The sequence below is a fragment of the Jeotgalibacillus proteolyticus genome (assembly GCF_002926065.1).
GTDB lineage: Bacteria > Bacillota > Bacilli > Bacillales > Jeotgalibacillaceae > Jeotgalibacillus > Jeotgalibacillus proteolyticus.
On sequence record NZ_PREZ01000003.1, the window covers coordinates 117,843 to 233,185 of the forward strand.

At 42.3% G+C, this 115,343-nt stretch carries 119 protein-coding genes, 2 pseudogenes and 2 riboswitches (2 of these 123 cut by a window edge); of the genes and pseudogenes, 38 read left to right on the forward strand and 83 right to left on the reverse strand.

Going from position 1 to position 115,343, the window contains the following annotated elements:
* Together C4B60_RS07525 and C4B60_RS07530 are read left to right on the forward strand one after the other, a co-directional pair.
* A protein-coding gene (locus tag C4B60_RS07525) for a ribonucleoside-diphosphate reductase subunit alpha (RefSeq protein ID WP_104057393.1) crosses the window boundary here: on the forward strand, window positions 1-2,180 show its 3' portion. The gene continues 88 nt to the left of window position 1, outside the view; 2,180 of the gene's 2,268 nt are visible here — the last part of the coding sequence; its start codon lies off the left edge, out of view; it ends in the stop codon at window positions 2,178-2,180.
* A gap of 13 nt (window positions 2,181-2,193) precedes the next feature.
* Window positions 2,194-3,240 (forward strand): ribonucleotide-diphosphate reductase subunit beta, encoded by a 1,047-nt coding sequence (locus C4B60_RS07530; protein WP_104057394.1) that lies wholly within the window; start codon window positions 2,194-2,196, stop codon window positions 3,238-3,240.
* 311 nt (window positions 3,241-3,551) lie between these two features.
* On the opposite strand, the gene C4B60_RS07535 is transcribed toward C4B60_RS07530, so the two are convergent.
* Window positions 3,552-4,487, reverse strand: coding sequence for a DUF1002 domain-containing protein (locus tag C4B60_RS07535; protein ID WP_104057395.1), 936 nt, complete (start codon window positions 4,485-4,487; stop codon window positions 3,552-3,554).
* A gap of 803 nt (window positions 4,488-5,290) precedes the next feature.
* On the opposite strand from C4B60_RS07535, the gene C4B60_RS21940 reads away from it, so the two are divergent.
* From C4B60_RS21940 to C4B60_RS07550, 4 genes are all read left to right on the forward strand, one after another.
* On the forward strand, window positions 5,291-5,581 hold the full coding sequence (locus C4B60_RS21940; protein WP_342365032.1) for a hypothetical protein: 291 nt from the start codon (window positions 5,291-5,293) through the stop codon (window positions 5,579-5,581).
* Entirely contained in the window at window positions 5,571-5,819 is a 249-nt protein-coding gene (locus tag C4B60_RS21945; RefSeq protein WP_342365033.1) for a hypothetical protein, read from the forward strand. Before C4B60_RS21940 ends, C4B60_RS21945 begins: the two co-directional genes overlap by 11 nt.
* A gap of 82 nt (window positions 5,820-5,901) precedes the next feature.
* Window positions 5,902-6,822, forward strand: coding sequence for a ketopantoate reductase family protein (locus tag C4B60_RS07545; protein ID WP_104057396.1), 921 nt, complete (start codon window positions 5,902-5,904; stop codon window positions 6,820-6,822).
* Window positions 6,823-6,952: 130 nt separating this feature from the next.
* Entirely contained in the window at window positions 6,953-7,267 is a 315-nt protein-coding gene (locus tag C4B60_RS07550) for a winged helix-turn-helix transcriptional regulator (protein ID WP_104057397.1), read from the forward strand.
* Window positions 7,268-7,301: 34 nt separating this feature from the next.
* Here the strand turns inward: C4B60_RS07550 and C4B60_RS07555 are convergent, their stop codons facing one another.
* Together C4B60_RS07555 and C4B60_RS07560 are read right to left on the reverse strand one after the other, a co-directional pair.
* Entirely contained in the window at window positions 7,302-8,438 is a 1,137-nt protein-coding gene (locus C4B60_RS07555; protein WP_104057398.1) for a S1C family serine protease, read from the reverse strand.
* A gap of 9 nt (window positions 8,439-8,447) precedes the next feature.
* Window positions 8,448-9,551 carry an FxLYD domain-containing protein gene (locus tag C4B60_RS07560; protein WP_104057399.1) on the reverse strand — a complete coding sequence of 368 codons (1,104 nt, stop codon included), beginning with the start codon at window positions 9,549-9,551 and terminating at the stop codon, window positions 8,448-8,450.
* Between the two features lie 297 nt (window positions 9,552-9,848).
* On the opposite strand from C4B60_RS07560, the gene C4B60_RS07565 reads away from it, so the two are divergent.
* On the forward strand, window positions 9,849-10,376 hold the full coding sequence (locus C4B60_RS07565) for a YceI family protein (RefSeq protein ID WP_104057400.1): 528 nt from the start codon (window positions 9,849-9,851) through the stop codon (window positions 10,374-10,376).
* Window positions 10,377-10,424: 48 nt separating this feature from the next.
* Here C4B60_RS07565 and C4B60_RS07570 read toward each other — a convergent pair whose 3' ends face one another.
* Complete coding sequence (locus C4B60_RS07570; RefSeq protein ID WP_104057886.1) at window positions 10,425-12,011, reverse strand: long-chain-fatty-acid--CoA ligase; 1,587 nt, start codon at window positions 12,009-12,011, stop codon at window positions 10,425-10,427.
* A 184-nt stretch (window positions 12,012-12,195) separates the two neighbouring features.
* Between C4B60_RS07570 and C4B60_RS07575 the strand changes: the two genes are divergently transcribed.
* Window positions 12,196-12,384, forward strand: a complete 189-nt coding sequence (locus tag C4B60_RS07575; RefSeq protein WP_104057401.1) for a hypothetical protein — start codon at window positions 12,196-12,198, stop codon at window positions 12,382-12,384.
* A gap of 78 nt (window positions 12,385-12,462) precedes the next feature.
* Here C4B60_RS07575 and C4B60_RS07580 read toward each other — a convergent pair whose 3' ends face one another.
* From C4B60_RS07580 to C4B60_RS07680, 22 genes are all read right to left on the reverse strand, one after another.
* The gene (locus C4B60_RS07580) at window positions 12,463-13,314 is read right to left on the reverse strand and encodes a dimethylarginine dimethylaminohydrolase family protein (RefSeq protein WP_342365034.1); all 852 of its coding nucleotides are present in this window, start codon (window positions 13,312-13,314) and stop codon (window positions 12,463-12,465) included.
* Window positions 13,315-13,769: 455 nt separating this feature from the next.
* Window positions 13,770-14,864 carry a homoserine O-acetyltransferase MetX gene (gene metX / locus C4B60_RS07585; protein ID WP_104057403.1) on the reverse strand — a complete coding sequence of 365 codons (1,095 nt, stop codon included), beginning with the start codon at window positions 14,862-14,864 and terminating at the stop codon, window positions 13,770-13,772.
* A gap of 92 nt (window positions 14,865-14,956) precedes the next feature.
* Complete coding sequence (locus C4B60_RS07590; RefSeq protein WP_104057404.1) at window positions 14,957-16,261, reverse strand: O-acetylhomoserine aminocarboxypropyltransferase/cysteine synthase family protein; 1,305 nt, start codon at window positions 16,259-16,261, stop codon at window positions 14,957-14,959.
* Window positions 16,262-16,383: 122 nt separating this feature from the next.
* A riboswitch (SAM riboswitch) is annotated at window positions 16,384-16,499 on the reverse strand.
* A gap of 97 nt (window positions 16,500-16,596) precedes the next feature.
* Complete coding sequence (locus C4B60_RS07595) at window positions 16,597-17,331, reverse strand: hypothetical protein (RefSeq protein ID WP_104057405.1); 735 nt, start codon at window positions 17,329-17,331, stop codon at window positions 16,597-16,599.
* The gene (locus tag C4B60_RS07600; protein WP_104057406.1) at window positions 17,328-18,068 is read right to left on the reverse strand and encodes a hypothetical protein; all 741 of its coding nucleotides are present in this window, start codon (window positions 18,066-18,068) and stop codon (window positions 17,328-17,330) included. The genes C4B60_RS07595 and C4B60_RS07600 overlap by 4 nt, the downstream gene beginning before the upstream one ends.
* On the reverse strand, window positions 18,055-18,951 hold the full coding sequence (locus C4B60_RS07605) for an ABC transporter ATP-binding protein (RefSeq protein ID WP_104057407.1): 897 nt from the start codon (window positions 18,949-18,951) through the stop codon (window positions 18,055-18,057). The genes C4B60_RS07600 and C4B60_RS07605 overlap by 14 nt, the downstream gene beginning before the upstream one ends.
* Entirely contained in the window at window positions 18,948-19,328 is a 381-nt protein-coding gene (locus tag C4B60_RS07610; protein ID WP_104057408.1) for a GntR family transcriptional regulator, read from the reverse strand. Before C4B60_RS07610 ends, C4B60_RS07605 begins: the two co-directional genes overlap by 4 nt.
* A 145-nt stretch (window positions 19,329-19,473) precedes the next feature.
* Complete coding sequence (locus tag C4B60_RS07615; RefSeq protein WP_104057409.1) at window positions 19,474-20,106, reverse strand: YIP1 family protein; 633 nt, start codon at window positions 20,104-20,106, stop codon at window positions 19,474-19,476.
* A 336-nt stretch (window positions 20,107-20,442) separates the two neighbouring features.
* On the reverse strand, window positions 20,443-20,673 hold the full coding sequence (locus C4B60_RS07620) for a KTSC domain-containing protein (RefSeq protein WP_104057410.1): 231 nt from the start codon (window positions 20,671-20,673) through the stop codon (window positions 20,443-20,445).
* A 957-nt stretch (window positions 20,674-21,630) separates the two neighbouring features.
* Complete coding sequence (locus tag C4B60_RS07625) at window positions 21,631-22,815, reverse strand: cation:proton antiporter (RefSeq protein ID WP_104057411.1); 1,185 nt, start codon at window positions 22,813-22,815, stop codon at window positions 21,631-21,633.
* A gap of 115 nt (window positions 22,816-22,930) precedes the next feature.
* Window positions 22,931-23,065, reverse strand: a complete 135-nt coding sequence (locus tag C4B60_RS21820) for a hypothetical protein (RefSeq protein WP_280632259.1) — start codon at window positions 23,063-23,065, stop codon at window positions 22,931-22,933.
* A gap of 223 nt (window positions 23,066-23,288) precedes the next feature.
* Window positions 23,289-23,819 carry a GNAT family N-acetyltransferase gene (locus C4B60_RS07630; RefSeq protein ID WP_104057412.1) on the reverse strand — a complete coding sequence of 177 codons (531 nt, stop codon included), beginning with the start codon at window positions 23,817-23,819 and terminating at the stop codon, window positions 23,289-23,291.
* Window positions 23,820-23,882: 63 nt separating this feature from the next.
* Window positions 23,883-24,956, reverse strand: coding sequence for an ABC transporter substrate-binding protein (locus tag C4B60_RS07635; protein ID WP_104057413.1), 1,074 nt, complete (start codon window positions 24,954-24,956; stop codon window positions 23,883-23,885).
* Complete coding sequence (locus tag C4B60_RS07640) at window positions 24,953-25,756, reverse strand: ABC transporter permease (RefSeq protein WP_104057414.1); 804 nt, start codon at window positions 25,754-25,756, stop codon at window positions 24,953-24,955. Before C4B60_RS07640 ends, C4B60_RS07635 begins: the two co-directional genes overlap by 4 nt.
* Window positions 25,740-26,558 (reverse strand): ABC transporter permease, encoded by an 819-nt coding sequence (locus C4B60_RS07645; RefSeq protein ID WP_104057415.1) that lies wholly within the window; start codon window positions 26,556-26,558, stop codon window positions 25,740-25,742. Before C4B60_RS07645 ends, C4B60_RS07640 begins: the two co-directional genes overlap by 17 nt.
* The gene (locus C4B60_RS07650; protein ID WP_104057416.1) at window positions 26,548-27,651 is read right to left on the reverse strand and encodes an ABC transporter ATP-binding protein; all 1,104 of its coding nucleotides are present in this window, start codon (window positions 27,649-27,651) and stop codon (window positions 26,548-26,550) included. The genes C4B60_RS07645 and C4B60_RS07650 overlap by 11 nt, the downstream gene beginning before the upstream one ends.
* 279 nt (window positions 27,652-27,930) lie before the next feature.
* On the reverse strand, window positions 27,931-28,728 hold the full coding sequence (locus C4B60_RS07655) for an SDR family NAD(P)-dependent oxidoreductase (RefSeq protein ID WP_104057417.1): 798 nt from the start codon (window positions 28,726-28,728) through the stop codon (window positions 27,931-27,933).
* Window positions 28,729-28,883: 155 nt separating this feature from the next.
* Complete coding sequence (gene metC, locus C4B60_RS07660) at window positions 28,884-30,059, reverse strand: cystathionine beta-lyase (protein ID WP_104057418.1); 1,176 nt, start codon at window positions 30,057-30,059, stop codon at window positions 28,884-28,886.
* Window positions 30,040-31,173 (reverse strand): methionine biosynthesis PLP-dependent protein, encoded by a 1,134-nt coding sequence (locus tag C4B60_RS07665; RefSeq protein ID WP_104057419.1) that lies wholly within the window; start codon window positions 31,171-31,173, stop codon window positions 30,040-30,042. The genes metC and C4B60_RS07665 overlap by 20 nt, the downstream gene beginning before the upstream one ends.
* Window positions 31,174-31,300: 127 nt before the next feature.
* Window positions 31,301-31,405: riboswitch (SAM riboswitch) on the reverse strand.
* A 780-nt stretch (window positions 31,406-32,185) separates the two neighbouring features.
* Window positions 32,186-33,187 (reverse strand): DUF4003 family protein, encoded by a 1,002-nt coding sequence (locus C4B60_RS07670; protein WP_104057420.1) that lies wholly within the window; start codon window positions 33,185-33,187, stop codon window positions 32,186-32,188.
* Between the two features lie 21 nt (window positions 33,188-33,208).
* A complete protein-coding gene (locus C4B60_RS07675) occupies window positions 33,209-33,847 on the reverse strand; it encodes a FusB/FusC family EF-G-binding protein (protein WP_104057421.1) in 639 nt (212 codons plus the stop codon).
* A gap of 31 nt (window positions 33,848-33,878) precedes the next feature.
* The gene (locus C4B60_RS07680) at window positions 33,879-34,301 is read right to left on the reverse strand and encodes a GNAT family N-acetyltransferase (RefSeq protein WP_104057422.1); all 423 of its coding nucleotides are present in this window, start codon (window positions 34,299-34,301) and stop codon (window positions 33,879-33,881) included.
* A 166-nt stretch (window positions 34,302-34,467) separates the two neighbouring features.
* Between C4B60_RS07680 and C4B60_RS07685 the strand changes: the two genes are divergently transcribed.
* From C4B60_RS07685 to C4B60_RS07695, 3 genes are all read left to right on the forward strand, one after another.
* Entirely contained in the window at window positions 34,468-35,454 is a 987-nt protein-coding gene (locus tag C4B60_RS07685; protein WP_245153907.1) for a Gfo/Idh/MocA family protein, read from the forward strand.
* Between the two features lie 252 nt (window positions 35,455-35,706).
* Window positions 35,707-36,558, forward strand: a complete 852-nt coding sequence (locus tag C4B60_RS07690; RefSeq protein ID WP_104057424.1) for a transporter substrate-binding domain-containing protein — start codon at window positions 35,707-35,709, stop codon at window positions 36,556-36,558.
* Window positions 36,559-36,591: 33 nt separating this feature from the next.
* Entirely contained in the window at window positions 36,592-37,269 is a 678-nt protein-coding gene (locus tag C4B60_RS07695) for an amino acid ABC transporter permease (protein ID WP_104057425.1), read from the forward strand.
* Between the two features lie 49 nt (window positions 37,270-37,318).
* Here the strand turns inward: C4B60_RS07695 and C4B60_RS07700 are convergent, their stop codons facing one another.
* The 3 genes from C4B60_RS07700 to C4B60_RS07710 form a co-directional block, all read right to left on the reverse strand.
* Window positions 37,319-38,314: a sodium:calcium antiporter gene (locus C4B60_RS07700; protein WP_104057426.1), complete on the reverse strand. Its 996-nt coding sequence runs from the start codon at window positions 38,312-38,314 to the stop codon at window positions 37,319-37,321.
* A gap of 198 nt (window positions 38,315-38,512) precedes the next feature.
* Window positions 38,513-39,169 (reverse strand): sporulation membrane protein YtaF, encoded by a 657-nt coding sequence (gene ytaF, locus C4B60_RS07705; RefSeq protein WP_104057427.1) that lies wholly within the window; start codon window positions 39,167-39,169, stop codon window positions 38,513-38,515.
* Between the two features lie 137 nt (window positions 39,170-39,306).
* A complete protein-coding gene (locus C4B60_RS07710; protein WP_104057428.1) occupies window positions 39,307-40,299 on the reverse strand; it encodes a sodium:calcium antiporter in 993 nt (330 codons plus the stop codon).
* Window positions 40,300-41,367: 1,068 nt separating this feature from the next.
* Here C4B60_RS07710 and C4B60_RS07715 point away from each other — a divergent pair.
* From C4B60_RS07715 to C4B60_RS07735, 5 genes are all read left to right on the forward strand, one after another.
* Window positions 41,368-41,913 (forward strand): sigma-70 family RNA polymerase sigma factor, encoded by a 546-nt coding sequence (locus C4B60_RS07715; protein ID WP_167578603.1) that lies wholly within the window; start codon window positions 41,368-41,370, stop codon window positions 41,911-41,913.
* Entirely contained in the window at window positions 41,910-42,356 is a 447-nt protein-coding gene (locus C4B60_RS07720; RefSeq protein WP_104057430.1) for an anti-sigma factor family protein, read from the forward strand. The genes C4B60_RS07715 and C4B60_RS07720 overlap by 4 nt, the downstream gene beginning before the upstream one ends.
* Entirely contained in the window at window positions 42,353-43,432 is a 1,080-nt protein-coding gene (locus C4B60_RS07725) for a hypothetical protein (protein ID WP_104057431.1), read from the forward strand. The genes C4B60_RS07720 and C4B60_RS07725 overlap by 4 nt, the downstream gene beginning before the upstream one ends.
* Window positions 43,433-43,621: 189 nt before the next feature.
* Window positions 43,622-44,818 carry a CapA family protein gene (locus tag C4B60_RS07730; protein ID WP_167578604.1) on the forward strand — a complete coding sequence of 399 codons (1,197 nt, stop codon included), beginning with the start codon at window positions 43,622-43,624 and terminating at the stop codon, window positions 44,816-44,818.
* Between the two features lie 120 nt (window positions 44,819-44,938).
* Window positions 44,939-45,718, forward strand: coding sequence for a class I SAM-dependent methyltransferase (locus C4B60_RS07735; RefSeq protein WP_104057433.1), 780 nt, complete (start codon window positions 44,939-44,941; stop codon window positions 45,716-45,718).
* A gap of 35 nt (window positions 45,719-45,753) precedes the next feature.
* On the opposite strand, the gene C4B60_RS07740 is transcribed toward C4B60_RS07735, so the two are convergent.
* From C4B60_RS07740 to C4B60_RS07755, 4 genes are all read right to left on the reverse strand, one after another.
* Window positions 45,754-46,203: a hypothetical protein gene (locus C4B60_RS07740; RefSeq protein ID WP_104057434.1), complete on the reverse strand. Its 450-nt coding sequence runs from the start codon at window positions 46,201-46,203 to the stop codon at window positions 45,754-45,756.
* A gap of 26 nt (window positions 46,204-46,229) precedes the next feature.
* On the reverse strand, window positions 46,230-46,886 hold the full coding sequence (locus C4B60_RS07745; RefSeq protein WP_104057435.1) for a uracil-DNA glycosylase: 657 nt from the start codon (window positions 46,884-46,886) through the stop codon (window positions 46,230-46,232).
* Window positions 46,887-46,980: 94 nt separating this feature from the next.
* On the reverse strand, window positions 46,981-47,910 hold the full coding sequence (locus C4B60_RS07750; protein WP_104057436.1) for a manganese-dependent inorganic pyrophosphatase: 930 nt from the start codon (window positions 47,908-47,910) through the stop codon (window positions 46,981-46,983).
* A 325-nt stretch (window positions 47,911-48,235) separates the two neighbouring features.
* Window positions 48,236-48,616: a hypothetical protein gene (locus C4B60_RS07755; RefSeq protein WP_104057437.1), complete on the reverse strand. Its 381-nt coding sequence runs from the start codon at window positions 48,614-48,616 to the stop codon at window positions 48,236-48,238.
* 390 nt (window positions 48,617-49,006) lie between these two features.
* On the opposite strand from C4B60_RS07755, the gene C4B60_RS07760 reads away from it, so the two are divergent.
* Window positions 49,007-50,209 carry an MFS transporter gene (locus C4B60_RS07760; protein WP_104057438.1) on the forward strand — a complete coding sequence of 401 codons (1,203 nt, stop codon included), beginning with the start codon at window positions 49,007-49,009 and terminating at the stop codon, window positions 50,207-50,209.
* 158 nt (window positions 50,210-50,367) lie between these two features.
* On the opposite strand, the gene C4B60_RS07765 is transcribed toward C4B60_RS07760, so the two are convergent.
* Complete coding sequence (locus C4B60_RS07765) at window positions 50,368-51,417, reverse strand: lactonase family protein (protein ID WP_425331155.1); 1,050 nt, start codon at window positions 51,415-51,417, stop codon at window positions 50,368-50,370.
* 61 nt (window positions 51,418-51,478) lie between these two features.
* Window positions 51,479-52,441, reverse strand: coding sequence for an AEC family transporter (locus C4B60_RS07770; protein WP_245153908.1), 963 nt, complete (start codon window positions 52,439-52,441; stop codon window positions 51,479-51,481).
* Between the two features lie 181 nt (window positions 52,442-52,622).
* On the opposite strand from C4B60_RS07770, the gene C4B60_RS07775 reads away from it, so the two are divergent.
* Together C4B60_RS07775 and C4B60_RS07780 are read left to right on the forward strand one after the other, a co-directional pair.
* Complete coding sequence (locus C4B60_RS07775) at window positions 52,623-53,102, forward strand: hypothetical protein (RefSeq protein ID WP_104057440.1); 480 nt, start codon at window positions 52,623-52,625, stop codon at window positions 53,100-53,102.
* A gap of 98 nt (window positions 53,103-53,200) precedes the next feature.
* The gene (locus C4B60_RS07780) at window positions 53,201-53,752 is read left to right on the forward strand and encodes a M15 family metallopeptidase (RefSeq protein ID WP_104057888.1); all 552 of its coding nucleotides are present in this window, start codon (window positions 53,201-53,203) and stop codon (window positions 53,750-53,752) included.
* 208 nt (window positions 53,753-53,960) lie between these two features.
* Here C4B60_RS07780 and C4B60_RS07785 read toward each other — a convergent pair whose 3' ends face one another.
* Both C4B60_RS07785 and C4B60_RS07790 read right to left on the reverse strand, forming a co-directional pair.
* A complete protein-coding gene (locus C4B60_RS07785; RefSeq protein ID WP_104057441.1) occupies window positions 53,961-54,620 on the reverse strand; it encodes a Dph6-related ATP pyrophosphatase in 660 nt (219 codons plus the stop codon).
* Window positions 54,617-55,267, reverse strand: a complete 651-nt coding sequence (locus C4B60_RS07790; protein WP_104057442.1) for an HAD family hydrolase — start codon at window positions 55,265-55,267, stop codon at window positions 54,617-54,619. Before C4B60_RS07790 ends, C4B60_RS07785 begins: the two co-directional genes overlap by 4 nt.
* 226 nt (window positions 55,268-55,493) lie before the next feature.
* Between C4B60_RS07790 and C4B60_RS07795 the strand changes: the two genes are divergently transcribed.
* Together C4B60_RS07795 and C4B60_RS07800 are read left to right on the forward strand one after the other, a co-directional pair.
* Complete coding sequence (locus tag C4B60_RS07795; RefSeq protein ID WP_104057443.1) at window positions 55,494-56,675, forward strand: ROK family transcriptional regulator; 1,182 nt, start codon at window positions 55,494-55,496, stop codon at window positions 56,673-56,675.
* 121 nt (window positions 56,676-56,796) lie between these two features.
* Complete coding sequence (locus C4B60_RS07800; RefSeq protein ID WP_104057444.1) at window positions 56,797-57,798, forward strand: LLM class flavin-dependent oxidoreductase; 1,002 nt, start codon at window positions 56,797-56,799, stop codon at window positions 57,796-57,798.
* Between the two features lie 43 nt (window positions 57,799-57,841).
* Here the strand turns inward: C4B60_RS07800 and C4B60_RS07805 are convergent, their stop codons facing one another.
* Complete coding sequence (locus C4B60_RS07805; RefSeq protein ID WP_104057445.1) at window positions 57,842-59,362, reverse strand: UDP-N-acetylmuramoyl-L-alanyl-D-glutamate--2,6-diaminopimelate ligase; 1,521 nt, start codon at window positions 59,360-59,362, stop codon at window positions 57,842-57,844.
* A 353-nt stretch (window positions 59,363-59,715) separates the two neighbouring features.
* Between C4B60_RS07805 and C4B60_RS07810 the strand changes: the two genes are divergently transcribed.
* Window positions 59,716-60,213 carry a GNAT family N-acetyltransferase gene (locus C4B60_RS07810; protein ID WP_104057446.1) on the forward strand — a complete coding sequence of 166 codons (498 nt, stop codon included), beginning with the start codon at window positions 59,716-59,718 and terminating at the stop codon, window positions 60,211-60,213.
* A gap of 92 nt (window positions 60,214-60,305) precedes the next feature.
* On the opposite strand, the gene asnB is transcribed toward C4B60_RS07810, so the two are convergent.
* From asnB to C4B60_RS07850, 8 genes and pseudogenes are all read right to left on the reverse strand, one after another.
* Entirely contained in the window at window positions 60,306-62,150 is a 1,845-nt protein-coding gene (asnB, locus tag C4B60_RS07815) for an asparagine synthase (glutamine-hydrolyzing) (protein ID WP_104057447.1), read from the reverse strand.
* 139 nt (window positions 62,151-62,289) lie between these two features.
* Window positions 62,290-62,683, reverse strand: a pseudogene (locus C4B60_RS21970) (DUF302 domain-containing protein).
* 110 nt (window positions 62,684-62,793) lie between these two features.
* A complete protein-coding gene (locus C4B60_RS07825) occupies window positions 62,794-63,210 on the reverse strand; it encodes a nuclear transport factor 2 family protein (protein WP_245153909.1) in 417 nt (138 codons plus the stop codon).
* 69 nt (window positions 63,211-63,279) lie between these two features.
* Entirely contained in the window at window positions 63,280-64,836 is a 1,557-nt protein-coding gene (locus C4B60_RS07830) for a Vga family ABC-F type ribosomal protection protein (protein ID WP_104057448.1), read from the reverse strand.
* A 325-nt stretch (window positions 64,837-65,161) separates the two neighbouring features.
* Complete coding sequence (locus C4B60_RS07835) at window positions 65,162-66,178, reverse strand: GTP-binding protein (RefSeq protein WP_104057449.1); 1,017 nt, start codon at window positions 66,176-66,178, stop codon at window positions 65,162-65,164.
* 30 nt (window positions 66,179-66,208) lie between these two features.
* Window positions 66,209-66,682 (reverse strand): GyrI-like domain-containing protein, encoded by a 474-nt coding sequence (locus C4B60_RS07840; RefSeq protein ID WP_104057450.1) that lies wholly within the window; start codon window positions 66,680-66,682, stop codon window positions 66,209-66,211.
* Between the two features lie 153 nt (window positions 66,683-66,835).
* Window positions 66,836-67,672 (reverse strand): STAS domain-containing protein, encoded by an 837-nt coding sequence (locus C4B60_RS07845; RefSeq protein ID WP_104057451.1) that lies wholly within the window; start codon window positions 67,670-67,672, stop codon window positions 66,836-66,838.
* A gap of 82 nt (window positions 67,673-67,754) precedes the next feature.
* Window positions 67,755-68,597, reverse strand: coding sequence for an STAS domain-containing protein (locus C4B60_RS07850; protein ID WP_104057452.1), 843 nt, complete (start codon window positions 68,595-68,597; stop codon window positions 67,755-67,757).
* A gap of 263 nt (window positions 68,598-68,860) precedes the next feature.
* Here C4B60_RS07850 and C4B60_RS07855 point away from each other — a divergent pair, with 263 nt between their 5' ends.
* Together C4B60_RS07855 and C4B60_RS07860 are read left to right on the forward strand one after the other, a co-directional pair.
* Window positions 68,861-70,081, forward strand: a complete 1,221-nt coding sequence (locus C4B60_RS07855; protein ID WP_104057453.1) for an MFS transporter — start codon at window positions 68,861-68,863, stop codon at window positions 70,079-70,081.
* Between the two features lie 124 nt (window positions 70,082-70,205).
* Window positions 70,206-70,637, forward strand: coding sequence for a sporulation protein (locus C4B60_RS07860; protein ID WP_104057454.1), 432 nt, complete (start codon window positions 70,206-70,208; stop codon window positions 70,635-70,637).
* Between the two features lie 35 nt (window positions 70,638-70,672).
* On the opposite strand, the gene fdhD is transcribed toward C4B60_RS07860, so the two are convergent.
* The 11 genes and pseudogenes from fdhD to C4B60_RS07915 form a co-directional block, all read right to left on the reverse strand.
* Complete coding sequence (fdhD, locus tag C4B60_RS07865) at window positions 70,673-71,470, reverse strand: formate dehydrogenase accessory sulfurtransferase FdhD (protein ID WP_425331156.1); 798 nt, start codon at window positions 71,468-71,470, stop codon at window positions 70,673-70,675.
* A 63-nt stretch (window positions 71,471-71,533) separates the two neighbouring features.
* On the reverse strand, window positions 71,534-72,802 hold the full coding sequence (locus C4B60_RS07870; RefSeq protein ID WP_104057456.1) for an L-lactate MFS transporter: 1,269 nt from the start codon (window positions 72,800-72,802) through the stop codon (window positions 71,534-71,536).
* A gap of 283 nt (window positions 72,803-73,085) precedes the next feature.
* Window positions 73,086-73,601, reverse strand: a pseudogene (locus C4B60_RS07875) (helical membrane plugin domain-containing protein); the annotation flags it as partial.
* On the reverse strand, window positions 73,594-76,545 hold the full coding sequence (gene fdhF / locus C4B60_RS07880; protein ID WP_104057890.1) for a formate dehydrogenase subunit alpha: 2,952 nt from the start codon (window positions 76,543-76,545) through the stop codon (window positions 73,594-73,596). The gene fdhF and the pseudogene C4B60_RS07875, both read right to left, overlap by 8 nt.
* Before the next feature lie 149 nt (window positions 76,546-76,694).
* Entirely contained in the window at window positions 76,695-77,198 is a 504-nt protein-coding gene (locus C4B60_RS07885; protein ID WP_104057458.1) for a MogA/MoaB family molybdenum cofactor biosynthesis protein, read from the reverse strand.
* A gap of 725 nt (window positions 77,199-77,923) precedes the next feature.
* Window positions 77,924-78,934, reverse strand: a complete 1,011-nt coding sequence (moaA, locus tag C4B60_RS07890) for a GTP 3',8-cyclase MoaA (RefSeq protein WP_104057459.1) — start codon at window positions 78,932-78,934, stop codon at window positions 77,924-77,926.
* Window positions 78,935-78,951: 17 nt separating this feature from the next.
* Complete coding sequence (gene mobA / locus C4B60_RS07895; RefSeq protein ID WP_104057460.1) at window positions 78,952-79,563, reverse strand: molybdenum cofactor guanylyltransferase; 612 nt, start codon at window positions 79,561-79,563, stop codon at window positions 78,952-78,954.
* A 19-nt stretch (window positions 79,564-79,582) separates the two neighbouring features.
* On the reverse strand, window positions 79,583-79,813 hold the full coding sequence (moaD, locus tag C4B60_RS07900) for a molybdopterin converting factor subunit 1 (protein ID WP_104057461.1): 231 nt from the start codon (window positions 79,811-79,813) through the stop codon (window positions 79,583-79,585).
* Window positions 79,810-80,268, reverse strand: coding sequence for a molybdenum cofactor biosynthesis protein MoaE (locus C4B60_RS07905; protein ID WP_135122101.1), 459 nt, complete (start codon window positions 80,266-80,268; stop codon window positions 79,810-79,812). Before C4B60_RS07905 ends, moaD begins: the two co-directional genes overlap by 4 nt.
* On the reverse strand, window positions 80,268-80,789 hold the full coding sequence (gene mobB / locus C4B60_RS07910) for a molybdopterin-guanine dinucleotide biosynthesis protein B (protein WP_104057463.1): 522 nt from the start codon (window positions 80,787-80,789) through the stop codon (window positions 80,268-80,270). Before mobB ends, C4B60_RS07905 begins: the two co-directional genes overlap by 1 nt.
* On the reverse strand, window positions 80,777-82,042 hold the full coding sequence (locus tag C4B60_RS07915; RefSeq protein ID WP_104057464.1) for a molybdopterin molybdotransferase MoeA: 1,266 nt from the start codon (window positions 82,040-82,042) through the stop codon (window positions 80,777-80,779). The genes mobB and C4B60_RS07915 overlap by 13 nt, the downstream gene beginning before the upstream one ends.
* A gap of 101 nt (window positions 82,043-82,143) precedes the next feature.
* On the opposite strand from C4B60_RS07915, the gene moaC reads away from it, so the two are divergent.
* Window positions 82,144-82,647, forward strand: a complete 504-nt coding sequence (moaC, locus tag C4B60_RS07920) for a cyclic pyranopterin monophosphate synthase MoaC (protein WP_104057465.1) — start codon at window positions 82,144-82,146, stop codon at window positions 82,645-82,647.
* A 162-nt stretch (window positions 82,648-82,809) separates the two neighbouring features.
* Here moaC and C4B60_RS07925 read toward each other — a convergent pair whose 3' ends face one another.
* Together C4B60_RS07925 and C4B60_RS07930 are read right to left on the reverse strand one after the other, a co-directional pair.
* Window positions 82,810-83,832, reverse strand: a complete 1,023-nt coding sequence (locus C4B60_RS07925; RefSeq protein WP_104057891.1) for a ThiF family adenylyltransferase — start codon at window positions 83,830-83,832, stop codon at window positions 82,810-82,812.
* A gap of 95 nt (window positions 83,833-83,927) precedes the next feature.
* Entirely contained in the window at window positions 83,928-84,455 is a 528-nt protein-coding gene (locus C4B60_RS07930) for a GNAT family N-acetyltransferase (RefSeq protein ID WP_104057466.1), read from the reverse strand.
* Between the two features lie 248 nt (window positions 84,456-84,703).
* Here C4B60_RS07930 and C4B60_RS07935 point away from each other — a divergent pair, with 248 nt between their 5' ends.
* The 3 genes from C4B60_RS07935 (at window position 84,704) to C4B60_RS07945 (ending at window position 87,009) form a co-directional block, all read left to right on the forward strand.
* Window positions 84,704-85,012: a DUF3243 domain-containing protein gene (locus tag C4B60_RS07935; RefSeq protein WP_104057467.1), complete on the forward strand. Its 309-nt coding sequence runs from the start codon at window positions 84,704-84,706 to the stop codon at window positions 85,010-85,012.
* 485 nt (window positions 85,013-85,497) lie between these two features.
* Window positions 85,498-85,806 (forward strand): PadR family transcriptional regulator, encoded by a 309-nt coding sequence (locus C4B60_RS07940; RefSeq protein ID WP_104057468.1) that lies wholly within the window; start codon window positions 85,498-85,500, stop codon window positions 85,804-85,806.
* Between the two features lie 15 nt (window positions 85,807-85,821).
* Window positions 85,822-87,009, forward strand: coding sequence for a chromate transporter (locus tag C4B60_RS07945; protein WP_104057469.1), 1,188 nt, complete (start codon window positions 85,822-85,824; stop codon window positions 87,007-87,009).
* A 124-nt stretch (window positions 87,010-87,133) separates the two neighbouring features.
* Here the strand turns inward: C4B60_RS07945 and C4B60_RS07950 are convergent, their stop codons facing one another.
* Window positions 87,134-87,724: a YtxH domain-containing protein gene (locus C4B60_RS07950; protein ID WP_104057470.1), complete on the reverse strand. Its 591-nt coding sequence runs from the start codon at window positions 87,722-87,724 to the stop codon at window positions 87,134-87,136.
* Between the two features lie 77 nt (window positions 87,725-87,801).
* Window positions 87,802-88,521 (reverse strand): N-acetyltransferase, encoded by a 720-nt coding sequence (locus C4B60_RS07955; RefSeq protein ID WP_104057471.1) that lies wholly within the window; start codon window positions 88,519-88,521, stop codon window positions 87,802-87,804.
* A gap of 84 nt (window positions 88,522-88,605) precedes the next feature.
* Here C4B60_RS07955 and C4B60_RS07960 point away from each other — a divergent pair, with 84 nt between their 5' ends.
* From C4B60_RS07960 to C4B60_RS07970, 3 genes are all read left to right on the forward strand, one after another.
* Window positions 88,606-89,106 (forward strand): metallophosphoesterase family protein, encoded by a 501-nt coding sequence (locus C4B60_RS07960; RefSeq protein ID WP_104057472.1) that lies wholly within the window; start codon window positions 88,606-88,608, stop codon window positions 89,104-89,106.
* 138 nt (window positions 89,107-89,244) lie between these two features.
* Complete coding sequence (locus tag C4B60_RS07965; protein WP_104057473.1) at window positions 89,245-90,204, forward strand: D-2-hydroxyacid dehydrogenase; 960 nt, start codon at window positions 89,245-89,247, stop codon at window positions 90,202-90,204.
* A gap of 132 nt (window positions 90,205-90,336) precedes the next feature.
* Window positions 90,337-90,609 (forward strand): hypothetical protein, encoded by a 273-nt coding sequence (locus C4B60_RS07970; RefSeq protein WP_104057474.1) that lies wholly within the window; start codon window positions 90,337-90,339, stop codon window positions 90,607-90,609.
* A 31-nt stretch (window positions 90,610-90,640) separates the two neighbouring features.
* On the opposite strand, the gene C4B60_RS07975 is transcribed toward C4B60_RS07970, so the two are convergent.
* Window positions 90,641-91,615, reverse strand: coding sequence for a nucleotidyltransferase domain-containing protein (locus tag C4B60_RS07975; protein WP_104057475.1), 975 nt, complete (start codon window positions 91,613-91,615; stop codon window positions 90,641-90,643).
* Window positions 91,616-91,684: 69 nt separating this feature from the next.
* Here C4B60_RS07975 and C4B60_RS07980 point away from each other — a divergent pair, with 69 nt between their 5' ends.
* Both C4B60_RS07980 and C4B60_RS07985 read left to right on the forward strand, forming a co-directional pair.
* A complete protein-coding gene (locus tag C4B60_RS07980) occupies window positions 91,685-92,266 on the forward strand; it encodes a hypothetical protein (protein ID WP_104057476.1) in 582 nt (193 codons plus the stop codon).
* Window positions 92,267-92,319: 53 nt separating this feature from the next.
* A complete protein-coding gene (locus tag C4B60_RS07985) occupies window positions 92,320-93,216 on the forward strand; it encodes an EamA family transporter (RefSeq protein ID WP_104057477.1) in 897 nt (298 codons plus the stop codon).
* A gap of 203 nt (window positions 93,217-93,419) precedes the next feature.
* On the opposite strand, the gene C4B60_RS07990 is transcribed toward C4B60_RS07985, so the two are convergent.
* The 18 genes from C4B60_RS07990 to C4B60_RS08080 all read right to left on the reverse strand — a co-directional run bounded on the left by C4B60_RS07990 (window position 93,420) and on the right by C4B60_RS08080 (window position 107,646).
* Complete coding sequence (locus tag C4B60_RS07990; RefSeq protein ID WP_104057478.1) at window positions 93,420-94,571, reverse strand: PstS family phosphate ABC transporter substrate-binding protein; 1,152 nt, start codon at window positions 94,569-94,571, stop codon at window positions 93,420-93,422.
* Window positions 94,572-94,664: 93 nt separating this feature from the next.
* A complete protein-coding gene (locus C4B60_RS07995) occupies window positions 94,665-95,654 on the reverse strand; it encodes a Gfo/Idh/MocA family protein (RefSeq protein ID WP_104057479.1) in 990 nt (329 codons plus the stop codon).
* 25 nt (window positions 95,655-95,679) lie between these two features.
* Entirely contained in the window at window positions 95,680-96,162 is a 483-nt protein-coding gene (locus C4B60_RS08000; RefSeq protein ID WP_104057892.1) for a GNAT family N-acetyltransferase, read from the reverse strand.
* A gap of 45 nt (window positions 96,163-96,207) precedes the next feature.
* Window positions 96,208-96,843, reverse strand: a complete 636-nt coding sequence (locus C4B60_RS08005; RefSeq protein ID WP_104057480.1) for a pyridoxamine 5'-phosphate oxidase family protein — start codon at window positions 96,841-96,843, stop codon at window positions 96,208-96,210.
* Between the two features lie 6 nt (window positions 96,844-96,849).
* On the reverse strand, window positions 96,850-97,575 hold the full coding sequence (locus tag C4B60_RS08010; protein WP_104057481.1) for an MOSC domain-containing protein: 726 nt from the start codon (window positions 97,573-97,575) through the stop codon (window positions 96,850-96,852).
* Window positions 97,576-97,594: 19 nt separating this feature from the next.
* Complete coding sequence (locus C4B60_RS08015) at window positions 97,595-98,278, reverse strand: VOC family protein (protein WP_245153910.1); 684 nt, start codon at window positions 98,276-98,278, stop codon at window positions 97,595-97,597.
* Between the two features lie 190 nt (window positions 98,279-98,468).
* Window positions 98,469-99,056 carry a YdhK family protein gene (locus C4B60_RS08020; protein WP_104057482.1) on the reverse strand — a complete coding sequence of 196 codons (588 nt, stop codon included), beginning with the start codon at window positions 99,054-99,056 and terminating at the stop codon, window positions 98,469-98,471.
* Window positions 99,057-99,187: 131 nt separating this feature from the next.
* Window positions 99,188-99,352, reverse strand: a complete 165-nt coding sequence (locus C4B60_RS08025) for a four-helix bundle copper-binding protein (protein WP_425331157.1) — start codon at window positions 99,350-99,352, stop codon at window positions 99,188-99,190.
* Window positions 99,353-99,539: 187 nt separating this feature from the next.
* The gene (locus tag C4B60_RS08030) at window positions 99,540-99,971 is read right to left on the reverse strand and encodes a hypothetical protein (RefSeq protein ID WP_135122102.1); all 432 of its coding nucleotides are present in this window, start codon (window positions 99,969-99,971) and stop codon (window positions 99,540-99,542) included.
* A gap of 149 nt (window positions 99,972-100,120) precedes the next feature.
* Entirely contained in the window at window positions 100,121-101,068 is a 948-nt protein-coding gene (locus tag C4B60_RS08035; protein WP_104057484.1) for an acetamidase/formamidase family protein, read from the reverse strand.
* Between the two features lie 419 nt (window positions 101,069-101,487).
* Window positions 101,488-101,640 carry a YpzG family protein gene (locus C4B60_RS08045; RefSeq protein ID WP_104057486.1) on the reverse strand — a complete coding sequence of 51 codons (153 nt, stop codon included), beginning with the start codon at window positions 101,638-101,640 and terminating at the stop codon, window positions 101,488-101,490.
* A gap of 78 nt (window positions 101,641-101,718) precedes the next feature.
* A complete protein-coding gene (locus tag C4B60_RS08050) occupies window positions 101,719-102,342 on the reverse strand; it encodes a histidine phosphatase family protein (RefSeq protein WP_104057487.1) in 624 nt (207 codons plus the stop codon).
* A 65-nt stretch (window positions 102,343-102,407) separates the two neighbouring features.
* Window positions 102,408-102,854, reverse strand: coding sequence for a DUF4385 domain-containing protein (locus tag C4B60_RS08055; RefSeq protein WP_104057488.1), 447 nt, complete (start codon window positions 102,852-102,854; stop codon window positions 102,408-102,410).
* Between the two features lie 155 nt (window positions 102,855-103,009).
* Window positions 103,010-104,077: an ABC transporter substrate-binding protein gene (locus tag C4B60_RS08060; protein WP_104057489.1), complete on the reverse strand. Its 1,068-nt coding sequence runs from the start codon at window positions 104,075-104,077 to the stop codon at window positions 103,010-103,012.
* Window positions 104,078-104,091: 14 nt separating this feature from the next.
* On the reverse strand, window positions 104,092-104,871 hold the full coding sequence (locus C4B60_RS08065; protein WP_104057490.1) for an ABC transporter ATP-binding protein: 780 nt from the start codon (window positions 104,869-104,871) through the stop codon (window positions 104,092-104,094).
* Between the two features lie 4 nt (window positions 104,872-104,875).
* Window positions 104,876-105,682 (reverse strand): ABC transporter permease, encoded by an 807-nt coding sequence (locus tag C4B60_RS08070; RefSeq protein ID WP_104057491.1) that lies wholly within the window; start codon window positions 105,680-105,682, stop codon window positions 104,876-104,878.
* A 358-nt stretch (window positions 105,683-106,040) separates the two neighbouring features.
* Entirely contained in the window at window positions 106,041-106,601 is a 561-nt protein-coding gene (locus C4B60_RS08075; RefSeq protein ID WP_104057492.1) for a superoxide dismutase family protein, read from the reverse strand.
* A 124-nt stretch (window positions 106,602-106,725) separates the two neighbouring features.
* Complete coding sequence (locus tag C4B60_RS08080; RefSeq protein WP_245153911.1) at window positions 106,726-107,646, reverse strand: proline dehydrogenase family protein; 921 nt, start codon at window positions 107,644-107,646, stop codon at window positions 106,726-106,728.
* 186 nt (window positions 107,647-107,832) lie between these two features.
* Here C4B60_RS08080 and C4B60_RS08085 point away from each other — a divergent pair, with 186 nt between their 5' ends.
* Window positions 107,833-108,267: a peptidylprolyl isomerase gene (locus tag C4B60_RS08085; protein WP_104057493.1), complete on the forward strand. Its 435-nt coding sequence runs from the start codon at window positions 107,833-107,835 to the stop codon at window positions 108,265-108,267.
* 55 nt (window positions 108,268-108,322) lie between these two features.
* Here the strand turns inward: C4B60_RS08085 and C4B60_RS08090 are convergent, their stop codons facing one another.
* Window positions 108,323-108,592, reverse strand: coding sequence for a hypothetical protein (locus tag C4B60_RS08090; RefSeq protein WP_104057494.1), 270 nt, complete (start codon window positions 108,590-108,592; stop codon window positions 108,323-108,325).
* Between the two features lie 248 nt (window positions 108,593-108,840).
* Between C4B60_RS08090 and C4B60_RS08095 the strand changes: the two genes are divergently transcribed.
* Window positions 108,841-109,482 carry an NUDIX hydrolase gene (locus C4B60_RS08095; RefSeq protein WP_167578606.1) on the forward strand — a complete coding sequence of 214 codons (642 nt, stop codon included), beginning with the start codon at window positions 108,841-108,843 and terminating at the stop codon, window positions 109,480-109,482.
* Between the two features lie 75 nt (window positions 109,483-109,557).
* Window positions 109,558-110,040: an immunoglobulin-like domain-containing protein gene (locus C4B60_RS08100; RefSeq protein ID WP_104057496.1), complete on the forward strand. Its 483-nt coding sequence runs from the start codon at window positions 109,558-109,560 to the stop codon at window positions 110,038-110,040.
* A gap of 334 nt (window positions 110,041-110,374) precedes the next feature.
* On the opposite strand, the gene C4B60_RS08105 is transcribed toward C4B60_RS08100, so the two are convergent.
* A complete protein-coding gene (locus tag C4B60_RS08105; protein WP_104057497.1) occupies window positions 110,375-111,388 on the reverse strand; it encodes a S66 family peptidase in 1,014 nt (337 codons plus the stop codon).
* 403 nt (window positions 111,389-111,791) lie between these two features.
* Here C4B60_RS08105 and C4B60_RS08110 point away from each other — a divergent pair, with 403 nt between their 5' ends.
* Window positions 111,792-113,057, forward strand: a complete 1,266-nt coding sequence (locus C4B60_RS08110; protein WP_104057498.1) for a S8 family peptidase — start codon at window positions 111,792-111,794, stop codon at window positions 113,055-113,057.
* Window positions 113,058-113,241: 184 nt separating this feature from the next.
* Here the strand turns inward: C4B60_RS08110 and C4B60_RS08115 are convergent, their stop codons facing one another.
* A complete protein-coding gene (locus tag C4B60_RS08115; protein WP_104057499.1) occupies window positions 113,242-114,621 on the reverse strand; it encodes a Glu/Leu/Phe/Val family dehydrogenase in 1,380 nt (459 codons plus the stop codon).
* A gap of 656 nt (window positions 114,622-115,277) precedes the next feature.
* Here C4B60_RS08115 and C4B60_RS08120 point away from each other — a divergent pair.
* On the forward strand, window positions 115,278-115,343 hold the beginning of the coding sequence (locus C4B60_RS08120) for an ATP-binding protein (protein ID WP_104057500.1). Its footprint extends 993 nt past the window's final position; only the first 66 of its 1,059 coding nucleotides appear in the window; the start codon lies at window positions 115,278-115,280; its stop codon lies off the right edge, out of view.

Genomic DNA, 115,343 nt, shown 5'->3' on the forward strand with positions numbered 1-115,343 from the left:
GATTTCCATCACTGGATGCCGAAAGTGCTGTTAAAAAAGCAGAGCAGCAGCTTAAACACAAGACAAATTACTCCTTATACCAGGCGACGCAGCTTTTAATTCTTGCTTCACTTGATCAGATCTCAATCGAAGAGCCTGACTGGACATTTGTTGCTGCTGATCTGTATCGCGACCGCCTTTATGATCAGGCAGCTCACTCAAGAGGCTATGATGCTTCTATTGCATATGGTCCGTTTTACAGCCTGATCCTGAGACTGACGGATAAAGGACTTTATTCCGAAAAAATTCTACAACGCTATGATCAGTATGAGATCGAAGAAATCGGCTCCTTCATAGAGCCGGGGAAGGATTCTCTTTTTACTTACATCGGACTCGTTACACTGGCTGACCGGTACCTGACTAAATCAAGGGAAAAAGAGGTATTTGAGCTGCCGCAGGAGCGGTTTATGATTATCGCGATGACGTTAATGATGAATGAACCGAAGGAAAAGCGGATTAATCTGGTAAAGGAAGCCTACTGGGCATTATCAAATCTCTATATGACTGTCGCCACTCCTACTCTGTCAAACGCCGGCAAAAGCTATGGCCAGCTTTCAAGCTGCTTTATTGATACAGTTGAGGACGATTTGAGAAGTATTTATGATTCCAATACGGATGTTGCGACCTTAAGCAAAAATGGCGGAGGGCTTGGCATCTATCTTGGTAAAATCCGTTCGCGTGGAAGTGATATAAAGGGCTTTAAAGGAACTTCATCAGGTGTTATTCCATGGATGAAGCAGCTGAATAACACAGCTGTCAGCGTGGATCAGCTTGGCCAGCGAAAAGGCGCAGTCGCTGTTTACCTCGATGTATGGCATAAGGATATCTTTTCCTTCCTTGATGCCCGGCTCAATAACGGGGACGAACGGCTTCGCACCCATGATTTGTTTACCGGGGTTACGGTCCCTGATTTATTTATGGAGGCGGTTGAGGAAAGAAGCGAATGGCATTTGTTTGACCCGCATGAAGTAAAAAAGGTTATGGGCTTTTCGCTTGAGGACTCCTTTGATGAACAAAAAGGCAGCGGCAGCTTCAGAGAAAAGTACGAGCAATGCGTGAACCATGCCGAGCTTTCGCGCAAAACGGTTCCCGCAATTGATATTATGAAATCCATTATGGTGTCGCAGCTAGAAACAGGCACACCGTATATGTTTTACCGGGACACTGTAAATCGTTTGAACCCAAACCCCCACACAGGGATGATTTACTGCAGCAATCTATGTACAGAAATCATGCAAAATATGAGTGGAACTGTGGTGACAGAGGAATACGTGAAAGACGGCTCCATTATTACGGTTAAAAAGCCTGGAGATTTTGTAGTATGTAATTTATCGTCTATCTCACTTGCCCGCGCCGTGTCGGACGACGTTTTACCTCGCCTTGTAGCCATCCAGGTCCGGATGCTTGATAATGTGATCGACCAAAACACTCTGCCGGTTCCACAGGCGAAGCTGACGAATCAAAAGTACCGCAGCATTGGCCTTGGCACGTTCGGCTGGCATCATTTGCTGGCGAAAAAGGCGATCGCCTGGGAAAGTGAGAAAGCCGTCAACTACTGTGACAGTCTCTATGAAGAAATCGCCTATTTAACAATTCAGGCAAGCATGAAGCTTGCAAAGGAAAAAGGCGCGTACCCTGCATTTGAAAACTCTGACTGGCATACCGGCAGCTATTTTGATAAGAGAAACTACACAGACACCCGCTGGACTGCCCTAAAAGATGAGATTTCAGAGAACGGTGTGCGAAATGCTTACATGATGGCTGTAGCGCCAAACTCTTCTACTTCAATCATCGCCGGGTCAACTGCGAGTATTGACCCGATCTTTAGACGGCAATATTCAGAGGAGAAAAAGGATTACAGAATTCCTGTAACAGCACCTGATATCAGCCCTGAAACCATGTGGTACTATCAGTCGGTTTACTTAATTGATCAGCACACAAGCATAAACCAAAATGCAAAGCGCCAGCATCATATCGACCAGGCCATTTCGTTTAATTTATATGTTAGAAACGATATTAAAGCTAAAGAGCTCCTCGCTCTTCATCAGCATGCCTGGGACGCAGGATTAAAAACAACTTATTATGTACGCTCTACTTCAGATGTGGATGCAATAGAAGACTGTGAAAGCTGCTCGAGCTAAGGAGGAATAATGGATGACAAGCCAACTTCAAAAACGGACTATTATGGAAAAGGAGGCACCTAATCGCTCAACCGGAATTATTAATGGAAAGAGCTCCAATATATTAAATTGGGATAATGTCCGCTATTCATGGGCCTATCCTAAATATAAGACGATGTTATCGAATTTTTGGACGCCTTTTGAAATCAATATGGGAAATGATATTAAGCAATTCCCGCAGCTTTCAGACGAGGAGCAGGAAGCATTCCTGAAAATCATTGGACTCCTTGCCCTGCTCGATAGCATTCAATCAGATTACGCGGCAAAGGCGGCTGATTATTTAACTGATTCATCCCTAAATGCACTGATGATCATGCTGGCACAGCAGGAGGTCATTCATAACCATTCATATTCTTACGTGCTTTCAAGCATCGTTTCGCAGCAAAAACAAAATGAAGTGTTTGATTACTGGAGAACAGAGCCTACGCTTCAGGAGCGCAATGAATTTGTAACCAATGGCTATAAAGCCTTTGCAGAGGATCCGACAGCTGAGCATTTCGTTCAATCCATTGTTTACGATGTGATTTTAGAGGGACTGTTTTTCTATTCCGGCTTTGCCTTCTTTTACAATCTGGCCAGGAATCAAAAAATGGTGTCCACCTCCACAATGATTAATTATATAAATCGGGATGAACAAATACATGTCGGGCTATTTGAAAAGATCTACAAGGAAGTGCTTGCAGAAAATCCTGAGCTTGCTACGGAAGCGCATCAGCAATTTGTTGTCGATACCTTCCGTAAAGGGGCTGAGCTTGAAATTGCATGGGGACGAGAAATCATCGGCGACCGTTTTGACGGTATCACGATGGAGGAGCTTGAGCAGTATATTCAATATATGGCTAATAAGCGATGCAATCAGCTTGGCCATGGGCGCGATGTATTTCCTGATGCTCCCGTTAAAAACCCGCTTCGCTGGATTATTGCCTACCAGGAGGTTGACCAGGGGAAAACAGATTTCTTTGAGCAGAAATCGAGACAATACACGAAAACCTCAGATGCAAATGGGTTTGATGATTTGTAAACAATCACTGATTTTAAAAGGGGGAGAGCGACCGTCAAATTGCGGCTGCTTTCCACCCTTTTTTTGCGTTTCCAATGTATGGATTAAAGATCGATCCCTTTTCCTAGAATAATATTCGGATTTTCATTAAGGACCAGCTGAATGAATTATTCTCATCTTCCGGAGAAATCCTAATAACTTTATAGTTAGCATAAGGGATGAATAGCCTGGTGATCGCCAAGACGGAGCTGAAACGTCTACGGGTAAAGAGGCCTGGTTGTTTCATATTTTCCAAACAAAAAAAGAGAAGCAAAAAGCTCCTCTGTTTAACGTTAATTCGTTGATTCATCCTCTGTTCCGCTTCCGAAAATCCCAGCAATCGCATCAATGATTCCGTTGAAAAAGTCTTTAACTCCCTGCCAAAAGCCTTCATTATTTACGACATCGCCAAGTCTGTCCTGGATCGTATCAGAAAGCTTTCCAAGCTGTTCTGAAACATTATCAAAATTAATATTTAAATTTCTCATTTGATCAAAGAGGTCAGTTAATCGTTTGCGGTCTTCTTCGCTTAAATCGATATTCAGCTTGTTCAGCTGCTCTTCTACAATTGCTTCTACTTCTTCACGTGAAGCTGGTTTGTTTTCAGCAATCTGCTGCTTAATATCAGCAAGGAGTTCACTTACCTTCTCCTGTTCTATGCCTTCTTCTTCTGCCAGGTCTGTAGCAAGGTTTAGTTCATCATTGGCTACTTCAAGACGGGCAGTGTCAAGCTCTTCTCCACTTACTTCATAGGCTTTATAAATTCCTGTCAGCGCTGAGTGTCCGCTAACTTTTACCGGTGATGCAATTTCAACTGTTGCATCTTCAATTCCTGCCGTTATAAGTGCATTTGCGTACATTGTATCGGTTACTTCAGTAATGTTTTCAGGATTAACGCGGTTGATGACAAGACCTGTGCCCTGTTCTTCACGGGTTATTTTTGCTGATGAGAACATTCTTGCGTTTCTGCTTTCGCCTGAGATATAGCGGACAAGGTCATCTCCTGTTACGGTAACTTCTTCTACCATTTCAGGGTTAGTGACACCTAGCATTTTTCTGACTTCTTCTTTTTGCTGGTCATTGAGGGTTCCGCCAAGTACGAGAATTGGCAGGCCGAATTTTTCATTTATGCTTTCTTCTTTATCATTATCAGCTGCAGATACTCCAGCTACTCCTAAATTCAAGGCTACGATTATTGCCATGGTAAGCATGCTTAAACGTTTTAGCATCTTATAATCTCCTTTTCGTGTTTGATGGTTCCGATTCTTTTTTCTAATAAATGGGAACCTTTTCCTTTGGTACATTCTATAAGACGCATGGGTTTGGTGAAAAGTTTCATTTATTTTTTAAATTTGTAATCTATTACTCTGGGTAATTTATTTACTGGTTTGAAATTTTGTGTGATAGGAGTGAATACTTTTTGAATTAGCGTGTTGATTTACGCTGCAGGGGCATGCTTTCCGCGGGGCTGAGCTAATTGGCTGCGCCAATGGATCTCAGCTTTCCCGCTGCATCCCGCAGGAGTCAGCCCCTTCCTCTTCAATCAACTGCTGGGTAATTTATTTACTGCTCTAAAATAGTGTGTTAGGGATGAATGCCAATCAAAAAATTGAAAAACTACTATGCTTCTCCGTAAAGAGTCTTAACAAAGCATGCTGCTTTCCGTGGGGCGGGGCTTAAGCTAACTTGCTAGCGCAAGTGGATCTCAAGCTCCCGTTTCATCCCGCAGGAGTCAGCCCCTTCCTCTTCAATCAACTCCCGGATAAGTTATTTATTGTTTTAGAAATTGTGTGTAATGGGTGAATTCCTTTTTTAATTCGCGTGTTGATTTACGCTGCAGGGGCACGATTTCCACTCAAAGAAACTCCTGATTAACTAATTAGTCTCATTTAAAGTAGGGAGAAAGGAGTAAATCCTTTTTAATGACCTGTTTGATTTGCACTATTGACGTTTGAACCCTATCATTCCTAACGTTTCAGGCTTCCATATTAAGGCTATATGAACATAGACACGATTGTGGGGGTGAGTCTGAATGCTGTTTGTTTTGAGTCTTATTTTTGTTCTTATCTTTGCTGCTATTCATGCAGGGGCGAGGTATATGCGGTTTATTTCAAGTATCCCAAGACGCCGGTATTTGTCACTTGCAGGAGGGATTGCTGTTTCGTATGTGTTTTTGCATCTGCTTCCCCAGCTGGATACGCCTGATGAGCACGAGCATGCTGCCTCTAATGAATTAATGCACATTCTGTCGCAGAACCCTTACCTGATGGCTTTGGCAGGGCTGTTTGTTTTTTACGCGCTGGACCGGCTCGTTGCACCATAAACACCAGTACGACCGGTATGGCAGATGGCTGCTGACTGGGGCTATTATAATTGGCTGGACTATCGGATGGCTGACGGAAATAAGCCATGCCGTCCTCTCGATCCTTGAATCTTTTTTAGCGGGAGCGATTATTTTAAACGTGATAAAAGAAGAATTGCCTGAAGAAAAGGAAAGCAGTATCACCTACTTTGCGCTTGGAATTCTTTCCTACTCAACGCTTTTATTGCTTCTTGGGTAAATACTCTTAGAAATATCAGATGCAATCCTATATGATTAAGTCAGATACAGCTTTACAAGATTGAATTATAGGAGGACATAGAATGAAAATACTAGTAGTTGGTGCTGGTGGAATTGGTGGATATTTTGGAGGCAGACTTCTTCAAAAAGGTGCTGATGTGACATTCCTGGTTCGTGAAAATCGCAAAAAGCAGTTAGAGGAAAACGGTCTTCAAATTAAGAGTACTCATGGTGATTACACGGCGAACCCGCCTCTTCTGCTTAGCGGCCAGCCAAGCAGCGAATCTTTTGATGCAGTGATTATCACGACGAAATCTTATCACCTTGAAACAGCTATTAAAGACATTTCTCCCTATATTTCATCTCAAACAATGGTTCTTCCCCTGTTAAACGGAATCGCGCATATGGATCAGCTTGTTGAAGCATTTGGCGGGGAAGCTGTAATCGGCGGACTTTGCTTTATTGAAACAACACTGGACCAAAATGGTACCATCGTCCAGACAAGTCCGATTCATGACTTGATTTTCGGAGAGCGTGATGGAAGCAAATCCGAAAGAATTTTAGCTTTGGAGTCAGCTTTCAGCGGAACAGAAGCAAACTTTCAGCTTAGCACGAATATTGTACAGGATATGTGGCATAAATATTCCTTTATTACCGCAATGTCAGGTGTTACGACATTGATGAGAGCGCCTATGGGCCCGATCAGGGAGCAGGAATCCGGCTACCGTCTGATAAAAGATTTATTAGATGAGATTTACCATGTAATGAAGAACATTGGCGCCCCCGTTAAGGAAGGGCTGCCGGAAATTCAGCTAAGTAAAATGCTGGAGATGGGTTATACGATGAAATCCTCTATGCAGCGTGACATGGAAAAATTAATGCCGACAGAAACCGATCACCTTCAGGGCTTTTTACTTTCAAAAGCTGCTGAAAAGCAACTCAACACCCCCTTGCTGAATGCGGTTTTTGCGAATGTTAAAATCTATGAAGAAGAACGGGCTTAAGTCAGCACCTTCAACAATTTGAGTCCGCCGGTGAAGTTCGCTCTATAGCTATTTGGAGCAATTTAACGTATAATAAATATGTAGTAACTTTTGGTAACTGCAATAGATGATAAATAAGGAGGGAATTCGTATGGCCACGATGTCACTCTGCCCAAAATTTGAACAAGCCTTTCAATTGCTTGGGAAACGCTGGAATGGCGTTATTATTCGTGTGCTTGCGGGGAGTCCTAAACGCTTTTCCGAGATTTCAGAGCCAATCCCTCAGATCAGCAACAAGATTTTGACCGAACGGCTTAAAGAGCTTGAAGAACAGGGAGTCATCATTCGGGAAGTGTACCCTGAAACACCTGTCCGCATTCTTTACCGCTTGTCCGATAAAGGACATGCCTTAGCACCCATTTTGGACGAGGTTCAAAAATGGGCAGATAAATGGCTTGTTAAGTAATATTTTAAAAGCTGACTGATGCAGTCAGCTTTTTTTAATTCCGGGAAAGCTGCTTTATTTTTAAATGATTATTTTCCCTGCCGACCATAATTTCATACACTTCCGTATTGGTAACAAGCTGATCATCCTCGAAGACCTCATACTCCACCGTAGCATTTACTTTAATCTCCTCTGAAACGTCGAAAACTTCAGCAGCTTCAAGCGAAAGCGATGAAACGGAAAGAAATTCATTTCTAAAATCCTCATATCTATTTTCACTTTTATAGGCAGAACTCATGATGGAATAAGCTGTTACATAATCTCCGAATTGAAGACTGCTGTAAAAGTACTCAATAAGATAAAGAGCTTGTTCTTCCTTCGATGGAAATGGCAAATCACCAGCCTGTGCAGCGTATTGGCTAAATACAGGCAGCTCTTCTAAAGGCTCTTCAATCCAGTGTTCTAATTGATCCACTACATCTTGTATGGGAATGCTGTAGCCTACATCTTTTTGTGGCTCTTCTGCAGAGGTAATGCCGATGACTTTTAGCGTTTCAGCGTGTAATAAAGGGCCGCCGCTGTTGCCGGGAGAGATCGGTGCAGTGATTTGATCTACCTCATTATAGTGAAATGGATCAATTTTAAAGGATTGCCTCGTATCGGTAATCTCTCCGGTCATTACTGTATTTTGAAAGCCTAAGGGGCTTCCCAGGGCCAGAACAGGATCCTTTAAATCCGCTTTTTTCTCCATCTCGACTTCAAGCGGCTCAATGCCGGAAAGTTCTTCGACCCGGACCACGGCAATATCCTCCGTCTCGCTTATTCCAATTACTCTTCCAGTGTAGGGGACGGCTTGAGCTGAAATAACAGTTACTTCCTCTGTATTGGCTACTACATGGGCATTGGTAATAACATCGCCTCCAGTCGTATATAAAAATCCGGAACCGATCGAACCAACAGGGGTTTCTATTTGAACGACCTTATTTTGAGCCTCATAAACAGCTTCTGCTTTGTTTTTTTCAAGCTCATCGATTAATTGCTTCTGCTGATCATTTATTTGATCTTCCACTAAGTAAGATTGCTGATGGGGAAGCTGCTCAGCCATATGTTCACGAATGGAAAGGCCCGCCGAAACGGCAGCTGCCACCATGACAGCTGATAAAACAAATGAAATTATCCACTTTGTTTTCATATAACCCCCCTATTCCAAGCTCCACGTAATATTTGTAATTTCCACTTTTGCTTCTGCCGCTTCAAATAGAAATGAATCATTAAATTCACCTTCAGCGTTTCTCGGCAGAATCTCAGGTTTCACCCCGACAGTTCTTTCCTCTACTAATACACCCTGATCGGTATAAATTCTCCAGGTAATAAAGATTTCTTGTATTGCCCTTGACCCCTGGTTTTCCACTTTACCAGCCAGCTCTATTACTCCCGGTGACGGAGCATTTACTCCCCATTCCTTTAGTGTAACTGCTTCAGTACGATTATAAATATCTTCTTTTTCAGCTTCCTCCATCGCTTCCTGCATACGGTCATATTCAGCCGTCTGATAAGCAAGCCTCTCTGCCTCTATCTCTTTTTTAAAGGCTTCAAGATCCTCATGATTTTCCGTATAGCCCATTCCAATTTCCACGATATTAAGCGCTTGAGAAAACTCCACCGCATTCAGCTCTTTCTTTGCTTCTTCTATAGCAGCCTCAGCAATCTTATTTTTCACCTGTTCTCTCGCTTTATCCGAATACTCACCCTTAACATCTGAAATTTCAAGGAGCTTTCTGGCAAGAGACTGCATCGAAAGAGGGTTTTTAATATCGTCTTCTACCTTAAGGACAAGGAGCTTATCCCTTCCTTCGAGAATATCTTCCTCAAATAAGTAGTACAAATTATTGTCACTGGCTTTCACCTTATCAATAATTTGTTCCATAACAAATTCAGCCTGATTCATTTGACCGGAATCCAAATGAGCTGAAAGCTTTCGCAAATCCGCCTCAAGCTCTTTTGCTTCCTGAACAGCTGACAGACTTTCTTCTACTCCTATTACAGAAGGCCTTAATTGATTGGCTCTGATTAATTTATCCTCTGCCTCATTCCAGTCAGTATTAAATGCGTCAGTCTCTGCCTGTGCTTTCCAATCCAGCACCTGCTTATTTCTCCAGCTTTCAAACGCATAAATGCTGATCACAAAGAGGACACAGGAAAGAAATACAATCCCCAGCATTTTAATCGGTGTATCAACTCGTGCGGAAGAGGCTGACAAGCGTTTTTGAGATCGCTTTTCATTTTCTTGATGATGTCCGCTCATGTTAACAGTCCTCTCCCATTCTTTTCTTTTTTTATACCCTTTTTTAGTTATTTCACTCGTTTAAACCCTTTATTTAGAAGATTTTTATTTTTTCCCTACCTGCTGAATGTAACCAAAAAGGTAATAAAATACAGGAAAATGGCAAGAGTAGGAATAGAGTAAATGAACAAAATACGATAAATATCTCAAATTCGAGATTTTTTAATTAAAAGATATTGACTTCCAAAAGAATGCATCATATAATGATTACAAATAACAACAAAGTTACTAAACGTAACTACAAGGAGGAAATACAGAATGACAAAAAAATGGGCAGTAGACAGCGCACACTCGAGTGTTGATTTTTCAGTAAAGCATATGATGATTTCTAAAGTAAAAGGTTCTTTCCAGGATTTCAGCGCAGAAGTAGAAGCAGATGTAAACGATCTTACTTCAGCTAAAATCAACTTTACAATTGATGTAAGCAGCATCGATACAAGAAGCACTGACCGGGATAACCACCTTCGTTCAGCTGATTTCTTCGAGGTTGAAAAATATCCTTCTATTACATTCAACTCGACTAAAGCTACTAAAGTTGGCGATGACGAGTATGAATTAACAGGAAATGTTACGATTAAAGATGTAACGAAGGAAGAAACGTTTAAAGTAGAATATGAAGGTTCAGGGAAAGATCCTTGGGGCAACGAAAAAATCGGATTCTCTGTGGATGGAAAGCTAAACCGCAAAGACTACGGTCTTACATGGAATCAGGCTCTTGAAACTGGCGGCGTTTTAGTCGGTGAAGATATTAAAATCAATCTTCAAATCCAGGCTCAGGAAGCATAATAAATTAGGGCGGCTGCAAAAGAATCTTTTGCAGCCGCCCTTGTTTTTTCAATTTACCATCTTTCCTTCACTGTCCCAGTGCTGCTTTCGTAAAATAACCTTTTGAATTTTTCCAGACGCCGTTTTTGGAAGCTGGTCTGTGAACGTAACTCCTTTTGGCACTTTGAATCTGGCCAGTTTTTCTCTGGCAAATGTCAGAAGTGCTTCTTCAGTCAGTTCATGCCCTTCCCTGACTACTACGATCGCGTGAGGAGCTTCTCCCCATTTTTCATGAGGAACTGCTACAACTGCTGCTTCCAGTACAGCAGGATGCTCATACAGCATGCCTTCCACCTCGATCGAAGAGATGTTTTCCCCGCCGCTTATAATGACATCCTTTTTACGGTCTATGATTTCAATATAGCCATTTTTATCGACTGTAGCCATATCCCCGGTGTAGAGCCAGCCGTTTTTAATGGTTGCTGAAGTAGCCTCTTCATTTTTATAATAACCTTCCATTCCATTATTGGTCCGGGCGGCAATTTCCCCAATCGAAATTCCATCATGCGGGACTTCATTGCCTAGTTCATCCATCACTCGTACCTTTGTCCCAATTAATTCATAGCCTGTTTTTGCCTTAAGACGGGCTCTATCACTATGATCTACAGGCTCAACATTGGACCTTATTTCAGAAATGGTAACGAGAGGAGAAATCTCGGTCATTCCATATACCTGAATAAATTCCCATCCAAGCTCCTCCTCCACCTTCCTTGCAAAGGCGGGAGGCGGTGAAGACCCGGCAATAACAATCCGCAACGGATGATCAAATTTGGCATTTGTATAGGCGGTTTCTTCTAAAATCATATTTAACACAGTGGGAGCCATGTGCATAATGGTTACCTTATGCTCCTCAATAGTATGCAGAATTTGTTTTGGGTCTACCTTGCGCTGCATGACTTGAGTGACCCCGTTTGCTGTATAGTAAAAAGGAGAACCCCAGCCATTAACATGGAACATGGGTAGAACATGAAGAAGTGTATCCTGATCTCTTACTCTTAAATGATGCATGGTCGTTAGGGCATGTAAATAGTTCGAGCGGTGAGTCAGCAAGACCCCTTTTGGATCTCCGGTAGTCCCGCTGGTATAAAGAAGTGAAGCAATATCTGTCTCCTCAAGCGGCTCCCCCTCAAAACCTTCTTTAGGAAAATCAGTCAGCCACTGTTCATAATTCAGGCTGTTTTCATACTCTTTTGAAGCACCATGGATGATGACGGTTTGAACGCTTTCCAACTGGTCCCGTATGTTTTCAATAAGCGGATATAATTCTTCACTGACAAATAATGCTTTGCTTTCGCTATGATTCAAAATAAATACATAATCCTCCGGGCGCAGTCTCGTATTTAGAGGTGTCATCACTCCCCCAACCTGATAAACACCATAAAACCCTTCCAGCATCTCAAGCGAATTTGGAGTTAAATAAGCAACACGATCCCCTTTTTCAATAGTAAGCGATTTCAATCCGTGCGACAGCTGATTAACTCTTTCCTGAAGCACCTGATAAGTAATTTTCCGTTCACCATCAATGACGGCTGTTTTATCTCCGTACAGGTGAACAGCACGATCTAAAAAATCAGTCAGAACTAAAGGTACATGCATTCCCATCTCCCTTTCTTCATCACCCTCTATCTCGTATTGTAAATTTCCTTCCCTCATTAATCAAACTAATTTCCAGAACCTCCAAGTTAAATTTTTGATTTCTCAAAATCAAGTCTGTATAATCTACACTAATTCTTACCATTCTAGAAAAGAATAATAACTTTTAAAGAAGGAGAGGATTTTAATGAAAAAAGACAATTCCAATGACAATAAAATCCAAGAGGAATATGGCGAAGAGGTTTTGCAGCAGCAAATTCAGGATGTCTATATGGATGGAACGATTGAACGGGAAGAGCAAAATAGAAAAGCGAAAGAAACAGGCTCTGTTAAAGGAGACAAGAAAACAAGCGGTCCCGATTATCCCGCAACTTAATATGGTAGTTTAAATAAAAAAATCCCCCCAGCAGTTTAATCTGCTGGCGGGATTTTATCGTTACAGGACTTCCTGTAATCAGCCGCGTTTGATCGGCAGACTGCAGCAGCGGAAGGATCCGCCTGATTTGATGATTTCTGAAATATCAAGCTCTATCACCTTGTAGCCCATTAGCTTTAATTCTTTATTGATCTCCTTATTGACTGGAAGACTGAGCATGGTACGATCTCCAAGGGATAATACGTTAGGTCCCATTGTAAACTGTTCTCCGTCATTCACTTCAATGAGTGTGTAGTGTTCTGCAAATCGTTCAACTGTTTCTTTACTGAAGGCTTTTGAATAAATCAGCGCTTCGTCAGAAGAAATGATATTAAATAAGCAATCTAAATGCAGGAACTGAGAATCAAATGGAACCGGAATCACCTTGTGCTCCGGCAGGTTGCTTTGAAGCTCAGCAATGGCTTCTTCTGTTGTGCGGGAGCTTACACCCACCCATACGATAGAGCCGTCAACAATGACATCTCCGCCTTCAATGGCAAAGGTCTCAATCTTTTCATGCTTAATTCCCATTTCCTCAAGCCAATCCTGCAGAACCACTTCTTCGCCGTTTCTCATCTTGGTTCCCATTGTGGAAATGAAGACGGTATCGTCGATTGTAAAACCGATGTCCCGTGTAAAGACCTGTTCCGGAAAATGATTTATTGGCGGCAGCTGTACGACGTCAGCACCATTGGAATGCAAGGCTTGTATAAAATTGCGATGCTGTTCCATTGCTTTTTCCTGATTTATATTTTCATCTAAAAAATGTTTTTGTGTCTCATTTATTGGTTCTTCTATTTTCATGAATGCAGGGGGACAAACCAGGACTCTCTCCAGCCTGTCATATTCATTTGTGCATGAAATCACTTGATTACTCTCTTTGCTTTCCATCAACATATCTTGCCCTCCGTTATCCCAAATTGCAATACTCCACAACTATCGAATATTGCCTCTTAAGGTATTATTCCTTTTCTTGATCAAGATTAAACTAATTATGGAAGTGAATTTTACAATTAGTGGCTAAAGGAATCAGCAGCCTTTTAATTGTTTCTTTAATCGACTCACTCCGCAAATTAAACTTTTTCTATCTATCTTATGTTCTAGCGCACGTTATGTTTTTCACTACAAAAAAGCTGAGACAAATGTATGTCTCAGCCTCGTATGTCCGGCTCACTCCGCTTCAGGCGGACGCTTTCCGCGGGGCGGGGCTTGAGCTAACTTGCTTTCAGCAAGTGGATCTCAAGCTCCCGCTTCTTCCCGCAGGAGTCGCCGCCTTCAGCTCCGTTCTCCTCACGTTCCTAAATATATCGTTTTGTCTCATCCTTTTTATGTTAAATAATTTTTAATTATCCGTTTGAGTGCAATGAGGATCTTTCCGCTAAATGACCGCGAATGATCGGTCCCCATTTATCGTATTCCACTAAAAAGCCATCATGGCCAAATGCAGTTTCAATTTCATGGAAATACCCTTTGGCGGTAGAGTTTATAAAGGTCTTAATTTCACCTGGAGGATATAGAAGGTCTCCTGTAAAACCAACGCCAATGACCTCTGCCTGGATTTGGTTGGCGGCTTTTTTAACGCCACCTCTTCCTCTTCCGATGTCATGTCCATTCATAGCATAAAGCAAATAAAGGTAGCTGTTGGGGTCAAAACGCTTCGTAATTTTCTCCCCCTGATAGCGTAAATAGGATTCCACTTGAAGGTACGGCCGCCCGTCGTCCCTGTTTTTCTTTTCCTCCCTGTCAAAACGGTTGGTAAAAAGAGAGGGACTCCGGTAGGTTACTAGGCCAACCATTCGCGCCACTTCAAAGCCCTTTACGTCACTTGATTTCTCATAGTCGCCGTTGTCCCATCTTGGATCCTGTTCAATGGCATGAATGCCAATCCGGTTAAATGCAACGCCGTAATCACTTAATGTCGGGGTTGCGGCAAGCACGAATAGTTGATCCATAAATGAAGGATATAAAACCCCCCATTCAAGCGTCTGCATTCCGCCAAGTGAACCGCCAATCACTGCACGCAGATGAGTGATGTCCATTTTCAGTAAAGCTTCGTGCTGCGCGTGGACCATATCACGAACACTGACAAACGGAAAGGATAAACGGTGCTCGCGGCCATCCCTGTCTTTTGATGCAGGACCCGTTGAACCGCTGCAGCCTCCAAGAACATTAAAGGTTATGACCTGGTACTGCTGCAGATCCACCGGGGAATCATAGCCGACAAAGCCATTCCACCAGCCAGGTTCATCTTCTGTTCCTACAGTTTGATGATTTCCTGTCAGCGCATGACAGATAAGGACAACGGGTAAATCAGTTCTTCCGACTCGCTCATAACGTAAAGAAACGTTTGGCAGAACTGTGCCTGATTCCAGCTTGAGTGGACCTATTTCAATCGTCTCTTCCACCCGTTTGATTTTTTGTTTTATTCCCTCTTTGCTCACGGGTATCAACTCTTTTCACATAGGTTTTTCTCATTTTGTTTACTCTCTTATCCAGTGGTGCAGACTATTTATATCCTTATTTTTTAATACGGTTAAGGATGCACAGGCACATCTGAGGAAGATTTAATTGCCTGCTCCAGATCTGTAATCAAGTCCTCAACTGCCTCTATTCCAACAGATAAGCGAATTTGCTCCTCCGAAACTCCAGCGGTTGCAAGATCTTCAGCCGTTAGTTGCGCATGTGTAGTGGATGCCGGATGAATAATCAGAGATTTAGCATCACCGACATTTGCTACATGAGACCAGAGAGCGGTTTGGTCAATGACCTTTCTTCCTGCTTCTCTGCCACCTTTAATACCAAACACGATAATGGAGCCAGGACCCTTTGGCAAGTATTTCTGCGCCAGCTCATAAGAAGAATGATTTTGAAGGCCAGGGTAGGAAACCCATTCAACCTGAGGATGATCCTGAAGATAATCCGCTACTTTCCTTGCATTTTCCACATGCCGTTCAACACGTAAATGAAGGGTTTCAAGGCCCTGTAATAATAAAAAGGCATTTTGCGGGCTTAAGCATGCTCCGATATCCCGAAGCAGATGAACTCTGAATTTTGCAATATACGCTGCTTCCTCAAGGTCGACAAATTTCAGTCCGTTATAGCTCGGATCAGGCGTAGTGTAATCCGGGAAACGTCCGTTGCCAAAATCAAACTTACCGCCTGAAACGACGACTCCTCCAATGGTAGTTCCGTGTCCGCCAATCCATTTTGTAGCAGAATGCACGACAATATCAGCACCATGCTCAAGCGGCTTATTCAGATAAGGTGTAGCGAAGGTGCTGTCAACAATAAGTGGTACTCCTTCACTGTGGGCAGCCTCTGCAACCTTTTCAATGTCCAGTACATGGAGGCTTGGATTTCCAATAATCTCTGCAAAAACAGCTTTTGTTTTTGGGCTAATGGCTTTTCTGAAATTTTCAGGATCCTTTGGATCAACAAATGTCACTTTAATTCCGTACTTTGGAAGCGTAGAAGTAAATAAATTATACGTACCGCCATAAAGGTCAGCTGCTGCAACAATTTCATCGCCGGCACTTGCGAGGTTCAGGATCGAAAGCGTAATTGCAGCCATGCCTGAGGACACAGCAACTGCTCCCACACCGCCTTCCAGTAAGGCAATGCGGTCTTCAAAGGCGCCAACTGTAGGATTCATGATGCGCGTATAAATATTGCCCTCCTCTTCTAAAGAAAACAGCTTTTGTGCATGATCTGCACTGTCAAATACATAGGAGGTCGTCTGATAGATAGGTACAGCTCTTGAACCCGTTGTTGGATCCGGCGTCGTTGCACCGTGTAAAAGAAGCGTCTCAATACTGTATTGCGGTGAAGGGTTAGTCATGATCAATCTCTCCAATTCATTTAGGATTCTTGTTCATAAATGCGCTGCAAGGGTGATGTGTCAGCGAGGTAAAGGAAAAGGGGAAAAGAAAAACCCCCTTCATAAGAAGAGGGTTCATCCTCCTCTTATCTTTCAGACCACGAATGATCTGTAGGAATTAGCACCTTTCCGAATGTGGATACATTCGTTGGTTGCCGGGCATCGCAGGGCCTAGTCCCTCCGCCACTCTGGATAAGAGTATATAAAGTTGGTTTTTGTGTAATCTCTTGTTGAGGATTATAGAGCAGTTTAAGGTCTTAAGTCAACCCTTTTTTCAGATAATTTCGTATATAAGATCAATCTAAATAATAGATAAATTCCTCTTCAAGCCCGTCGATTTCAACATTCTCCGGGATGCTTAAATAAAGAATTTGTGTTCCATTGCGAAAGCTGAAGCTATAACCTGAGCCTCTATTTGATGAGTCGTCATTAAATTGGGAAAGAACAAATGACTCGTTGAATTGATGGAAGGAAAAATCATAGTGCATCTCTTGAGAAATGGCAATTCTTCCTTCTTCCTCATAAATATCAACTTCCTCTGCGATTTGATCTGATATGTCCACTCCATTAACACGCAATGGTGCTTTATAATATCTGACTTCCACCTGGTCAGCGCTATCTTCGATTTTTTTAATGATGACATTCACTGGGTTGTTTTCAAGCTGTGGAATATTTAATTCCATACGGTCACCTTCATAACGAAAATTCTGGGCTTTTATTAGAAATTTCTCATCAATCTGGTCTATTTCCCCTTCAAAAGCCAGTCTTTCAAATTCATCTATTTCGCTATACATCTCTTCTTCATTGGAATTAAAATCAGCATCTCTTCCTGCTGTTTCATCTTGCGGCAGAACATAATAAACGCACATAGCCAAAAATAAAACGGCTGTATAACCCCCAAAAAGACTTATAGCCCTTTTACTCGTAACACGTTTTTTCGACGCAGACTTCCTTTTGCTTAGCAGATAGAAAATGCCTAAAAACAACATTGACAGGAACATAATCATAATAAAAACATTTAGAACCATCATGCTCTCACCTCCCGATTATTAAAGAGAAGTATAATTCCTCCAAAAAGGATTGCAGCGGTGAAAATGATTTTAATGCCAAGGATCCAAAACGAGCTTTCAGCAATATAAAAGGAATACAATGGGTAAACACCTAATGAAATACTCAAGTAGATAGGTAAGACGATCAATACTACGGGCAGCACGGCGATAAGACTTTTATGAATCTGAGCAAGACCACCCGCTAAATAGCCTAAGGCTGAGACCAGAATAAAGTACAATAAGAATGCGCCGGCTGACAGCAGCAGCGCTCCCGGTGAACCAGGACTGCCTCCCCCATAAAGCAAAGGCGTATTTGCAAACAACCTTACGAGTAAATAGAGCAGAAAGCTGCTCAATGTTAGGGTAATCATTGCAGCTGCTGAGACTGTAATCAAATAAAGAATGTTTGAAAGATGACTGCTCAAGCGGCTTGTGACAAAAGTAAAATCTTCAAAACGATAGCTTTTTGTAGTTAGCAGGATGGATGTGACAAAAATCCATATGAGCGTAAAAATAAACACAAGGTCCACAGAATAGGTATCCACTGAAACTGTGATATAGCCGTCTGAGGAGCTGCCTCCCCCTGACGCTAATAACGAAAATCCTATTCCAAGAAGCTGAATAATGATAAGGGATTTAAGCGCATCTGAATAAGAAAAAAGCTTATAAATATACTGCTTCCAAACAATTTCTCCAAGCTTCATTTCACTTAAAGACATCATCAATCCCCCCTTTTTCCTGTTGAGTAAGGTAAATGCAAAGATCGCTCGCACTCACCGGGCTGAAAATCAGTTTGTTTTTTAATGCCTCTGCTTTTTCAGCTTCGGTAAAATTAGCCTGAACGACTGCATAAACGCTTCCTTTTGAAATTTCCTTTCGATGAATAAGATTTTTTCCTTGTATCCATTGAACAACCGCTTCCTCCTGCCCCCGGACACCAATTGCATATTCCCTCAATTCAGCTGTTGGCATATGCAGATGCTTCTCTCCTTGATGAATAAGGAGCACATCCTCAATTAATTCTTCAATTTCATCCAGGTGGTGACTTGATAATAAAATCGTTCTCGGGTACGCGAGATAATCCTTCAAAAGGGCCCGGTAGAAATCCTTACGAACAGAAGAATCCATGCCTGTTGTCGGTTCATCAAAAATCGTTAAAGCGCATCTTGAAGCGATGCCTGTAATCGCATTGAAAGTGTTGAGCTGCCCTTTGGAGAGACTGTTGTGAAGCTGTTTTGGTCGCAGGTTAAAGTAAGTAAAAAGACGTTCCGCCAGCGTTTGATCCCATTTTTTATAAAACCGTCCATGCTGTTGCAGAATTTCTTCAAGCGTGAGGGAGCTGGGAAAAACAATGGAGTCATCAATCAGGATGCTGTTTGCGGATACAAGAAGACTGTTAAAGGGATTCTCGTTAAAAACGTTCAGTTCTCCTGAAGTTTTTTTCAGATAACCTGCAAGTAATTTTAAAAGAGTCGATTTTCCTGCTCCGTTTCTTCCGATTACCCCGGTTATGGTGTTTTCCTGGATGGAGAAAGACAACCCATTGACTGCCTGTTTTTTACCAAAATTCTTCTTAAGCTCCCTGCATTCGATCACGTTCACTTTTGCTCCCCCTTCCTTATTGACTCCTGAATCATGGAGACTAATTCCTCCTCGCCCACTTCTAAGTGCTGGGCTTCAATGACGACTTCCTGAACAAGCTTTTTTAGCGTTTGGTTAATACGCCTATGACGAATTTGAACCTTAGCATCTTCTGTAACAAACATCCCCAGCCCCCTCTTTTTATAAAGAATTTGTTCCTCCAGCAGCATCGCCAGCCCTTTACCTGCAGTAGCAGGATTAATATTAAATAAGTCTGCCAGCTGATATTGAGAGTAAATTTTTTCATCTGCATTAAATTTTCCCTGCAGAATTTCGGTTTCGAGCCACTCTGCAATTTGCATATAAATTGGTTTTGTTCCGTCGGTATCGAGAATCATCTCCACACCCCCTATCTAATATAGTGCATTAGTGTTGTAATGTAGTATACTCTTTTTATTTAATTTTGACAATATGGTTTCATAAAAATAACACTGCCCTTATGCTGGCAGTGTTAGGTAAATCGGGTTTAATATGTGTACAATCTTAAATAAATACGGTAAAAACGATAATAATGCCAATAACCAAAACAAGCGCAAAGACAAGAGCAGCAACTGTCAGGATAACACCTAAGCCTTTCCAGCTGGAGAACCCATGAACGATCCCAATCGCTTTACAGACAATGACGACTCCCCATATTCCGAAAACTGCTGATATAAAAAGGGTTATAAGATAAGCGCCAATCGGTAAAGCCGTGATGCCTTCCATCCCAAGAGCTGTAGGGTCAGTAGCCTGAACAAATTGTTCCGCATACATGATGGCCACTAAAAGGTATGCAGCAGCAGTGACAATTTGCGGGATATAAGATGGTCCTATCGCGATCATCATACGTCTGAAATTGCCGGTGCCTCCAAACCATTTTCCTACCATTGTGTAAAGTCCCGCTGAGATATAAACACCTATAATACTGATGATCACACCGATAAGTGCTGCCACTAAAAATACCATGAATAGTGGAAGGGATTCTCCAAATCCAGAGCCTTCGAGATTTATTAATCCCCCGCCGATTCCCGCAAGCCCGGCCATGGCAATTGTGAAACCGGAGCCTTTGTTTTCTAATACGTCGCGGATGGTTTGCTTTGGCTGCGTCCACACTGACAAGAATGGATTGTTTGTCATTTACATCATCTCCTTTTTTAGCCATTTAGACTCAGTTAGTATACGGATGAGGATGGAAATGGTTTCACTTTCCAGTTAAGGGAGGCAGCTTTTAGTTAGGAGTAAATACCTCTTAATGAAGCGTGTTGATTTATGCTGCAATCAACTCGTGGATAACTCATTTTCATCTTCGAAATAGGAATGCTTTAATACAGTCCTATTAATAGAACCTAAAAAAGATGACTTCGGGACGATACCGGAGTCATCTTTTTGCTGCTTTGGCTGCTGCCTTTTTTTATTAAGTTGTTCGTTTATTAACCCGTTCTTTACCCTCTCAACGCGGGACTTTTTTTCTCTTTAGTATGTTAGTTCCCGCTCTTTTACTACTTCTAAATAGGGATAAGCGTCCTTTATATAGCTTGCGTAGTAGCGTGACTTTGAAAAGGAGCTCATTAAGTTTTCAAAGATGTACTTGGGAACTTTATAATAGTCGAAAGTTTCACCTCTGAATTGGATACGAAGGACTTCATCCTGTTGATCATAGCCGATTCCCGTTATGAGTGATGAGTTTACAGGGTGCATTTCCATCTATCTTCACCGCCTTTACTATTTTTGTAGTTGTGTTGATAAGCCTCTTACTAAAAGGGAAGTTTGTACTGTTTCTTTTTATTTTTCTATGATTTCCCTTTGTTTTTTTGTTCCCCCAAAACCAATTAACCTTATTATAAATTGGACTTGAAGATTAAGAAATAGACTCGACAGAAGCTCTTATGATCAGACAAAAACAGAACTTTTTTGTTAAAAATGCAGAAGAATTTTATCACTGAACTCTGGATAATAAATGGAGAGTTAAGAGTAAATACCTTTTAATTGGGCGTGTTGATTTCCACTGCAGGCGGAGGCTTTCCGCGGGGCGGGGCTTGAGCTAACTTGCTAGCGCAAGTGGATCTCAAGCTCCCGCTTCATCCCGCAGGAGTCCCCGCCTTCCGTTCCAATCAACTTTTGGATAACTTATTTATCTCTTCGAAAGTTGAACGTCATGAGTAAATACCTTTTAACTGAGCGTGTTGATTTCCGCTGCAGGGGCATGCTTTCAGCGGGGCGGGAGCTGAGCTAACTTGCTATCGCAAGTGGATCTCAGCCTTCCCGCTTCTTCCCGCAGGAGTCAACCCCTTACGCTTCAATCAACTACCGGATAACTTATTTGTCTCTTCGAAAGTTGAACATTAGGAGTAAATACCTTTTAATTGAGCGTGTTGATTTACGCTGCAGGCGGAGGCTTTCCGCGGCGCGGGGCTTGTGCTAACTTGCTAGCGCAAGTGGATCTCAAGCTCCCGCTTCATCCCGCAGGAGTCCCCGCCTTCCGCTCCAATCAACTTCTGGATAACTTATTTATCTCTTAAAAAATTTTAGTGTTATGGATAAAGACTTTTAATCACACAGGTTAATTTCCACCGCAATCAACCCTAAAAATCCCTATCCCCTTATTGAGCTAGATATAATTAAGTTAAAAAAACTCAACTGCCCTCCCAGGACCGTTGAGTTTTATTTCGATAGTTTTTTAGTTAATGGATAAATGCCGAAGCTTTGGATAATTAGGGATAGCAGGATGGCGATGAAGGAAACTGAGATGTAAAATTGGATGTTTTCATCGTTGACTGTCTCTAAAATTAACAGCAGGACGACTGACATGGTGCCTTTTACTCCTGCAAAGGAAATGAGAAGTGCGTCGCTTTGCCCCATTTTCTTTGTTGACGGAAGGGTAAATAGAGATAGCTGGATAACAATGTACCGAATGATTAGTGAGCCGATAAAGATTAAAAAGGCTAAAAGCAGGTGCTTGATATCCAGGTATTTTGGTGCGATGATCCCAATCGTTAAAAAAACAAGCGATAGCAGTGTTGGTTCTACGATATCCCAAAACCCATCAAGCGATTCTCTGTAATGATCTTCTTTATTCGTGTGGGTAAATTCCCAGGACAGCATGATTCCTGCCGTAACAGTGGCAAGTACACCCGAGACGCCAAGCGCTTCTGCCAAAAAGAAGTTCCCGTAGGCAAGAACGATACTAAGCATGACCTGGAATTCTTTGTGATGGGTGTAATGAACTGCTTTACAGACTAACCAGCCAAAGATAAGCCCAATTGCTATTCCACCCAGGGAGACAAGTAAAAAGTCACCCAGTACAGACAGGGCACTTAAATCCTTCCCGCTAGAGACGATCGTAACAAGGGTTGTAAAAACAACGATACTCGTCCCATCATTAATCATAGACTCCCCTTCAACAATGTCTGCGATGGTCTCATCACCTGAAGCCTGCTTCAAAATGGCTGTTACAGAAATCGGATCTGTCGGAGCAAGTATCGCTGCAATAATTAGCGCCCCAATGAATGGAAGGGCAAGAAACGGACTTGCTAAGTAATAGATTGCCCCTCCAAGTAAACCAACGGTAACGATAAGGCCCCCTGTGCTCAGCAACCCGATAACCCCTCCATGCTTCCGGAGTGCTGCTGAAGGGTATTTATAGGCAGAAATGAACAGTAGTGCCGGGAGGAAAAATTCATAGAGTGTTTTTTGTGTTAATTCCATAGATGAAAAAAACGGAATAAAGGAAAGCCCTATGCCAATAAGAACAAGAATAGGCGGCTGAGGAAAGGCTTTGGCATGATTATCTATCGTGAAAACGATATATCCAATAAGAAGCAGGACAATTAAATGTGAAGCCTCCACAACGATGACCCCCGGTTTCAAGTATCAAGATTTTTGGTTTCATTGTACTTTACCAACCCATCAAAAATATAAACAATAACCGGGAAGGCTATTTTAGAAACATAGATTCAGTCGACTACTTATTATGAAAACCGGACATGAAATAATACATTTCCATTCTTTGTTGCTGCTCCGCTGCCTGATCCTTTCTCATTTCCTGAATTTGAGTAACTTTTTTAGTTTCTATATAATTTCGCAGTTTCGTAAACATATGATTACCTCCTGTTTGATGGCTAAAATCTGAATTGGTTTTGACAGTCTCAAACGAATCTGTCATCATCATACGTTGCTTTGCGATTTCTTCCTTCCTCCACCGGTGCTACATTTCCTCCACCTTAGGAATGAATTTTTTAACCGACAAAAAGACCTTCAATTGATTTTGAAGGTCATCTTTCTACTGCAGGATCGATTATAGGAACGAAGAGTGTATGAATTTACTGTTTTTCAACATGGTACAACACATGCTCTTTTAACACGCTGCCTTCCTCAACCTTTGGATGGCTGAAGGATCCTTGAAAAGTCATGCCAATTTTCTTCATTACGTTAATGGAGGGTTCATTAACCCTCGCAGTAAAACTGTAAATATCACGAAAGCCGAGCTCGTTAAACCCATAGTTCAGGCAGGCGGAAGCTCCTTCAGTGGCATACCCTTTTCCCCAGGCATCCTTTTTTAGACGCCAGCCGATTTCAATGCAGGGGGTAAAATCAGCACTGAAAACGGCTCTGTGAAATCCAATGAAACCTATGAATTCCTTCGTTTCTTTTTCCTCAGCTGCATATAAACCGAAGCCGGTCTCGCCAAATTCAGCTGCTATCACCTGGTAGAACAAGTCTGTTTCCTTTTTTGATAAGGACTTGGGAAAATACCTCATAACTTCTTTGTCCTCATTCATCAGGCGAAATGGTTTAAGATCTTCTTCTTTCCACGAACGCAATAGCAGTCTTTCGGTTTCAATATAGACCATGTTTCCCCTCCCCTTTTTCAAAAAACGGCACACCTGAATTTTTCAGATGCGCCGTTCCAATCACTATCGTAAATCAATTTTAAATTCTAAGAACAGTTCATTATAATAGGCTAGCATTTCTCTGCCTAAATTATCATAGACCTCAAGTCTGTCTGTCAGCTCAGGAGCAGGGTAGAAGCGCTCATCGCCTGAAACCTCCTCGGGAAGCAATTCAAATGCAGAAAGATTAGGCGTTGAATAACCGACATACTCTGCATTTTGGGCCGCATTCTCAGGGTCGAGCATAAAGTTGATAAATGCGTGCGCCCCTTCTATGTTGTCAGCGGTTCTTGGAATGACCATATTATCAAACCATAAATTTGACCCTTCCTCAGGCACGGCATAATCGAGTGCTTCGTTTTCGTACATGATATCCGCTGCCTCACCGGACCAGACGACACCAACCGGGGCTTCTCCGTTGCCGATGAGCATTTTGATTTCATCTCCGACGATTGCCTTGATATTTGGTGAAAGCGTCTGAAGCTTTGCCTTCGCTTCCTGAAGCTCCGCGCGATCAAGCGTATTCAGGGAGTAGCCCAGGCTATTCAGCGACATTCCCATAATTTCTCTCGCACCGTCAACGAGCAGGATATCATTCTTTAGCTCTTCGCTCCATAAATCGTCCCAGCTTGTAAAATCAATATCGTCAATCATCTCAGTATTATAGACGATTCCAACCGTTCCCCAAAAGTAAGGGATTGAGTACTTATTTCCCGGATCAAAGGATAAATCCATAAAATCAGGATTTAAATGAGTCATGTTTGGAAGCTGGTCATGATTCAGTTCAATCAATAGATCATCCTCGGCCATTTTGGCAATCGTGTATTCGGAAGGCACCGCAATATCATAGGATGTTCCTCCCTGCTGTATTTTCGCTAACATAGCTTCATTGGAGTCAAAGGTTTCATAAACAACACGAATGCCTGTTTCTTCCTCGAACTGATCAATGAGTTCATCATCGATATAATCTCCCCAGTTGAAGACAGTGATTGTGCCGCTTCCGCCCATCCCCTGCGAAGCATTAAGGTGATTGGCAAGGAATATCAGACTGGCTGAGGCTACGACAACAACAATAAATGCAGTAGTTAGCCGCTTCATTTGCGAACCCCCATTCCAGCCATTCCAACAGCTTTTTTACTAATAAAATAGTAGCCGGCCACAAGGGAAAGAGTGACCAGAAAAATCAATGTTGATAAAGCGTTAATTTCCATTGAAATCCCTTGCCTTGCTAAAGAATAAATTTCAACGGACAGTGTGCTAAATCCGTTTCCTGTGACAAAAAAGGTTACCGCAAAATCATCAAGTGAATACGTTAAGGCCATAAAGAATCCCGCATAAATCCCCGGAGTGATATAGGGCAGGATGATTTTTGTCAGAATGTCCATTCTGCTTGCCCCAAGATCTCTTGCAGCATCAATTAGCGTCGGGCTCATTTCCTGGAGCTTTGGCAGCACCATGAGCACGACAATTGGAACACTGAAGGCAATATGGGCAATCAGCACAGAGGCAAAACCGAGCTTAATCCCAATAAAGGTGAAAAGAATTAAAAACGAAGCACCAATAATGACATCCGGGCTGACAATTAATACATTGTTTAAAGAAAGCAGTGTATTTTTTGTTTGCTGCTTTTTTACATACATAATCGCCATAGCGCCAAAAACGCCGATAATTGTTGAGATAACAGCTGAAAGAAGGGCGATAATCACCGTATTTAAAACGATAATTAACAGCCGTGTATTTTGAAATACCTCCAGATAATAGTCAAAGGTGAACCCTTCAAAGCCATACATCGTACCGCCGCTATTGAAGGAATAGAACATCAGGTAAAAAATAGGTGCATACAAAATCACAAACATGATGGATAAATAAATGGCGGGCCAATTACGCTTTTTTCCCACTTGTCAGCCCCCACTTTCTATTTCCGGATAAGAACATAATAATGATCATGGCAATAATCAAAAATACGGCAATCGTTGAGCCCATGCCCCAGTCCTGTGTAACAAGAAAATGCTGTTCAATCGCTGTACCGAGTGTGATGACCTGGTTGCCGGCGATTAAACGTGTAATCATAAACAGTGATAGTGCCGGGATAAAGACAAGCTGACAGCCCGCTTTTACGCCGTTAATTGTAAGCGGAAAAATCACCTTTCGGAAGGTTTCAAAGGACGAAGCCCCCAGATCGCGTGATGCGTCCACAAAAGCAGGATTTAATTTATCCAGCGCATTGAAAATTGGTAAAATCATAAACGGAATAAAAATATAAACAGAAACGAACACAAAGCTGAAATCAGTAAATAGAAGCTGAACAGCCCCAATGCCAATTACATCAAGAAAAGCATTAAACGGTCCGTACGTTCCAAGGATTCCAAGAAAAGCATAGACCTTTAACAGTATATTAATCCAGGAAGGAACAATAATCAGCAAAAGCCAAAGCTGTTTATGCCTCATCTTCGTCAACACAAGTGCTGTTGGATACGAGATGAGCAGGGTGAAAAGGGTTATTAAAAATGCATACCAAAAAGAACTGAGTGTCAGCTGAAAATACGTTGATGAAAAGAAATGCTGATAATTGCTTAAAGTAAAGCTTCCATCCAGTCCTCTAAAAGAATAAAACAGCACGAGTATAATAGGAGCAACGACAAATAATGCGATCCAAAACACGTAAGGAATGAGAAATAAATTGCGTGATTTATTTCCCATAACCAGACTCCGTATAGCCTTCCAGCCGCTTATCAAAATCTTCCTCTGATTCATTAAAGCGCATAACATGAATGGCTTCAGGTTCAAACGTTAAGCCTATTCGTTCACCCACAGTAGCCTGTTTGGTTGAATGCACAAGCCATTCATTTTCATATTCATCAAAGCAGCAGATTTCGTAATGCACCCCTCTGAACAGCTGGGAATCAACCCGTACACGCAGCTTGCCGTTTTCTTCTTCCGTAATCGCCAGATCCTCAGGGCGAATAACAATTTCAACCGGTTCATCAGTCTTAAGGTCACGGTCCACACAGGTAAATTCCTTCCCGGCAAAAGCGACTTTAAAATCCTCAACCATGACACCTGAAGTGATATTGGATTCCCCGATAAAATCAGCCACAAAGCGATTAATCGGTTCATCGTAAATATCCATTGGCGTTCCGCTTTGCTGAATAACCCCTTTGTCCATAACAAAGATTTCATCCGACATCGCAAGCGCTTCCTCCTGGTCATGTGTAACGAAAATAAAGGTAATTCCCAGGCGCTGCTGCAGCTCCTTCAGCTCATACTGCATCTCAGTTCTCAGCTTTAAATCAAGTGCTGACAACGGTTCATCAAGTAAAATCACCTCAGGCTCATTCACTATCGCTCTTGCAATGGCCACACGCTGACGCTGACCGCCGGACATTTCACTGATCTCTCTTGTTTCGTAATCCTCGAGATTAACAAACGCCAATGCTTCTTTTACTTTTTTATCAATTTCCGCTCTTTTTTTCTTCTTAATCTTCAGCCCAAACGCCACATTCTCATAAACATTTAAATGGGGAAATAGTGCATAGTCCTGAAAAACGGTATTTACCTGCCGTTTATGGGCAGGAACATGATTAATAATCTCTTCATTAAAATACACTTTGCCGTCAGTAGGCTCCATAAAGCCTGCGATCAGCCGAAGAATCGTCGTCTTTCCGCACCCTGATGGTCCAAGAAGTGTATAAAATTTACCTTTTTCTATTTCAAAGCTTACCTTATCCAGCACAGTTGTGTTATCAAAGCTATGCGTTACCTGGTCAAACCTTATAATTGTATTTTGATTCAATTCACCTTGCCTCCTGTTTAGTTGATTAGCCTCTCACTCTCCAAGTATTGACACGAGTCTACAGACTAACAATTTTCTAATCAAATTATACTCCATAATAATCATGATACCAGTATAATCGATCATTTCTGCGTTGTAGAGAAATGTCTTCTGAGAGAGAACGTTGTAGAAATGGTTTTTTGTGGCCCAGAAAGTAAATCTATTGTTTTCTGTTAATTTTACTAAGTCAACGGCTTACAAAAAGGAGCTGATCCATAGTGGATCAGCTCTTTTTATTATTTACCTCATGACGCTTCCGCCTGAAATTTTCATTGATTCTCCAACAATATTTTCAGCTGCGTCTGAAAGCAAAAAGATGATACTTCTGGCAACTTCCTCAGGCTGTGTGATTCTTCCCGATGGAAGCCCTTCTTCAGCGATTTTTAATTGCTCTTCAAAAGAACGGCCGGCTGCCTTTCCTTTTTTCTCGATGGCTGAGCGGCCCATTTCCGTATCGACAAATCCAGGGCATACTGCATTAACACGTACGCCATGCTCAATCGCTTCAACTGCAAACGACTGGGTAAAACCTGTCACAGCGAATTTAGAGGCACTGTAGGCAATATTTCCATGCGTTCCGCGAAGCCCTGATAAAGAGGAAACATTAACAATGGCGCCTTTCTTTTCAGGGATTAATCGTTCATAAACGAGCTGGGTTAACAGAACGGTTGAAAAATAATTTAATTCCATTACCTTTCTCATTTCTTCCTCTTCGAGCTCATCTAAAGTTCCGCCTCCGGAAATCCCTGCAGAATTAACTAAGCCTGTCAGTGTTCCGCCTTTTTGAGTCGCTTCCTCCACTAAATGCAAGCGCTCGGTGGCGTTATTTAAATCAGCAGGGATAACAATTAATTTCCCCTGGGCATTTAAGGACTCTACTTCCTTTTGCAGTTCTTCAAGCTTGTCCTCATTTCTCCCGGTAACAGAAACAGTGGCACCTGCAAGCACAGCAGCCTTAGCCGTTTCATAGCCGATGCCGCCTGTTGCTCCGGTAATTAGAATATGTTCATCCTGTAAAGCTTGTTCTGAAAAGACCATAGTATCTACTCCTCTGAAATGGATTCTATTATTACCCTTCCTTCATTTCAGAGTAAGTAAACGTGTGTCCCGACAAAAAAAGCAGCTGAGACACTGTGTCTCAACCACTCATAACCAGTTCCCTGCGCCTCAAGTTGAATTACAGTTAGATCATCTCAAGCAAGCGCTTTTGGCACATGCTGTTCGACAGCGACAAGTGCCTGCTGAATATCGGTTAGCAGGTCATCCACGTTCTCAAGGCCTACAGATAAGCGTAATAAGCCGTCTGTAATTCCTCGTTTTTCCCGCTCTTCTACCGGCATTGCGGCATGAGACATAGTGGCAGGATAGGAGAGAATGGATTCTACTGCTCCTAGACTTACAGCAAATACCGGGATTTTCAGCTTATCTACAAATATTTCCGCGCACTTCTTGTCCGGTAAACGGAAAGATAAAACTGCTCCAGGTCCTGTTGCCTGCCGCTTATGAATCGGATATCCATCATGGAATGAAAAGCCAGGGTAATACACTTCTTCAATAACCTGATGGTGATGCAGGTACTGAGCTATCTGAGTTGCAGATTGTGAAGATTGATTTAAACGCACACTCAGCGTTTTCATTCCTCTAAGCAGCAGCCAGCAATCCTGCACGCCTAAAATTGAGCCAAATGAATTTTGAACAAACTTTAATCTTGCGCCCAGCTCCTCATTTTTTGCAACAGCGAGTCCTGCTACTACATCACTATGACCTGATAAAAATTTAGTTGCACTGTGAAGCACAAGATCGGCTCCAAGATCAAGCGGTTTTTGCAGAAGCGGCGTCATAAATGTGTTATCGACAAATGTTAAACAGCCATGAGCTTTAGCCACCTTTGCTACCCCTTCAATATCGGTAATATTCAAACAGGGGTTGGACGGTGTTTCTACATAGATTACCTTTGTATTGGGCTGCACACTGCGCGCTGTCTCATTTAAATCTGTCATATCAATAAAAGTGTGATCAATATTAAACTGAGTCAGCACCTGGGTAATCACTCGGAAGGTTCCACCATAGACATCCTTTGAAACCAGCACATGATCCCCTGCTTCTAAAAGCATAAAAGCCGAAGAAATAGCGGCCATGCCAGAAGCGAACGCAAAGCCCTGGGCTCCATTTTCAAGCTCGGCAATGGTATTTTCGAGTGCCTGCCTCGTTGGATTCCCGGAGCGGCTGTAATCAAAGGGACCAAATTCATTGATTGATTCCTGATGAAATGTTGAGGAATAATGCAGCGGTACATTTACTGCTCCTGTTTGCTTATCAATAAAATCCGGCTGATGCAAAAGCTTGGTTTCAAACTGACGATCTGTCATATGATGATTCCTCCTTTTGTGCTCTTTCCAGGGCGTGTTTTAGATCATGCTTTAAGTCGTCAATATGCTCAATACCTACGGAAAATCTTAATAATCGCTCACAAATGCCTCGCTGCCGCCTCTCCTCTACAGGTATATCCGCATGAGTCTGGGTTGAAGGATACGTGATAAAGCTTTCAACCCCACCAAGACTCTCCGCAAATGTGATCAGTCCAAGAGAACGTAAGAATGGATCAACCCAGGCCTCATCACCGAGCCGGAATGAAACCATTCCGCCGACACCCGGATAGAGCACGTCTGTAATGCCTGTCTGGTGTTCTAAGAATTCGGCTATACTTTTTGCATTTTCCTGATGGCGGTCCATTCTAAGCGATAAGGTTTTTAGTCCTCTTATTAAAAGCCAACAATCAATGGGTGCCAAAACCGCACCTGCTCCATTATGAATCGCAAACAACCGCTCGCATATTTCCTGGCCCTTTGCTACAACTAATCCGGCAAGAACATCATTATGCCCGCCAATGTATTTAGTCGCACTGTGAATGACGATGTCAGCGCCTAAAGGAATCGGTTTTTGAAGATAAGGTGTTAGAAATGTGTTATCAACGATGGTTAACAGCTGATGTTCCTTTGCCAGGGCTGCAACGGCACCTATATCTGAAATATGCATTAACGGATTAGTAGGGGTTTCTACAAAAACCGCTCGAGTGTTGGGACAAATTGACCTCTTTACTTCTGCCAGGTCATTCGTGTTCACATACCTTGTTTTTATACCGTAAGCTTCTTCATAATGCTTTAGGAGCCGGTAGGTCCCTCCGTAAATATCATCTGAAGCGATGATCACTTCTCCTTGTTTGAAGAGTGATAAAACGAGCTGCACTGCGGCCATGCCTGAGCTTGTTGCGTATCCTTCATCCCCCTCTTCCAGGCGCGCGATCCCTTCCTCGAGTATGGCGCGTGTAGGGTTTTTCGTGCGCGTATAGTCATAGCCGGTGGAATCACCAATTCCGGGATGACGGTAGGCTGTTGAAAAGTAAACCGGCGGGTTGACCGTTCCTGTTTCTTCTTCGCTTCTGTTTCCTAGCTGTGCAAAAAGTGTTTCCGGGTGATAAGTCATTAATGAGTTCCTCCTAAGGTCATGGATCATGGCCGGTTTTTTATCAATTTTAAGGTTATTTTTTCAGGAATTTAAAATGAAAAAGGACCTTTCTTATAAGAAGAAGGTCCGCTATTTATCGCAGTTCTCCTTATCGTTCAGGGGTTTAAACCTGCTGGAATTAGCACCATGCCAAATGTGGCTGGTTGCTGAGGTGTCAAAGGGCCAGTCCCTCAACCTCTCTAGATAAGTTGGTCTATTAAGTTAGTAAGTTAGAATGCGTTTCGGAGCTAAACGCCCGTTTCCGCTTTTGTTTCATCCAGCTCCAACGGGCAGGGGCTCGAGTCATAAGTCATCCCACCCAATAGGTAAAAAGCGCCTATCTGTGCGGGCTGCATTATGCTTTTCGCCCCTAAACGCCCGTTTCCGCTTTTGATTCGTCCAGCTCCAGGCGCTAGCCCCTCGAGTCATATGCCACCCTGCCCAGTAGGCAAAAAGCGCCTACTTGTGCAGGTCGTCTTATGCTTCTCGGGCCTGAACGAGCGCCTTCCGCTTTTGATTCGTCCAGCTCCAACGGGCAGCTCCTCGGATCATAAGCCACTCCTCCATTCAGGCAAAAAGCGCCCGATTGGACGATCGTCTTATGTCTGTCGGAGCTAAACGCCCGTTTCCGCTTTTGATTCAGAATTGTTTGATTTGTTGTTTTATACGGTACATTAGATTATGAGATTAATCAAGGGGAAATGACTAATTTTATTATTTTTTTGAGATTTAATGGGATTTGAAAGCCCTTATCCGCTTTACGGAAGCGGATAAGGGCTCTTGAGGGGGCGCCGCTTTTATTCAATAACCTTAGGATTGAAACGGTGCGAACGAGTCAATCAACGGTTAGTTGTGTATGAATCAGCGGCTTTACAAATCATTCTGTAAGGGTGCCTTTAAATGAGAATGATTTTCATTATTATATAAATTCTCTTAAGATTTGTCTAGTATTTATCTGTTAATCAGGTTTTTTTCTCTCAGCGGTTTCATTTTATTGATTGCCTTGAGATGAGGTTGCGGCTGTCGCAGCGGTCATCGTCGCAATTACTGCAGCCTGCTGGGCCTGCAGAATGGATTCAACCGTTGAGGCCAGACCTGCATTCAACACCTGTTCATCTTCCAGTTCCTTTAAGATCACCACACGGACTGCGATCATAAAGCAATGATCCTTGTACCATTTAAATTTACTGACACTAATAAGCTGCTCGTAGATCGCAATTATTTTTGGAAGCAGAGCAGATGGAGGTCCAACAAGACTCAGTACACCAACAATAGGAAGATGAAGACCGCGCAGCCTGATTTTATTTGTTTTTAAATCATCTACCCAGGTAACAAAGTTTTGAACGAGCACCTCACGATTTTCATGCTTGCCGTATGTAAGGATTTGAGAAACAAACTGCCGGTTGTTCCCCTTCCATAATGCAACATGAAGTTCTTCATAATAATAGGCCATGTCATCCAGCAGTTGATTCATTTCTCCTTCCTCTTCTGCCAGCAGAACGGATAATGGGTAATCCTCATGAGACGTTAAAAAGAAATGCTGCTTCTTAATGCCATCGTACATTTCCTTCGCCCGTACCACCTGGTCAGAGAGCATTCTGTCATCCTCTTTCAGCGACATAAATAATGCATATGCCGCTATGTAACTGTGTGGACTTCGCTGGAAACCCGCCTCAATTAATGAATCATAGCATCGCTGAATTTCCTTATACGAAGCCTTCGGGTCTTTTGGCTGGTTTAATAGCAGCCCGGCCAAGGAATAACGAAGAGAGGATTGGACGTATGAAAAAGCACTTGATTCTTCTTTTATATAATCAGCCAATTTAGTAAACGCCTGTAGATCGAATTCATAGCCGCTTCCTGCATATTGGGATGCAATCATCATTAACACGCCATTATCCACACGCCATTTGTACTTTTGTCTTAAGGCTTCATAGTACTCAGTAAACTGTTGTATTTGCTCGCTGTATTCCACTGCAGCCCCTCCGTTCATCGTTATGGGTTTTAAATTCTTTTAATCAATAATTTGTTCAATAAATTGCTCGAGCTTATCTTTCTTTTGAATATACTGGTTGCACTCCCTGCTGTCATAGCAGACGAATTTGCCAAATGCTTTCTCATTTTCCTCTGAGGTTCTCTGCTTGGGGACGGACATAAAAGCGACATCACCATAACGTCCGCAAATCTCACACATGCTTTTCTTCGTGGAAATGACATATCTTCCTTCTACACCGATCAATTTTCCGTTGATCAAACAGATCATATAATGCCTGCTTGCTCCGATGTCCTTCCAGCCTAAATAGGTGGTTGCGGTAAAGTCAACATCCTTTAATATGGGAAGCTTTAACCGCTTTGTTTTTGGGAATAGCTCCTTCACATCCCTCTGTGTTAAATCCGGAAAGGAAAGCCTGTAAGGGTGAAGCTCCTTTAAAAACTCCACCCTGTCTTCTTCGGTCCTGAGATCTGAAACCCTTGACAGAAGCTCTTCCTGCTCCTCCGATAATTCACAGAACGCATCTTTTACATTCCACTCGGTACCAGCTCTTACAGCCTCCTCTACATCCCGATCAATGGTGCCATGAACCTGTTTTTGTAAAAGCGTTGCCTGATGTTTTATGACATTAAATTGATGGTTTTGAATAAAAGGTTCCATGGTTGTCTCCTTTCATCAGTGTAAATCCCTTTTATAGATCCTTTTTAAATACAAAGCTTGCCCGGTCGTATGCACCTTTTTCTTCATAAAACCTGTGTGCATCCTGCCGATTAAGCCCTGAGGACAGTGCTACTTTGGAAAATCCATGGCTTGCGGCATAGCCTTCTACAAAGCTGAGCAGTTCCTTCCCGAACCCTTTTGATCGTTCGTTTTCATCTGTTACCAGATCACAAATCCAAATAAATCGCCCATAATAAAGAGTTGTCATTGGCATAAAACCGACTAACCCTTTTACCTCGTTATTTTCCCATACCCCAACTAATTTATATTGATGCTCTGTTTTTGCTGCTTGTGTCAGGGAAATAAATTCTTCCTCTGATACATGAGTACGCAGCTGCTTCATTAATGGATAAACGTCCTTCCATTGTTCGGGGATCACTTCTTTTATATTCATTCAATACATTCCTCCTGTTTACTATTCCCTATTCGATTTTAAATTCTCTTTCTCCTTTATTTAATTTTTTCCCGCCTGCCGCTAGGGCTTCTTATACATTCTGCTTGTTCTCTTCCTGCTGTAGAGGTACACTTCGGATAGATGAAAATGAGAGGATGAGGAATTGATGAAAATCGGGGTTATTGGAACCAACTGGATAACCGACACACTGGTTGAAGCGTCTAAGGATGTTCCTTCTGTAACGATTGAGGCGGTTTGCTCCAGAACAATGGAAAAAGCAACTGAATTTGCCGGGAAACACTCGATACCCTATTGTTTTACTTCCATAAAGGAAATGTGTGAAAGCAAAAAGATAGACGGAGTATACATAGCTACCCCGAACGCAGTGCATCATGAGCAGGCAATTGAATGCCTTGAAGCAGGAATTGCTGTTCTTTGTGAAAAGCCTCTTACTGCTACCTATACATTAGCTGAGCAAATGGTGCAAACATCCAGAAAAAATGGGGTTCTTTTAATGGAAGCTATGAAATCAACCGTCATGCCGAATTTCCAACGGGTGCAGGAGCTGCTGCCAGAGCTTGGTACCATTCGTCAATACAGTGCTCACTATGGTCAATACTCATCACGCTACGATAAATTTAAAAACGGCGTAATTGAAAATGCATTTAAGCCTGAGCTTTCAAACGGTTCATTAATGGACCTTGGTGTATATACACTCTATCCGCTGGTGGCTTTATTTGGGGTGCCTGAAGAAGTAAAAGCGATCAGCACTCCGCTCCATACGGGCGTTGACGGTCAAGGCATGGTATTGCTCAGCTACACGGAAATGGACGCAGTCATCACCTATTCCAAAATAACGAACAGTTATATGCCGACTGAAATAGCCGGGGAAAAAGCAGCCCTGCATATTTCTCAAATCAGCAGTCCTGAGCGGGTCACCCGTATCACGAAGGAAAACGGATCAGAAGATCTTTCTGTTGCACAGGAAAAAGCCCCGATGGCTTATGAGCTAGAGGAATTTGCTCGTGCGTATCAAAATGGGCAGATTGAATCTTCCATTAATACACATGAATTGTCTCTTAATGTCATCGCGCTAATGCAATCAATCCGTCAGCAAATCGGTGTTCTCTATCCACTGGACGAGCTTTCATAAAACCAAGTCATGCAGAAATCCTGCATGGCTTTTTTATTGGCACTTATTTCTATCTAGAAGGAAAACCTATCTACCATTTGAAAAGGAATGGATTCGTAATTTTAAGTCCTTCCCACTTGCCCTAAACCCAAGTAGAATGCTATGTTTTAAAGGTTGGCTTTATTATGGTAAAGGTGTAAAAACAGTTTACTTTCTTCATTACGATCTAAACCATAAATACAGCCGCATTATAACTCAACAGGAGGCTTTATCATGACAGTATTTTTCAATAAGAAAACATGGGCAGCTGCCGTCGGAACAATGACTCTTGCTCTTTTAACTGCATGCGGCAGCAGCTCTGACAATGCAGAGCAGTCTAGTGTGTGGGACGATATTCAGGAAGAAGGCGTCCTTACGGTTGCAACCTCAGGAACGCTTTACCCAACTTCTTTTTATGCTTCAGAATCAAATGAAATTACTGGATTTGAAGTAGAGGTCGTAAAGGAAATGGCTAATCGTATGGATCTTGAGGTCGAATTTGAGGAGATTGGGTTCGATGGCATGCTGACAGCAGTCAATTCCGGACAGGTGGATCTTGCAGCTAACGATATCGAAATTACAGAAGAGCGCAAGGACAAATTTGCTTTTTCTACTCCTATTAAATATTCTTACGGAACAGCAATTGTACGTGAGGATGACCTTTCAGGCATCGAAACCTTTGAAGACCTTGAAGGCAAACGTGCTGCAGGCGCAGCTACTTCCATCTATATGGATCTAGCGAGGGAATACGGAGCTGTTGAAAAAATTTATGATAATGCCACGAATGAAGAATATCTTCGTGACGTTCACGTAGGAAATTCGGATGTTATTTTAAATGATTACTACCTTCAGACATTGGCGCTTGAAGCGTTTCCTGAGCTTGATATTACGATTCATCCCAATTTAAAGTACAGCCCTTCAGAAGCTGGAATGGTGATGAATAAAGAAAACACCGAGCTTATTGAAAATGTAAACCGCGTCCTCGAAGAAATGCTTGAGGACGGAACAATTGCTGAAATATCAGCTGAGTTTTTTGCCGGGGCAGATGTAACCCAGGAGCCGGATATTGATTTTGAAGTAGAATAATTGAAGAAATGCTAAGGGAACGAGGTGAATACGATGGCTGATATCAAATGGCACTATCTTTTTGATCCCCAGCTTGCAATCGATTCCTTGCCGTTTGTAATGGAAGGAATCTGGTACACAATATTGATTTCGTTGGTAAGTATGGCAGCCGGGCTTATCATCGGTTTTTTCCTGGCACTGGCCAGGACCTCTAAATATGCTGTCTTACGCTGGCCGACGCGAACCTATATTTCCTTTATGCGCGGAGTGCCGATATTAGTTATCCTGTTCATGCTTTATTTTGGATTGCCGATCATTGGACTTCAGCTATCTGCCCTAGAAGCAGCATTGATTGCTTTTAGTGTGAATAGCGCTGCTTATATAGCTGAAATCATCCGATCAGCTTTATCCTCAGTTGATAAAGGCCAGTGGGAATCAGCCAAAGCACTCGGCCTGTCCTATTGGCAGACGATGTTTGGGATTATCCTTCCCCAATCCATCCGAATTGCAACGCCTCCTTTAGCTAATGTTCAGCTGGATATCATTAAAGCCTCTTCCCTGGCTGCGATGATCACCGTGCCTGAAATTTTTCAGAAGGCGCGAATAGTCGGAGGCCGTGAGTTTGATTTTATGACGATGTACATTCTGGTGGCATTGATTTATTGGGGCCTTTGTTCAGCTATGACGGTTCTGCAAAATTATTTGGAAAAACGATACGAGGAATATTTATAAGACACGTTAAGCTGCCCGCTTTTGCCGGCAGCTTTTTTATGTATAGCTACTATCCATTAAACAGCAGGTAGGTCGTAATAAAATAGCCGATGACAATCAATAGAGAAGGAATTGAATACATGGTTCTTCCAGGACTATTTTTCCTCGCAATAGAATACATGAGAAGTACCGCCATAAGAGATACCATCACGGCAGTCACCTCATGTGAACGTGACACATCAGCAAGGATCGGACCCTCTCTATAAGCAATATCGGATACCACGAGAATCAGCATATTAAAAATATTGCTCCCAAGAATAGACCCAATAGCTAAATTAACATTCCTCAGTTTTAACGCGATCAAAACAGCGACAGCTTCAGGCAGTGAAGTAGTTGCTGCCATTAAGAAGCTCCCGATAAACGTAGACCCAACACCAGTGATCTCAGCTATACGGTCTCCAGTTATTGAAAGCAGACTCCCTGCTCCCATAATGGCTGCTGCTGCAATCACAAATCCAATTATCGTTCGTTTAATTCCGGGAAGCTCACCAGCTGCAGGACGTTCTGTCTCCTCTTCTTCAAATGCCGGCAGCGTGTTTTCTGCTCTGGAAATTTTGCTTATCGCAAGCATGCCTGTCCCATAGACGAAGGCAATTAAAAAAGAATCCAGTCCTACCCCATAGAATGTATACTCAGTCTGTCTCTCCAGCGCCATCACCATCATCGCTGAAAGGGCCAGTCCAAGCCCCGCAGTGTACAGATGTCCGCCATTTGCAAGCCGGTAAATGCGGTATTTTCTAAGCAAAAGATCAAAGGAGGCAATAATAAACAAATTGAACAAATTTGACCCAAGCATATTGCCAACTGCAATATCTGGGTTTGATAAGAATACGGCCGAAAGACTTGTTGTCACCTCAGGCAATGAAGTAGCACCCCCAAGCAGCAGGGTGCCAATTAATAATCCGCCAAGCGACGTTCGTTCACTTAAGACATCTGCATGATTTGATAATTCAATTGCCGCAAGAACCGTTACAGCCGCTGCTAATCCAAAAATAAGATAAACCATACCATCCCCCTTCCTAACGCACTATGTCTTTTGAGTTTATTAATGCTTGTACCATCTCATTCCAAAAAAACTCACAATCATAAGCTGGAAAGCATAAAATAAAGATTCTGGGAGCTTAAGATCCACCTGAAACGAAGTCAAGATAAAAGAGGATGAAACGCATTGTCTCATCCTCTCTTTCACCAACTGTTGCCTTTTTTAGAACATGTAAAAAAGACCAATACCTATTAATAAGCATGGTGGAATAAAAGACATTTTTTGAGCCCACTTCCATTTCGTTAAATAAAAGCCAGTCTTCATCCCGGTAAAGACGAAGGCAGCACTTAAAAAAGCAATTAAACAGGAAGTAATAACCAGGGAATACCCAAGCAGCGCAGCACCAAGCCCTGCCCCAAAAGCATCAAGCCCCAGCACAATACCAAGTAAAATTCCCTCATGAAAGGAAATTTTCTTATTGCGGTCTACATCCGCTTCCTGTGAGCTTTTCAATACTCTGATAACCAGTTTTACTTTTTTCAAAAGCCCTCCACTCGCTTCTTCTTCGATAGTTCTCCTGGGCAGCTCCTCCTTCACTTTTTGTTTTTTTCCCTGAGAGCGTGCTGCATTCAAGCTAATAAACCCTATCGAAATAAGGATCAGCCCGCCAAAAATCTCAATAATTTCAACTGAAATATAGGAAGTTAGTAAAAGTCCCGCTGACATTGAAAGAATAACCATAATTCCTGAACAGCACATAATCGTACACAGTCCAGCCAAAGGAATGGTAATTCTTCGAAGACCGTATGAAACCCCTACCCCAAAGCTATCCATACTTACCGCCAGAATCAACAGCAGCTTCCATGCCGAAACGAGCAAACCATCAACTCCCCAAAAAAGCTTTTAGCTCATTGTATGAATTGGGTTAAAATTGGTGATTTTGATATAGCTCATTCAAAGTTCCGGGATAAAAAAATTAAAAACTGACCCCCTAATAGGAGCCAGTTTTTAATCTGTTATCCGTTAAAAATAAGATAGCTTGAGACAAAGTAGCCAATGATGATCAACACTGACGGGATCACATAAACAATGGTTGATCTTGGCTTTTTTTGACTAACAGAATAGAGAAGAATAATTGATAAAATCGCTACCGCAATACTGGTGACAATATGAGAGCTTGAAACGTCCGCCAGAATAGAGCCCTCACGATAAGCAAAATCAGAGCCTGCAAGGATAAGCATATTGAAAATATTGCTTCCAAGAATTGACCCCAATGCTAAATTCACATTGCGCAGCTTTAACGCAATAAATACAGCGATGGCTTCAGGGAGAGAAGTTGTTGCAGCGATCAGAAAGCTCCCTACAAAACTCGAGCCCATTCCGGTTACAACAGCGATCCGGTCGCCCGTTATGGACAAAGCAGTTCCCGCTGCCATAATCCCGATGGCAGCAATGACAAATCGAAAGATGGCCTGCTTTGCCGTTAAGGACGATTCTTCAGGTTTTGTTGCCTCTTCTTTCACATGAGGCTGCACAATTTCAGTGGATTTCGGCAGTCTGCTAATGACAAATACGCCGATAATATACGTAAATGCAATAATAAATGCATCAATTCCAATATCCCAAATCGGGTAATCAATTCTTACAATTAATGCAATCAGGGTTAATATGGTTAGCAGCAGCCCGAGCCCCGCTGTATATAAATGATCCTTACTTGCCCAATGGTACAGACGCTTTTTTCTGAAATATAAATCAAAGCAAGCGATGATAAAAAGATTAAACAGATTAGAGCCAAGCATATTACCCACTGCGATATCTACATTTCCAATGAGAACTGCTGAGACACTTGTCGTTACCTCCGGCAGAGATGTTGCTCCCGCCAAAAGCAGGGTTCCCACCATCAGTCCTCCCATGGCGGTTTTACTGCTGATGATATCTGCATAACGTGATAGCTTGACTGCCGCAAACACGGTGACGGCAGCTGCCAGGATAAACCATACAAAAACCATTTTTTCTTCCTCCTTTTCAACAAAAAAAGACCTTTTTATGAAGGCTCACCAAAAAGTAAACGTTCATAAAAAGGTCTTGCGTACTTTAGGATATTGATCACTAAAGCTCAATGAACCGAGTGGGAAACCACTGTAATGACGACTCATTAACCGTTGCCGGTCGCTACTCCCCTTTTTAGGGCTTTTATTCTTTTGTGTCCACTATACCACAATCATTCCCGTATGCCAGCATTTTAAACGCCTCTAAAAAAATGTTTCTTTAAGTGTTTTTTGAAGAGTAGTAGTGTTGGGGTAAATCCCTTTTAACTTTGCGTGTTGATTTCCGTTGCAGGGGCATGCTTTCCGCGGGGAGGGGCTTGAGCTAACTTGCTAGCGCAAGTGGATCTCAAGCTCCCTCTTCATCCCGCAGGAGTCAGCCCCTTCCTCTTCAATCAACTCCTTGTACCTTATTTGTTTCTTTGAAAATTATTAAGTTACGAGTGAATTCCTTTTATTTTAGGCGTGTTGATTTCCGCTGCAGGGGCATGATTTCCGCGGGGAGGGGCTTGAGCTAACTTGCTAGCGCAAGTGGATCTCAAGCTCCCTCTTCATCCCGCAGGAGTCAGCCCCTTCCTCTTCAATCAACTCCTTGTACCTTATTTGTTTCTTCGAAAATTATTAAGGGACTAGTGAATCCCCTGCTAATTTAGGCGGGTTGATTTCTGCTGCAGGGGCATGCTTTCCGCGGGGCGGGGCTTGAGCTAACTTGCTGAGGCAAGTGGATCTCAAGCTCCCGCTTCTTCCCGCAGGAGTCAGCCTCTTCCTCTTCAATCAACTCCTTGGACCTTATTTGTTTCTTCGAAAATTATTAAGCGACGAGTGAATTCCTTCTATTTAGGCGTGTTGATTTCCGCTTTCAAAAGGAAAAAGTTGCTTCAATCGACTATTTTTAATCAACCTTTAATGTTCGGGCTTGGTAAATGATTTATACTAATTCTTTACGGTCATTAAATTGTTTGAGATATGTAGTACTTATTATTTTTTTTACGTCAATAATTGAGCAGCTTGTTTGCTAAGGAGGTGGAACGGGTGCAGGAGATTGATGTAAAGAAGCTGGTTCAGCAGGATGCTGAGGAGTTTCAGCTGTTTATCCGTTCCTACCAGCGCTATATCTATCAACTCACCTATGGGGTTCTCCGGCATGAAAAAGATGCAGAGGATGCTGTACAGGAAGTGTTCATAAAAATCTACCATGCCCTGCCCAATTATAGGCAGGAAGGTCTCAAGACCTGGGTCAGGCAAATTTCTGTCCGGCATGCCATTGATATGAAAAGAAAGCGGAGCCGGCGGTCTGACCGGGACGATGATTTAGAAAAAGCGAGCCCTTATCTTGCTGATGGGGAAAGCCCGATCGATTCAAAGCTTATCGAGCGAAGCAGAAATGAACATTTAGCAAGAAAGCTGCAGGAGCTTCCTGAAAATTACCGGGTCGTAATACACGCATTTTATATAGAAGAAAAATCCTATGAGGAAATTTCAAAGGAACATGATTTAGAGTTATCCGCTGTTAAAATGAGACTCTACAGAGGACGGCAGTGGATGAAAAAAAATTGGCGGGAGGATGAGTTCAGATGACACATTTCACCAGAGAACAATGGCTGCAATTTGTTCAGGGAAAGATCGATTCGAGCCATGAAAGAAAAATGGAGGATCATCTTTTGAGCTGTGATCAGTGTTTAGCAACTTACGAAGAAACAACAGAACCTTTAAGCCCTTCCTTCGATTTTTCAGTTGAAAAACCTGTGATGGCTGCCTTATTCGGTGAAACTCCTGCAGTTGATCACCAGGTGAAGAAATCACCAAACCGGATCAGACAAAGAACCATTACTCATTTTATTATTTCTGCTGCAGCTGCCATTATGCTTGCAGGCACAGGGGTTTTCACTACCCTAATGGAAGAAAACTCGATTGTGCAGGGAGAGAATTTAAAAGAAGCTCCTTCGCTTACATCTTCTCTTATGGAGCAGACTGAACGTTTCTTCAGCCAAATGGACCCATCAAAGGAGGATGTAGAATGACGAAGTCTCCTGTCATTGCTTTTGTGCTGTCAATTATGCCCGGGTGGGGGCATGTATACATCGGAAATGTCGTAAGAGGTTTTATCTATTTCTTCGTTACTATCGCTCTGCTATTCAGCGGACTGACTCTTGCTGCATTTAGTGATGATATGCTGTTTCTCGGGTTTGCTGCAGCTGGAATTATTGTTTATCTCGTCAGTTTTTTAGATATTATTATGAGCCTGAACGCATTGAAAAGTAAGGCTGAGGAAGAAGTCAGCTCATCGCGATCGAGAAGGTATTTCCCGAGCTATCAAGGTGATTCAGAGCGGTTCTTTACAATCATCCTGTCATTTTTCCCTGGGCTTGGCCATTTTCAGCTGGGGCTTATGAATAGAGGGTTAACCTTTATGGTCACCTTCTTCGGAATGGCTGCCATGATTTTCTTTGTCACTTTTTTACTTCAATTAAACGCCTTTCTCTTATTTACAATATTGCTTCCTGTCGTGTGGATCTACAGTGTAGTTGATGCCCTGCAAATGCTTTCTAAAAAGCATAACGGCCAGGCTCTTGTAGACCGTTCTATTTTGGAGGATCTTGAAGAACGGAAAAAAGATGGAAAAAGAAGCTCTGCCTTTGCAACTGTTCTTTCCATCTTCCCTGGTGCCGGGCATCTTTACCTTGGCCTTCAGCATCGCGGAATCCAGCTTATGGCCGCCTTCTTATTTACCATCTATATTTTAGATGCGTTGCGGCTGGGATTATTTTTATTCCTTATTCCTTTAATCTGGTTTTATAGTTTCTTTGACGGCATGCAAAAAGCGTCCCGCTATGGAAAAGAAGAGCTTCGGGATGAACCGGTGTTCGGCTTCTTTCATCAATACAAAAAATGGCTTGGGATCGGTTTGATTTTTATTGGGGTTTACTATCTTCTCTTTAATGGAGTGGTCCCAGCCCTTGCTCCCGCATTTTGGGAGTGGATTGAAATAGATCTTCGTTATTGGTTCGACAGATACTTCCAAACGATTTTATTGAGTGTAGTACTTGTTATTATTGGAATCAAATTAGTTAAAAGAAAAGAAACCATTCAAGAATAAGGACGACCAGCCGGCCCATGCCAGCTGGTCTTTTTTATCTTCAACGCTTATTTTCTCCTGATCAGTCACCCATACAAAAGAACAAAATATGTAATTTTTTCTATTTTATCCATGATATTAGTAGAATAAGATGGTAAAATAAGATGAACTGAGAATGCTCCAGTATCAATTAATAGGGAGAAATGTCTGTTGAACCGTCCAACATTACTTGCTGTCATTCTAGTATTTTTAATTAGCGCCTGCGCAGCTGAGCCTGTTTATCATAACCCTCCTGATTCATCAGGTCAGGATAGTCTCGTGACCGGGACAGCAGATCAGGTCGGGAATAACGATACCGCTTTGAAACTTGAGTCAGTCGCCTCCGCTCACTTTACAGCCGTAGGCGATTTACTGGTCGAACGCCCTATATTATATGATGCTCAACAGAATGATGGAACCTTCCAATTTGACCCCCTTCTAACAGATGTAGAGCATTTAATCAAAAAAGGCCAATTTGCATACGCCAATCAGGAAACGCCTATCACTGGTGCCGAATTCGGCCTTGGTGATGGAAATTTTGTCTTTAATAATCCATATGAGCTTGGTCACTATTACTATCAGACAGGCTTCAATATGCTTCAATTAGCGAATAATCATACACTTGATATGGAGTTTGAAGGACTCAAACGGAATATTGCCTTTTGGCGTGATCATTACCCCGATGTTGTTCTAAGCGGAGCCCATCTTTCATCAAATGATCGTGAGGTTATTCCGATCATTGTCAGAAACGGAATCTCCATAGCCTTTATTTCGTCTACTTACAGTTCAAATCTTCCGGTTGAGTTTTCTCATTTGGTTAATATATTTTCAGAAAACGAGGATGAGCTCCTGCGTGATGTCACACGTGCGAATGAGATGGCTGATCTTGTAGCTGTGGGCATCCATTGGGGAAAGGAATATGAGCAGCCTGTCAAAGAACAGGAGCAGCTGGCTCAAAAACTGGTCCAAAACGGAGCAGATATTATATTAGGTCATCACCCTCATGTACTGCAGCCGCTTGAATGGATTGAAGGACCGGATGGACAACGTGCACTTGTTGCCTACTCATTGGGGAATTTTATCTCAGGGCCATTCGACGACCGTGTGCCGGAGCTTGACTGTGATCGGCTTACCGGCTCCATGATAGGATTTGACCTGATAAAAGTGGATGAGGAGGTTACTCTCGACTCTGTGTACGCAATCCCAACCTTTACCGCCTTTGATGAAGACTATACAAATTACCGCGTCAGTCCATTAGATGAAATTGAGCAAGAGGACTTTAGATGGTGTGATCTTGAGACTCATAAAAAGCATGTAACAGAAATATTGTCCAGAAGAATGGACGATATAGACGTCAGAATGAAGTAAAGATTCGATAAGCATCCTCGCCATAAGTTTACCTTATGTTATTCCTGTCAATTTAGCTAATTTACTTATAAAAAGAAGCAGCATATAGTAAAGAAAGAAACAGGATAGGAGGATTTGAGGATGACAGCTGACAAAAAGAATCAGGTTAAATCGATTTTCTCAACATATGCAGATGCTTACGCTACCAGCCAGACCCATGCAAAAGGCGAAGATTTGGAAAAGCTTATCGAGTGGGTTTCCCCTTCATCAAAGGATGTTGCCCTGGATATTGCGACAGGCGGAGGCAATGTAGTAAAAAAGCTTGCTCCCTTTGTCTCTTCTATATTTGCTACCGATCTAACAAAAGATATGCTTCAAAACACTTCAACGTATCTAACAGAATTCCCAAATGTTCACTATGTGGTGGCGGATGCTGAGGAGCTTCCCTTCCTGGACCGGACGTTTGATATTGTCGTTTGCAGAATCGCAGCACATCATTTTCCAAGCCCCGAAAAGTTCGTTCAAGAAGTCTTTCGTGTAGTAAAGCCCGGGGGAAGGTTTTTGTTAATTGATAATGTTTCACCCGAAGATCCTTCTCTGGCTCACTTTATGAATACCTTTGAGGAAATGCGGGACCCAAGCCATGCAAAAGCCTTGTCCGTTTTGGAATGGAAGAGATTATTTCAGGAGAATGGGCTTGAGATTGAAAAAGAGTTTCTTTCAAAAAAAGAGCTGCCTTTTCAAAATTGGGTAACCAGGACAGTAGAAGACGAGACAAAAATCTCAGCTGTATCAGCATTTTTTTCAAATGCTTCACCCGCTGAAAAAAAGTATTTTCAATTTCATGAACAAGAAAATGGAGACCTTGCTTCATTCAAGCTCGATCAGTGGATGGCAATGGCTACTGCAAAGCACACGTAAAAGAGCGGGGCCTGCAAGGCTCCGCTCTTTTCATTTCACTCGTTCAAACGTTCCAGTTCATTAAAAAAGTACTCGCGATCCTCCTGATTATCAATTCCCTGTGCAAGCCCTCTTGCTTTTCCAAGATGAAATTCCTTTAAATCCTGCTTGTTTAAAATCGAATAGGAGCGCGCTAATGCTTCATGGACGAATGCGGCATCGTAATCCTCTAAACCATAGTCTGTGTGCAGCTTTTCATTAACAAGCGCATATTTCAATGCACTTTCTCCGTCGCCTAATTCTGCGTACACACGCGAGATCAGCCATTCTCCTCTGGACCAGTTTTTATAATCACCGGCGATTCCCCAATGATATCTTGAAGCCTGAGCGACCCGGATCATTTCTAACTGCTGCTCTGAGGATTTCTCCTGAAGCTCAAGCAATTCCCATGTTTTATTGAATAATTCGATCGCTTCCTGACGATGCTGATCAACGGTTAAACTCATGCTGAAGCTCTCCCTTCCTGTAGACCTTAATCCCTTTTTTCTCTTATTTGTGCAAGAAGCTCTCCAAGCTTATCTAAATCTTCATGAATGGCTTCCAATAAGCTTCTGTTATAAAAGATGGAGGCAGGATGATAGGTCGGAAAAATTTTATAGGTTTTTTCAGTCCACCCGTACTCATTGCTTTCGAGATTTTTTAAACAACGGACCGGCTGTTCAAGCACAGTTCCGTGCATATCTGATATTTTCATATTCCTTCCTGCCAGCCTCTTTAAACCAATATTCCCCAACGTCATAATAATCTCCGGATTCACCTTTTCAATTTCATAATCCAGAAGAGGAGCGTGGGCAATGATTTCTTTTTCGTTTGGAGTCCGGTTATATTTCTTTTGAATCATCTCTCCTGTTCTCTCTCTTTTCTCTCTCCATTTATAAGGTCTGCTTCTTACAGCACTCGTAATATATACATCTTCCCTTTGGAGTCCGACTCTCTCTAAAAACGCCATTAGTTCTTTTCCCGCTCTTCCACTAAAGGGAATGCCATTATGTATTTCCGTTTCTCCCGGTGCTTCCCCAACCAGCATGAGCAAGGGGTTTTCGGGGCCGCCCCCATACACAAAGCCCTCTGCAGCATAGGATTCTATTCTTTTCTTTCCAAGCTCCGCCAATGATTCTGGAATTCTCACGCCAGCACCCCCTCTGTAAATCCGCTATAGTGTATCCCTTCCCGTATTCACTATAAAAAAACCTCTCTTATTCAGCATAAGAGAGGTCGGGCTGTTATCCTTTAAACACTTCTGTCAGGACAGGAACAATTTGTTTTTTACGTGATACCACCCCTTCAAGGAGTGCCTGATTGTTTACGAGCGGCAGATTGTATGCTTGTTCTACTTTTTCAGTATGTGCACCGCGTACGATAATTGTGGAATTGCTATTAAGGATATCCGTAACAGCCAGCACAAACAGGGACAGGCTTTTTTCTACAATGACAAGATCAAGCACATCCTCAATCTCTTTTTGAAGTGCAAGAACTTCACCCGGATCAATAGCATTCACCTGGGCAATTTCCACCTTATGCTCTCCCATTTCAAATACTTTTGCATCAAGTGAAATAAGCTGGCTTACAGACTTACCGCTAAGGTCTGCACCGGCTTTTAACATTGCCAGTCCATATTCCTCTATATTTACATCTGCGATTTGTGCCAATTCATTTGCTGCTGTAATATCTTCCTCTGTGCAGGTTGGGGATTTAAACAGCAGGGAATCAGAAATGATCGCGGATAGCATCAAGCCTGCCATGTTTTTAGGGATATCGACATTATTTTCTTTAAAGAGCTTTAAAAGAATAGTCGCTGTACAACCTACCGGCTCAGCTCTGAAATAAAGGGGCTCGCTTGTCTCAAAATTTGAGATTCGGTGGTGATCAATCACTTCAAGCACACGCACTTCCTCAATATCAATAACACTCTGCTGGCGCTCATTATGGTCGACTAATATAACCTGATCTGTTTCATTAGCAGCCGTCTCAATAAAGCGGGGCGCCTCCACATTAAACTGTTCGAGAGCAAATTGCGTTTCACCGTTTACTTCTCCAAGACGAACCGGCTCTGTATCCTGCCCGACCTGATTCTTAAGATAAGAATAGACAATTGCAGAGGTAATCGTGTCTGTGTCAGGATTCTTATGTCCAAATACCAAAATTTTTCCCATCATTCTACTCCTAGCGTCAATAGATTTAATGAAAACACCCGTAAAGTCCTGTGTGTTTTTATTTGTTTCTATCTTAACAGTATTCTTTGAATTCTTGAACCCAAAAAGATTATATTTACTTCCAATTTTCTTCCTATATGGTCGCTGCACTAGTTGCAATCCTCTACGTTTTATTTACTGCAGTCCCGTCCTTATGATCAAGGTATACTTCCTGTAATAAGTAATAAGGTACACCCTTTTGCCAGTTTAAAGAGTTTTAATTCACGAAAAAAGACAGTAAAAAAAGAGCAGCTCCCGCCGGAACCGCTCTTTTAGCCGCTTAATCTCATTTTTTTTGAAGTAAAGATAACGTTTTTTCAATATCATTTAACAGTTCGTCATCAGGAACCATTCGCTTGACCGTCTTTTCCCCCGGACGATCCATGATGCTAAAAGGTTTTTCTGTGTAAGTAGACTCTCTTAGCTCATCCACTTCATTAAGAACCGAGACGTGGCTGATTCGCACAAATTTTCCTTCATCATCATACAATTCTTCGTTCACACTGATTTGAGCTTCGATTTTCTGTCCGACCTTAAGGTTCTTTTCGACAGCAGTCGTCCAGATAAATCGATTATCATTTGAGTCAGTGAAATGTACGACGTTTGATAAGTGAGATTTCATTCGAGGCTTTACATGAACTACAGCTAAATCAATTGTTATTCTCAATTCATATTCCCCTTTCTTGCAGTGGTACCTACAGTATGTAACTCCCAGTTATTAACTTTTACAAACCCCATTTTATTACCAATAAAATGAAATATTACTAAGGACTTTATCAGTATAAAGTATATCTATATACATTTGTCAATTAGAATTTTTTTACAATAAACAGAAAACTATATGAAACCCTTGATACAATTGACTATTCTTAAATTAAGGAGATTTCTTGAACTTTTTATTAAATTAGGACCAGCTCCTAAATATCCAATAATTGTTAATTATAACACATGGATTTTCTTCTGTTTTCGAAGCTTTTTTAAAGCTTTTCTTCTGGTCTCCGTATATAATTGGTAAGGGTTATCTAACCATTTAGATTTTTAGAAAGAAGGAATGCAAGTGTCACCTGATCAAAAAAAGAAAATGCTTATTCTGATGATTAATATGTTTATTGCTATAGGAAGCTTTGGCATTATTATCCCTATTCTTCCCGCCTATCTGACGTCCATTGGAGAAGGCGGAAGAGCAGCTGGCTTAATGATTGCTATTTTTGCAGGGGCTCAGCTGATCATGTCTCCCATAACGGGAAGATGGGCTGATCAATACGGCCGCAGAATCATGATCATCTCCGGTTTGACCGGACTGACCATCTCAATGTTTGTTTTTTACTGGTCAGATTCCATCTGGGTTTTATATGCATCACGGGTTATCGGCGGTGTCGGGGCAGCTCTTCTTATACCGGCCATTTTTGCTTATGTGGCGGACATTACGACGATGGAGCAGCGTGCAAGAGGAAACAGCCTTGTTTCTGCTGCGATGTCATTGGGAATTGTTATAGGTCCTGGAATTGGCGGCTTTTTAGCGGAGCTTGGCCTTAAAACGCCTTTATTAGTTTCAGCGCTTGTATCTGCTGCTGCTGTTATCTTTTCAATTGTCCTTTTAAAAGAAAGCAGTACACCAAAAGCTGAACATGCATCTGATGTAAAAGAAGATCCATTGCTTAAAAAGCTTGGTCAATCTGTTCAAAAGCCTTATTTTATTCCGCTAGTTATTACCCTTATTATGAGTTTTGGTCTTATGGCTTACGAGTCAGTCATTGGGCTGTATGTAGACAATCAGTTTGGAGCAACTCCTCAGCAGATCGCAATGATGATCACTTCAACTGGAATTGTTAGTGTTATTGTTCAATTATTTGTGGTGGAAAGAATTGTTAAAAAGTTTGGGGAAGGCAGTATACTAACAATGTTCTTAGGGGTAACTGCACTTGGCTTCCTTCTTTCACTTTTTGCCTCAAGCTACGTTCTGTTCTTTGGCATTACGCTTCTTATATTCCTCGCTACTTCTATTTTGCGTCCTGTGCTGACGACGCTGATCTCGAAGCTTGCCGGCAATGAACAGGGGTTTGCCATGGGGATGAATAACGCTTATATGAGTATCGGAAATGTCCTTGGACCAACACTTGCAGGGCTGTTGTATGATATAAGAATTTTTTATCCATTTGTTCTTGGATTAGCGATTCTGCTCCTTACTCTCTTTGTTTCTGCCGGGTGGCAGCGAAGCCAGTCAAAGAAACTGAGGGAAATAGAGGCAGATCAGATTTAATTCATGATAAAAGGGGTTAAGACAAATTTGTCTTAACCCCTTTTATCGGGTTCACTGCGCTTCAGGCGTACGCTTTCCGCTCCGTTCACCTCTCGTTTCTTAAACGAGTATCATGAAATGTATACTTCTTCACTGGTCGTTATATCCCCAACTCTTTTTTATCTTAAAAATTTCACACAAACCGGATCAGGGACTGAAATGCTTGAGCCTGTTTCGGTTAGCTTTCCGGTTTCAGGATCGCGCTTATACAGGACTGCGTTGCTGCTTTCCTGGTTTGTTGTAATTAAAAATTTCTCCGTTGGGTCCAAAACAAAGTCACGCGGCCAGTTTCCGCCTGATGGGGCATATTCAACCAGTTCAAGCTTATAGCTGTTTTGTTCAATTTCAAAAACAGCGATTGAATCATGACCTCTATTTCCTGCATACACGAATCTGCCGTCAGAAGAAACATGAATGGCGCTTCCCTGGCTGTTTTCCTTAAAGTCCTCAGGTATTGCCTTGATGGTTTGAATGATCTCAAATGATCCATCCTCCTGATTGTAGGCTAAAGCCAGCACTTCGTTGCTTAACTCTGTCATGACAAATGCGTTAACTCCATTTGGATGAAAAGCTAAATGTCTCGGACCGGCACCCTCGGAAGTTTTAAGACGCTGCACATCCTTTAGCTCACCCTTTTTATATTCATAGGTGACGACTTCATCGGTTCCAAGGTCCACTCCGATTAAATACTTGCCATCAGGCGTGAACTCACTGTAATGCATATGAGGAGCATCCTGGCGTTCATGCGGTCCGCCGCCCTCCTGTTCTGCTACTGATAATTGTTCAGTCAGCTTTCCAGTCTCTTCATCCGCCTTATATAAAACAACGGTTCCATCGTGGTAATTGGCAGCAGCTGCAAATTGATTTTCCGCATTAATTGCCACATAGCACGGGGTGCCTTCCCGCTCTGCAGATTCATTCATTACAGTTAGTTTACCGGATGAAGCGTCAATCTTATAGGAGGTTAAACCGCCGGGAGAAACTGCATATAAGTATTCCTGATTAGAGCTGACCGAGACATATGTAGGGCTGGGTAGCTCCGCTGCGACCTCTGCCTTGGTAAGCTCTCCCTTTTCAACATCAAGCGCAAATGTATAAATCCCTTTGCTGTCTCCATCTGTATACGTTCCTATGTAGCCTGTGTAACTCGTTTTATCCAATTTCTCCAACACCCTTCTTTAGTAATCTTCTACTTCCTTCTTTACCACAACTTCAATTTTCAAAACAATTCTACAGCATTAAATATGCAATAAATGGAATGGTCGCCAGACAAAGCAGCGTCGAACCAAAAATGGCCACAACAGCAGTATCTTCCTCAGAAGTATATCGTGAAAACAGTACGGCTACCACCATTGCGGTCGGCATGGCTGTTTGCAGTACAATCATTTGGGAAATCCAGCCGTCGAAGGATAATAGCGAGAGAATTACCATCATGGCCAGCGGAATGATTAGTAGTCTGAAAGAAAGAGGAAACCATAGCTCCGGGAAAAACACTTTATCTTTTTTCTTTAGCAAAGGAGGCAGCAGCATTCCTACGTATAGCATTGCCATAGGAGCAGCAAGAGCAGCAAGCATACTGGTCAGCTGAACAATCATATGTGGAGGCTGAAAACCGGTAATGGCAGATAAAATCCCTACAATAATTGCCACCACTGGAACGTTTATTAATGCCTTTAGCTGGCGGAAACGAAACTTTCCCTCAGCCTGCAGCAAATAAACCACTAATGTGTAGACAACTACGCTAAGTCCGGCATCAAAAATAGCCGCCAAAAAGCCACCCATAGGACCAAAAATGGTAGCAATTAAGGGGATCCCGATAAATCCTGTATTTCCGAGCGCACCCAAAATAGTCATTTTTAAAGCAAAAATGGATTTAAAACGAAAGATCCGGGCAAATGCCCCTACAAATAAAAGAGCGCCTATATGATAGGCAAGCGATATTCCAAAGACCGTCCCTGCAAGTGCAAGCGTATCCCCGGTCATCTCCACACTGAATATGCCATTTAAAATAACCGCCGGAACAGCTACATTTATGATTAATAAAATAAGTACATATTTCACTTCCCTCGTGACATCAACACGAAGAGCGAAAAAAGAACCAATTGCAATCATGATCCCCATCACACAAATGGTGGATATGACAACTTGTATATCCATGAACAAGATCCTTTCTGACAGGAATAATTTTTTCAATCGTACTCCTCTTCCAAGTCATTGTCTAGTTAATAGGAAGGAAGAAATATTTTTCTGTTTACGAGTTTTAACGATAAAGTGCGGGGAATACATGCCATTACGGTCCCATTTTACTTTTTAAAAGCTTCGTCTTATAAAGTTAGATGATCTTGTATTTATTCCAGTAAAAGTTGGTGCTTATATGTTTCAAACAGATGATCTATGGACATTCTTATGGTCCTTTTTAATTGTATTTCCTACTGTCTCCTTTGTTCATCAACTGGGACATTCCTTTTTTGCCGTTCTATTTGGCGGAAACGCAAGCTTCTCTCTGGGAAGAGGCAGAAAGCTTTTTTGTATTGGACCGATAAGTGTCCACCGGATTTACTTTCTCGATTCCTTTTGCAAATATTCTCCGCTAAAATGGAACAATCGGTTTACTCATACGGTCGTTCATTTGGGCGGCGTCATTTTTAATGTTGGGTCTATTCTATTAATCAATTCCTTGATTACTGTGGATCTTCTTGATCCTCACGTTTTCTTTTATCAATATGCCTACTTCTCTGTTTATTTTGCAGCTTTCTCTCTGCTCCCTGTCAGCTTTGGGGATAACCGATACAGTGATGGGATGGCAGTTTACCGGATTCTCCGTTATGGAGACCGTATACAGTTACTAAATTAAAAAAAGGTGCAGCTTGAGTCTGCTCCCGAGCCCCTTTAAAAGGAATATATTTGCCAAACCATGCTACAATTAAGACTAAACCAGTAAACAGAATGGAGATGAAAATGAGTAAAGGATTTCATGTCATTGTCCTCCTTCTTCTTCTTGGAGCAGCTGTCATATGGGTGACCCAGGAGCATGAACGCCGGGAAGAGCTGGCTAATGTTCCTATGCCAACAGAGCTTCATCCTATAGTGGAGGAAAGTAAAAATGAGCTCGTTGACCGGGCAGCTGATAAAGGGATTGAGGTCGTCATCACGGACGGCTTCCGTTCAAAGGAAGAACAGGACGAGATTTATGCCCAGGGAAGAACGACAGAGGGTTCGATCGTCTCATACGCTGAAGGCGGAGAGTCTTATCATAATTATGGTCTTGCCATTGACTTTGCTTTGCGTACAGAAAGCGGAAATGTAGTATGGGATATGGAATATGACGGGAATAATAACGGGAAATCCGACTGGATGGAAGTTGTGGATATAGCTAAGGATCTCGGCTTTGAATGGGGCGGGGACTTTGCGCGGTTTAACGATTACCCTCATCTTCAGATGACCTTCGGACTCTCTATCCGTGAGCTTCAGCGCGGAGAAAGACCGGATATTACTATAGAATAAAGGGGGTGGGACAAATGTGTCTCACCCTCTCTCTTATGCCCGGTTCACTGCGCTTCAGGGGGACGCTTTCCGCGGGGAGGGGCCCTTCGCTAACTTGCTTTCAGCAAGTGGATCTCAAGCTCCCTCTTCATCCCGCAGGAGTCGCCCCCTTCCACTCCGTTCACCTCACGTTAATAAAATGATGGTTTTGTACCAGCCTCTTCTAAACTCACCTAATCGACACCTTTAAAAAGGAATAACCGCTTTCTTTATGTATACCGTTAAAGGCTAAAGGGATTTTTTCATTAAAAATAGGTCCGTTCACCACCACGGTATGAAATTCTCCTTTTTCTCCGCAAGCATCAATTCCATATGACTTTAGCTCTTGAATTACTTCCTTTGTAAGGGTTTTGCCAAGAAAAGAAGCTGGAAGCACTTCATCCTTCACAACAATGATGATGCATTCAAACCCTTCATCCAAAAGCTCATTTAATACCTGCTCTCTTTCCATTTTCCAAAGAGGATGATACGGAGTTACTCCTGCTTTTTCACAAGTATTCTCTACCCACGTTAAATGGTCCTCGAGGTCGATATCCCCAAAGACCCCATAAGTAATCCCTTCTTCCTTCATTTCGGCTAAAGCCTCTAAAAAAACCCCTTCATAGCTCTGCCATGAAGCCCCCTTTATCAGCAGGGGCACATTCAATGATTTGGCCTGCGCTTCAAGTACAGCAAGAGGCAAAGCATGTGAACGCGAGCGTTTTTCATTTTCCTCAAACATGGTAAGGAGCTTCTGAGGTTTTCCTCCTTCTTTGAATGCTTTATAAAAAGCGAGCGTGGAATCCTTGCCGCCGCTCCATGAGCAGAAAAAAGGCTGCTGATTTGTCACTCTGCACTCCTCCTTTGCTTATTGACGAGCTGTACAATATCCGCAATCGCATCTATTCGGAAGTCTGCCTTGCCCCATTCTTCTTCGGTTCCAAAGCCGTATTGGCAAATGACAGCGGGCACCCCATGTGCGTTTGCAGCTTCAATATCAGATGAGCGGTCCCCCACCATGTATACATCTTCTTTTGGAAAGGTTTCAAAATGCGAGGTCAGAATATCGGCTTTTTTCTCTCCATTAATGGACCCGAGACAGATAGGAGACGAAAAATAGTGGCGTATTTCCTGCGTATCGAGCACCATATCCAAATAGTTTGTCCCGCAATTCGAAGCAGTTGACAGTGTATGTCCCTGCTCCTTTAAGACAGCCAGCGTTTCCCGTACGCCCGGAAATAAAATGTCGTTCCCTTTAACCAGCTGGTACAGGAATGTGCTTCGTCTTGAACGAATGATATTTCTTTCCTGCATGCTCGCCTGAGGTACAACCTTCTCCCAGAAGTCTGCGCCTGTTAAACCAAATGCTGATCTCACTAAATCCGCTGAAGGCTCCTCTATATGCTGCATATCCTCTATAGACAAGTGAATTGCTTTTGTCATATAGTCTGTTGAATCAACAAGTGTACCGTCTAAATCAAACAAAATAAAAGCCATTAAAATTCCTCCTAAAAACGAGTTAACAATCTACTTCTCTATTATGACATACATTTCTGCAATCTTAAAAAACCCAGTTTCTTCTATAAAAAAATGAAAAGGATTTATTCATTATTTGATTGAAAAACTCTTTTTTTGTCGATGATCTTAAAGAAGTTTGTATATCGACTAAACAAAGATTATGATAAGATAATTTTACTATGATACTTATAAAGGAGTTTATCCGATGACGATCCAACATACATGGAACCAGCATGTTGTAAAAAAAGGAAATAAATCAATTGTTTTTCAATACATCATTAATCATACACCCATTTCTCGTGCCGATATTGCAAAGGCGACCGGATTAAATAAAAGCACTGTCTCCTCCCTCGTAAGCGAATTGCTGGATGAAAACCTTATTTATGAGTCCGGCCCGGGAGAATCGAGCGGAGGTAGAAGACCGGTTATGCTTCTGTTTAATGAGCTTTCGGGGTTTTCCATTGGCATCGATTTAGGGGTAAATTATTTGCTCGGCATTTTAACAGACCTGAGTGGGAACATCGTAAATGAAGAAAAAGTTCACTTTACAGAATTACCTTATGAACAAATTCAGGAAGAACTATTTACTATGATTACTACTCTTATTAAAAACGCACCCTCCAGTACCTATGGTGTTATTGGAATCGGGATAGGGGTTCCTGGTGCTGTTAATAAAGAAGGCGAAGTCCTGCATGCTCCTAATTTAATGTGGGAAAATGTGAAGCTAAAGAGTATTGTTGAAGAGAAATATTCCATACCCGTGATCATTGCTAACGAAGCAAATGCCGGAGCTTATGGCGAAAAGAAATTTGGTGCGGGCAAGGATGCAAACAATTTAGTTTACGTAAGTGCCGGTACAGGAATTGGAGCAGGACTGATCTTAAATGGTCAGTTGTATCAGGGGAATAACGGATTCTCTGGCGAGATGGGTCACATGACTATTGAGGTTGACGGACCACAGTGTACTTGTGGAAGCAATGGCTGCTGGGAGTTGTATGCATCTGAAAAAGCCCTTTTAATTAAAGCAGCTTTGGTTCAAAAAACAGCTGTTAGCAGCGAGATCAGCCTTGAAGCATTACTAAAGCTAGCACCTGAAGACCCACACATTTTAAACCTTTTCAAAGAGATCGGAACGTATCTTGGAGTCGGAATTAACAATATCATTCAGACCTTTAATCCTGATCACGTTATCATCGGAAACAGACTGGAAGCTGCAAAGCATTATTTAAATAATCCAATCGTAACGTATATAAAAGAGCATACTCAGCCCTTTCACCAAAATGAATTAGAAGTCAGTTTTTCTCAGCTATCCACCCATTCAACAGCGCTTGGTGTGGCAGCATTTACAGTGGAGAGCTTTCTTCAAATAGAATTGGTGACCACATAAGAGATTTGTTCTCCCCTCCCTTCTCATGCAAAAGAAATGATTGAAAGAGAAGCTGATTACATGATTTTTACCGACTATCATGGCATACTATTTTTCATGAATGAACAAGGGAGGAAATGAAATGAAGCTTGGGATTCTGGATCAAATCCCTTTGCCTAAAGGCACGACTGTATCTCAAACCCTTGAGTCGACGTTTTCTCTTGCAAAAGAAGCTGAGCGTTTGGGTTACAGCAGATATTGGATTGCTGAACATCATAATACAAACGGGTTGCTAAGTGCTGCGCCTGAAATCCTCATGACCGGAATTCTATCTAAAACGAGCTCCATCCAAGTGGGATCGGGGGGAATACTCCTGCCTCAATACAGCCCTCTTAAGGTGGCAGAAGTATTTAAAACGATGGAGGCTATGTTTCCAAAACGAATTAACCTGGGGATTGGCCGTTCTCCCGGAGGCACGGAACGCACGCGTAAAGCGTTAACAGACGGCAGAGAAAATAATTTATCAGAATTTCCAAAACAGACGGATGAATTAATTGGTTTTTTGCATAATCAACTGCCAAAAACTCATCCCTATCGAATGGTAAAGGTCACTCCTCGTCCCGGTGAAGCGCCTCCCCTTTGGATACTTGGGCTGTCCCCTTCAAGCGGCAAGCTTGCCGGTGAAAGAGGTTTGGGGCTTGTATTCGGCCATTTTATTAATCCTGATAAGTGGGAAGAAACTCTGCTCACTTACAGGGATTCATTTAAGGCTGTCTCAGATTTTGATAAACCCCATATTATTGTCTGTGTGTTTGTCGTATGCGCACCTACCCTCGAAAGTGCTGAAGAGCTTGCAAAAACACAGGATCGTTGGCTGCTTGGTATAGAAAAAGGAGACTCCCAGATCCCGTCCTTAGAGGAAGTGAACAGCCGGGAAACGACTCCAGAAGAAAAAAAGAAGATTCTCTCTAATAGAAGACGGACAATTATTGGCACACCTGAGATGATCAGGGAAAAGCTTGAGGAGCTTTCTGTAAAGTACGGGACAGACGAATTTCTTCTCATTACAAATATTCACGGTCAGAAGGAACGCCTGCAATCGTATCAGCTTATCGCCGAAGTTATGGAATTAGAGAAAAAATAAAAAGTTCCCTGATTTCATTAATGAAATCAGGGAACTTTTTATTTTAATAATTGCCAATGCTTTCTGTTGAAGCTACTTCGTTTCCCTCAAAAAAATCCTGAATAATTTGCTCATCTGAGTGAGGAATATATTCTCCTTTAACGATTTGCGCTCCATTGATGCATCCACCTGTAAAGATAATAATATCCTGGTCATCAGAAAGCTCCAAAGAGGTTTTGACTCCCTCTTCCCTGGATAAAGAAGTATAAATATTGGAGGCTTCTTTATCAGAGAATCCCGTCATGACCTGGTCAACAATTTTTTTCGGCTCTATAAATCCCGGATGATCCACTGTAACAACAATTTCATCAGCTTGTCCTTCAATGGTCCGTGCCATTTTCGGCATTTTATCAAAGTCTCTGATTCCTACTCCCGCGATCATGACAATGAGCTTTCGATAGTCAAGCTTTTTCGCCTCTTCAATCAGATTGGAAAGAGCTACCGGGGTGTGAGCATAGTCAAGGATAATTTTTCTCTTACCGTAATCATCGATAACCTGAAAACGACCGAACGGATTTTTAATTTTATCAAAAATAGGAATCATCGACTCAATAGCAAACCCGTTATGCAACCCGACACAGATAGCAGCCAGGAGATTCGCTACATTGTATTCACCAAAAACGGATGAATGCACAATATACGATCGATTATTAACGATTAATTCAAATGATGTTCCGTCTTCTGCAACATGAATATTTGAAGCAATCACATCTGCGTTGGATGATCGATTTAAACTGTAGGTCAGCGCGTGTCCCTTGTAGGCCTTTATCAGATCCGGCCCCATTCCTTCATCATCGAGGTTGATCACAGCTTTTTTTGCCTGCTTAAATAAATTCATCTTTGCTGTTTTGTAGTGCTCCAGGGTTTTATGGTATTCAAGATGCTCAGGGGACAAATTCGTGTGAATGGCAATATCGAAATCAATGCCTTCTACTCTTTTTTGATCTACCGCAATCGAAGAAACCTCCATGACGGCAGCCTGATCCTTTCTTTCATGAAGCAGCTTAAAAATCTGATGCAGATCCGGAGCTTCAGGTGTTGTAGGCGTACTCTTTTTATATTCAATTTCCTCTGTAGATGACCAAATCCCATTTGTCCCGATGCAGCCGGCAGGAATGTTCAGCTGTGTTAACAGCGAGCTGACAAAAGTGGCAACGGTCGTTTTTCCATTGGTCCCGGTAATGCCGATTGTTTGTATATTTTCATGTATATTCTCATAAAACAAGATAGAAAAATGAGCCAGAGCATATCTTACATCCTGTACCACCATAAAGGTACAATGCGGATATTCCTCTTTTAACTTCTCAAACTGTGCTATATCGGTGCCAACAATCACGACAGCACCATTTTCTATGGCTTCTACTATAAAATCATGGCCGTCAGCATTTTCCCCTTTAATACAGAAAAAAGCGGTTCCCTGCTGAGCATTCCGTGAATCGTAGGCAATTGAAGTTACAGAAGGATCAGGTTTACCATATTGCCTAAGTAAACCAATTTTCTTAAGGTGTGAATCTTGAATGTTCATCGCTTCTCTCCGTCCGTTTTGTTAATTTTCATTTGAGAAAAGTGCAAACGTCTCCTAAATAGTAAACAAAACTCTTTAAACATTACCCCTGTTTTCGACAACTTATTCTTTTTTTCTTCATCTTTTTTTCAAAAAATGAAATACAGTTATATATACTTACTCAAATGCGTTACTTTACTCCTGCTTTCTGAACCATACGTCTGCCCCGTTTAGGTTTTGCAATTTTTGTTCGATTATTAGTCCATATCTGCACCATTAAATGGGTATGGACTATCTTCATTAATAAATATTTGTTTTCACCGTCCTCTTTCTAGCGTAAAATGGACAAGAAAATAATTTGGCGGGGGATTAGAATGGTCAATATTAGAAATGCAGTAAGCACAGATTTACCTGAAATGGCGAAAATATATAATCAGGCCATTCGGGAAACCGCAGCGACATTCGATTTAAGAGAGCAGACCCTGGAGGAAAGACAGCAGTGGTTTGACAAGTACGGGGAGAACCACCCTTTAATTGTAGCGGAAATAAACGGTGAAGTTGCAGGGTACAGCAGCTTAAGTCCTTTTAGAGATAAAGAAGCCTATTCAAGGACCACCGAATTATCTATTTATATATCTCCTTCCTTTCAGGGAAAAGGGGTAGGCAAATCGCTTATGAAGGAAATCCTTTCGCGTGCAGAGTCCTTAGGCCACCATGTAGTAATTGGAGGAATCACCGGGGGGAATGCGGTCAGCGTTCGACTGCATGAGCAGTTTGGATTTACGTTTGTCGGATGCTTTAAAGAAGTAGGATATAAATTCGACCAGTGGCAGGATGTTCACTTTTACCAGCTCGTTTTAACTAATGGGTAAAATAAAAAGGGACTGCTCAGATCATCAGTAAAGCCTGATGTCTGGCAGTCCGTTTTTGGTTCCGGTCCATGCAGCGGGTGGAACAGCCTGCATTAAACCACTTTTACACGATATGCTTCAAACCAGCTGTTCATTTGTACCAAGTGTGCGATTAGCTGCGGACCTGACATTAGCTGACCGAACCATGGCCCCTTAAATGAAGCTCCATTTGTGTCTATTAATTCCTGAAGCTTCTCTTTGGCCATAAATTCAAGAATTGGGGAGGAAGATTTCTTTACGACATCCTCGAGCATGAGAGTAACGGCTTTTGTGTAAGCAGGATGATGAGTTTTTGGATACGGGCTTTTTTTACGATAGAGAATTTGAAGCGGAAGAACCCCTTCCAGTGCTTTCCGTAAAATGCCCTTCTCCTGTCCATTTAACATCTTCATATGCCAAGGGATGTTCCAGGCGTACTCCACAATTCGATGATCAGCAAAAGGGACTCTGACCTCAAGGCTTGCTGCCATGCTCATACGGTCTTTTCGATCTAAAAGTGTTGTCATAAAACTGACCATATTTAAATAAGACATTTCTCTTCGTCTTTTTTCTTCCTCTGATTCACCGTCTAAATACGGAGTTTCCCCAATTAAATCTTCGTACCTTTTTTGTACATATTCTGAAATGTGGAGCTTCTTTTTCCATTGAGGAAGCAATAGGCTCTCTCTTTCCGATTGCGATCTCATCCAGGGAAATTGACCAGCGTTTAATAGCTCTTTTTTATAAAACCACGGGTAGCCTCCAAAGATTTCATCTGCACATTCCCCGGAAAGACCGACTGTAAAATCGGTTTTTATCTGCTCACAAAACCATAGCAGAGAAGAATCAACATCCGCCATCCCAGGAAGGTCCTTTGCTGTCATAGCATCATAAAGCCTTTTTGCTAACAGCTCATTATCCATTGTACTGGTGTGATGGGCTGAACCAAGGAAATGCTGCATTAATTGAATAGCCGGTCCATCCTCATTGGGCTGATAGGCGCTTGCTTTAAAATAGTGGCTGTTTTGCTCATAATCAATTGAGTAGGTAGGTAGCTGACCTCTCCCCTCCTGCTCCATAAATGCAGAGGCAAATGAGCTTATAGCACTTGAATCAACCCCACCGGACAAAAAAGTGCAAACAGGCACATCTGCCACAAGCTGCCGTTCAACCGCATCCTTTAAAAGATCACGCACCTGCAGAGAAGTTTCCTCGAGGGTATCTGAATGCTCCTTACTTTCTACATTCCAATATCTCCAATTTTTTAAGCCGTCACGCGTGAACAGCATGGCGTGTGCCGGTCGAAGCTCAAAAACCCCTTTAAAGACCCCATGTCCTGGTGTTCTAGAGGGGCCCATTCCGAATATTTCCTGCAGCCCTTCTTCATCCACTTCTGCTCTCCCCTCAGGATGAGCCAAAATTGCTTTTAATTCTGATCCAAATAGAAGAGCTGCCCCGTCGTGCTTATAGAAAAAAGGCTTTACACCCAGACGATCCCGGGCTGCAAACAGCTCCTCCTTCTTATGATTCCAAATAGCAAATGCAAAAATCCCGTTAAAGTATTTTAAACAGTCTTCCTTCCATTCTATATAAGCTGTCAGGAGAACCTCTGTGTCTGAATGCGAGCTGAAGGTATGTCCTTTTTTTAGCAGCTCTGCCCGCACATCCTCTGTATTATAAAGCTCGCCGTTATAAACCAGGGTGTATTCAGCCTCGCCTCTGCTTTTTGTCATCGGCTGCGCTCCGCCGGATGGATCGACCACGACCAGTCTCGTATGACCTAAAAGAGCGCAGGGGAATTTTTTTATCGCAGACGCATCCGGTCCTCTTTTGCTGAGTGTTTGCGTCATTTTCTTCATAATTGGTTCTTCTTTCATGAGATCCCGCTTCCAATCAATCCAGCCAGTAATACCGCACATTGAGGGATCATCCTTTCTTTTTCGTCATCCTTCAGATATATGCAGGAAGGAAAGGAATATGCAGAGAAGACCCGATACTTTTTCGTACCGGGCCTCATGGCAATTTCTTTTCAGCTATTTTCTTACTGGTGAAGAGTTTTTAACTAATGCTGTTATTAATCGAAATGATTAAACGCTCCTCAATATCCTTTGCGAGATCTTTTACTGATTCATCCTCCACCATCTCCACTAAGCGCGTAGGTTTTGGCATTCCAATCTTTGTTTTGTTATCTTGCTCATCCACCACCATTTTACAAGGAAGAAAATATCCGACCATTACGTTTTTTTCAAGAACTTTTTTGGCTTCTTTAGGGTTACAAACCTCTAACACATGATAAGACTGAGCAAAATCTACTCCTTTATTCTACAGCTTTTCTTTAATATCAAAATGCCACAGCACACCAAATTGCTGTTCACTGAGACTTTTTTCAAGAGACTCAATTGCCTATTGCCTGGTCATTAGTTTGTTCCGATTCAACCGTATAATGGAACATGAAAATCACTCCTTTACGTAATCTCATCTCCCTTCATATACCTGCTAGGTATTTATTAATCATCTTCATAGGCATTGTATACGTGAAATAACGTTTCTCTTAGATACAAATCAGGAGTAGTCTGCAGAAAACGCCAACGCTTCCATTTTCCGTACTGGAACACCCGCCTCTGTATAGTTTCTAATTAGCTTCCAGCCGTCGCCTTGTTTTTTGAAGGTATCAAAAAACAGATTCGCATTTGAGAGCTGCTCTCCGTCTACCAGCATTGTTGCCCATAGAACCGCCATTTTTTCTTCCTCTCTTAAAGGAATGACCGCCACCTTCTCCACCTTCCATTCAACTGCATGGCTTTTCACATAAGTAAACGCTTCTCTCCAGCCCTTCATCGATTCCTCAAATCCGTAGTCCACGATTTTACCGCCTGTAATCTCGCGGGCCTGGTAATCGAGCGAAATCATCTTCTCCATCTCCTGAATGGAAGATCTTCTCCATGCTGACATAAACTTTTCCAAATATTCCTCAAACACTTTTCTTCCCCCTAAAAATTTCTTTAAGGAGTTATTCTCCACCCGTGGAATATATCCCTCTTTTTACCATCATTTAAGCTGATTTTTTCTGTTAAGCAGCTCTTTAAACTCCTGATCAAGCTCTTCACTCGGTTCAAGGCTGAGCCTGCTCAGTACTTCTGAGATTTTTGTTTCAAGCTTCAGCCGTTCGTCCTCATTTTCATCCCGCTGTTGTACAGGGGTGTACTGAAGAAACTCAGTATAGCTTCCTTGATAAACCTGCATTGCCTGATCCTTGATTTCAACCACTCTAGTGGCCGTTCGCTCCATTAATCTTCTGTCATGCGAAACAAATAAAACAGTGCCTTTAAAATCAATAAGAAGCTGCTCAAGCGCTTCAACAGCCTGTATATCAAGATAATTTGTAGGCTCATCGAGAATCAGCGTATTTAAGTCGCTTAAAAAGACCTTGGCAAAAGCAGTCTTTACCCGCTCTCCGCCGCTTAGCACACCAACTTTTTTGTATACATCTTCTCTAAAAAAATGGAGCCTTGCGAGCACGGTTCGAATTAAATCCTCCTGGTGAATGGCTGTCTCCTTTATATTCTCCAGAATCGATTTTTCAGGGTTCAGTATATCAAGATTTTGGCTGAAGTAACCGATTTTAGCAGCTGGAGATAATCTGACAAGCTCACTATCAGCCATTATCTCCTTTAAAAAAGTCGTTTTTCCTGATCCATTTTTTCCAATTAAAGCTACCTTCTCACCGCCATGGATGGAAAAGGAAGGACTGTAAAAAAGAAGATGCTCTCCGGCAGTGACACGATGAGCATTTATCGTCAGAACCGTTCGATTTTTAATCGCTTCTTCGTTCGGCAAATTCATTTTAACAACTGGCGGCTTTTTAGGTTTTTCAACCGTTTTCAGCTGCTCGAGCTTGGTTTCGAGAGCACTGGCTGTCTTATGAAGCTTTTTCTGCTTTTTAGCAAAGTAGGGACTTGAAAAGCCTGAAAGCGCACCGCCATTCTTCGGTTTTACTGTGGCACGTTCTGCCCGCTGTTCCTTTTGAGCGATCGCTTCCTCCAGCTGCTTCTTCTTTTTCATATACTGATCAAAGGCTTCTTCGTGCTGTCTTTTCTTTAGCTCCTTTTGATCTGTAAAGGCAGTATAATTCCCTTTGTATTCCTCCACCTTGCCGTCTTCGATCTCCCAGATTTTTTTGCAGAGATGGTCTAGAAAAGCACGGTCATGCGAAACAAGGACAAGCGCTCCCGAAAATCGTTTAAGCCTTTTCTCCAGCTGTGCTAGCTTTAAGGTATCAAGGTTTGTAGTGGGTTCGTCAGCAAAGAGTATCTCTGTTTTTGCTGCTAACGCCTGATTGATGTATTCCTGCGTGATTTCTCCCCCGCTTTTTACCGTATCTGTCCGTTTTAGCTGCGGCAGAAGATAACTTTTCGAATAGGTGTCTATTGTTCCTTCATCCGCCTTCTGCTTTCCTGCTAAAATTTCAAGTAATGTCGTTTTTCCGCTTCCATTGCTCCCTACCAGACCAATTCTGTCGCCAGGCTGAATACGAAGCTGTTCTATGTCAAACAGGAGCCGGTCTCTTACTGTCTTTTTAAGATTATTTGCTTCTAATAGCACCAAAAAATCATCCCCTTTTTATCATTTCGGGGACAAAAAAGCCCCCTGTCCGAATTCCGAACAGGAGGCATGGTGAACTAAGGCAAAAGAGACTGCTCCCTTTTGCCGCAGGTTCAGATGCGTACTGCTCCTATTCAGAAAACGAACGTCAAAAAGTCTCCAACCGCTAGAGCACATACTACTCCCGCTGTCTGGTAAACCTTTTATACGAATGTTATCTAAAAATAGGATTAGTACTTCATCGACCCGCTTCACCCTTCCGTTTTTTGTTAGCATAATCATAGTTGAACTTGTGTTTATATGTCAAGAGCATGTTTAACTGACTAAACTATAAAGACGGCTGATCCTTCGACCGGTTTGCAAACATGTCGTAAATCGATTTTAGGGCTTCCGTGTCCAATTCAATATTATGCTCGTAAGCATATTTCATTGCATGGCCTAAAGAGAATGTCATCGTTCCTGCTACGCCAGCCCCTGCTATAGAGCCGATACCAGGGAATGTTTTTACAATTTGCCTGAATACGCTTTTTCCTACATTGCCTGCTACTGTCGCGATTGCAAGCTCCTTTGCCCGCTCTTTTGATAAAGGCTTTTCATATAAAGTAGCGAGCTTCACCATCATTCCCACCTGAATAGCGGTAATAGGAATAATATCGGCTCCAGGAAGAGGAGATGCGCCAATTGTTGCAGTGGATCCGGTTGCTGCTAAGATCCATTTATTTGCGGTTGAAGATTTTATTTTTAAATTTTTCGCGAATAGAATATCTTTTTTTTTCTTTTTTAGCAGATCAAGAATTTTATTGCGCAGATCATCAATATTTTCTCCTGTTTTAGAGGAGATAGGGATAATTGAATATTTATTATTAGTATGCTTTTTTATATAAGATACTATTTCAGGAATGTCTTCTGCTGCATCAATTTTATTTAGAACAAGCAGAATCGTCGAGTTTATTTTGGCTGCTTCTGCAAGCGATCTTAATTCGCCTTCTGACAATACCGTACCGGCAGCATTTAAGAAGAACAAAACAACATCTGCTTCTTTATAAAACTTTATCGTTTCCTCTGAGTTTGCTTTAATAACGTCATCAAGTCCAGGGGTGTCGACGAAGAAAATTCTGCTTCTATACTCATATCGCTTTACATCTGTTGTTTCACCCGGCTTTGATCCTACTTCTGCGACCTGATCACCCACCAGCTTGTTAATCGTGGAGGATTTTCCTGCATTGACATCACCAATCATGGCGATAAGAACCTCCTGCTCAAGCTGTTCATTTACTTGTTTCATTTCATCCTCATACCAATGATCAAATGCTTCTAAATTTTCTTCCCTAAGTTGATCAGCCATTTTTCTATAGCCTCCTCTTATCTCCTAAGTTTATTGATCCTGTGGTTGTATCGTTTCAAGGAGCTCCACCTCTAGGTCATCAGGGTCTCCCCAATTCAGATATCGCTCCAGGTGCCAACTATTCTTCAAACGTATATACCCTTTATCTTCAATCCATCGATGAAGTTTTTCATACGTTTCCCTTATCACTAAATTAGATCCTTTATGTAAGGTGACAGCGTAGGTTTGTTCCGGGATCGTCTTTGTTTCCATACCCTCCGGCACGAAACTGCTATCTGAAACCCTAACGCCAAGCCAATAGCCATCTTCATCAGGGGAATTTTCTTCTACCATAAATGCACCAATTTGCTGCGGAGGAGAAACTGCATTTGAAATCTTTTCTAAATTCATTTTCAGACTTTTTGCAGCTTTTGGAATCTCAAGTGAATACTCGTCTCCTTCACAAAGTACGCGATAGCCCACAATAATTAGCTCATTTTCTTTAACTACTTGCGGTGTATTCATTCCTTAGCCTCCTTCATACGGATGAAATTATATTTTAAAAATGAATTCTTTTTCTCTATCCAGTTAGAAGTAACTTCAGTATAACCAGAGAATTGCCATTTGGAAAAGAAAAACCCCTTGCCGCAGCCTAACTGGTCAAGGGGTTTTTCTAGCTTAAAACGTTTTCGTGCTTTGCAGTTCTTCAATTGCGCTTTTTAAGTTTTTCTTAATCGTCATGCCTTCAAACTTTATTCCAATTTCAATTACTGCCTGAGCAATTTCAGGACGAAGACCGGTCAGCACGGTTTTCACACCGATCAGCTTTAACGAGTCAATTACCTGGGAAAGCTCATTTGCTACCATTGTATCCACCATCGGAACACCGGACAGATCAAGAATTAAAGTCGAGTTGCGAAGCTCAAGGCATTTATGAAGCGCTACTTCCTTCAATATTCTGGCCCGCTCATCATCCAGTTCCCCAATGAGAGGAAGGATTGCTACATCATTTGAAAGCCCGACAACCGGTACAGAATACTCCAAAACAGAGCTTTGTGATTTTTCGATGCTTTCCTGATAGCTTTTAACATAAGCTAAGCTGAATATTTGGCTTGCATGGTCTATTACTGGATTTATAACCAGACCCATTTCTATCACGTCATTAGCTGTTAAAGGAACATCATTAAGCTTCTGCTGGATCGATGTCCACAGTACTGTTCTCCAGGATGTAAGAGTTGTCATCGCTTCATCCAGACCGATGCCTCTTGCTACAGCAGCTTCCCCTGACTGTCTCGCCCACTCTGATGCTTTTTCCCAAACACCTTCATAGGAGCCATCCTTGGCAGCTTCTCCCAGGTACTCAATAAATTGGGCGCGCCATTGATTTAATTCAATTACCTCTTCCCGCTGCATTTGAGAAAATACAAATTCTTTATCGTATTCTTCATTCATTCTTTGGGCAAGATCATAGCTTTGTTCAATAATATAATCTGCAATTACTTGAATATTGTTCATTAAAATTCCCTCCTGCTGCTTTCTAAATATATTTCATTGCCACTTTGCTGCATTATCAAATTCAGCAATTGGGTAGGGTGGTTTACAGAGCTGGAATCGTGTCAGATATAGCCTGGGCAAGCGTAGACTTTATCGAGCCTTCGCTGAAGCTTATGCCTAGCTGAACAGAGGTCTGGGCAATTTCAGGCCGGATACCCGAAATGGTCGTTTCTACGCCGATCAGCTTTAAAGCAGTCATCAGATGAGAAAGCTGCTGGGCAACCATTGTATCGATAATTAATACCCCTGATAAATCAAGGAAAAGATGAGAAACGTTTTTCTCCGTACATTGGAAAAGCGTACTGTCCATAATAATTTTTGCACGGTCTGTATCAATATCCCCAATGAGTGGAAGCAAGGCAGCCCCTTTGTAAAGCAGAATGACAGGAGAGCTTAACTCATAAATCATTTCCTTTTGGGATTGAATTTTCCGCTGGGACACGTGATAGGATTTCTCTACAAATAGGTTAATAGCAAAATCAACCGCCTGCGTTACAGCTACTCTCCACTCCTCCAGCAACTTGAGAGGTTCTTTATCCTGTTTATCTAAAGAAAACTGTTTTATATAAATTAAGTATAAATTTCTTACTCTCATAAATTCTCTAATTACTTTATAAATAGGAGTGTTTTGATGCTCCGGATCCTCGGCGATCGATACCGCCCATTTCTTGATTTCACAGTAGTAGACATCTTCTTCCCCATTAAAAATATGATTTAGAAGATAATTGAATTCTAAGTTTTGCTTTTTTAATGTCTCAATGACCACAGGATTCGTGGAAGTATAAACCCCATGTGAATCATCATCCTCAATCGTTTCATACCATTCGTCAGAAATTTTCTTTGCATTTTCTTCAAGAAAAAGGTATATAGACTTATTTTTTTCCATTAACTTTCTCCTTTAAAAGAGTTATCTTTCATAACCTCTAACATTTTCTATTAGTATAGTAATTTTATCATGAAAGTCACTTAGGAATGTAATTATTCTTCACTTTTCAAAAAATTTACTAGAAAACCTTGGTAACCATATTTGCTAGAGGCAAGGCCGCTTAATTCTTTATCCTCTCCGCAGTTCTAAGTATCCATAGACAAACGGAGAAAATTCACTCATACTGATTCGTAAAACGAAACAATGGGAAAGAGGCTTTAAAGATGCTGCGTAATCGCAATGTTTGGATTTTGCTCATAGGTGAATTTATTGCCGGAGTTGGACTCTGGCTCGGAATTATTGGAAATTTGGAGTTTATGCAGGAGAAAGTGCCCTCTGACTTTATAAAAGCCGTAATCCTGGCATCCGGCCTTCTTGCCGGAGTTGCTCTCGGACCGCTTGCGGGGAAAATTACGGATCAATTAAAAAAGAAAACGGTCATGCTAGCTTCAGGATTTGTCCGTTCTATTAGTGTGTTATTCATGCTTGTCGCAATCGAAACAGGCTCAGTGTGGTGGATGGTTGTTTTTTTGGTGTTTATTCAAATCTCTGCTGCCTTTTATTTTCCAGCTCTCCAGGCAGCGATTCCGCTGGTCGTCAAGGAACAGCAGCTGCTGCAGCTAAACGGAATACATATGAATGTATCGACGCTTTCACGCGTTCTTGGAACAGCCATTGCAGGAGTATTTTTAACCATAATGTCTTTATCCACGATTTATCTGCTTTCTCTTACGGCATACGCTCTTCTTTTTGGTATTACCTGGCTGTTAAAAATTGAAGAAGAAGAGCCTGAAAGATTACCTGATTCAGCAAAAAAATTAAACAAAGGCTTCTCAGAAGTATTTCCTATAATTAAAGAGCTTCCAATTGTCTTAATGACACTTGTTTTAACCTTTGTTCCGCTTTTATTTATAGGCGGATTTAATTTAATGGTTATAAATATTAGTGAAATTCAGGACAGCGCCTCGATTAAGGGGTGGATTTATGCCGCCGAAGGGATATCTTTTATGGTGGGGGCATTTTATATTAAAAAACTCGGTGATAAATTTTCACCTTATTCTATTTTGTTTACCTTTTCATTCATTATTGGAATCTCTCAATTCCTGCTTTATTTTGCTGATATTCCACTTATCACTATTTTTGCATTCATCGTGTTCGGCTTTGCAGTCGGCTGCTTTTTCCCAACTGCAGCAACCATTTTCCAAACTCGTGTGCCGAAGGAATTTCACGGCCGCTTCTTTTCTTTCAGGAATATGCTCGACAGGCTTATTTTCCAGATCGTTCTGCTATTAACAGGGTTTATGCTTGATATGATCGGCCTGCAGCTGATGGTTGTGGTGTTTGGCATTCTTTCCTTTGGGATGACCTTTGCTTTTTACCGGAGATTCCGAAAAATTAAAGTGGCTGAAGCCTCACCACCTGACGTTGCAGCAAGTAATGAATAGACATCCTTTGCAGGTTTTTTATCAGAATCTTCTCAGCAATATGAATTGTTTTAAAAAAAGCAGTAAAAATGAAACTATTTCAGATTAACTTTCGTAGAAGCCGGGTAAGGGAAAATGAATTACCTTGATCTTTACTGCCCTGGAAGGAATGAGTCAAATGGTGATGGATAAGTTCAAAAAATGGGTTACCCGTGATGCTGGAAAAGTTAACTTAATACTGGATCGTAATACGTTGGTACCTGGAGAGAAGATCACTGGTGTCTTTCATTTGAAGGGTCCCAAAAATAGAAAAAAAGTGTCTCGTCTTGAATGCGATCTTATGCAGGTGGATCCAAATTCCCGTGCAGAAAAAATGGTTGAAGTCGCTACTACCATCTATATGGCTAAAGTTATTGATGACGAAAATTGGACGAAGGTCCCTTTTTCGTATTCGCTGCCTGATCAGCTTGCCAACTACAACCCGGAAGCCTCCTACCGTTTCCGAACACGATTGATCTTCACGAATAATGTTCAGTCTATTGATCATGACGAAATACAATTAAAAATAGAACCTTAAATAAAAGAAGCTCTGTCAGACGACAGGGCTTCTTTTTACTTTACTTTAATTCGTTCGGCGTGAGTATAGACATTCATGGACTGGTTGCGTATAAACCCCACTGCTGTAATTTCAAGCTCTTCTGCAAGCTCGAGCGCTCTTTCAGTCGGAGCAGATTTAGACAGCACAATCTCGCAGCCAATCTTCGCTACTTTTAATAAAATTTCAGAAGATAGCCTTCCGCTAAATGCGATGACTTTATCACGGACATTGATATTATTTTTAAGGCAATAGCCATAGATTTTATCTAACGCATTATGACGTCCAATATCCATTCTGCTTAACACAATGCCGTTTAGATCACAAAGAGCTGCATTATGCACTCCGCCTGTTTCCTTAAAAATACTTGCGCCGCTTTGCAGCTCCCCCATCAATCGGCTGCAATCCTCCGGGGTTAAAAACACGCGGCGGCCCGTCATACGCTTTGCCGCCATGGCATCGCTCGCAAACACAAAGCCCTGCCTGCTCCCCCCGCAGCAGGAGGTCAGATAGCGCTTGTTTTGCAGGCCCTCGTAAAGCGGATTGATCGCAGTGGATTCAATATGGACAAAGCCCTGTTTTGAATCTACTCTAAGCTTATCAATGTCTTCATACCTCCGGATAATTCCCTCAGAGGCAAGGTAGCCAATTGCCATATCCTCTATATATTCGGGGGAGCAAACCATCGTAACAAATTCTTCTCCATTCAGCTTCAGTGTAATAGGCTGCTCCGTTGCCAGACGATCATCCTTCCACCGTGCTCCTTCCTGATCAATTCGAAGGATTTTTCTGGTTTGTGTAATTGGATGCTCCACAGTCATTCTCCTTTACATGTAAAGAGAGGAGCTGAGGTGATTTTCCCCGCAGCTCCTCTCCTATTAGCTTGCTGCTTCTGCTCTTCCATTGCTTTCCAGACGTATTTTTTTAATGTTAATACGGATCAGAAGGGATACAGCAAGTGCCACGACAAAGGCACCTGCAAATATATACATGGTGAGCTGATAGCTGCTTGTTGCTTCTTCAATACGCGTCACAACAATCGGCCCTACAAGACCAGCCGCTGCCCAGGCAGTCAGGATATACCCATGGATGGCACCCAGCTGTTTTGTTCCAAACAAATCGCCAATGTAAGCCGGGATCGAAGCGAAACCTCCTCCATAGCATGAGAGAATAACAAAAATTAAAATCTGGAATATAATCGCGTTTGTTACACTTGGCAGCATAAAAAATGCAACCGTTTGAAGAGCGAAAAAGGTGGTGTACACATTCGGACGTCCAATGTAATCCGATACTGATGCCCAGCCAATCCGGCCGAATCCATTAAACAGCCCCATGATGCCAACCATTAGTGCGGCTGCACCGGCTGTCATCCCAGCAACATCCTGAGCCATCGGTGAAGCAACGGCTATAATCGCAATTCCACATGTGACATTAATAAAAAGCATGACCCACAGCGCCCAAAACCGAACTGTCTTTACAGCTTCGTTCGCTTTTAGCTGAGACAGGTCTCCTGTTTCTTTGTTGCTGCTTTTTTCTTCCAGTTCTTCCTTCGTCATTCCTTTAGGAACATAATCCTTCGGCGGGGCAGAAAGATAGAGAGAGGAACAAATCATTAAAACAAAATAAATAGCGCCTAATAAAAAGAAAGTATTAGAGATTCCAATATTGCCAATCAGTGATTCCATAATTGGACTTGCAATTAAAGAGGCAAAACCAAATCCCATAATGGCAAGACCCGTTGCGAGCCCTCTTCGGTCAGGAAACCATTTTACCAAAGAAGAAACAGGCGTTATGTAGCCAATCCCAAGCCCCATCCCACCAAGTGCGCCGTAAAAGAAATAAAGCAGATACAGGTTGCCTATACTGTCAGCAAAGCCTGCACCGAGCATTCCAAGCCCAAAACAAATGGATGCCACAATCCCTGATACTCTTGGACCATACTTCTCTACAAAGTGACCCATAAATGCTGCTGATAAGCCTAAAAATAAAATAGCAATACTAAAAGTCAAGGCTACTTCGCTGGAGGACCAGCCATGCTTTTCTGATAAAGGGTTTGAAAAAACACTCCAGGAATACACGGATCCTATGGATATATGAATCCCCACTGCTGCTGCTGCAATAAGCCAACGGTTTTTTGTTTTTGCCATGCCGGTTCTCCTTTCTCATTTTCTTCGAAAGAACTCAAGCATACCGGGGGCATGCCTGAGTAATTCCAGCTATTTAGTATCTGTTTACCTTGTCCTTGCTTAATGCTAATGACACGGGAATGGAAAGAAGAGAAACGCCTGCTGCTAGCAGCATCCAGCCTTTTCCCCTGCCTGAGCGGGACCCTTTTCTAGTTCCTCTTTTGTTTTCTTCAGAAGGAATGCTTGAAGGTTCATTACCTACGGATCTTCTTGGAGATCCATCCTGCAAATCTTCATTTTTCAGATGCTCCTGCTCCTCAGGGGTCTGGGTCGTGCGCTCAAGATTATCCTGTTTTTCACCTAAGCCTTTTAAGAAGGTGATCCCAACAGCCATCGCCCGTTTAACATCGGGATCATTTAATGACCGGAGAAGTGTAAAGTAGCCTCCCTTCTCCTCTCCTTCTGTCAGCTCAGCTACCCGTGCGATACCTGTATTCACCTTTAGAATAATCGGTTCAAGCTGTTGGACATTCAAAGTTCCAAGAGTTCCAAGCATCAGTAAAAGATTTCGCAGCGTGTTGGCTGTTTCCGGTGTGTCCGCTGTTTTAACGAGTATGTCCAGAACCTTGTCTCCCTGCGAAAGCAGAGCGGTTCCCATTTCAAGAATTCCGCGGTCCTGCAGGTGGTTTAGAATTTTAAACGATTCATGAATAGCCTCTTTATTCGAAAGAAGCAATGTTTCAAGAGACTCTAACTCTTTTTTACGAATTTCTTCCTCACTCGACTGGATGCGATGGATCACTCTGGTTGCCTTAGCCACGATAACTCGACTCCTTTTTTATCTTCACCAGGTCTCCAGGGAAGATATAATCCGAACGCTTCCATTTTTCCTCTACCCCTACACCAATTTGTGGTTGAGGATTTCCGTAACGGTGATTGGTCCGTGGAAGTGGACTTTCTCCTTTTTGACGGAGAACTTCAAGCTTGGCACTAATCTCCTTATAAGCCGGTGTATCTGTGTCTTTATCTGCATTACTGCTTGTCAGGTAGTTAATTGCTCCTTCTCCTGAATCGTTCATCGGAAGATAAACTTCTTTTCCTCGTACCCGGTCAGTGATCAGGCATTCCACTTTTACTTGCCCATAAGGAGAGGTTAAGCGGACAAGGGTGCCATCTTCAAGTCCTCTTTCCTTTGCAAGCTCAGGTGATACTTCAAGAAAGACTTTAGGCGTTTTAGAGGTAATCCCTTTTGATTTATACGTAAGATTTCCTTCATGAAAATGCTCAAGCAGCCGCCCGTTATTGACATGGATATCATACTCTTCATCAAATTCAAGAGGCTTCGTCCATTCAACCGGGAATAATTTCGCTTTGCCATCCGGGAACGGAAAATCTTCTGTAAAGAGAAGCGGTGAATCTGTTCCATCCGGCGCTACCGGCCATTGCAGACTCTTATAGCCTTCTAAGCGTTCATACGTTACTCCTGCATATAATGGAGCAAGTGATGCGGCTTCTGCCATAATTTCGCTAGGATGTCTAAAGCTCCAGCCGCCTCCAAGACGATTAGCGATTTCCTGGATAATCTCCCAGTCAGGCTTAGAGTCGCCAAGCGGGTTAAATACCTGATAAAGACGCTGAACGCGGCGCTCCGTATTCGTGAAGGTACCTTCTTTTTCAAAGCTTGGGCTGGCAGGAAGCACGACATCTGCAAACTCTGCCGTTTTGGATAAAAAGATGTCCTGCACAACAAAGAATTCAAGTTTTTCGAATGCTTCATGTACATAGTTGAGGTTGGAATCGACCATCCCCATGTCTTCACCCTTCAGGTACATCATCTTTAAGCTGCCGTCATGGACAGCTGAGATCATTTCATGGTTGTTCAAGCCAGGCTCTGCCGGCAGAGTAACGCCCCATTTTTTCTCATACTTTGCTCTGACTGCGTCATCTGTAATTTTTTCATAGCCAGGGAAGCGGTCTGGCATGCTTCCAAAATCACTAGCCCCTTGAACATTATTATGTCCTCGAAGCGGGTAGCTTCCTGCACCTGGTTTTCCGTAGTTTCCTGTGATCAGAAGAAGGTTGGAAATCGCCGTACTCGTATCACTTCCGCCCAAATGTTGGGTTACGCCCATTGCCCACAGAATAGAAACGGTGTTTACCTTGGCAATCTGTTCTGCCATATGGACTAAAGTAGATTTTTCAATTCCTGTTACCTCTGCAGCGTAATCCATTGTGTACTTTTGAATGCTTGCTACATATTCTTCCAGGCCATTTACACGGTTATCAAGGAATGACTTGTCAGCCCAGCCTTGATCAACAATGTATTTGGTAATAGCAGAGAGCCAAACAATATCTGTTCCTGATTTTGGTCTAATAAAGACATCTGCACGATCAGCCATCTCATGTTTGCGAAGATCAGCAACAAAAAGCTTCTGTCCATTCAATTTATGTGCACGTTTAACCCGTGTAGCAAGAACCGGATGGGACTCAGAGGTGTTTGAGCCTACGATTAACACAAGCTCTGCCTGTTCAATATCGGTAATAGAGCCTGAATCTCCTCCGTGCCCAACGGTTCTGAAAAGCCCCACTGTGGCAGGAGTCTGGCAATACCGTGAGCAATTGTCTACATTATTGGTCCCGATTACGCCGCGGGCAAGCTTTTGCATCACATAGGATTCCTCATTCGTACATTTCGATGAGCTGATAAATGCCATTGAGTCCGGGCCGTATTCTTTTTTAGCATGAGTGAATTTAGATGTAATCAGCTCCAGTGCTTCTTCCCACTCAGCTTCGCGGAACGAATCTCCATCACGGATAAGCGGTTTCGTGATTCTTTCCTCACTATTGACAAAGTCCCAGCCGAATTTTCCTTTAACACATGTGGAAATGCCATTAGCCGGCGCTTCCGCCTGTGGTTCAACCTTAAGGATTTGTCTGTCCTTGGTCCAAACGTCAAAGCTGCAGCCTACACCACAATACGTACAAACGGTTTTTGTTTTTTTGATGCGTTCATCACGCATTGCCGATTCCATATCAGAAATTGCCAGAATCGAGCCATAGCCTGTTTCTACATTTTTCGTAATCTCAATCATTGGACGAAGAGTCTTTTTCGCGATGCCGGTTAAAAATCCTGCTTCCCCTTCCATGCCTTTTTCCATCATGGCATTACAAGGGCACACAGTTGAGCAGTGTCCGCAGGAAACACACGAGGATTCATTGATTTTAGAGTCCTTGTCCCAAATGACTCTCGGCTTTTTCAAGCTCCAGTCAATGGTTAGTGTTTCTGTCACCTGAACATCCTGACAAGCCTCTACGCATCTTCCGCATAGGATACATTGATCTGGATCATAGCGGTAGAATGGGTTGGAGTCATCCACTTCAAACGGCTTCTCTTCAAACGGCATACTTTGATGATTAATTTTCATATCTTTTACAGTGTTATGTATTTCACAGCCCCCGTTGTTATAGTCACAAACGGTACAATATAATTCATGATTTTTTAAAATCCGGTCCATTCCGATGACCTGGGCTTCTTTTACATCCGGGTGGATGGTATCTACGACATCTCCCGGTTTTAATTGTGTTGAACATGAACGCACAAATTCTCCATTGACCTGAACAATACAGGTATCACATGTTTCAATCGGTCCGAGACTCGGATGATAACAAACTTGAGGCACTTCGATAGAATGATCTGTCAGTGCTTGTAAAACGGTTTGTGACACTCCGGCATTGACATTTTTTCCATCAATCTGAATCTGCATTTGATCTCTCAAGGTAATCTCTCCTAACATTTTGATGAGTGATGAAAAAATTCAGTCTTTTCTACTTCGCTACCCTAATTAATTAGCAAAAAAACGTAGATATTACAATTTATTGACTTTTCGACATTTTTCACGCCTGATTTATTACCTTATTTTTGAAGTTCCATGATGATATGACCGAGCTCGGGAAGGATTAATTTCTCCATGGCCAGTGTGACAGCACCGGTTGATCCGGGCATGGCGAAAACCGCGGTTTCTTCGGAGGTGCCTGCAGCGGCTCTTGATAGGATGGCAGCCGAGCCGATATCATCCCTGTAGCTTAGGAAGCGGAATAGTTCGCCAAAGCCTGTGATTTCTTTTTCCAATAATGGCTGTACGACTTCGATGGTAATATCTCTTTTAGCGAGGCCGGTGCCTCCATTGAGTAGGACGGCGTCGATGTCTGGGTTGTGGATGGCTGATTGGACGGATGTTTGGATGAGCAGTTTTTCGTCTGTTACGATTTCGTATTCTATTATTTCGTGTCCGGCTTGTTCGAGGAGCTGTTTTATTTTTTTTCCGCTTTTGTCGGTTTCTTCTGTTCTGGTGTCGCTTACGGTGATGATTTTGCAGGCGACTTTATTGGGTGATTTTTTTCGGTGGTCGTAGAGCATGGCTTGTCTCTCCTTTTTTTTTAAAAAAATAGTATGTTATGAATAAATACCTCTAAATTAGGCGTGTTGATTTGCGTTGCAGGGGCATGCTTTCCGCGGGGCGGGAGCTGAGCTAACTTGCTGGCGCAAGTGGATCTCAGCCTTCCCGCTTCTTCCCGCAGGAGTCAGCCCCTTCCTCTTCAATCAACTCGTTGGTAATAAGTTTAGTAGTTTCTCAAAATATTTAGCTATGAATAAATCCCCCAAAACGAGGCGTATTGATTTGCGTTGCAGGGGGACGCTTTCCGCGGGACGGGGCTTGAGCTAACTTGCTTCGCAAGTGGATCTCAAGCTCCCGTTTCTTCCCGCAGGAGTCGCCCCCTTCCACTTCAATCAACTCGTTGGTAATAAGTTTAGTAGTTTTTCAAATTATATAGCTATGAATAAATTCCTTAAAACGAGGCGTGTTGATTTACGCTGCAGGGGGACGCTTTCCGGGGGGCGGGGCTGAGCTAATTGGCTTCGCCAATGGATCTCAGCCTCCCCGCTACTTCCCCTCGGAGTCGCCCCCTTCCACTTCAATCAACTCCTAGGTAAGAAGTTTAGTAGGTTCTCAAATATATGGCTATGAATAAATCCCCAAAATGAGGCGTGTTATGAATTTATGATATTTAATTAAGCTTGATAAGATACTGGTATACTAAAGCGGATTTCCTGCGAAAAGCATACGAAAAAGGCGGTTTGTTTTAACCGCCTATATAGGACATTTCGATTTTCTTTCTGTTTTTGGCTGTTTCTTCTGTGCGTTCGTCGGAGTAGCGGTCTTTTCTTTTTAGCCAGAGCTGTTCGATTTTGGCGTTCACTTCCTCCAGGGAAGAAGCGTTTCGCAGAAAGGTTTTTAAGTCAAAGCCTTCAGTGGCAAATAGACAGGTGTAGAATTTCCCATCTGCTGAGATTCTGGCTCTGGTGCAGGTGGAGCAAAAGGAGTCGGAGACAGATGAGATCACGCCAACTTCAGAATTAGTGCCCTCATACTGATAGCGGCTCGCCACTTCACCGTAGTAGGCCTCTTCAACCGGGTGCAGGGAGAAGTGGGTGTTTAATTGATCGACAATTTCTTTTTTTGTTACGACAGAAGAAAGCTTCCATCCGTTTGTGCTTCCCACGTCCATAAATTCAATAAAACGAAGTGTGATTCCACGTTCTTTAAAATAAGCGGCCATCGGAATAATCTGATCGTCATTGACACCTTTTTGAACAACCATATTGATCTTTACTTCAAGTCCTGCGTCAATGGCTGCCTGGATCCCTTTCAGAACTGGCTTTGTGCTGACATTTCTTCCGTTCATTTTCTTAAATACGTCTTCTTCTATCGCATCCATACTGACGTTTACCCGCTGAAGTCCAGCTTTCTTCAGCTTCTCTGCATATTTAGGAAGCATCATGGCATTGGTCGTAAGGGCGATATCTTTTATCGAGTCGATCGTATAAAGCTTTTCAATTAACTCATGGAGATCTTTTCTCAATAAAGGCTCCCCGCCTGTGAGACGGACTTTTTCAACTCCGAGCTTTCCCATTTCCCGGACAAGCTCATAAATTTCGTCAAAGGTTAAATACTCTTCCTTAGGCAAAAAAGCAAAGTCCGGACCAAAGATCTCAGCAGGCATGCAGTAAGCGCAGCGAAAATTACATTGATCGGTTACCGAAATCCGAATATCCTTTAACGGTCTTGAATAGTAGTCTTTCACGGGATCCATTCTATCTCTCCTTTCTTCTAGTAGTTATTTTCAATTTCGTAAATAGCCGAGAGCTCCTGCTGGTCATTAACATTTTTAAAGCAGCTTACAGGAATGCAATGCTCTTTTTCATCAAGCACACTCACGTCAATACGATTCAGCCATTCCTTCATCCGGTACGAGCCTGTTTCAAGCTGTTTTTCCAGTTCAGGGAGTGTGTCTTTGTGATAAATTGCGCAAAGCGGGTGAATCCTGCCCTCTGATCTTGGTACAATACTGTTTAGTGATTCATCTGTCAGCTGCTGCAAAAGCTTCCCCGCTGCAGTTTCATCGAAAAGAGGCATATCACAGGCTAAAATAAAATAGTAATCTGCTTTCAACAGTTTCATAGCTGCATATAGTCCGGACAATGGCCCTTTTCCGATATAAGGCGGTTGGTCTTCGATGACATTAAAATTGGTTTCGGCAGTGAAGCGCTCTGTCAGTGCTGCATGGCTCACGACAGCTGCTTCATCTGAATAAGGAGCTAACGCTTCATAGGCGTACTGATAAAACGGCTTTCCGTTAAACTGTTCAAATGCCTTCGGCCGGCCAAACCGGCTTGACTTGCCTCCGGATAAAATGATGCCAGCTATTTTTGTTTCCTTCATTGCTGATTCCTCCTGACAGTCACCCTCCGCTAACAGGCGGAATTAACGCTACTCGGTCGCCTTTTGTAACAGAATCTTCAGGCTCTGCGTATTCTTCATTGACAGCCACCATAAGAGAATCGGTTTGAATCGCATATTGATCAGTCAATTCCTTCAAAAGCTCCTTAACTGTCAGCTTTTCCTTCTCGACTGTAATTTGATCCTGACCAAGCTGTTCTCTTAAATGGGCAAAGCACTGAACAGTAATCATGGTGCTTTCACCTCCTCCGGTTTTCCATCAGGGTAATTCGTTTTCTCCAGCTGATCCCCAATCCACTCTTCTCCATCTTCCCATTTTTCCTTCTTCCAGATCGGCACAATTTGTTTAATTCGTTCAATTGCGTATTCATTGGCTTCATAAGCATCCTTGCGATGAGGAGTTGAGACAGCGATCACAACTGCGATATCTGAGATTGCCAGTTTCCCGGTCCGGTGGGCAATGGCTACTTTAGCGTCCGGCCATTTCCCTTGAATTTCATTTCCGATTCTTTCGAGCTGTTTTTTTGCCATGGCAGGATAAGCTTCATATGTGAGAGAAAGTGTTCTTTTTCCTTTTGTGAACTCCCTGACTGTTCCGATAAAATTAACGATAGCGCCTGCTTCTGGACGAACGACCTTATTTGTGACTTCTTCGATCGAAATAACATCCGGTGTAACCTCGTACATCACAACGCCTCCTTTATGTATTCGATGAACCATTGTCCGTATTTTTCCTTTTCACTAAATAAAAATGACGGAGTAGAATGATGCTCAAGTGATAACAAATCATCCACTATGACAAGGACAATATTTGTCATTTCATCTAAAAGGATAAAATCCTCTTTTTTACGTAGTAGAACGACTTTTGGATAAGGAGCTCTTTTAAAACCTTCCAACAGTATTCCATCCAAATCCAACTGCTGATACAGGTCAAGCAGCTGTTCAACAGACCAGGAATGATCCGCGTTTGTCAGCTGGACTGTCCCTCCACCTTCCACTGCTGAAAAGGCTGCCCCTGCATGAAGGTGACGGCTGGAGTCTTTTGTTTTAATAGAGCCGTCAGGAATCCCTCCATGACCATGATGCTTAATAGAACCGATCTTTAGTCCCTTGCCCGATGCTTTGGCGATCATCGTTTCCGCTACCGAAGTTTTTCCGCTGTTTTGGTAGCCGATAACCTGCAAGACAGGAGGCCCTACCATGGCCATTTACTGCCCTCAGAGGCTTCAAGCAGCAGGACATCCACCTGATCGCCCTGCGTATACCCTCTGGTTCCTCCCGGCAAAGTGATGAGACAATCTGTACCGGCAAGTGAAGTTACAGCGTTTGACTTATTAAACCCGTTCGGTGCCGCCAAAAGCCCTGCTTCCTCGTAAAAAAGCTTACTTCTTACAAAGCGGGTAAAAGGGTTTGGCTTCGTGAAGTCTTCAGCAAGCGTTGCTTTTACCTTTAACAGATGCGGCTTTGAATCAAACTGCAGAAAGCGGACAACCGGACGAACCAGCAGCTCAAAGCCCACGTAGCAGGCTGATGGATTACCGGATAATCCAAAAAGGAGCTTTCCATCTAGATGTGCTGCTGTTGTCACGCTTCCCGGTCTCATCGCGATTTTATTAAAAAGGACCTCTGCGCCGAGTCTTTCGTAAACCGCTGGCAGTAAATCAAAGTCTCCTACCGACACACCGCCTGTTGTAATGAGCATATCCACATCGCTCAATGCATCATGGATGGAGTGATAGCAGCTTTCTAAATCATCCTCAAGTTTTCCCAGTATTTTGACCTCAGCACCTGACCGGGTAATCTGTGCTGCGGTCATATAGGCATTGCTATTTCGAATTTTTCCTGGCTGAAGCTCTTCATTTACATCAAGAAGCTCTGTGCCTGTAGCAAAAACCCCGATTACTGGTTTTCGTGCTACCTCCACAAATTCATAGCCAAAGGTAGCAAGTACAGCCGTTACACCCGGGGTAATAACAGTACCCTTTTCAACAAGGACGGTTCCTTCCTCTGTGTCTTCTCCTTTAAAAGAAACATTATCTCCCGGCTGAAAAGCGCGTTTAATGGTCATTTTAGCTTTCCCGTTGACGGTCTCCTCTGAAGTAAGCTCAAACATGACGACCGCATCACATTCATCGGGAAGCTTTGCTCCTGTCATAATTCGCGCGGCTTGGAATGCCTCTACTTTCTTAGATGACACAAATCCCGCTCCAATCGTTTCTGTCACTGAAAACGTCACCGGATTTTCCCTCGTCGCGCCTTTTGAATCTTCTGCCCGAATGGCAAAACCATCATAAGGAGACCGGTCAAATGGCGGTACCGGATGCGTTGCGATAATATCAGCAGCAAGCGTCCGCCCGAAGGCTTGTTCAATATGTACCTGTTCTGTTGTGCCTTCTTTAACTAAAGCCATGACCCGTTCGACTGCTTCTCCTACCGTGATTGGCTTTCTTTTTTCCACCATTTTTCTCTCTCCTCTCCTTTAAGGTGTCTGTAATCTCCTGGCCGGTTTAGCCCTGCATGATACAATAGCTTTATACTAACTATATAAAAGAGGTGCTAGTTGTGTCTGAGTTTACACATTTTAACGATCAGGGCAGAGCGAAAATGGTTGATATTACCGAGAAAAAAGAAACAAGCCGCGCTGCAACTGCCCAATCAAGTATTCTTGTAAATGAAGAAATTTATCTAAATATTACCAATCACAAAATGAGAAAAGGGGATGTCCTTGCAGTAGCGCAGGTTGCCGGGATTATGGCTGCTAAGCAAACCTCCACGATTATCCCCATGTGCCATCCTCTGCCTCTTTCAGGAATTGATCTATCATTTGAATGGAAAAAAAGACAAAACGGCTATGAGCTTTCCATTCAGGCTGCTGTTAAAACGAAGGGAAACACAGGAGTTGAAATGGAGGCTTTGACCGCTGCATCCGTTTGTGCGCTAACGATTTATGATATGTGTAAAGCAGTTGATAAAGGGATGGTAATCGGAGCCACCTTTTTAAAAGAAAAAACGGGCGGTAAAAATGGCGACTATCACCGTACAGCCATTCCTTCCACAGAGCTCTAACTAAACACGATTGAATGACCCCCACTCTTAGCTCAAGCCTTGAAGTGGGGGTCTTTTCACTTTAGTGAAAAATGGGAAATTTACTAGTTTATGTTTTCCCTTGATTTTTCCCAGCAAACATTAGCCCTGCTTAAAATACTGCCATGTTCATTTGAATATCTTTTAGCTAAATACTCTGTGATAGGTTTTCTTTGCCTCTATCATATCGCTCGTTCCGTGAATGAGTACACGTCCATCCTGAAAAATGACCATCCGTTTGGCATCGATTTCTACACTCAGTAAAAAAGGGTTATACTGAACCGGAAGTCCCTGGGTTGAAAAAATAGTATGAAGATCATCAAGATTCACTCTTTTTTTCTCAGCCGGCCGGATTTGAATCGTATCTCTCCCGCAAAGGACTGCCGTTTTTAATGTATGCTCTGAGGATAAATACGGATAAGTTGGGGATTCCCCGCAGGATGGGCAGCTGCTCTTTTTTAGTTTGCCTACACCAATACTTGAATGAGTGTTTCGCCATAAATCAAAGGTTGTCAGTTTGCCGCTCAGAGAATTTAAATCCTCCACTAAAATTTTTAATGCATCCGCTACCTGGTAGGACACCACCATCCCTACTGCAGCACTGATGATTCCAGCTGTATCACAGGTTTGACCGCCCGCTGACGGCACCTTGTCCCACAGACAGTTAATGCAAGGCGTCTTTCCTGGAAGAATCGTGAACGTCATGCCATAGCTGCCGACACATGCCCCGTAAATCCAGGGAAGGGCAAGCTTTTGGGCCACATCATTGATAACAAGCCTGGTGTCATAATTATCAGTCGCATCAATGATTAAATCCGCCTCTTCAGCAATTGAGAGCAGATCAGCATAAGCTGCATCTAAAACCTTTGCCTCAATGCTCACAAATCGATTAATCTGCTCAAGACGATATTTGGCCGCAATTGCCTTAGGCAGTCTCTTTATTGCGTCCTGTTCACTATAGAGCTGCTGTCTTTGGAGATTACTCTCTTCTACATAATCCCGGTCAACGATCGTAATTTTGCCGACCCCTGCCCTGACAAGTGCTTCAGCATTTCCTGTCCCAAGCGCTCCAGCTCCAATCAATAGCACATGTTTTTTCCCTATTAATTTCTGTCCTTCTATTCCAATCGGACTGAATAATTCCTGTCTTGAGTAACGATCCTCCAGCACCTTTCGCTCCCCTTCCTGCCATTCCTCTATCTTTTTTTATCTTTTCGATCATTTACTATTTTAAAAAGTTTGTCATTTAAACATAGCAATAATTAGAATTTCGAACAAGATATTGGATTTTTCTTTAATTCTAACAGCATATATTCTTCATTTATATAATTCTCCTTGATTTTTAGAGCCTTTTTCTCTACACCGTATGTTTTAAATCCAAGTGAAGTATATAATCCTTTTGCACCCGCGTTTCCTTCAGCTACCGTCAACAGTATTTGCTCTACATGCTCCAGCTGATAAGCTTGCCTGATGGCCGTCCTCATTAATTCACCTGCTGCTCCGCCTCTTCGATCCATAGGATTTACATATACTGCTACAATCAAGGCTTTATGTCTAAGCTTGAGAGCATAGTATGGAATAAGCGTTACTACCCCTATTAGCTTCTTATGCTTAAACGCTCCGAATGTGTAAGAGCTGCCTGAATTAAGCTGGTCAATTGTTTCTTGAAGCGGTGCCGTACATTTTTCTTCATAGCTTGATGAGTAAGCATCAGGATGTTCCTTCAGCGCTTTTAGTCTTAACTCTCTGTATTCTTCTGCATATTCTCCAGAAAGCTGTTTAACGAGCATTTCTTTACCTCCTGTACCCCTATAGTTTCCTCATATTATTTATTACTTCACAAAATGTTTTAACAAAGTATAGCTGTTTTCGAATTGATAGGGAAAGAGTTTTTTAAAAGAGTTCGCACTTTCCATCCCAAAAGATGAGATTTATTACAAAAAGATGTTATTTCTCCAAAAGCACATCGAGGAGTTTTATTCCGAATGAAACGGGTAACCAATTATTGTAACGCAAACTAATATCAGGAGGTTTTATCATGAGTATCGAAAATAAAGTAGAGAACGAGATGCAACAGACTGATAACCAGAAAAAAGAGGAAATTCTTCAGAGCTTTGACCGCTTTAAGAACTATCTTGGAGATCAGGTATCCAAGGGAGAAAAAATGGGCTTAGGTGAAGAATCATTAGCTAAAGGCGCAGAAAAAGTAGCAGATTACTTAGCCAAGCATGAAGAGCCGCGCAACTCTGAAGAGAAACTGCTTCAGGAGCTATGGAAAGTTGGCGACAAGGATCAGCAGCATCACCTTGCACATATGCTTGTCCGTATGGCACAAAACACAAACTAAATTAACCAATGAAACCTGCCCATTACATTGTGTAATGGGTTTTTTTATGTAAATAAAACTAAGCTTCATAATGATTGATATTTACTTATAGCAACTGCCCTATGATGAACTAAACTTAGTAATTTGTAGTTGATTGCAGCGGAAGGGGGCGACTCCTGCGGGATGAAGCGGAAAAGCTGAGATCCACTTGCGAAGCAAGTTAGCTCAGCTTCCGCCCCGCGGAAAGCGTCCCCCTGAAGCGGAAATCAACACGCTTATTTTTAAAACCCTTCCCCCTAACATCCACCATTAGAAGGACACATCAGTTACTCTTATCAATTATCCTTCCGCCCATTAAAAGCCATTAAGTTTACAGGAATAATACAATTTGTAAATTCCCTGTTAAGCCTTTCATTATAAGGTTCCATCCCCTTAACCTCTTTGATAAAATCACATAGTAGCATTCCGATATCGATTTACAATATCAAGAAAAAGGAGGCTGTTTTATGGAGGATAAAGTTTTACGAAAGCTTTTCCTCGGCTTCATCCACATTCACATTCTTCATCATGCACAGGAAGAACCTATTTACGGAACATGGATGGTGGAGGAGCTTAGAGAGCATGGATATTCCATATCCTCTGGCACACTGTACCCTATCCTCCACTCAATGGAAAAGGACGGCCTTTTACACAGAGAAGACCGAAACGTGCAAGGAAAAATAAGAAAATATTACCGGACAACAGAAACCGGGGACAAGCTTTTAATTGAAGCACGTCTAAAAGCTTATGAGCTTTTTAAGGAGATTAAGGAATAAAGAAGGGAGTCAACAATGAAACCGGAAATTACTTTTCAATCATTACTTCAAATACTAATCATTTCAACCCGCTTAGGCCTGACTTCTTTTGGCGGACCTATTGCCCATCTTGGTTATTTTCATGATGAGTACGTTCGCAGGAGAAAATGGATTGATGAAAAAACGTACGCTGACCTGGTCGCTCTATGTCAATTCCTTCCTGGTCCGGCAAGCAGCCAGGTTGGAATTGGCATAGGGGTTCTCAGAGCCGGGACGCTTGGCGGGATAATTTCGTTTATCGGTTTTACGCTGCCGTCGGTACTAGCTCTCATCATCTTTGCCCTAGTTGTCCAAAGCTTTGATGTTGCAAATGCCGGCTGGCTTCAAGGACTGAAAATCGTTGCTGTGGCAGTCGTTGCGCATGCCATTATTGGAATGGCCAAAAACCTGACGCCTGATCTTCAAAGAAAGGCTATAGCCCTTATCGCATTAACGATTACACTTCTGTGGCAAAGTACTTTCTCACAGGTTGGTGTGATCTTACTCGCCGGTTTAGCAGGCTTTATCTTATTTAAACAACAGCCCGGTGACGATAAGCAATCTTTCGTCTTTCCTATCTCCAAACGTTTTGGGGCAATATGCTTAACTCTATTTTTTGCTTTTTTAATCCTGCTTCCGATCGCGAGAGATATAACACAAGCGAACTGGATAGCGATGTTTGACAGCTTCTACCGTTCAGGTTCTTTGGTTTTTGGAGGAGGACATGTGGTTCTTCCCTTACTGGAGCGTGAATTTGTACCTACCGGCTGGGTAAGTGAAGAAGCCTTTTTAGCCGGATATGGAGCTGCTCAGGCTGTTCCCGGTCCCTTATTTACATTTGCCGCTTATCTTGGGGCTGTCATTAATGGCTGGCAGGGCGGACTTCTTGCATCCTTGGCCATATTTCTGCCGGCTTTCCTTCTGATTTTAGGCGCCCTTCCATTTTGGAACCAGCTTAGACAAAACGCTACGATTAAAGGAGCATTAATGGGTGTTAACGCTGCCGTAGTAGGGATCTTAATTTCTGCATTTTATTTTCCTATCTGGACCAGCTCCATTATGGCACCGGTCGATTTTGCATTTGCTGCTATTTTATTCAGCATGCTGGTTTATTGGAAGCTTCCTCCATGGGTCATTGTTCTGACAGGAGCAATCGGCGGCACATTCATTTCATACGTATTATGAAAGAAGCGGCGTATAACGAAACGCCGCTTCTTTTTTATCAACTTTTGAAGTCCCCTTAATTTAACGACATAAAAAACCCCCAGCTGTTTAAACTGGAGGTTGTGCATACAAGTATGGGTGTTAATTAAGAATCACGACCCCGGGATCCTGGAATATCCCCCTGAGGTGAAGCGTTTGTCGTTTGGGCACTTCTTTGATTTAAAGAAGCGGACTGAGAGCCAGTGCTCTGATTTGAAGAGCTGCTTCCTTCGTTATCTGTAAGCTCGCTGCCTGCTGCAGCAACCTCACTTCCTGCATCTGTTACCTGGCTGCCGATATTTTTAATTTCATCTTTTGTATCGACGGCTGTAGATACGATGTCAGAAGCGTTTTCTTTGATATCCTCAATTTGAGGAACTACATCATCATTTACTTTTTGATATAAATTTTGGGCATCATTCATGGCAGTTTTTAATGTGGATACTGCAGACATTATGCGCTCCTGCAGATCATTTTTCACCTCTGAAGGATTTTCTTTCACTTTGGAGACCAGACCCATTGTTGAATCCTTCACTCCGCGGCTGCCGGATGTCACCTTCTTGCGTGTGTTTGAATCCAGCAAAGTAATCGCACCGCCTACAGCAGCTCCAATCAAAATACCTTTTAAGAATTTTCCGTTTTTTTCATTTTGAGAATTTTGCTGAGAATTTGTAGAATATCTTTGAGTCTCTTCCATCGTAAAAAGCCTCCTATAAAATTAATATATTTAATGTATTAATTTTGTAGTTCCCGCATATCTCAAAACGTAAACGTTTAATTCTCCTCGCTTAGCCGCGCAAAAACGATCCAATCGCCCAATTCTGTCTGGCTGAGCCCTACTCCAACATAGCCATTCTCCAGGAAATCCCTATGCCTCAGGGTCTTATCAAGCCTTATATGGACAAAGGAAGTATCGTCTACAGGAAATTTATTTGTAAGGTGTTTGTAAAAAATGTAACGAAGTGAACCTTCGTATTTCTCTTTCACTTTGACAATCATCAGCCCTTGAGAAAATTTATCTTTAATAGAAGCGATATTTTTAGGAGACACCGTACAGCATAAATGAGTGAAATAATCAGTAGAATGCCTTAATTGCTGCATGAGTACCTTTGCCATCGTCTTTTGAAGATCATTGCCTCTGTAGTCGCTTCTTACTAAAGAAATCTCCTGATGAACCACCTTCATTTGCTCCTTAAACGGCAGATCAAGGTCATGACCAATATTTTCTTCATCATCGCCAGGGTAAAGAAGCGCTCTTGCGGCGATCAGTTCATCCTCCACAAAGGCACCTATCATCAGTCCCCCGCCTTCAAAAATATAAATAATTTCATCCTCTGTTAATGGCTGCAGTGTGTCCTGATCCTCAAGACCCTCAACAATTTCTTCCTGTAAAAACTGAAATAGCTCTTTATCCTGATCATTTAATGGTCTTACAGTAAACGGTTTTGTCTTTTCAGTTGATAAATGGATTACTTCTCCTTGAAATAGGTGCATACTTTTGTATCTCCTTTGTGTCATTTCATTTCAATTTTTATTTGATACAATAGTTTAACATGAAACCTGATTGGAGCCGATAAGATGAAAATTATTGTATTATCTGATACTCATATGCCTAGAATGGCAAAAAAGCTTCCCTCAGCTCTCATACCCCATCTGAATGAAGCCGATGCTATTATTCATGCAGGAGATTGGCAGACGAAGGAAATAGCTGAAGAACTCAGACAATTTGCCCCTGTTTACGGGGTAACAGGAAATGTTGATGAACCTGCCTTGCATAATGTATTCGACAAATCCATTACATTAACCTTTCATTCTTTAACAATTGGGGTTACGCATGGGGATGGCAAAGGGAAAACAACTGAACAACGGGCTTTAGATCAATTCAAGGGCGAAGAACTCGACCTGTTAATTTTCGGGCACTCCCATATTCCTCTTTATAAAGAAAAAGACGGGCTTGTGCTGTTTAACCCTGGATCTCCCACAGACAAAAGAAGACAAGAACAATTTTCTTTCGGATTGCTCGAAATTAAAAAGAAAGACTGGTCAATCAAACATGTTTATTATGATTCAAAAAAGTAATGGTATGAATATACGGGGAATCTTCTCTCTTTCAGGTATCGTTTATCCCCTCCTTAAACCATTCGATAACAAGCGCAAAATTCCTCTATCCCGAAAATAAAATCATTTTTTGATAGAATAAAAATAGGAGGAGATCGAATGACAAAACGTACAATCGTTATTACACAGAATTTAGACTCATCTTTAGCAGATCAACTACATAGTGCTTTACCTGATTGGGACATCATTATCGGGAGAGACCAATCCATCTGGGAGCCCTATATTAAGGATGCTGAGATCATTGGGGGCTGGAAGAGGCCTATGAATGAGCTTTTAACTGACAGCTCAAATTTAAAATGGCTCCAGTCCTGGAGTGCAGGCATTGACAACTTCCCGCTTGAAACATTTGAAAAGCGCAACTACCTTCTCACCAGCGGAAACGGGGTTCACGCTAATCCAATTTCTGAGACAATTTTTGCGCTTATGCTTGGCCTTACCCGCCTTATTCACACGTACGTTCGCCAGCAGCAATCAAAAACCTGGCATCATGCCGGGTTAAAGCTCGAGCTTCATGGCAAAACGATTGCCATCCTGGGAGCCGGGGCGATTGGCAAGGAAACAGCTAAAATTGCCAAAGCCTTTGGAATGACTGTCCTGGGCGTTCGAAAAAGTAATAAGGACGAAGAGTATTTTGATAAAATGCATTCCATTGAGCAGCTAAATGAGGTGCTTCCACAAAGTGATTATGTGGTCGTAACACTTCCTCTTACAAAGGAAACAAACAAACTTTTCAAGAAGGAACAGTTTGAACTGATGAAGGATTCGGCATTTTTCATCAATATTGGCCGCGGTGAAATCGTAGAGGAGAAGGATTTAATTGAAGCTCTTCAAAAGGATAAAATCGCTGGTGCAGGGCTTGATGTATTTGAGCAGGAGCCTCTTGATGAAAGCAGCCCTTTATGGGAAATGGAAAATGTAATCGTTACGCCCCATACCTCAGGTGCCACGGAATATTATGACGAACGGATAATAAATAATATTTTTCTGCCAAACCTTAAAGACTATCTTGATGGTAAAAAGCCATCTGTTAATCTGGTGGATTTCAGTAAGGGATATTAAATCTGCTTACGTTACAAGGTTGAGACAAATGAATGTCTCAACCTCTTTTATTATACCCCAGACATTTTTGTTATCTCTTGAAGGGGATATGGAGCATATAATGCTTTTAAAACGATACAGGAGGAAAATAAAATGGTTCATAACCCCCACCACTGGTATCAGCCTTTTATGGATAAGCGGCTCCCTGCTCTGCAGCAAAATTCTTCTCTGCCTCAAAACCCTTATTATCAATTCGATCCCGCTTCCCAGCAATATCAATCCTTCATCCCGCTCTACCAGCAGTTTTTCCCTTATTACAGTCCAAGTGACCCAAGATTTCAACTGTGCAGAAGCCGCTGTTATTTGCTCGGTCTTACACCAGGCACCCCGTCCTGGATTAACTGTGTGCATAGCTGTATGAGATAGCTGAGGCCTTTAAACAGTAGGGGCTAGCATTTTAAAGGTCATTTTTCTCCTCAAGCGCTATCTCAGCATACTTAAGAAGCTCCAGCGCCATCTGCCCCCATTCCTTCAGGTCCCCTTCTCCTGCTTCCACAAACCCCAAAAGCTCTAAATCTGCTTTTAAGGCGGAGGGGAATTTTTCTCTGTAGCTTTCAAAGGACTCCCCTTTTGCTGTTTCAAAAAACAGCCAGACCATTTCGCTGTAGGTTTGCCAATATAAATTGAGCTCCTCATTATTTTTCATTAATCTGCGCATTTTTTTCTCGTGCAGTTCATCCTGAATTGGAGCAATGCCAAAGGTGAAGCCGGATCCCTGCTTTCTTAATTCAGCTCTTACCTCTCTTAGCACATTATGACTTTGCGTTGCACTAGCTCTAAATACTGTTTTCAGACAAGTGAGTTGGGATGGAAAAGGCCTGAGCGATGGAATAATGGATCCGGTGGCCAGAGAGCCCGTTGAAAAGAACTGAAAGAGAAGAGCTGCTTCTGCCCAGGCGCCAAGTATAGCTATCATAGCTGTAAATTTTTTATTTGCTTTGAAACGTATATAAGCGTGCTCTATCCGACCCTCAACAAGCTTAGAAACCTCATCATACATAATCTGCCGGCAGCTTTTGGTTTTGCAAAATGCATCAATCTTTGATTTATCATGAGGATGATATTTACCGGCAGTATGAATAAGCTTTGATTCCAATAGGTAACGGTGACTCCAGGGATTCGTTTCAATTTCTTTTAAGCTTGGATAATAGTCAAGTGGCTGTTTTTCAATTTGGAGAATTTCGTTTTTATACTTGAGTGAGGCTTTAGACGAAATTGGATCTGTGGTGTAGATCGCTAAATCAATATCACTGAACTCATCAGCTTCCCCTCTCCCCACCGAGCCTCCCACCATCGCAAGAAAATTCTTTTCCTTCCGGTCTCTTATATATTCTTTTGCAATTTCAATTAAAATTCTGCTTCGCTCATTCATGCAACCACCCTCTTTATCTTCGCAGCATGCTACAATTATCCTAAATCTACTATATCATTGGAGGTTCTTATGAATACATTCCCTGAAACGATGACTAAAATTGAAAAGCTGGATTTTTTAATTTCCCGGGAAGGAAATCTTACGTCAGCTGTTCTGCAGAAAATGGTGAAAGAGATTTTTACGATTGATATTTTTGCAGGTGCAGATCACGTTGAACAGAAAGAAGCACTGGACAAGCGCCTTGAACAGCTTGAAGATACAAAGGATGGAGAAGAAGTTCGAAAACTAATTAACGAGCTTTTAAGAATCAATCTGGATGGTGTAGCGTCACTTGAACGTGCACGAATCTCTCTCTTTTCTAAGGGGCAATGGATCTCTAAAAACGATACAGATCTGTTTGTTATTTTCACAGGAGAAAATGATGTCGATGTTGAAATTAATACAAGTCCTTATTTTGTTGAAAAAGAAAACAGCAAGACCCCGCCTGTTACATTGGTCAAGCCTTTATCCGAGCTGGGATATGTACTGAATTCTGAGAAAAATAAGCTTGTTTATCATGAGCCTAATGGTAAGCCTGTCACTGATTCCTTTAAAGGACAGACAATCAGTTCCGTCGTGCAGGTTATTCAACAGGAATACAGCCATTATTAAGCTCTATCTATCGAACATAAACGTATATTTTTAAAAGGAAAATGGTGGATTTAATGAAAGGTAATTGGTCTGTTTTAATGGTTTTGTTGGCAGCTATGCTATGGGGAACGACAGGGACAGCTCAGTCTTTTGCCCCGGCATCGGCACATCCGGTCGCATTCGGAGCGATGCGCCTTGCGATTGGCGGGCTGACATTGCTGCTGTTTATTTCAATTCAGAAAAAATCATCTTTTACATTTCGTGACTGGCCGCTTCGCTTTGTATTTCTTGCTGCTCTTTGCATGGCCTTTTACCAGCCCTTCTTTTTTTCAGCCGTAAGTGTTACCGGTATAGCTGTTGGAACAGTAGTGGCAATCGGCAGTGCGCCTGTTCTTGCAGGAGTGATGGAATGGGTTGTGTACCGGAGAATCCCATCACGAAACTGGTGGATTGCAACAACACTTGCGATTTCAGGATGTGTTTTATTGTTCTTGTATTCCGGCAGTGTGCAGCTCAATCCTTTAGGCGTCCTTTTAGCGCTTGGGGCTGGAGCCTCCTTTGCCGGCTATACGCTTGTCAGTAAAACACTGCTTGCTTCCCATCCGCCTGATATGGTGGTGGCAGTCGTGTTTACGTTAAGTGCCGTTATGCTTTCTCCTCTGTTATTTTTCTATGACTTATCCTGGCTGCTAGAAGGAAACGGCATAGGCACCAGTCTTTATTTAGGCGTAATTGCCACTGCTCTAGCTTACTTGCTTTTTGCAAGGGGGCTTCATAGAATCAATGCTTCAACCGCTGTCACTCTTTCTCTTGCCGAGCCGCTGACCGCTGCTCTTTTAGGTGTATTTCTGGTTGGAGAAGCCTTGACCTTTGCTTCCTGGATCGGAATTATCCTTTTATTCAGTGCATTAGCCGTTCTTTCTTTTACAAAAAGAAAACCGATTAACGAAAAGGCAGCGATAAGGACGTAAAAAGGGGGTGGGACAAATGTGTCGCACCCTCTTAAACCCGGTTCACTGCGCTTCAGGGGGACGCTTTCCGCGGGGCGGGGCTTGAGCTAACTTGCTTTCAGCAAGTGGATCTCAAGCTCCCGCATCTCCCGCTGGAGTCGCCTCCTTCCGCTTCGTTCACCTCACGTTTATAAAATAATCGTTTTGTCCAGCCTATTTTCTGTTCAATCAAGCGGAACATAGCCTGTTTTTTCTACCAGCTCCTGCCCCTGGGCTGATTTAATCCATTCGATGAACCGCTCTGCATTTGAGTTGGTTGTTCCTGCTGTAATCGCGTAAAACTCAGATGTAAATGGATAGCTCCCGTTCCGGATATTTTCTTTATTGGGTGGAATGCCATTAATATTTAGTAATTTTATTTTCCCGTTTTGCACCATTTCGGTTGAGAAAAAGCGGTAAGAAAAGCCGATTGCATTTTTGTGGTTTCGATAAGTGGACGTTTCATTTATTATTTCGCCCATCCCTCCAATAACATCTTCAGCCGGCGGCTCCATGATTTGTATACCATGCATCAGCTTCTGCAGTGCTGTTTGACTGCCGCTGTCCTGAGGACGCTGAAATGCCAGGATGTCATCATTCCTTCCGCCCGCTTCCTTCCAATTTGTCATTTTGCCTGAATAGATTTGCTGGATTTCTTCAACGGTTAATTCCTCTACAGGATTTTTCGCATGGACAAAGAAAACAAATGCTTCTTTTCCAATTGGCGTCATAGAAAGAGTTAGGCCTTTCTGTTTAGCGATTTCCTCCTGCCTCTCAGAAGGTCCTGCTGTAAAGATAATATCCACCTCTCCATCCATCAGACGCTCATAAGCCATATCTGTTTTCGTAGAAGAAACTTCACTTGAATAAAGATCGTAGTCATCTTCGGGGTAAACCGCCCTGGCAAAGGCTGAATATAATGGGTAGAGTGCAGTAGCTCCGTCGAGTACAGGAAGATCGCCTTCCAGCTTAAGGGCTGCTTTCTCCTCAAGCGAAACTGCTTTTGTATTCCATTTAAATGGCTTATAAACACTTAAGTCCACCTCAGCAGCATCTGCTACCTCAAGGCTCTTCTGATAGAACTGCACTCCATGGTAGCTTACTAAAGCCCCGGAAAATAGAAGAATAAAAAAACCGAATTTAAAAAGTGTTGTTTTAGAGGAAAATACGCCAAAAATAATGAGGTTGAGTACAATAATGATGCTCCCCCAAAAAGAGATTAATACTTCCGGTGAAAGGATTTTACTGCTGTTAAGAAAGGAAATAAAGACTGTAATATAACCAAAAAACGATAACGCTGCTGTTACCAAAACTGCCCCCAGAATCTTCTTTATCATACTGCTCCTTCTTTCTTCTGGAAAATGTAAAAAAACCACAACTATTACATTTATCGTAACAGGAATGGCTTTTACCTACACTATTTTTTTACACTAAATTTCTATTCTTTTTCCTTCCCGGTCGGACTGAATGGCCCATTCATTAAAACGTGTCAGCTCCAGCATATCTTCTCTTTTAATGGCAGGTTCTTTCCCACGCAATATATGGTCCATCCATTGCTGCATGGCGCTTGGCAGGTTTTCAGGCAGCTCCGGTGAAACGACCCACTCACCATTATTCAGGTGACTCGTCTTGAAGCGGACCTGATTTCCGTCGACCAGATAGATCCCTTCTGTGCCGTGAAGCTCAAGAGTAAATGAACCGCTTGATACAAAGCCAGCCTCGATAATTCCAAGTGCCCCTGATTGGTAGTCCACAAGCACCGCTGCATGATCATCCACTTCATAGTCAAAAAAGTGACTTAACCGGGCTGACATGCTCTTAATTGGACCTGCGAGCCGGTTCGTTAAATAAATCGGGTGGGCGCCGAGATCGATAAGAGCCCCACCGCCTGTCCCGTCCTTCTTCAAAAAATGCTCTGGCAGCCAGCCATGCGGAGAATCGGCTGTTGGGATAGCTCCGTTGTGGGCTACACGGCATCTGATTAGCGTCAGCTTTCCTAAAAGCCCTTTATCAAGCATATCCTGCGCGAGAAGGTAATAGCCCTCTCTCAATCTTGGGAGTGAAAGCATTAAGGAAACATTATTCTGCTCTGCTGCTGTAAAAATCTCTTCACAGTCTTCTCCCGTTAATCCAAGCACCTTTTCTGTGAAAATATGTTTTCCATAGGAAGCAGCTTTTGTGATGATCTCTTTATGATCTGCAGTAGGCGTATCCACAATTACTGCATGAATGGTTTCATCTGAAAGCAAAACATCAAGGTTATGCTCGAAGCGGACACCAAGCTCCCCTGCCCACTTTTCACCACGTTCTTTCTCTTCATCCCATACAGCAGAAATCGTTATTTCAGGATTTTCTCCAGCTTCTTTCGCGTAATCCTCCGCATGAACATGCCATCTGCTTAATAGAGCCACATTAATCATTTCCAGCCTCCTAATTTTTATTTTTTTAAAATTTATCTTTTACAGGGAATGTGCATTTCATTGTAATGGATGTACCTGATAGACCCACTTCGGTAAAGCCGTATTTTTTATACAGCATAACGGCATGGACATTCTCAGGATCTACACTTAGTGACAGTGCAGAGTAGCCTTGCTCCTGAGCAAGCCTTATTGCTTCCTTCATAAGAAGAGAGCCAAGTCCTTTTCCACGCGCCTCTTTGGTAACTGCCATGCCAATTTCAGGCGTTGCCTCATTCACAAAACCATACCCTGGCTCCTCACTTGAAAATAATCTGTACCAAATCGCTCCAAGAAGAATATTATTCCGGTCAACCGCGACAAGCGCTTCGTCGCCTGGCCTTCCCCAGTGCTGACTGTACTTTTTCAATCCTTCACTTGCCAGCAGCTCATTTAGCGGAGGCTTATTTTCAGGAATATGAATCGACTCATAAAGCATCTCCAGTAAAAAAGGGATTTCATCTTTATCCATAATTCTTACATGAAACAAATACAGCCGCCTCTTTCCATTTTTAAGTTAATAAAGCTTTTTTTGATAGCTTTCCTCCAGCCGAGCTTCTATTTCTTCAAGCGTTACGTCAGGTAGCTTAGCATGTTCGACTAAAATCTTTGCCGCTTTCGGAAGCGTATCAGGAGCAGGCCATGTATCTTTTTTCCATAGCCCTGAGCGTTTGAATGCTTTGGCACAATGGATATAACATTCCTCTGCTTCAACAGCAATCGCAGCAAGAGGCGTTTTTCCCTGTACAGCCAATTGCTTCAAAAGATCATCATCCTGGATAATTTGAGCACTTCCGTTAACTCTGAGCGTTTCCCCAAGTCCAGGGATCATAAAAAGAAGGCCAACACGGGGATTGGCCAGAATATTGCGGAGAGAATCCATCCGCTTATTTCCCGGACGTTCAGGAATGATAAGATACTTATCGTTCAGCACCTTGACAAAGCCAGGCTGATCGCCGCGCGGGGAAGCATCACAAAGACCATCCTCATTTGCTGTTGAGATCACAAGAAACGGGGACTTGGCTATAAAGTCCTTACAATGCTGATCAAGGTAATTGATGACCTTTCGATTAACAAGCTGACTCGGCTCCCCCATAAGGTTTTCAAGCTCAGCGTTTGTTTTTATCCTTTTTTCAAACAAGTTTAGTGACATCCTTTCTTATCCTTTTATACTTATTTCGTCACCAACCTTGATTTTCCCTGTTTTTACGACTGAAGCATACATGCCAAATTGCATGTTTCTTTCCTTTGCTATGGTTTTCAAAAGTGCCGGGGTGATGCTTGCGTTGTCGGGATTCACATTAATAATCATGCATCTTTGACAGGCCTGTGAAATCTTTAGCTCCACCGTGTCTCCAATTAAAATGGATTTATCGATCCATGTTTCTTCACAGAAAGGCTCTTTATTGATTAAATCAATGACCAAATTAGGACGAAATCTTCTCCCGTCCGCTTCCTCACCCCACAGCGTTGAAAGACTGCTGAGTGATGCGTCCGTTATCAAGAGAATCGGCGCTTCTTCAATCGCTCCGAGCGGCACATGCTGAGGGGGGTAACGAATCCATTCAAGCGGACGTTTTGATAGCATCTCAAGCTCATTTTTTAATTGGGGATCTCCCCATTTCATTTCTTTTCTATCAGGTGTTGAAATATGGACAGGCGGAAAACCCTCAAGCTTTTCTTCCCCCTGAAACTTAGCCCGGTACATCACCATTTGCGGACATTGGGTGATGGTTAAAAACTTATTTGTTCTTGATTTGTCTAAAAACGCATGGCTTCTGTCCCCATAAAGCCCATAATCCATAACCTGAGATGCGTTCACATTCTCTCCCTGAAATGATTTAACAGGATACCGGGTAAGCTCCTTTACGTGACCGACTAACATAAGCACCTTCCTCTTTTCTCTAAATAGGCTGCCTGACCTCAGTGACGGTGACCGTGCCCGTATCATCAACCTCAATTCTTTTATCGTTATTTACCTCAATTACCGTTCTATGGATTTCTGCTTTCCGGTCTGAGAAATACCAGGTGCGTTTTGGAGGTCCTAAAAGAATAAACGCTTCTCCCTCCCCTACGAAATTAAGCTCCTGAGGGTGAATCATTTTTTTCTCAGAAAGTACTCCTTCCTCTCTGAGCGCTTCTGCCGCTTTACTCACATCTGGGGTCGTGACATTAATTTCACTAACGTTCAGCAGCTGGTTTATGGAGAAGGCACCAATATGCTTCGTGCTATTTGAATACCTTCCAATTATTTCAATGATATTTCCCGCCGGATCCTCAAAATAAAAGGAATCAGCATCAAAGGCTCTGAAGTACACCTCATCCTCACCGTTTTCTTTATTCAACTCAACCTTTGAGGCAATCCATTTCTTTGCCTCCTTAAAATGACCAGCATTAATATTAAAAGCAAAATGGTAAAAAGGTTTTCTTTCTCCGGAAGCTTTAGAAAATATTAGCTCACTGCTTCCCGCAGATACAGAAAAAGTGGTTTCGGATTGCTCATTTAATGAAAATCCCAGCTCTTCAAGATAAAACGCTTTCATTTCCTCGAATTTTCCAGTTTCAAGCCGTACCTTCGTGATCTTCACGACGCTTTCCTCCTTATTCTTTATCCGTGCATGAGGTGATGACAATTGTGGATATGGAAGCTGAGGTGTAACGAAGATGTTTTAAAAGCAAATACATTATTTTACTACCCTGCTATCAAACAACTTATGTAGAAAAAAGCTAAATTAGTAAAAAACGGCACAAAACAGGTTATGCTTTGTGCCGGCTTCCTTATTCAGAGGTAAGCTCTTCTTCCGTTACCCACTTATGATTTTCAACTTCCTCCTCTGTATCAGTCGTCACAAAGGTAACCATATAAACCGTTGTTTCTTCTGAAGATACGATTTCTGCCGACGCCCCTTCCATGCCGGACATATGGTCAGCATTTAATGTAACTTCAGCTCCCGCTTCCAGAGGCTCACTTCCCGGATTCTCAAGCTCTTCATGAATGACCCATTTATGGTTTTCTACAGGCTCTCCTCCATCAGTTGGGGTATAGGTTACCGCATACACCACAGTGTCATATGCACCCGTGATTTCCGCTTCTTCTCCGTTCATTCCAGGCATGTGATCTGCATTGATGACAGCTGTACTGCCGACTTCAAACTGTGGGTTTTGAGCTTCTGCTAATCCTTCTGGAACCTCTCCGGAGCTTGAATGCATACTGTGGTCCATGCCCTTCCCGTGGCCTTCATGCTCTTCGTTTTGCTCTACCTGTACATCATCATTATCAGTTGTATCATTTTGATCTGTGCACCCTGCAGCACTCATTAAGAGAAAGGCTGAAAAGGCGCCAGTTATAAATCTCCTCTTAAACATCCTGCTCCTCCTATCTATCCACCTGGTCATTATAAGTGTTTGTGTTGATTGTTCTCATACAAAAACTGCACTTTTAAATAGGATCTCACCGTTCCATTCAGGTGCAGTCATTGTAGAGAACTATCATACAATCAGGCAATATTCTTACAGGCTGAGACAAAAGGAGAGTTCCTTGCTATAGCCTGCTCGGGAAATGCACAAATATCTACGCACTCCCGATCCAACCGAATACACTCTCTTACCATTTCTACATTTTCTTCCCGCAGACAAGCATCAAAGCAATGGTTGCCCGCCATTTACACACTCATGCAACGACTGTATTAATCCCTGATTCTGTTCATGTGCCATACTGCCAACCTCCTGATTCAGAATTTCCTTCACTTCTGCCCCTTCCCTTATGGCATAGAGGTAAACCAGGAGACTGCAAACTGCACCATACGTGCACAGAACCTCTACAAAGGCAGGTTGTTTCGCTAGATTACTTTACTTTGCTGAAAGCTGCTCTTCCGGACTACTGCTTTTATGCTCAAAGGTTTGAGCAAACAGGTTAAGCTCCTCCAGGATTTGCTGAGTAAAATAGTCTGCTTCAATTTTTGTTTCAAAGCCTAGCGGTTTCTTCCCTGATAGAATTGTTTTTAATGGAACCTCATGCTGGTAACGGTATTGGTCCTCTATGCTTGCGTCAAAAAGACGAAGCTCATAATCATACTCTTCCCTCTTAAATACAAGCTTCTTAATGGACGAAAAAAGGGAGAGTTTTTTCTCATACCCTATATGTATATGTTGAGCTGCTGCTGTATTTTCGAGATTTTTAAAGCTGATTGCCGGCCCCTGATAATCAAATCTCACTTGATAAGGGAGTTTTTTACCGGAAATTTTTTTGACCTTAGCTGAAAAATAATTCAATTCATTCATTCCTTTTTGTCATGATATTTTTCCCGTCATTTATTAATGTCGGTTAGAAGCTGAGTTTTTTTACCTTTTTGGTTAAAAAACGGAGTAATACTCATACGAAAACACGCAAAAAGAGCTGCGCTGAAGCTCTCTTTACGTATCATCGATTTTTATTTAATTACTTCAATGGAGCCATGTGGCAGTACAGCATGGACCCCTTTCACACCATTAACAATCTGCGTAATTCTAAGATCCACTGCCACACTTGCTAATGACACTGCTTCTGCTTTTTCCAACCCGTACTTTTGCTGGATAATGTCCAAAATGCCGTCAAGTGCAGCGATGGTCGCTTTATTTAAATCATCGTCAAAGCCAAATGCAATCCATCCGGCAGGGGTGTTTGCCTGCGGCATGTTTAGTGTTATTCCTTCATGAAGGATAAAAGTCAAATCTACTTTATCCATTGGACATTCAATTGCTGTACCTGAAACCTCCCCGTCTCCCTGGGCTGCGTGTCCGTCACCGACAGAAAACAGACCACCTTCTACTGCGACAGGCAAATAAATGCTGCTGCCTTTCACCAGTTCCTTACAGTCAATATTTCCTCCGCAATAACGGGGCGGAATAGTTGAATGAACCCCTTCTTCAGATGGAGCTGTCGCCATAATCCCCATAAAAGGGGAAAGCGGCACTGAAAAAGTCTGGTCTCCTATTTTTGCCTGTCCCTTCATGGATTCAGTATCAATTTCCCAATCAACCTTAAGCGGCGTCACCTCTGTAAGTCCCAGCCTGACATTATGCCATCTATGTGAACCTCCAGTGACATTCCAGCCATACCAGCTTGGAACAAGATCATTAATTTTGACTTCCAATGTCATCCCCGGCTTCGCACCTTCAATGGCGATCGGACCAATTAGCGGGTGTCCTCTTCCTTCTTCTTTTTCTCTTGATTGAAACTTAATTTTATTGCCGTCCTTAAAGGTGTATCCCCACTCCAGACCGATTGTATTTAGACTGATGGAATCCCCGGATTGAATGGTTAAAATCGGTTCATAATCTCTGCTGAAGGTGCCGTGCAATAAACCATTTTTGGCTTGGAGCACATGTGCGTTTGCCATTACAATCTCTCCTTTTTAATAAATACTGACTCCTGCCATTGGCGTAAGTTGAATGATTTACCAAATATGTACCCCGGTTTGGAAAGTATTAGTCCTTTTTCAAAAAAAAGAGGTTGAAGACAAATGAAGAAATTATTGAACTTGCACCATACCGGAAATGGACTCTCTTTATGCTTCATCCGGCTTATCATCAAGTGAAAATGAAAAGGGGTATCGTTCCAACTCCTCGTTTTTACCTGACCGGATAACAGTTTTTCAACATATTCGTAAACAGCCTGATTTGATTTATCAATGAATGCTTCATTCAGCTGTTTATCCATAGTAGTTTACCCTCTTAATTAATAACTGCTTCTAGTTTGCAAAAATTATTTCTTTTTAGAAATAGAAAAAGACCCGATTGCTCGGATCTTTTCGCATCCTTATCGACGGCCGGATCTTGGCACTCTGCGCAGGATAATATTATGCTGCGACATTTCTGTGTGTCCATTTACCTGTGAAGATGCATGCTTTGGTCTTGTCCAGTTATGGTGAAATGCTTGAGATTGCGGATCCAATTGATCTTTCGTACTCATCGAATCACCCCGTCATTAGGATAAAAGCAGATACTCCCAAAGGAAGATCCTTTTTATGATGTGTAAAAAAGAGGAGGATTATGAGTTGATTTGCTTTTCAAGTGCATCCGTTGTGAAAGCACCTTTTTCACTGTAGTCAGATAGGTGGGCTGTCTTGTTTACATCACCTATTTTAAATTGATCCTCTTCAAAATAAATCGTTGTAATTCCTCCATTTACAAGCTCTCTTCTTCTCTCTTTTTCCTCATTGGAAAGCATGGAAAGGATGGCATTAATTACACCTCCATGGGCCACCACGAGAACTTCCTTGCCCGTGAACTGTTGATGGATGGTGTCAATTCCATCTTTTATCCTTTTTTGCAGGCTTTCCGTTGATTCCTGGTTCGGATAGTTCTTATCAGGATATTTTGTAAAACGCGCTTCCTTATTAAGGCCCTCTGCGTCCCCAAAATGCTTCTCCATAAATTGACTCATTTCAAGCAGTTCTAGTTTAAGCTCCCGGTTTATAATTTGAGCAGTATGCTTCGCACGCTTAAGCGGGCTTGAAATAAGCTGGTGCCAATCGTCTTTTTTGAGAACGTTAGCACAATCCTGCGCCTGCTTTACTCCCTGGTTATTTAACGGGATATCCGTTTGTCCCTGTATTTTGCCCAGTGCATTCCACTCGGTTTCTCCGTGTCTGACAAATGTAATCCGTGTCATCGCATTCGCTCCTCTTCTAGTGCAAAACCTGTTTCGTGTAAGCATTATCGCATTGAATGTACCGTTTAGCCATACTTTTTCTGATGCTTCTTTTTCGCCGCTAAATATTCCTCATCTTCCCGGACCTCTATCCATTTTTTTTCGAAGATCGATGCGGATTCTGCTTTTTCATCATCAATTTGACGATCATTAACTTCCCCTTCACCGTCATATTTTTTACCGCCTTTATAGTTGGCATACCTTCTTGATCGTGTGTATCCCATTTGAATGAATTTTCTTGCCATGTCCATTCCAACAAAATCATCGTCCTTTTTATACTGCTGAAAAAGCTCATAAATTTTTTCTGAAGACTCTTTGGCTATATCGGGCGTTTTGAATCTCCAGTGAGGCAGAATCTCGCTTTTATAAGGCTCGACCAGCAACACACCCTGTTCGCCCCTGCCAACCCGGTAGAGCTCCGGCTTTTCGCGGAAATCAATTTCATTAAAATCAAGGTCATAATTAAAAGGCATTTCGGGTCACTCCTTTTTGCAAAACTATACCCTTTCAAGGCAGGGGTTAAGACAAATTTCAAAAAGCCGCCATAATTAATTGGGAACAAAAAACATACTAAGATTAGTGGGCACCATCATCGACGGATGATGGTGCCCACTAATCTTAGTATTTTTTATTTGTATTCCCCTATAATCTCAACTGCTTTTTCTGTTATTTCTGTACTGACAGCTTTATCAAAATCGATTTCTCCACGGATCGCTCCATTTTTCTTGTAGGTTTCGTATTGAGAGTGGATGTCCTCAATGAACATTTTACCGTCAGGATCCAGCCCTGTGACAAAAACATCCTCCCAGACAAGCGGGTCCTTTAAAGCTGTATACTTTGTCATGATCTCGATAATTTCATCTTTTCCTTTATCCTTTTTAAAGGCATCATTATAATCACGAACACCCTTTAAATAGGCAGCCATAAATCGAAGTGAGACATCCTGTTCTTTCTCCATGAAACTAGGAGAGCCGAGTACCATTGCGATTTGCGCTTCAGGTGCAAAATCAGTCGCATCCCCAAGACGGACATGGATGCCGTTTGTGATCCCTGTTGTAATCAGAGGCTCGATTTGAAGCGCCGCATCAACAGAACCATTTTGAATTGCAGCGAGCATGTTCCCAAAGTCAGACATTAATACAAATTCCACGTCATCCTTTGCAAGCCCTGCATGTTCAAGCATTTGAAAATAGATGTATTCATCCAGTGCATTTGTCGATGAAACAGCCACTTTTTTCCCTTTCAAATCCGCGTACTCTTTAATTTCATGTTGTTTATCTGCTCCTACAACGAACGAAAAATAAGATTTTCCTTTTTCGTTATGTCCTTTATCGGCAATAATCTTTACATCGATTCCCTGTGCGATCGCATTGAAGAAGGAAGCTGAGGAAATCCCGCCTGCGATATCCACTTCACCCGAAGCAAGAGCAGGCAGCATATCATCACTGTTAGCAAACGAGGCAAACTCCACCTCAATATTGTAGTCAGCAAAATAACCCTTCTCATTTGCAATATAAAACCCTGCCCCTGAAGCCGCTCCATCTTCCGCAATGACAACCTTCGTTTTTTTACTTAGAGGCGCCAGGTCGCCAGAAGGGTTATCCTTACTAACACTGTCGTTCACCTTAACCTCTTCTTTGTCTCCGCAGCCAAATAACAAAAGAGCCACACCGAGCATTCCGATCCATTTCTTCATCCTTCTTTCCCCCTTTACGATCTTGATCCCTGCACTTCCACCTGCAAATGACGCCATATATCAAGAAATTTAGAAGCCATTTCCGGGTTCGATCGAATATCCTCAAGCCTTCTTGGCCTTGGCACATTTATTTTAATTTCATTGAGTATTTTGCCGGGCTGGGCACTCATCAGCAGGACCCTGTCACTTAAATACAAGGCCTCATCAATACTGTGGGTAATAAACAGCACTGTTTTTTTCGTTTCTGACCAGATGTTTAAAAGCTCTTCCTGCAAAATGTATTTATTTTGTTCATCTAATGCGCCAAAGGGTTCATCCATCAACAAAATTTCCGGATCATTTGCAAAGGCCCTTGCGATGCTAACACGCTGCTTCATCCCACCAGAAAGCTCTTTTGGATACATTTTTGCGAATTTAGAGAGCCCTGTTTTTGTTAAATAATAGTCGGTGCGCTCTTTCACTAGTGACTTTGGCAAGCGACGCATGTTTAATCCAAAAGCTACATTTTCTTCAACCGTCAGCCATGGAAGCACTCCCTTTTCCTGAAAGACCATGGATTGCTCCGGACGATTCTCATTGCTCTTCTGAATAATAAATTCACCTGAGCTCTGCATTTCAAGCCCCGCTAAAATTCGCAGTAAGGTTGTTTTCCCGCAGCCGCTTGGACCGACTAAACAAACAAATTCCCCTTCTTTAATATCCAGGGAAATTTGCTCGATTGCGGTTACGCTGTTTTGTTTTTTGTAAAATACCTTTGTTAATTCGCGAATAGATATTTTAGGCTGGTCACTCATTCTGTCACCTCCAGGGCAATAGTTTTTTCTGCAGTCCCCTTAAAATCAGCGAAAAAATATAACCGAAAAATGAGATTAAAATAAGCCCAACAAACATTTCCTTTAATAAAAAAGCACTGTAGGAGGTCCAGATTAAATAGCCGATTCCCGAGCGTGCACCCATCATTTCGGCAGCTACGATCGTAAGAAGCGCAATTGCCTGCCCCATCTGAATGCCCTCCATCATAACCGGAAGCGCACCTGGCAGCGCAATTTTGAAAAAGAAGTTCTTTTTATCTGCACCATAATTTTTCGCTACGTCGAGATGAATGCTTTCAATAGAAATGACACCCGCTACGGTATTTATGACAACCGGAAAAAATACACTTCCAGCGATGGTGACTATTTTTGAGGTTTCACCAATGCCAAAAATTATTAAGATAATCGGCAGCAGGGCAAGGGTTGGAATGGGCATTAAGGTCATGATAATAGGGGAAATAAAGTGCCGGACGGGAGCATACAAACCCATGAATAAGCCGATGATGACCGCAGGGATGACACCGAGCAGGAAGCCCGACAGGATACGAAATAAAGAAATACTTATATGAGAAATGAGCTCTCCGCTTATAAGAAGCCCAATAAAAGTGGAAATAATGGCGGTTGGCGGAGGGAAAAAGCGTGCATCGATGAGACCGCTTTGTGATAAAAGCTCCCAGATGAGTAAAAGGAATAGCGGGGAGAAGATGGTCAACCACGTTTTCGCTCTGTTTTTGCGTTGTTTTTTACGCCATTCCAGTTTTTCTGTTTCGACTGGATTGTGTTTTTCTTTCATTGTCACCACCCCTTCTTGAAATAATATGAAGAGGTGGCGGGATGTGTGATTAAAGCCTTTTAATAAGGCGTGTTGATTTCCACTGCAGGGGCATGCTTTCCGCTGCAATCAACTCCGGGTAATTTTTTTCCACTGAAAACCTCATACAAATAAGGCTGGACAGATTAGACGAGGGATTGGATAAATTAATCATTTCAGAAGTTATTTTTACTGCAGCCGAGGCTTAATTATGACGGTTATGAGAAATTCTTTGGACTATCAGTTAAATTTTTTCTTCGAGGAAGTGCTTTCAAGGTGCTGAAGCTATGCTGCGTAAAAAAGCCCTCATTTATTTAAATGAGGGCTTTTAATTTCTTGCTTATGATTTGATCTCTCCGCAAATGATTCGTTTTCCGCTGTTTCCTGCGGGATCTGTCTTGTAGTCATCGGGTCCTTCATGGATGACGAGTGTACTTCCATCCGGGTCAAGGAGTGAGTTTTCAGCGCCGTTTTTTAAGGTGACTGCTTCAACGGTTAATTCCAGATCCACGGTTCCATCCCGGTCAACGACAAGGTTTGGCAGGTCTCCTGCGTGGAAGCCTTTTGGATTTTCAAAGCCATGCTGCTTTTTATGGGGGTTAAAATGCCCTCCTGCTGAAGTGAATTCAGGCGGTTCACATGAGGCTTTTTCATGAAAATGAACTGCTTTTTCCCCAGGCTCAAGCCCTTTTACCTTTAATGCAACTTTAACGCCTTCAGCTGTTTCGTTTAATAAGGCCGTTCCTGCCTGCTTTCCTTCTACGTTAATCATTTTCACTTCAATCGCAGGAGCAGGCGCCTCTGTTACTGGTACTGCCTTGTCATCTGCGATCATGCTGCCAATTCCATTGCACCCGGCAAGGAATAGTGCTGCGGTTAAAAAAAATCCTGCTTTTTTCATTAGGTGGTTCCTCCTTAACGAGATCTTCTTTAGCAGGATTTCCATCAGCTACTTGTTTATTCATAAATTAAAAAAGAAGATGAAAAAAAGCGCACCTTTTCAGGTCCGCTTCTCCAATTCTTCCTTATCTTCTGACCATCGACATGAGCGTAAAACCAACATTGGCCGGCCGTTCAGCAAGTCTTTTCATAAAATACGTATACCAGTCAGGACCGTATGGGACGTAGATGACGACATTGTAGCCTTCTTCTACCAGCTCCTTTTGCTTTTCATCCCGCATCCCCTGCAGCATTTGAAACTCGAATTGCTCATTCGGAATTTTATGTTCAGCTACCAGTTGCTTTACAAAATCAATCATGTCATTGTCATGGGTTGCAACCTGCGTGTAATTCCCTTTTAATAAATTGTTTTTAACCAGCGTTTTATAATTTTCATCGACATCCGACTTATCATCCATATCAACATCCCGGGACTCTTTATAAGCCCCCTTGACAAAGCGGATGGTTGGGGAAAGCTTGTCCAGCTTTTCTACATCGGTTTCTGTACGATATAGATTTGCCTGAAGGGCAATTCCGACGTTGTCATATTCTTTTCTGAGCTTTGAGAATATATCGACTATATTGCCGCAATTTCTGTATTCCTCCATATTGATTGTGACAAAAACGTCATGATCCTTGGCTTCGTCTAAAATATTTCTCATATTGTGAATGGCAATGTCTTCACTAAGCTCAAGGCCCACAGAGGAAAGCTTTAATGAAATTTGCCCTTTAAGCTGATGTTCGTGAATCGCGTGGATTGCATTATAGCAAAGCTTAACGGTTTCCTTAGCATCACCGGTTCCTTCAATCTCTTCACCAAGGCAATCAACCGTTACTCCCATGCCCATCTGGTTAAATACCTTCACCTGGTCCACCATTCCCTCAACGGTTTGTCCGCCTACAAAATGGGACCCGCCAAGTGTAAGACCCGTTTTTCTTGCTACCTTTTTTAAAGGTTTATTATGAGCAAGGAACGTAAAAAAGCTGCGCATTGTTTCTTCAACCATATAAATCCTCCTTTAAGACTCGCGTTCGATTTACTCTTTCTTTTCCCTTTGCCTATGATTAAGAAACTTCAGAATGTTATTTTCACCATAAGAACTGTGCTCTTTCATGCTGATTTATTTCCATCTTGATAAAAACGTGGTAAGATGAAACTCGAAAACAATCCCTTAAAAGGAGATGGCTTACATATGGCTAAAACAGGTACAATTGAATTAACTGATGGCAATACACTTGCATTTGAATTATATCCGGAGGATGCTCCAGGTACTGTAGAAAACTTTGAGAAATTAGCAAACGAGGGCTTTTACGACGGGCTAAATTTTCACCGTGTAATTCCTGGTTTCGTCAGCCAGGGCGGATGTCCAAATAAAAACGGCACCGGCGGCCCGGGTTACACAATTAAGTGTGAAACGGAAGGAAATCCTCACAAACACCAAGCAGGATCTCTATCAATGGCACACGCTGGAAAAGATACAGGCGGAAGCCAGTTCTTCATCGTTCATGAGCCTCAGCCACACTTAAATGGAGTGCATACGGTTTTTGGTAAAGTAACAGAAGGCTTAGAGCATGCCCTTTCAATGGAGCAGGGTGCAGGAATCAACTCTATTCGCGTTTCTGAATAATCATCTTTGAAAAGAGTACTTCGGTGCTCTTTTTTTTGCGCAAAAAAAAAGAGAGTCAGGATCTCTCTTCTCTTGGTACAGGCAAGTATTTTGTACAATAGGCGCCTACTACCAGCAGCGCGCAAATAAGTCCCACACTTGTGATTCCACCTCTATCTGTTACTGCTGTTAAAAATGCGAGGAGGGAAATGCCCAAAAAACATAGGGGAGTTAAGTAGCTGCGAAATCCCTTGTTTCCTTTAAGCTTTTTCCTTTTCTCAACAATGATCAACATCGCTGCCAGCAACCCTGCACTATATAAAGCAGTCAATAAAAGTAAATTCATTTAAACTCTCCTTTCCTACTCTTTATTATCTGTAAACCAATAGACAAGGATCATAAAGCATATCATGACCGATCCTGCTACGATATAAAACCAATCGGGAACTAAATTTCCTCCAAACACAAAGCCACCCCCGCCTTCTTGCTCTTACATTAAGTGTAAACGAGTTACCGCTTAAATTCAAAAATAGATAGGAAGTCGTATTACGTTTGTTAAAATGGCAGTATACGATTTTCTTGGAGGTTATCCCATTGGCAGAAGAAATTCTTACGGTTTTTGATGAAGATCACAAAAAAATAGGTACAGCAACCAGAACAAAAATACATAAAACAGGTGAGTGGCACGAAACCTTTCATTGCTGGCTTGTAAGCCGACCAAATGGAAAGCTGGTTATCCATTTCCAAATGAGAAGTCCTCACAAAAAGGATTATCCGGCTATGCTTGATATCACCGCTGCCGGGCATCTGCTTGAAAATGAAACGGTCGAGGATGGCGTGAGGGAGCTTGAAGAAGAAATCGGTCTATCTCTTTCCTTCGATGAACTTCACCCCCTCGGAATTATTAAAGAAACTCTGCATCATGAAAAGCTGATTGATGCTGAAATCTGTCATGTATTCGCCTTTGAAGTGCAGGCTGATTGTCAGTTCCGTTTACAAAAATCAGAAGTGACCGGGATGTACCAATTGGAGCTAGATTCGTTTAAAGCGCTTCTCCAGGACGAGTCTGCTCAAATTATTGCAAAAGGATTTGAAGAAGATGCTGAGGGAGCACGGTATAATGTGGACAAAACTGTGAGTAAATTAGATTTCGTCCCTCATGAAGCAGCTTATTTTGCTGAAGTGATAAAAAGGATTGAAGAAGCTTATCCACAATTAATGAAGCTAAAGGGATAATTTCTTAAATTTCTTCCGCTATTCTGAACCTATTTTGGTAGTAATACGTCTGCTTCTATAAAGGGGGAGATTCAAATGAAGAAATTCCTCGGACTTTGCATTGCAGCGCTTTTAACCCTTTTGTCCGCATGCGGAATCTTCAGTGATGATGACGCGGCTGGAGAAAATGAGCGGGAGCCTTCACCTTATGAAACAGTTAACAACTTTGATGGTGTGACGATGAACGTAAAGGAAGGAACAGTTTCCTCTACAGGGTTAACTATCGTATTTGAAAATAGCTCCGATAAGCAGGGCACTTATGGTGAACATTTTTCTTTAGAAGAGACAATAGAGGGCAGCTGGTATAAAGTCCCTGATATAGTGGATGGAGACTATGCCTTCACTGACATAGGCTTTGGATTTGGTCCTTCTGCCAAAAGCGAGTGGACAGTAGAATGGGAATGGCTCTACGGAGGTCTCGAAGCCGGTGAATATCGTATAGTGAAAGATGTACTCGACTTTAGAGAAGCAGGAGACTATGATACGTATTATTTAGCAGCCGAATTTATAATCAAGTAAAATAGCGGGTTCCCGGTGATCCGGCAACCCGCAAGCATCCTTCAAGAACGTAAAGAACGAACCACAAAGAGGATCAAGCCTACTGTTTTCAAAACATTTATCCTCACGACAGCATTTTTAAATTAAAATTCACTATTGTCTTCAATCAGTTTTAAATAGTTATACACATGTGGATAACGTTCCAATACAGCCACCCCTGTCCACATAACTGCACCGATAATTGGAAAAATCCAAATGGTTTCTTTTCCTGATCAGCCATCATGCTTTTCACTCCAAGATATTTTATCTATTTTACATTATCTTTTCATAAAAAAGCTTCAAACTGAGATCTTCCTCATTTAAACCACTGCTCTACTCTGCCTTTTCCCCCGCGGACAGAAACCTCTGCAAGAGCCCCGTTTATGAAGGTTAACTGAGGCGGAACATGACCGCAATCAATGTCGTACACAACCGGAACATCCAGTTCTTCTGCCAGGGCCTTATATACATCTTCCACCGTATAATCCTCCACTGGCTGATTAGCGCTGCTTCTCCCGAACATGATACCGGCGCAGTCGTCAAACCACCCTGCAAGCCTCATCTGAACGAGGGTTCTTCTTAAATCCGTTGTTTTCATATCACAGTTTTCAAAATACCAAACAACCGGCTCCCCAACCATGAAATGTTCTCTGAATGCTTTCACATCGCCATACGGGGTTCCAATCAAATGCCTGATCACATCGATACAGCCGCCAAGAAGCCTGCCGTTGAACTGTTCTTCTTTCCCGGAAACGGTTTTCCATTCAGTCGGTTCAGTTAAATTAAATACACAGTCAGTCGGGTTCTCGAAGTCCCATTCCTTCTGGTATTTTTCAGAAGAGTATTGAACAACCGATCCCCCTTCCTCTGTCGAAAGGACATCTATCCACTTTGCTGTTGTATCGTCCATTGATTTTCCGCGAAGGTCCACAAAATTTGTTCCATGAGCTGTAGCAAGACCCGTTTTAAGCGTCATAGCCAATAAAAGCACACTTGAATCCGAGTATCCAAGGATCCATTTTTTATCCAGTTTTTTAAAGGAAGCAAACTCGATCATTTCAATGAGCAGCTCTCCTCCCCATGGCGGGACGATATGCTGTACAGTTTGTTCCTTCATATAGTGATTAAATTCCAGAGCCCGTTTGGTGGCAGGAGCGGAAGAAGCTTTTTTCTGGCTCCATACTGTTTCTCCAAATTCAACCTTATACCCTCTCTCCTCCATGCGGGTTGCAGATTCTTTTAAAAGATGATGAAGCTCTTTTTCTACTCCGGATGAGGGAGCTGTTACAGCAATCGTATCTCCTTTAACCAGCTTTGGAAAATAAATCAAATAAAGACCCCCTTGAGTTTTTTTATGTTAAGCTTCTATTCTCTTAAATCAGTTTAATTTTCCCATAAAATTCACAAAAACACACGGAAATCTCGAACTAAAAGTTGAATTTTTGGTTTTTTTGAGGAAAAAAAGAAAAATATATACGTCTTTTTTTGTTGTAAATCCACTAATTATCTGAAATTTCCCAACCTGCAAGGATTTTTTAAAGGTTATCGTTTGTTATCATCTTTCTCTGTCCCGCCTTAGTTTCCTTGAAGAATAAAAACGTTTCACTGCTCTGTAACACTATTAAAACCCCCTTTTCCCGTCTATCTATCTAAGTTTTTTCCCAATAAACAAGATGTATTTTCTCTGCTAGGATAAAGACAGGAAGATAAATGACTTTAAAGGAGTGAACTATTTGAAAAGATCGAAGAAGCTTTTACTAAGTTTTTTGCTGACTGCAAGTCTTGCAATTCCGGTTATACCCGCCAATGCAGAAGACACCTCTGCAAACGACGGAGAAAAGTTCAGGGTCTATGTGGAGGCGGTTAATTCCTCTGCAAAAACCACAATGAAAAAGCAGCATAAAGTTCGCTGGGAGCTAACCACTAATGGCTACTCAACAGAAATGAACCAAAAGCAATTTGAAGCACTGCAGAAAAACAAAAACTTTACTGTCTCCAAGGTAAAGAAGGTTACGGTCGATACAGCCGTTCGTGCATCACAAAGTGAAGTACAGGCAGCTGAATATCCTACCCAACAAACACCATGGGGCATTAAAGCCATCTACAATAACCCCAACCAAACGACAACCTCCGGCGGCCAGGGAATTAATATCGCTGTCCTTGATACCGGCGTGAACATTAATCATTACGATCTCGTTAACAGAAGTGAACAGTGTAAAGACTTTACACGGTCCAATACCCCCCTTGTTAATGGTTCATGTAATGACGCAAATGGACACGGAACACATGTAGCAGGTTCTGCACTAGCAGATGGCGGAAGTGACCGCCAAGGAATTTACGGTGTTGCCCCGAGTGCTGACCTTTGGGCTTATAAAGTACTCGGAGACAACGGTTCAGGCTATTCCGATGACATCGCTGGCGCAATCAGACATGCAGCAGACCAGGCTGTAAGTACCGGCACCAAGACAGTCATTAATATGTCACTCGGTTCAGCAGGTAACGACAGCCTTATTTCGAGTGCTGTATCCTACGCTTATCAAAGAGGCGTTCTAGTCGTTGCAGCAGCCGGGAATTCCGGACCCAACCAGGGAACGATCGGCTACCCTGGAGCCTTAACCAGCGCAATCGCTGTTGCTGCTCTTGAAAACCGCCAGGAAAATGGCACATATCGGGTAGCAGATTTCTCATCCCGCGGGTATGCCGCTACAGCGGGTGATTATGTAATCCAGCAAGGCGATGTAGAAATTTCTTCTCCTGGAGCTGCTATTTATTCTACGTGGAATAATGGCGGTTACAATACCATCAGCGGAACTTCAATGGCCTCACCGCATGTAGCAGGACTTGCTGCAAAGGTATGGGCAGAAAACCCTGGATGGACAAACGCTCAGCTTCGCACGAATCTGCAAAACCGTGCAAGAGCGGTTGATATCAGAGGCGGCTACGGTGCTGCAACTGGTGATGATTATGCATCAGGATTCGGATTTGCACGAGTAAATTAATTAAAATTTGAACAGGAGCAGGGCACTGCAGTATGGGATGACCAGCATTACATACAAACAGCAGTTTATTACCTGTATTTTAGAAATATGCAAGGACACTGTACTACTTTTTCAGAAATTCCCCCACCCCCATATAAAGACGGCCAGCCTTTACAAGCATTGCTTAAAGGCTGGCCGTTTCGTTTTAATAAAGCTTCCCCTGCTTGTAAAGAACAGTGGATAGCTTCATCACTGAATGAATATAACAATTTTGGCGAAGCGGATGAGGATCACTGAAATACTGAGGCAAAATAAGATCCAGTGTACGCTTCATTTTCAGATAAAGCATCTCAATGACTTCTTCTTCACTGTAAAACTGCGTTTCACGTCCCTGCAGCCATTCAAAATAAGAAACAATTACCCCTCCTGCATTTGCAAGAATATCAGGAATAATAATAATACCTTTTTTGTTTAAATATTCGTCAGCCTCCCCTGTCACCGGAGCATTTGCTCCCTCGACAATAACAGAGGCTTTAATTTTCTCCATATTTCCCTTATTGATTTGATCCTCTAACGCTGCAAGGATCAATACATCCACATCAAGTGTAACCAATTCATCCCGTTTCAGGATCTTTGCGGATACCCCGCTTTCTAAAAGCTGATCCTCTGTGTAAGGAAGATCTCCCTGATGTAGTGAAGCAAAGCTTACAAGTGAAGGGATATCAAGCCCTTCCTCATTATAAAGTGTGACATTGCGGTCGCTTACAGCTACAACCTTATTTTTTAGGGATGGGCACTGGTAAGCCTCCAGCGCACTGACTGAACCAACATTTCCAAAGCCTTGAACGGCAACCCTCATGCCTTGTCTGTCAGTCTTTAATGCTGTTAGGGCAAAGGGATTTTGGGAAGTGGAAAGAGATTCCTTATGCTGGCTTACAAAATCATGCAGCATATAGCGAAAGGTGAAATAGACCCCTTTCCCTGTTGCTTCTCTTCTTCCTAAAGACCCGCCATTTAAAACACTTTTACCTGTAAAACTTCCCCGATACGGCTCCCCTGGTTTAATTGATTTATATTCAGCCATCATCCAGTCCATTTCTCTTTCGCCTGAACCAACATCCGGAGCAGGAATATCTTTCTCAGGTCCGATCACATCGGCAAAATACTGGACATATTTTTTTGAGATATTATTTAACTCCTTCATGGAGTGTTCTCTGGGATTCAACACAATCCCGCCTTTACCTCCCCCAAAAGGCACATCATGCAAAGCATTTTTCAGCGTCATTAAAAAGGCAAGATTAACAACCTCATCTTCATTAACGGATTCATGAAAGCGCACCCCGCCCTTATAAGGACCAAACGCATCATTATGATGCACCCTGAATGCAGGAATTCTAACCACTCTTCCGTCTTCCAAAGGTATTCTTAAAAAGGCTTTATGTATTTTATTTGGCGTCGATAAAATCGCTCCCAGAGAAGTAAAAGCCTTCTCTCTTGCTTCCCCCTGCAGATCCGGCAAAAATAACGAGTTATGTGATAACGCATTCAAAGACTCCTGAACGATCCCTTTCGTTTGCTCATGCATAAACCCATCCCCCTTCTTTCAAACTATTCCGATTTTTTAATTGTAACAAAGATAAAGAATAAATGAAATTAATGAAGCAACAGATGAAAAGCATGCCCTTGCAGTGGAAGGGGCTGACTCCTGCGGGATGAAGCGGGAAGGCTGAGATCCACTTGCGAAGCAAGTTAGCTCAGCTCCCACCCCGAGGAAAGCGTCCCCCTGAAGCGGAAATCAACACGCCCTATTTTAAATAAACACAACCATAACTTTATGATTCCAAAGAACTTTATTAAGTCTCCAGGAGTTGATTGCAGCGTAAGGGGGCGACTCCTGCGGGATGAAGCGGGAGCTTGAGATCCACTTGCGCTAGCAAGTTAGCTTAAGCCCCGCCCCGCGGAAAGCGTCCCCCTGAAGCGGAAATCAACACGCCCTATTTTAAATAAACAAAACCATAACACTCCCATACAAAATAAAGCCCTGTCGAAAAAACTAAAATAAAGTCCGAAATTGTAAGAAAAACGATTATTAAGAAAATAATAACAATATCTCTTCCCACCACAATAAATAATGTTATAAAATAGGAAAAGAAAAAGATTATCAATTTATTATGTCTAACCTTCTCCCTGCGTATTCTGGAATAGTAAAGATTCATTTGATAAGGGGTTGCTAACAAAAGGATGGGGAAAACGTTAAATAACACAACAGCATTAGACAGCGAAAAAATTTACAGGCAGGTCCTGGAA

Bases quoted from the DNA above. Each gene is read 5' to 3' on its own strand.
- C4B60_RS07530 (WP_104057394.1), top strand. From the start codon at position 2,194: ATGACAAGCCAACTTCAAAAACGGACTATTATGGAAAAGGAGGCACCT.
- C4B60_RS07535 (WP_104057395.1), bottom strand. From the start codon at position 4,487: ATGCTAAAACGTTTAAGCATGCTTACCATGGCAATAATCGTAGCCTTG.
- C4B60_RS21940 (WP_342365032.1), top strand. From the start codon at position 5,291: ATGCTGTTTGTTTTGAGTCTTATTTTTGTTCTTATCTTTGCTGCTATT.
- C4B60_RS07545 (WP_104057396.1), top strand. From the start codon at position 5,902: ATGAAAATACTAGTAGTTGGTGCTGGTGGAATTGGTGGATATTTTGGA.
- C4B60_RS07550 (WP_104057397.1), top strand. From the start codon at position 6,953: ATGGCCACGATGTCACTCTGCCCAAAATTTGAACAAGCCTTTCAATTG.
- C4B60_RS07555 (WP_104057398.1), bottom strand. From the start codon at position 8,438: ATGAAAACAAAGTGGATAATTTCATTTGTTTTATCAGCTGTCATGGTG.
- C4B60_RS07560 (WP_104057399.1), bottom strand. From the start codon at position 9,551: ATGAGCGGACATCATCAAGAAAATGAAAAGCGATCTCAAAAACGCTTG.
- C4B60_RS07565 (WP_104057400.1), top strand. From the start codon at position 9,849: ATGACAAAAAAATGGGCAGTAGACAGCGCACACTCGAGTGTTGATTTT.
- C4B60_RS07570 (WP_104057886.1), bottom strand. From the start codon at position 12,011: ATGCATGTACCTTTAGTTCTGACTGATTTTTTAGATCGTGCTGTTCAC.
- C4B60_RS07575 (WP_104057401.1), top strand. From the start codon at position 12,196: ATGAAAAAAGACAATTCCAATGACAATAAAATCCAAGAGGAATATGGC.
- C4B60_RS07580 (WP_342365034.1), bottom strand. From the start codon at position 13,314: ATGGAAAGCAAAGAGAGTAATCAAGTGATTTCATGCACAAATGAATAT.
- C4B60_RS07590 (WP_104057404.1), bottom strand. From the start codon at position 16,261: ATGACTAACCCTTCACCGCAATACAGTATTGAGACGCTTCTTTTACAC.
- C4B60_RS07595 (WP_104057405.1), bottom strand. From the start codon at position 17,331: ATGATGGTTCTAAATGTTTTTATTATGATTATGTTCCTGTCAATGTTG.
- C4B60_RS07600 (WP_104057406.1), bottom strand. From the start codon at position 18,068: ATGTCTTTAAGTGAAATGAAGCTTGGAGAAATTGTTTGGAAGCAGTAT.
- C4B60_RS07610 (WP_104057408.1), bottom strand. From the start codon at position 19,328: ATGATTCTCGATACCGACGGAACAAAACCAATTTATATGCAAATTGCA.
- C4B60_RS07615 (WP_104057409.1), bottom strand. From the start codon at position 20,106: ATGACAAACAATCCATTCTTGTCAGTGTGGACGCAGCCAAAGCAAACC.
- C4B60_RS07620 (WP_104057410.1), bottom strand. From the start codon at position 20,673: ATGGAAATGCACCCTGTAAACTCATCACTCATAACGGGAATCGGCTAT.
- C4B60_RS21820 (WP_280632259.1), bottom strand. From the start codon at position 23,065: ATGTTTACGAAACTGCGAAATTATATAGAAACTAAAAAAGTTACTCAA.
- C4B60_RS07630 (WP_104057412.1), bottom strand. From the start codon at position 23,819: ATGGTCTATATTGAAACCGAAAGACTGCTATTGCGTTCGTGGAAAGAA.
- C4B60_RS07635 (WP_104057413.1), bottom strand. From the start codon at position 24,956: ATGAAGCGGCTAACTACTGCATTTATTGTTGTTGTCGTAGCCTCAGCC.
- C4B60_RS07645 (WP_104057415.1), bottom strand. From the start codon at position 26,558: ATGGGAAATAAATCACGCAATTTATTTCTCATTCCTTACGTGTTTTGG.
- C4B60_RS07655 (WP_104057417.1), bottom strand. From the start codon at position 28,728: ATGGTCTTTTCAGAACAAGCTTTACAGGATGAACATATTCTAATTACC.
- metC (WP_104057418.1), bottom strand. From the start codon at position 30,059: ATGACAGATCGTCAGTTTGAAACCAAGCTTTTGCATCAGCCGGATTTT.
- C4B60_RS07665 (WP_104057419.1), bottom strand. From the start codon at position 31,173: ATGACTTATCACCCGGAAACACTTTTTGCACAGCTAGGAAACAGAAGC.
- C4B60_RS07670 (WP_104057420.1), bottom strand. From the start codon at position 33,187: ATGAACGGAGGGGCTGCAGTGGAATACAGCGAGCAAATACAACAGTTT.
- C4B60_RS07675 (WP_104057421.1), bottom strand. From the start codon at position 33,847: ATGGAACCTTTTATTCAAAACCATCAATTTAATGTCATAAAACATCAG.
- C4B60_RS07680 (WP_104057422.1), bottom strand. From the start codon at position 34,301: ATGAATATAAAAGAAGTGATCCCCGAACAATGGAAGGACGTTTATCCA.
- C4B60_RS07685 (WP_245153907.1), top strand. From the start codon at position 34,468: ATGAAAATCGGGGTTATTGGAACCAACTGGATAACCGACACACTGGTT.
- C4B60_RS07690 (WP_104057424.1), top strand. From the start codon at position 35,707: ATGACAGTATTTTTCAATAAGAAAACATGGGCAGCTGCCGTCGGAACA.
- C4B60_RS07695 (WP_104057425.1), top strand. From the start codon at position 36,592: ATGGCTGATATCAAATGGCACTATCTTTTTGATCCCCAGCTTGCAATC.
- C4B60_RS07700 (WP_104057426.1), bottom strand. From the start codon at position 38,314: ATGGTTTATCTTATTTTTGGATTAGCAGCGGCTGTAACGGTTCTTGCG.
- C4B60_RS07710 (WP_104057428.1), bottom strand. From the start codon at position 40,299: ATGGTTTTTGTATGGTTTATCCTGGCAGCTGCCGTCACCGTGTTTGCG.
- C4B60_RS07720 (WP_104057430.1), top strand. From the start codon at position 41,910: ATGACACATTTCACCAGAGAACAATGGCTGCAATTTGTTCAGGGAAAG.
- C4B60_RS07725 (WP_104057431.1), top strand. From the start codon at position 42,353: ATGACGAAGTCTCCTGTCATTGCTTTTGTGCTGTCAATTATGCCCGGG.
- C4B60_RS07735 (WP_104057433.1), top strand. From the start codon at position 44,939: ATGACAGCTGACAAAAAGAATCAGGTTAAATCGATTTTCTCAACATAT.
- C4B60_RS07740 (WP_104057434.1), bottom strand. From the start codon at position 46,203: ATGAGTTTAACCGTTGATCAGCATCGTCAGGAAGCGATCGAATTATTC.
- C4B60_RS07750 (WP_104057436.1), bottom strand. From the start codon at position 47,910: ATGGGAAAAATTTTGGTATTTGGACATAAGAATCCTGACACAGACACG.
- C4B60_RS07775 (WP_104057440.1), top strand. From the start codon at position 52,623: ATGTTTCAAACAGATGATCTATGGACATTCTTATGGTCCTTTTTAATT.
- C4B60_RS07780 (WP_104057888.1), top strand. From the start codon at position 53,201: ATGAAAATGAGTAAAGGATTTCATGTCATTGTCCTCCTTCTTCTTCTT.
- C4B60_RS07790 (WP_104057442.1), bottom strand. From the start codon at position 55,267: ATGGCTTTTATTTTGTTTGATTTAGACGGTACACTTGTTGATTCAACA.
- C4B60_RS07795 (WP_104057443.1), top strand. From the start codon at position 55,494: ATGACGATCCAACATACATGGAACCAGCATGTTGTAAAAAAAGGAAAT.
- C4B60_RS07800 (WP_104057444.1), top strand. From the start codon at position 56,797: ATGAAGCTTGGGATTCTGGATCAAATCCCTTTGCCTAAAGGCACGACT.
- C4B60_RS07805 (WP_104057445.1), bottom strand. From the start codon at position 59,362: ATGAACATTCAAGATTCACACCTTAAGAAAATTGGTTTACTTAGGCAA.
- C4B60_RS07810 (WP_104057446.1), top strand. From the start codon at position 59,716: ATGGTCAATATTAGAAATGCAGTAAGCACAGATTTACCTGAAATGGCG.
- asnB (WP_104057447.1), bottom strand. From the start codon at position 62,150: ATGTGCGGTATTACTGGCTGGATTGATTGGAAGCGGGATCTCATGAAA.
- C4B60_RS07835 (WP_104057449.1), bottom strand. From the start codon at position 66,178: ATGGCTGATCAACTTAGGGAAGAAAATTTAGAAGCATTTGATCATTGG.
- C4B60_RS07840 (WP_104057450.1), bottom strand. From the start codon at position 66,682: ATGAATACACCGCAAGTAGTTAAAGAAAATGAGCTAATTATTGTGGGC.
- C4B60_RS07845 (WP_104057451.1), bottom strand. From the start codon at position 67,672: ATGAACAATATTCAAGTAATTGCAGATTATATTATTGAACAAAGCTAT.
- C4B60_RS07850 (WP_104057452.1), bottom strand. From the start codon at position 68,597: ATGGAAAAAAATAAGTCTATATACCTTTTTCTTGAAGAAAATGCAAAG.
- C4B60_RS07855 (WP_104057453.1), top strand. From the start codon at position 68,861: ATGCTGCGTAATCGCAATGTTTGGATTTTGCTCATAGGTGAATTTATT.
- C4B60_RS07870 (WP_104057456.1), bottom strand. From the start codon at position 72,802: ATGGCAAAAACAAAAAACCGTTGGCTTATTGCAGCAGCAGCAGTGGGG.
- fdhF (WP_104057890.1), bottom strand. From the start codon at position 76,545: ATGCAGATTCAGATTGATGGAAAAAATGTCAATGCCGGAGTGTCACAA.
- C4B60_RS07885 (WP_104057458.1), bottom strand. From the start codon at position 77,198: ATGCTCTACGACCACCGAAAAAAATCACCCAATAAAGTCGCCTGCAAA.
- moaA (WP_104057459.1), bottom strand. From the start codon at position 78,934: ATGGATCCCGTGAAAGACTACTATTCAAGACCGTTAAAGGATATTCGG.
- mobA (WP_104057460.1), bottom strand. From the start codon at position 79,563: ATGAAGGAAACAAAAATAGCTGGCATCATTTTATCCGGAGGCAAGTCA.
- moaD (WP_104057461.1), bottom strand. From the start codon at position 79,813: ATGATTACTGTTCAGTGCTTTGCCCATTTAAGAGAACAGCTTGGTCAG.
- C4B60_RS07905 (WP_135122101.1), bottom strand. From the start codon at position 80,268: ATGTACGAGGTTACACCGGATGTTATTTCGATCGAAGAAGTCACAAAT.
- mobB (WP_104057463.1), bottom strand. From the start codon at position 80,789: ATGGCCATGGTAGGGCCTCCTGTCTTGCAGGTTATCGGCTACCAAAAC.
- C4B60_RS07915 (WP_104057464.1), bottom strand. From the start codon at position 82,042: ATGGTGGAAAAAAGAAAGCCAATCACGGTAGGAGAAGCAGTCGAACGG.
- C4B60_RS07930 (WP_104057466.1), bottom strand. From the start codon at position 84,455: ATGCTCGTTAAACAGCTTTCTGGAGAATATGCAGAAGAATACAGAGAG.
- C4B60_RS07935 (WP_104057467.1), top strand. From the start codon at position 84,704: ATGAGTATCGAAAATAAAGTAGAGAACGAGATGCAACAGACTGATAAC.
- C4B60_RS07940 (WP_104057468.1), top strand. From the start codon at position 85,498: ATGGAGGATAAAGTTTTACGAAAGCTTTTCCTCGGCTTCATCCACATT.
- C4B60_RS07945 (WP_104057469.1), top strand. From the start codon at position 85,822: ATGAAACCGGAAATTACTTTTCAATCATTACTTCAAATACTAATCATT.
- C4B60_RS07950 (WP_104057470.1), bottom strand. From the start codon at position 87,724: ATGGAAGAGACTCAAAGATATTCTACAAATTCTCAGCAAAATTCTCAA.
- C4B60_RS07955 (WP_104057471.1), bottom strand. From the start codon at position 88,521: ATGCACCTATTTCAAGGAGAAGTAATCCATTTATCAACTGAAAAGACA.
- C4B60_RS07960 (WP_104057472.1), top strand. From the start codon at position 88,606: ATGAAAATTATTGTATTATCTGATACTCATATGCCTAGAATGGCAAAA.
- C4B60_RS07965 (WP_104057473.1), top strand. From the start codon at position 89,245: ATGACAAAACGTACAATCGTTATTACACAGAATTTAGACTCATCTTTA.
- C4B60_RS07970 (WP_104057474.1), top strand. From the start codon at position 90,337: ATGGTTCATAACCCCCACCACTGGTATCAGCCTTTTATGGATAAGCGG.
- C4B60_RS07975 (WP_104057475.1), bottom strand. From the start codon at position 91,615: ATGAATGAGCGAAGCAGAATTTTAATTGAAATTGCAAAAGAATATATA.
- C4B60_RS07980 (WP_104057476.1), top strand. From the start codon at position 91,685: ATGAATACATTCCCTGAAACGATGACTAAAATTGAAAAGCTGGATTTT.
- C4B60_RS07985 (WP_104057477.1), top strand. From the start codon at position 92,320: ATGAAAGGTAATTGGTCTGTTTTAATGGTTTTGTTGGCAGCTATGCTA.
- C4B60_RS07990 (WP_104057478.1), bottom strand. From the start codon at position 94,571: ATGATAAAGAAGATTCTGGGGGCAGTTTTGGTAACAGCAGCGTTATCG.
- C4B60_RS07995 (WP_104057479.1), bottom strand. From the start codon at position 95,654: ATGATTAATGTGGCTCTATTAAGCAGATGGCATGTTCATGCGGAGGAT.
- C4B60_RS08000 (WP_104057892.1), bottom strand. From the start codon at position 96,162: ATGGATAAAGATGAAATCCCTTTTTTACTGGAGATGCTTTATGAGTCG.
- C4B60_RS08005 (WP_104057480.1), bottom strand. From the start codon at position 96,843: ATGTCACTAAACTTGTTTGAAAAAAGGATAAAAACAAACGCTGAGCTT.
- C4B60_RS08010 (WP_104057481.1), bottom strand. From the start codon at position 97,575: ATGTTAGTCGGTCACGTAAAGGAGCTTACCCGGTATCCTGTTAAATCA.
- C4B60_RS08020 (WP_104057482.1), bottom strand. From the start codon at position 99,056: ATGTTTAAGAGGAGATTTATAACTGGCGCCTTTTCAGCCTTTCTCTTA.
- C4B60_RS08025 (WP_425331157.1), bottom strand. From the start codon at position 99,352: ATGGCGGGCAACCATTGCTTTGATGCTTGTCTGCGGGAAGAAAATGTA.
- C4B60_RS08030 (WP_135122102.1), bottom strand. From the start codon at position 99,971: ATGAATGAATTGAATTATTTTTCAGCTAAGGTCAAAAAAATTTCCGGT.
- C4B60_RS08035 (WP_104057484.1), bottom strand. From the start codon at position 101,068: ATGGCAAACGCACATGTGCTCCAAGCCAAAAATGGTTTATTGCACGGC.
- C4B60_RS08045 (WP_104057486.1), bottom strand. From the start codon at position 101,640: ATGAGTACGAAAGATCAATTGGATCCGCAATCTCAAGCATTTCACCAT.
- C4B60_RS08050 (WP_104057487.1), bottom strand. From the start codon at position 102,342: ATGACACGGATTACATTTGTCAGACACGGAGAAACCGAGTGGAATGCA.
- C4B60_RS08055 (WP_104057488.1), bottom strand. From the start codon at position 102,854: ATGCCTTTTAATTATGACCTTGATTTTAATGAAATTGATTTCCGCGAA.
- C4B60_RS08060 (WP_104057489.1), bottom strand. From the start codon at position 104,077: ATGAAGAAATGGATCGGAATGCTCGGTGTGGCTCTTTTGTTATTTGGC.
- C4B60_RS08065 (WP_104057490.1), bottom strand. From the start codon at position 104,871: ATGAGTGACCAGCCTAAAATATCTATTCGCGAATTAACAAAGGTATTT.
- C4B60_RS08070 (WP_104057491.1), bottom strand. From the start codon at position 105,682: ATGAAAGAAAAACACAATCCAGTCGAAACAGAAAAACTGGAATGGCGT.
- C4B60_RS08075 (WP_104057492.1), bottom strand. From the start codon at position 106,601: ATGAAAAAAGCAGGATTTTTTTTAACCGCAGCACTATTCCTTGCCGGG.
- C4B60_RS08080 (WP_245153911.1), bottom strand. From the start codon at position 107,646: ATGGTTGAAGAAACAATGCGCAGCTTTTTTACGTTCCTTGCTCATAAT.
- C4B60_RS08085 (WP_104057493.1), top strand. From the start codon at position 107,833: ATGGCTAAAACAGGTACAATTGAATTAACTGATGGCAATACACTTGCA.
- C4B60_RS08090 (WP_104057494.1), bottom strand. From the start codon at position 108,592: ATGAATTTACTTTTATTGACTGCTTTATATAGTGCAGGGTTGCTGGCA.
- C4B60_RS08100 (WP_104057496.1), top strand. From the start codon at position 109,558: ATGAAGAAATTCCTCGGACTTTGCATTGCAGCGCTTTTAACCCTTTTG.
- C4B60_RS08115 (WP_104057499.1), bottom strand. From the start codon at position 114,621: ATGCATGAGCAAACGAAAGGGATCGTTCAGGAGTCTTTGAATGCGTTA.